Annotated in this window: 102 protein-coding genes, 1 riboswitch and 1 other annotated feature (2 of these 104 running past the window's edge); of the genes, 65 read left to right on the top strand and 37 right to left on the bottom strand. The window is 54.8% G+C overall.

The genetic code is table 11. The features are described 5' to 3' along the window. A protein-coding gene (gene trpR, locus OGV79_RS01020; protein ID WP_024130726.1) for a trp operon repressor crosses the window boundary here: on the top strand, positions 1–6 show its end. It extends 324 nt beyond the left edge of the window; 6 of the gene's 330 nt are visible here — the last part of the coding sequence; the start codon falls outside the window, past its left edge; the stop codon is at positions 4–6. A 92-nt stretch (positions 7–98) separates the two neighbouring features. Here the strand turns inward: trpR and yjjX are convergent, their stop codons facing one another. Then, the gene (gene yjjX / locus OGV79_RS01015; RefSeq protein ID WP_012134176.1) at positions 99–614 is read right to left on the bottom strand and encodes an inosine/xanthosine triphosphatase; all 516 of its coding nucleotides are present in this window, start codon (positions 612–614) and stop codon (positions 99–101) included. 51 nt (positions 615–665) lie between these two features. Between yjjX and gpmB the strand changes: the two genes are divergently transcribed. Then, a complete protein-coding gene (gene gpmB, locus OGV79_RS01010) occupies positions 666–1,313 on the top strand; it encodes a 2,3-diphosphoglycerate-dependent phosphoglycerate mutase GpmB (RefSeq protein WP_012134175.1) in 648 nt (215 codons plus the stop codon). Here the strand turns inward: gpmB and robA are convergent. Beyond that, positions 1,310–2,179 (bottom strand): MDR efflux pump AcrAB transcriptional activator RobA, encoded by an 870-nt coding sequence (gene robA, locus OGV79_RS01005; RefSeq protein WP_012134174.1) that lies wholly within the window; start codon positions 2,177–2,179, stop codon positions 1,310–1,312. The two genes, gpmB and robA, sit on opposite strands and share 4 nt — an antisense overlap. A gap of 211 nt (positions 2,180–2,390) precedes the next feature. Between robA and creA the strand changes: the two genes are divergently transcribed. Continuing rightward, the gene (creA, locus tag OGV79_RS01000; RefSeq protein ID WP_024130725.1) at positions 2,391–2,861 is read left to right on the top strand and encodes a protein CreA; all 471 of its coding nucleotides are present in this window, start codon (positions 2,391–2,393) and stop codon (positions 2,859–2,861) included. 109 nt (positions 2,862–2,970) lie between these two features. Here creA and arcA read toward each other — a convergent pair whose 3' ends face one another. Beyond that, complete coding sequence (arcA, locus tag OGV79_RS00995; RefSeq protein WP_001194359.1) at positions 2,971–3,687, bottom strand: two-component system response regulator ArcA; 717 nt, start codon at positions 3,685–3,687, stop codon at positions 2,971–2,973. A gap of 95 nt (positions 3,688–3,782) precedes the next feature. On the opposite strand from arcA, the gene yjjY reads away from it, so the two are divergent. From yjjY to OGV79_RS00960, 7 genes are all read left to right on the top strand, one after another. Then, positions 3,783–3,923 (top strand): YjjY family protein, encoded by a 141-nt coding sequence (gene yjjY, locus OGV79_RS00990; RefSeq protein WP_001541509.1) that lies wholly within the window; start codon positions 3,783–3,785, stop codon positions 3,921–3,923. 398 nt (positions 3,924–4,321) lie between these two features. Further along, positions 4,322–5,008, top strand: a complete 687-nt coding sequence (locus OGV79_RS00985; protein ID WP_286466670.1) for a tRNA/rRNA methyltransferase — start codon at positions 4,322–4,324, stop codon at positions 5,006–5,008. A gap of 212 nt (positions 5,009–5,220) precedes the next feature. Continuing rightward, positions 5,221–5,286, top strand: coding sequence for a thr operon leader peptide (gene thrL / locus OGV79_RS00980; RefSeq protein ID WP_060815970.1), 66 nt, complete (start codon positions 5,221–5,223; stop codon positions 5,284–5,286). Then, positions 5,222–5,342, top strand: a sequence feature (Thr leader region). It overlaps the preceding gene by 65 nt. Before the next feature lie 25 nt (positions 5,343–5,367). After that, entirely contained in the window at positions 5,368–7,830 is a 2,463-nt protein-coding gene (gene thrA / locus OGV79_RS00975; RefSeq protein ID WP_112001209.1) for a bifunctional aspartate kinase/homoserine dehydrogenase I, read from the top strand. 1 nt (position 7,831) lies between these two features. Continuing rightward, complete coding sequence (thrB, locus tag OGV79_RS00970; RefSeq protein ID WP_275155241.1) at positions 7,832–8,761, top strand: homoserine kinase; 930 nt, start codon at positions 7,832–7,834, stop codon at positions 8,759–8,761. 3 nt (positions 8,762–8,764) lie between these two features. Beyond that, positions 8,765–10,051: a threonine synthase gene (gene thrC, locus OGV79_RS00965; protein ID WP_219936028.1), complete on the top strand. Its 1,287-nt coding sequence runs from the start codon at positions 8,765–8,767 to the stop codon at positions 10,049–10,051. 237 nt (positions 10,052–10,288) lie between these two features. Next, entirely contained in the window at positions 10,289–10,579 is a 291-nt protein-coding gene (locus OGV79_RS00960) for a DUF2502 domain-containing protein (RefSeq protein WP_012134167.1), read from the top strand. A 98-nt stretch (positions 10,580–10,677) separates the two neighbouring features. On the opposite strand, the gene yaaA is transcribed toward OGV79_RS00960, so the two are convergent. Both yaaA and OGV79_RS00950 read right to left on the bottom strand, forming a co-directional pair. Beyond that, positions 10,678–11,454, bottom strand: coding sequence for a peroxide stress protein YaaA (gene yaaA, locus OGV79_RS00955; RefSeq protein ID WP_047459033.1), 777 nt, complete (start codon positions 11,452–11,454; stop codon positions 10,678–10,680). 77 nt (positions 11,455–11,531) lie between these two features. Further along, the gene (locus OGV79_RS00950; RefSeq protein WP_275147751.1) at positions 11,532–12,962 is read right to left on the bottom strand and encodes an alanine/glycine:cation symporter family protein; all 1,431 of its coding nucleotides are present in this window, start codon (positions 12,960–12,962) and stop codon (positions 11,532–11,534) included. A gap of 286 nt (positions 12,963–13,248) precedes the next feature. Between OGV79_RS00950 and tal the strand changes: the two genes are divergently transcribed. The 3 genes from tal to OGV79_RS00935 all read left to right on the top strand — a co-directional run bounded on the left by tal (position 13,249) and on the right by OGV79_RS00935 (position 16,335). Further along, complete coding sequence (gene tal / locus OGV79_RS00945; protein ID WP_012134163.1) at positions 13,249–14,202, top strand: transaldolase; 954 nt, start codon at positions 13,249–13,251, stop codon at positions 14,200–14,202. 113 nt (positions 14,203–14,315) lie between these two features. Further along, positions 14,316–14,903 carry a molybdopterin adenylyltransferase gene (mog, locus tag OGV79_RS00940; RefSeq protein WP_012134162.1) on the top strand — a complete coding sequence of 196 codons (588 nt, stop codon included), beginning with the start codon at positions 14,316–14,318 and terminating at the stop codon, positions 14,901–14,903. A gap of 124 nt (positions 14,904–15,027) precedes the next feature. Continuing rightward, entirely contained in the window at positions 15,028–16,335 is a 1,308-nt protein-coding gene (locus OGV79_RS00935; RefSeq protein ID WP_199976484.1) for an MFS transporter, read from the top strand. Positions 16,336–16,369: 34 nt separating this feature from the next. Here the strand turns inward: OGV79_RS00935 and satP are convergent, their stop codons facing one another. Beyond that, positions 16,370–16,936, bottom strand: coding sequence for an acetate uptake transporter (gene satP, locus OGV79_RS00930; protein WP_012134160.1), 567 nt, complete (start codon positions 16,934–16,936; stop codon positions 16,370–16,372). Between the two features lie 401 nt (positions 16,937–17,337). On the opposite strand from satP, the gene dnaK reads away from it, so the two are divergent. The 4 genes from dnaK (at position 17,338) to nhaR (ending at position 22,792) form a co-directional block, all read left to right on the top strand. Next, complete coding sequence (gene dnaK, locus OGV79_RS00925; RefSeq protein WP_012134158.1) at positions 17,338–19,254, top strand: molecular chaperone DnaK; 1,917 nt, start codon at positions 17,338–17,340, stop codon at positions 19,252–19,254. Between the two features lie 87 nt (positions 19,255–19,341). Next, positions 19,342–20,475, top strand: coding sequence for a molecular chaperone DnaJ (gene dnaJ / locus OGV79_RS00920; RefSeq protein ID WP_047463780.1), 1,134 nt, complete (start codon positions 19,342–19,344; stop codon positions 20,473–20,475). Between the two features lie 184 nt (positions 20,476–20,659). Next, positions 20,660–21,826 (top strand): Na+/H+ antiporter NhaA, encoded by a 1,167-nt coding sequence (gene nhaA, locus OGV79_RS00915; protein ID WP_012134155.1) that lies wholly within the window; start codon positions 20,660–20,662, stop codon positions 21,824–21,826. 69 nt (positions 21,827–21,895) lie between these two features. Continuing rightward, the gene (gene nhaR, locus OGV79_RS00910) at positions 21,896–22,792 is read left to right on the top strand and encodes a transcriptional activator NhaR (protein WP_012134154.1); all 897 of its coding nucleotides are present in this window, start codon (positions 21,896–21,898) and stop codon (positions 22,790–22,792) included. 97 nt (positions 22,793–22,889) lie between these two features. Here the strand turns inward: nhaR and rpsT are convergent, their stop codons facing one another. Then, positions 22,890–23,153: a 30S ribosomal protein S20 gene (gene rpsT / locus OGV79_RS00905; protein WP_001518655.1), complete on the bottom strand. Its 264-nt coding sequence runs from the start codon at positions 23,151–23,153 to the stop codon at positions 22,890–22,892. Positions 23,154–23,255: 102 nt separating this feature from the next. Here rpsT and OGV79_RS00900 point away from each other — a divergent pair, with 102 nt between their 5' ends. From OGV79_RS00900 to ispH, 6 genes are all read left to right on the top strand, one after another. Then, positions 23,256–23,456: a DUF2575 family protein gene (locus OGV79_RS00900; RefSeq protein ID WP_049008862.1), complete on the top strand. Its 201-nt coding sequence runs from the start codon at positions 23,256–23,258 to the stop codon at positions 23,454–23,456. Positions 23,457–23,481: 25 nt separating this feature from the next. Next, entirely contained in the window at positions 23,482–24,420 is a 939-nt protein-coding gene (gene ribF / locus OGV79_RS00895) for a bifunctional riboflavin kinase/FAD synthetase (RefSeq protein WP_012134153.1), read from the top strand. A 37-nt stretch (positions 24,421–24,457) separates the two neighbouring features. After that, positions 24,458–27,274: an isoleucine--tRNA ligase gene (gene ileS, locus OGV79_RS00890; protein WP_114847976.1), complete on the top strand. Its 2,817-nt coding sequence runs from the start codon at positions 24,458–24,460 to the stop codon at positions 27,272–27,274. After that, on the top strand, positions 27,274–27,762 hold the full coding sequence (gene lspA, locus OGV79_RS00885) for a signal peptidase II (RefSeq protein ID WP_047459022.1): 489 nt from the start codon (positions 27,274–27,276) through the stop codon (positions 27,760–27,762). Before ileS ends, lspA begins: the two co-directional genes overlap by 1 nt. A gap of 123 nt (positions 27,763–27,885) precedes the next feature. Beyond that, positions 27,886–28,335 carry an FKBP-type peptidyl-prolyl cis-trans isomerase gene (fkpB, locus tag OGV79_RS00880; RefSeq protein WP_012134150.1) on the top strand — a complete coding sequence of 150 codons (450 nt, stop codon included), beginning with the start codon at positions 27,886–27,888 and terminating at the stop codon, positions 28,333–28,335. 1 nt (position 28,336) lies between these two features. Beyond that, positions 28,337–29,287 carry a 4-hydroxy-3-methylbut-2-enyl diphosphate reductase gene (ispH, locus tag OGV79_RS00875; protein ID WP_012134149.1) on the top strand — a complete coding sequence of 317 codons (951 nt, stop codon included), beginning with the start codon at positions 28,337–28,339 and terminating at the stop codon, positions 29,285–29,287. Positions 29,288–29,334: 47 nt separating this feature from the next. On the opposite strand, the gene OGV79_RS00870 is transcribed toward ispH, so the two are convergent. Both OGV79_RS00870 and OGV79_RS00865 read right to left on the bottom strand, forming a co-directional pair. Then, positions 29,335–30,027 carry a response regulator gene (locus OGV79_RS00870; protein ID WP_012134148.1) on the bottom strand — a complete coding sequence of 231 codons (693 nt, stop codon included), beginning with the start codon at positions 30,025–30,027 and terminating at the stop codon, positions 29,335–29,337. Then, positions 30,017–31,654 (bottom strand): ATP-binding protein, encoded by a 1,638-nt coding sequence (locus tag OGV79_RS00865; protein WP_012134147.1) that lies wholly within the window; start codon positions 31,652–31,654, stop codon positions 30,017–30,019. The genes OGV79_RS00870 and OGV79_RS00865 overlap by 11 nt, the downstream gene beginning before the upstream one ends. A gap of 333 nt (positions 31,655–31,987) precedes the next feature. Here OGV79_RS00865 and OGV79_RS00860 point away from each other — a divergent pair, with 333 nt between their 5' ends. The 3 genes from OGV79_RS00860 to rihC all read left to right on the top strand — a co-directional run bounded on the left by OGV79_RS00860 (position 31,988) and on the right by rihC (position 35,306). Beyond that, entirely contained in the window at positions 31,988–33,355 is a 1,368-nt protein-coding gene (locus OGV79_RS00860; RefSeq protein ID WP_012134145.1) for a 2-hydroxycarboxylate transporter family protein, read from the top strand. A 24-nt stretch (positions 33,356–33,379) separates the two neighbouring features. After that, complete coding sequence (locus OGV79_RS00855; protein ID WP_200076036.1) at positions 33,380–34,243, top strand: fumarylacetoacetate hydrolase family protein; 864 nt, start codon at positions 33,380–33,382, stop codon at positions 34,241–34,243. A gap of 148 nt (positions 34,244–34,391) precedes the next feature. Further along, positions 34,392–35,306 (top strand): ribonucleoside hydrolase RihC, encoded by a 915-nt coding sequence (rihC, locus tag OGV79_RS00850; RefSeq protein ID WP_049010165.1) that lies wholly within the window; start codon positions 34,392–34,394, stop codon positions 35,304–35,306. Between the two features lies 1 nt (position 35,307). On the opposite strand, the gene OGV79_RS00845 is transcribed toward rihC, so the two are convergent. After that, positions 35,308–36,207 (bottom strand): LysR family transcriptional regulator, encoded by a 900-nt coding sequence (locus OGV79_RS00845; protein ID WP_012134142.1) that lies wholly within the window; start codon positions 36,205–36,207, stop codon positions 35,308–35,310. A gap of 90 nt (positions 36,208–36,297) precedes the next feature. Here OGV79_RS00845 and OGV79_RS00840 point away from each other — a divergent pair, with 90 nt between their 5' ends. From OGV79_RS00840 to caiF, 5 genes are all read left to right on the top strand, one after another. Continuing rightward, a complete protein-coding gene (locus OGV79_RS00840) occupies positions 36,298–36,927 on the top strand; it encodes an alanyl-tRNA editing protein (RefSeq protein WP_230012097.1) in 630 nt (209 codons plus the stop codon). A gap of 186 nt (positions 36,928–37,113) precedes the next feature. Next, on the top strand, positions 37,114–37,935 hold the full coding sequence (gene dapB / locus OGV79_RS00835; RefSeq protein WP_049010172.1) for a 4-hydroxy-tetrahydrodipicolinate reductase: 822 nt from the start codon (positions 37,114–37,116) through the stop codon (positions 37,933–37,935). A 456-nt stretch (positions 37,936–38,391) separates the two neighbouring features. Further along, entirely contained in the window at positions 38,392–39,540 is a 1,149-nt protein-coding gene (gene carA, locus OGV79_RS00830) for a glutamine-hydrolyzing carbamoyl-phosphate synthase small subunit (protein WP_286466663.1), read from the top strand. Between the two features lie 18 nt (positions 39,541–39,558). Further along, positions 39,559–42,783 (top strand): carbamoyl-phosphate synthase large subunit, encoded by a 3,225-nt coding sequence (carB, locus tag OGV79_RS00825; protein ID WP_012134136.1) that lies wholly within the window; start codon positions 39,559–39,561, stop codon positions 42,781–42,783. Between the two features lie 258 nt (positions 42,784–43,041). Next, complete coding sequence (gene caiF, locus OGV79_RS00820; RefSeq protein ID WP_012134135.1) at positions 43,042–43,434, top strand: carnitine metabolism transcriptional regulator CaiF; 393 nt, start codon at positions 43,042–43,044, stop codon at positions 43,432–43,434. An 84-nt stretch (positions 43,435–43,518) separates the two neighbouring features. Here caiF and caiE read toward each other — a convergent pair whose 3' ends face one another. From caiE to caiT, 6 genes are all read right to left on the bottom strand, one after another. Then, positions 43,519–44,112, bottom strand: coding sequence for a carnitine operon protein CaiE (gene caiE, locus OGV79_RS00815; protein ID WP_012134134.1), 594 nt, complete (start codon positions 44,110–44,112; stop codon positions 43,519–43,521). 64 nt (positions 44,113–44,176) lie between these two features. Next, positions 44,177–44,962 (bottom strand): crotonobetainyl-CoA hydratase, encoded by a 786-nt coding sequence (gene caiD / locus OGV79_RS00810; protein WP_049010175.1) that lies wholly within the window; start codon positions 44,960–44,962, stop codon positions 44,177–44,179. A 40-nt stretch (positions 44,963–45,002) separates the two neighbouring features. Next, positions 45,003–46,556 carry a crotonobetaine/carnitine-CoA ligase gene (gene caiC / locus OGV79_RS00805; protein ID WP_286466661.1) on the bottom strand — a complete coding sequence of 518 codons (1,554 nt, stop codon included), beginning with the start codon at positions 46,554–46,556 and terminating at the stop codon, positions 45,003–45,005. 65 nt (positions 46,557–46,621) lie between these two features. Next, positions 46,622–47,839, bottom strand: a complete 1,218-nt coding sequence (caiB, locus tag OGV79_RS00800) for an L-carnitine CoA-transferase (protein WP_071257536.1) — start codon at positions 47,837–47,839, stop codon at positions 46,622–46,624. A 56-nt stretch (positions 47,840–47,895) separates the two neighbouring features. Then, positions 47,896–49,038, bottom strand: coding sequence for a crotonobetainyl-CoA dehydrogenase (gene caiA, locus OGV79_RS00795; RefSeq protein ID WP_012134130.1), 1,143 nt, complete (start codon positions 49,036–49,038; stop codon positions 47,896–47,898). A 33-nt stretch (positions 49,039–49,071) separates the two neighbouring features. After that, entirely contained in the window at positions 49,072–50,589 is a 1,518-nt protein-coding gene (gene caiT, locus OGV79_RS00790; RefSeq protein WP_012134129.1) for an L-carnitine/gamma-butyrobetaine antiporter, read from the bottom strand. Between the two features lie 480 nt (positions 50,590–51,069). Between caiT and OGV79_RS00785 the strand changes: the two genes are divergently transcribed. The 9 genes from OGV79_RS00785 to folA all read left to right on the top strand — a co-directional run bounded on the left by OGV79_RS00785 (position 51,070) and on the right by folA (position 59,434). Further along, complete coding sequence (locus tag OGV79_RS00785; protein ID WP_115182002.1) at positions 51,070–51,840, top strand: electron transfer flavoprotein FixA; 771 nt, start codon at positions 51,070–51,072, stop codon at positions 51,838–51,840. Positions 51,841–51,855: 15 nt separating this feature from the next. Further along, positions 51,856–52,797, top strand: coding sequence for an electron transfer flavoprotein subunit alpha/FixB family protein (locus OGV79_RS00780; protein ID WP_110494691.1), 942 nt, complete (start codon positions 51,856–51,858; stop codon positions 52,795–52,797). Positions 52,798–52,858: 61 nt separating this feature from the next. Continuing rightward, positions 52,859–54,145 (top strand): FAD-dependent oxidoreductase, encoded by a 1,287-nt coding sequence (locus OGV79_RS00775; protein ID WP_012134125.1) that lies wholly within the window; start codon positions 52,859–52,861, stop codon positions 54,143–54,145. Next, on the top strand, positions 54,142–54,429 hold the full coding sequence (gene fixX / locus OGV79_RS00770) for a ferredoxin-like protein FixX (RefSeq protein WP_012134124.1): 288 nt from the start codon (positions 54,142–54,144) through the stop codon (positions 54,427–54,429). The genes OGV79_RS00775 and fixX overlap by 4 nt, the downstream gene beginning before the upstream one ends. 117 nt (positions 54,430–54,546) lie before the next feature. After that, positions 54,547–55,878 carry an MFS transporter gene (locus OGV79_RS00765; protein ID WP_024130715.1) on the top strand — a complete coding sequence of 444 codons (1,332 nt, stop codon included), beginning with the start codon at positions 54,547–54,549 and terminating at the stop codon, positions 55,876–55,878. A gap of 102 nt (positions 55,879–55,980) precedes the next feature. Next, positions 55,981–56,214, top strand: coding sequence for a YgdI/YgdR family lipoprotein (locus OGV79_RS00760; protein ID WP_012134122.1), 234 nt, complete (start codon positions 55,981–55,983; stop codon positions 56,212–56,214). Between the two features lie 104 nt (positions 56,215–56,318). Continuing rightward, complete coding sequence (gene kefF / locus OGV79_RS00755) at positions 56,319–56,849, top strand: glutathione-regulated potassium-efflux system oxidoreductase KefF (protein WP_047458991.1); 531 nt, start codon at positions 56,319–56,321, stop codon at positions 56,847–56,849. Beyond that, positions 56,842–58,704 (top strand): glutathione-regulated potassium-efflux system protein KefC, encoded by a 1,863-nt coding sequence (gene kefC, locus OGV79_RS00750; protein WP_058668560.1) that lies wholly within the window; start codon positions 56,842–56,844, stop codon positions 58,702–58,704. Before kefF ends, kefC begins: the two co-directional genes overlap by 8 nt. Positions 58,705–58,954: 250 nt before the next feature. After that, positions 58,955–59,434: a type 3 dihydrofolate reductase gene (gene folA, locus OGV79_RS00745; RefSeq protein ID WP_012134119.1), complete on the top strand. Its 480-nt coding sequence runs from the start codon at positions 58,955–58,957 to the stop codon at positions 59,432–59,434. Positions 59,435–59,550: 116 nt separating this feature from the next. Here folA and apaH read toward each other — a convergent pair whose 3' ends face one another. From apaH to lptD, 6 genes are read right to left on the bottom strand one after another with little or no spacing between them, the layout of a single operon-like run. Beyond that, positions 59,551–60,399: a bis(5'-nucleosyl)-tetraphosphatase (symmetrical) ApaH gene (gene apaH, locus OGV79_RS00740; protein ID WP_012134118.1), complete on the bottom strand. Its 849-nt coding sequence runs from the start codon at positions 60,397–60,399 to the stop codon at positions 59,551–59,553. A 10-nt stretch (positions 60,400–60,409) separates the two neighbouring features. After that, positions 60,410–60,787: a Co2+/Mg2+ efflux facilitator ApaG/CorD gene (apaG, locus tag OGV79_RS00735; RefSeq protein ID WP_012134116.1), complete on the bottom strand. Its 378-nt coding sequence runs from the start codon at positions 60,785–60,787 to the stop codon at positions 60,410–60,412. A 2-nt stretch (positions 60,788–60,789) separates the two neighbouring features. Next, a complete protein-coding gene (rsmA, locus tag OGV79_RS00730; RefSeq protein WP_012134115.1) occupies positions 60,790–61,611 on the bottom strand; it encodes a 16S rRNA (adenine(1518)-N(6)/adenine(1519)-N(6))-dimethyltransferase RsmA in 822 nt (273 codons plus the stop codon). Then, positions 61,608–62,597 (bottom strand): 4-hydroxythreonine-4-phosphate dehydrogenase PdxA, encoded by a 990-nt coding sequence (gene pdxA, locus OGV79_RS00725; protein WP_286466659.1) that lies wholly within the window; start codon positions 62,595–62,597, stop codon positions 61,608–61,610. Before pdxA ends, rsmA begins: the two co-directional genes overlap by 4 nt. Further along, positions 62,597–63,883 carry a peptidylprolyl isomerase SurA gene (gene surA / locus OGV79_RS00720; protein WP_047458976.1) on the bottom strand — a complete coding sequence of 429 codons (1,287 nt, stop codon included), beginning with the start codon at positions 63,881–63,883 and terminating at the stop codon, positions 62,597–62,599. The genes pdxA and surA overlap by 1 nt, the downstream gene beginning before the upstream one ends. Positions 63,884–63,936: 53 nt before the next feature. After that, positions 63,937–66,294: an LPS assembly protein LptD gene (lptD, locus tag OGV79_RS00715; RefSeq protein ID WP_049011438.1), complete on the bottom strand. Its 2,358-nt coding sequence runs from the start codon at positions 66,292–66,294 to the stop codon at positions 63,937–63,939. A 375-nt stretch (positions 66,295–66,669) separates the two neighbouring features. On the opposite strand from lptD, the gene djlA reads away from it, so the two are divergent. Beyond that, positions 66,670–67,482: a co-chaperone DjlA gene (gene djlA / locus OGV79_RS00710; protein WP_200031210.1), complete on the top strand. Its 813-nt coding sequence runs from the start codon at positions 66,670–66,672 to the stop codon at positions 67,480–67,482. A 99-nt stretch (positions 67,483–67,581) separates the two neighbouring features. Here djlA and rluA read toward each other — a convergent pair whose 3' ends face one another. From rluA to araB, 6 genes are all read right to left on the bottom strand, one after another. After that, positions 67,582–68,241: a bifunctional tRNA pseudouridine(32) synthase/23S rRNA pseudouridine(746) synthase RluA gene (rluA, locus tag OGV79_RS00705; RefSeq protein WP_104867779.1), complete on the bottom strand. Its 660-nt coding sequence runs from the start codon at positions 68,239–68,241 to the stop codon at positions 67,582–67,584. 11 nt (positions 68,242–68,252) lie between these two features. Further along, entirely contained in the window at positions 68,253–71,159 is a 2,907-nt protein-coding gene (gene rapA, locus OGV79_RS00700) for an RNA polymerase-associated protein RapA (protein WP_199971791.1), read from the bottom strand. Between the two features lie 131 nt (positions 71,160–71,290). Continuing rightward, positions 71,291–73,642 (bottom strand): DNA polymerase II, encoded by a 2,352-nt coding sequence (gene polB / locus OGV79_RS00695; protein ID WP_012134108.1) that lies wholly within the window; start codon positions 73,640–73,642, stop codon positions 71,291–71,293. A gap of 97 nt (positions 73,643–73,739) precedes the next feature. Then, the gene (gene araD / locus OGV79_RS00690) at positions 73,740–74,435 is read right to left on the bottom strand and encodes an L-ribulose-5-phosphate 4-epimerase (RefSeq protein ID WP_286466655.1); all 696 of its coding nucleotides are present in this window, start codon (positions 74,433–74,435) and stop codon (positions 73,740–73,742) included. 98 nt (positions 74,436–74,533) lie between these two features. Then, on the bottom strand, positions 74,534–76,036 hold the full coding sequence (gene araA / locus OGV79_RS00685; protein ID WP_047458964.1) for an L-arabinose isomerase: 1,503 nt from the start codon (positions 76,034–76,036) through the stop codon (positions 74,534–74,536). 10 nt (positions 76,037–76,046) lie between these two features. Continuing rightward, on the bottom strand, positions 76,047–77,756 hold the full coding sequence (gene araB / locus OGV79_RS00680) for a ribulokinase (RefSeq protein ID WP_286464538.1): 1,710 nt from the start codon (positions 77,754–77,756) through the stop codon (positions 76,047–76,049). Positions 77,757–78,095: 339 nt separating this feature from the next. On the opposite strand from araB, the gene araC reads away from it, so the two are divergent. Next, a complete protein-coding gene (gene araC, locus OGV79_RS00675; protein WP_012134104.1) occupies positions 78,096–78,941 on the top strand; it encodes an arabinose operon transcriptional regulator AraC in 846 nt (281 codons plus the stop codon). A 119-nt stretch (positions 78,942–79,060) separates the two neighbouring features. Next, entirely contained in the window at positions 79,061–79,828 is a 768-nt protein-coding gene (locus OGV79_RS00670) for a DedA family protein (protein WP_012134103.1), read from the top strand. 92 nt (positions 79,829–79,920) lie between these two features. On the opposite strand, the gene thiQ is transcribed toward OGV79_RS00670, so the two are convergent. The 4 genes from thiQ to sgrR all read right to left on the bottom strand — a co-directional run bounded on the left by thiQ (position 79,921) and on the right by sgrR (position 85,014). Further along, a complete protein-coding gene (gene thiQ, locus OGV79_RS00665) occupies positions 79,921–80,619 on the bottom strand; it encodes a thiamine ABC transporter ATP-binding protein ThiQ (RefSeq protein WP_058668564.1) in 699 nt (232 codons plus the stop codon). Then, a complete protein-coding gene (thiP, locus tag OGV79_RS00660; protein ID WP_110494682.1) occupies positions 80,603–82,213 on the bottom strand; it encodes a thiamine/thiamine pyrophosphate ABC transporter permease ThiP in 1,611 nt (536 codons plus the stop codon). The genes thiQ and thiP overlap by 17 nt, the downstream gene beginning before the upstream one ends. Further along, positions 82,189–83,172: a thiamine ABC transporter substrate binding subunit gene (thiB, locus tag OGV79_RS00655; RefSeq protein WP_047458953.1), complete on the bottom strand. Its 984-nt coding sequence runs from the start codon at positions 83,170–83,172 to the stop codon at positions 82,189–82,191. The genes thiP and thiB overlap by 25 nt, the downstream gene beginning before the upstream one ends. A 31-nt stretch (positions 83,173–83,203) precedes the next feature. Continuing rightward, positions 83,204–83,325, bottom strand: a riboswitch (TPP riboswitch). A gap of 33 nt (positions 83,326–83,358) precedes the next feature. Continuing rightward, the gene (gene sgrR / locus OGV79_RS00650) at positions 83,359–85,014 is read right to left on the bottom strand and encodes an HTH-type transcriptional regulator SgrR (RefSeq protein WP_012134099.1); all 1,656 of its coding nucleotides are present in this window, start codon (positions 85,012–85,014) and stop codon (positions 83,359–83,361) included. A 93-nt stretch (positions 85,015–85,107) separates the two neighbouring features. On the opposite strand from sgrR, the gene sgrT reads away from it, so the two are divergent. Both sgrT and OGV79_RS00640 read left to right on the top strand, forming a co-directional pair. Further along, positions 85,108–85,230: a glucose uptake inhibitor SgrT gene (sgrT, locus tag OGV79_RS00645; RefSeq protein WP_024130713.1), complete on the top strand. Its 123-nt coding sequence runs from the start codon at positions 85,108–85,110 to the stop codon at positions 85,228–85,230. Between the two features lie 122 nt (positions 85,231–85,352). Then, positions 85,353–86,531 (top strand): sugar efflux transporter, encoded by a 1,179-nt coding sequence (locus OGV79_RS00640; protein WP_012134096.1) that lies wholly within the window; start codon positions 85,353–85,355, stop codon positions 86,529–86,531. 89 nt (positions 86,532–86,620) lie between these two features. Here the strand turns inward: OGV79_RS00640 and leuD are convergent, their stop codons facing one another. The 5 genes from leuD to leuL all read right to left on the bottom strand — a co-directional run bounded on the left by leuD (position 86,621) and on the right by leuL (position 91,479). Next, positions 86,621–87,226, bottom strand: a complete 606-nt coding sequence (gene leuD, locus OGV79_RS00635; RefSeq protein ID WP_049008518.1) for a 3-isopropylmalate dehydratase small subunit — start codon at positions 87,224–87,226, stop codon at positions 86,621–86,623. 10 nt (positions 87,227–87,236) lie between these two features. Next, positions 87,237–88,637 carry a 3-isopropylmalate dehydratase large subunit gene (gene leuC, locus OGV79_RS00630; RefSeq protein ID WP_012134093.1) on the bottom strand — a complete coding sequence of 467 codons (1,401 nt, stop codon included), beginning with the start codon at positions 88,635–88,637 and terminating at the stop codon, positions 87,237–87,239. A gap of 2 nt (positions 88,638–88,639) precedes the next feature. Further along, positions 88,640–89,731 carry a 3-isopropylmalate dehydrogenase gene (leuB, locus tag OGV79_RS00625; RefSeq protein ID WP_012134092.1) on the bottom strand — a complete coding sequence of 364 codons (1,092 nt, stop codon included), beginning with the start codon at positions 89,729–89,731 and terminating at the stop codon, positions 88,640–88,642. Continuing rightward, positions 89,731–91,302 (bottom strand): 2-isopropylmalate synthase, encoded by a 1,572-nt coding sequence (gene leuA, locus OGV79_RS00620; RefSeq protein WP_012134091.1) that lies wholly within the window; start codon positions 91,300–91,302, stop codon positions 89,731–89,733. The genes leuB and leuA overlap by 1 nt, the downstream gene beginning before the upstream one ends. A gap of 90 nt (positions 91,303–91,392) precedes the next feature. Then, positions 91,393–91,479 (bottom strand): leu operon leader peptide, encoded by an 87-nt coding sequence (gene leuL / locus OGV79_RS00615; RefSeq protein WP_286466683.1) that lies wholly within the window; start codon positions 91,477–91,479, stop codon positions 91,393–91,395. A gap of 659 nt (positions 91,480–92,138) precedes the next feature. Here leuL and leuO point away from each other — a divergent pair. The 20 genes from leuO to lpxC form a co-directional block, all read left to right on the top strand. After that, a complete protein-coding gene (gene leuO, locus OGV79_RS00610) occupies positions 92,139–93,083 on the top strand; it encodes a transcriptional regulator LeuO (RefSeq protein ID WP_012134089.1) in 945 nt (314 codons plus the stop codon). Positions 93,084–93,401: 318 nt separating this feature from the next. Further along, entirely contained in the window at positions 93,402–95,126 is a 1,725-nt protein-coding gene (gene ilvI, locus OGV79_RS00605; protein ID WP_012134088.1) for an acetolactate synthase 3 large subunit, read from the top strand. A gap of 2 nt (positions 95,127–95,128) precedes the next feature. Then, positions 95,129–95,620, top strand: a complete 492-nt coding sequence (gene ilvN / locus OGV79_RS00600; RefSeq protein ID WP_003829566.1) for an acetolactate synthase small subunit — start codon at positions 95,129–95,131, stop codon at positions 95,618–95,620. 272 nt (positions 95,621–95,892) lie between these two features. Beyond that, positions 95,893–96,897 (top strand): catabolite repressor/activator, encoded by a 1,005-nt coding sequence (gene cra, locus OGV79_RS00595; RefSeq protein ID WP_024130712.1) that lies wholly within the window; start codon positions 95,893–95,895, stop codon positions 96,895–96,897. Positions 96,898–97,539: 642 nt separating this feature from the next. After that, the gene (gene mraZ / locus OGV79_RS00590; RefSeq protein ID WP_012134081.1) at positions 97,540–97,998 is read left to right on the top strand and encodes a division/cell wall cluster transcriptional repressor MraZ; all 459 of its coding nucleotides are present in this window, start codon (positions 97,540–97,542) and stop codon (positions 97,996–97,998) included. 2 nt (positions 97,999–98,000) lie between these two features. Then, on the top strand, positions 98,001–98,942 hold the full coding sequence (rsmH, locus tag OGV79_RS00585) for a 16S rRNA (cytosine(1402)-N(4))-methyltransferase RsmH (protein ID WP_024130711.1): 942 nt from the start codon (positions 98,001–98,003) through the stop codon (positions 98,940–98,942). Next, positions 98,939–99,304: a cell division protein FtsL gene (gene ftsL / locus OGV79_RS00580; protein ID WP_012134079.1), complete on the top strand. Its 366-nt coding sequence runs from the start codon at positions 98,939–98,941 to the stop codon at positions 99,302–99,304. Before rsmH ends, ftsL begins: the two co-directional genes overlap by 4 nt. Before the next feature lie 15 nt (positions 99,305–99,319). Beyond that, entirely contained in the window at positions 99,320–101,086 is a 1,767-nt protein-coding gene (ftsI, locus tag OGV79_RS00575) for a peptidoglycan glycosyltransferase FtsI (protein ID WP_012134078.1), read from the top strand. Then, complete coding sequence (gene murE, locus OGV79_RS00570; RefSeq protein ID WP_058668566.1) at positions 101,073–102,560, top strand: UDP-N-acetylmuramoyl-L-alanyl-D-glutamate--2,6-diaminopimelate ligase; 1,488 nt, start codon at positions 101,073–101,075, stop codon at positions 102,558–102,560. The genes ftsI and murE overlap by 14 nt, the downstream gene beginning before the upstream one ends. Next, a complete protein-coding gene (gene murF, locus OGV79_RS00565) occupies positions 102,557–103,915 on the top strand; it encodes a UDP-N-acetylmuramoyl-tripeptide--D-alanyl-D-alanine ligase (protein WP_012134076.1) in 1,359 nt (452 codons plus the stop codon). Before murE ends, murF begins: the two co-directional genes overlap by 4 nt. Next, the gene (mraY, locus tag OGV79_RS00560; RefSeq protein ID WP_012134075.1) at positions 103,909–104,991 is read left to right on the top strand and encodes a phospho-N-acetylmuramoyl-pentapeptide-transferase; all 1,083 of its coding nucleotides are present in this window, start codon (positions 103,909–103,911) and stop codon (positions 104,989–104,991) included. The genes murF and mraY overlap by 7 nt, the downstream gene beginning before the upstream one ends. A gap of 2 nt (positions 104,992–104,993) precedes the next feature. Continuing rightward, a complete protein-coding gene (gene murD / locus OGV79_RS00555) occupies positions 104,994–106,310 on the top strand; it encodes a UDP-N-acetylmuramoyl-L-alanine--D-glutamate ligase (RefSeq protein WP_012134074.1) in 1,317 nt (438 codons plus the stop codon). Then, the gene (gene ftsW / locus OGV79_RS00550) at positions 106,310–107,554 is read left to right on the top strand and encodes a cell division protein FtsW (protein WP_024130710.1); all 1,245 of its coding nucleotides are present in this window, start codon (positions 106,310–106,312) and stop codon (positions 107,552–107,554) included. The genes murD and ftsW overlap by 1 nt, the downstream gene beginning before the upstream one ends. Continuing rightward, positions 107,551–108,618 (top strand): undecaprenyldiphospho-muramoylpentapeptide beta-N-acetylglucosaminyltransferase, encoded by a 1,068-nt coding sequence (gene murG / locus OGV79_RS00545; RefSeq protein ID WP_286466653.1) that lies wholly within the window; start codon positions 107,551–107,553, stop codon positions 108,616–108,618. The genes ftsW and murG overlap by 4 nt, the downstream gene beginning before the upstream one ends. A 52-nt stretch (positions 108,619–108,670) precedes the next feature. Then, on the top strand, positions 108,671–110,146 hold the full coding sequence (murC, locus tag OGV79_RS00540) for a UDP-N-acetylmuramate--L-alanine ligase (protein WP_286450389.1): 1,476 nt from the start codon (positions 108,671–108,673) through the stop codon (positions 110,144–110,146). Beyond that, on the top strand, positions 110,139–111,059 hold the full coding sequence (locus OGV79_RS00535) for a D-alanine--D-alanine ligase (RefSeq protein WP_012134070.1): 921 nt from the start codon (positions 110,139–110,141) through the stop codon (positions 111,057–111,059). Before murC ends, OGV79_RS00535 begins: the two co-directional genes overlap by 8 nt. A gap of 1 nt (position 111,060) precedes the next feature. Beyond that, complete coding sequence (ftsQ, locus tag OGV79_RS00530) at positions 111,061–111,891, top strand: cell division protein FtsQ (RefSeq protein ID WP_012134069.1); 831 nt, start codon at positions 111,061–111,063, stop codon at positions 111,889–111,891. Beyond that, on the top strand, positions 111,888–113,150 hold the full coding sequence (gene ftsA / locus OGV79_RS00525) for a cell division protein FtsA (protein WP_003018755.1): 1,263 nt from the start codon (positions 111,888–111,890) through the stop codon (positions 113,148–113,150). Before ftsQ ends, ftsA begins: the two co-directional genes overlap by 4 nt. Before the next feature lie 61 nt (positions 113,151–113,211). Further along, a complete protein-coding gene (gene ftsZ / locus OGV79_RS00520) occupies positions 113,212–114,363 on the top strand; it encodes a cell division protein FtsZ (RefSeq protein WP_004857884.1) in 1,152 nt (383 codons plus the stop codon). Between the two features lie 100 nt (positions 114,364–114,463). After that, positions 114,464–115,343 carry the 5' portion of a UDP-3-O-acyl-N-acetylglucosamine deacetylase gene (gene lpxC, locus OGV79_RS00515; RefSeq protein ID WP_012134068.1) on the top strand. It continues 38 nt past the right edge of the window, so only the first 880 of its 918 coding nucleotides appear in the window; its start codon is at positions 114,464–114,466; its stop codon lies off the right edge, out of view.

Here is a 115,343-nt window from a genome sequence, read left to right as displayed (position 1 = left end):
AGGTAATTTCGCCTGATGGCGCTACGCTTATCAGGCCTACAGGAATGATGAACGTAGGCCGGATAAGGCGAAGCCGTCATCCGGCGTGGATCGCGGCCCTACCGATACACCGCATTATGAAACGGACTGAGCGCCAGAATCACCGCCTGGTGATAAACGCTGGAGCGGGTCAGTTTTCCGGCGGTAAACACCCCGATAGCCCCCTCTTTACGGCCAATCTCATCAATACCGGTATACTGCGACATCACCGGGCCGAGCGCTTCGCCCTGACGAACTTTTTCAAGGATAACCGCAGGAAGCGGCAGCGTTGCCGATCGCGCCTCGCCTCGCTGGGCGGCATTCTCTATTACCACCCAACTGAACGTACTGTCATCATCAATCCCCGCTTCGATAGCCACCCAAAAATCGGCCTGAGGACGCAGACAGCGCGCATTTTCTACCCGATTCCGTGCGCCAGCGCGCGTTTCCTGACTTCCAAAAGGTTGTTCCGGCACGCCGCTCTCGACGGAGACGGACTCAATATGGCAGGATCCCTCACCGAAAATCTCGTTAAATGCTTGCAGAATTGCCTGAATTTTAGCGGGATTGGTGGTTGCTGAGACAACATGGTGCATAATCAGAATTACTCAGAAATGAATGTCATCGCAGTATAACGGATAAAAAGCATGTTACAGGTATACCTTGTTCGCCACGGTGAAACGCAGTGGAACGCCGAGCGACGTATTCAAGGCCAGTCTGACAGTCCGCTGACCGCTAAAGGTGAGCAACAAGCTATGCAAGTGGGAGAACGCGCCAGAACGCTCGGCATCACCCATATCGTCAGTAGCGATCTCGGTCGCACCCGCCGCACGGCTGAAATCATCGCCCAGGCATGCGGTTGCGATATCACTTTCGACGCCCGTCTGCGTGAGCTGGACATGGGCGTGCTGGAAAAACGGCACATCGACACCCTCACCGAAGAAGAAGAGAACTGGCGTCGCCAGTTAGTGAACGGCACGGTTGACGGGCGCATTCCTGATGGCGAATCCATGCAGGAACTGAGCGATCGCGTCAATGCCGCTCTCGCTTCCTGTCTGGAACTGCCGCAGGGCAGCCGCCCGCTGCTGGTCAGTCACGGTATCGCGCTGGGTTGCCTGGTCAGCACCATTCTGGGATTACCGGCCTGGGCGGAGCGTCGGTTACGTCTGCGTAATTGCTCTATTTCCCGCGTCGATTATCAGGAAAGTTTGTGGCTGGCGCCTGGTTGGGTCGTTGAAACGGCAGGGGACGTCTCGCATCTCGATGCCCCTGCGTTAGATGAGCTACAGCGTTAACGGCGAACGGGGATCAGGAATTCGCAACGCAGGTTAATAGGGCGACCGCCTGTTTTGGCATCTTCTGCCGGGTAGTATCGCTCTATATCCTGCCCTTTACGGCGGGTCAGGTTCAGCATCGGCATACAGGTGCCGTATACCGTCAGGATAAACTCCTGTACCCCGGTTCCTAAACCTTCGTAGGTGAACATCACATATTCGCCGCCCTGTAGGGTAACAGGCTGCGCTGACGGCACATACCCGTTGGCATGTTCTTGCGGTAGCGCGGTGGTGTAGAACACCTCCTGTTCGTCATCTTTCTCCAGGCTGGGGCGCGTTTCGTTAAGGCCGTAGAGCAGCGGAGGAATCGTTGGCGCCTGGCTGAGAAAGTCTTGCCAGAACTGTACGCGCATTTCGTGTCGAAAATCGGAGATTTGCTCCAGCGAACAGGAATAGCTCTGGGTGGTGCCGAGCAGTTGCGTATCTTCCAGGGTGACAAACTGATGCTCAGGCATGGCGAACTCACCCAGACGCATCGGCGGACGAATGCCAAAGGCGCTCCATTCTGGAGAACGGCGATATAACGCCGGCGTCTGAGAGAACTGCTTTTTAAACGCGCGGGTAAAGGTTTGCTGAGAATCGAAGCGGTACTGCAACGCGATATCCAGAATCGGACGTGCCGTCAGGCGCAGGGCCACGGCGGATTTAGATAAGCGGCGAGCGCGGATGTAAGCGCCAATAGCATGGCCCGTCACGTCCTTAAACATTCTTTGCAGGTGCCACTTGGAATAACCTGCTTTTGCCGCCACATTGTCAAGCGACAGAGGCTGATCCAGATGGCCTTCCAGCCAGGTTAAGAGGTCGCGAATAATGCCAGCCTGATCCATAAAATATCCTCATCCTTTCCACAACGAGCACCTGACATCAGGTAAGTGGATAATAGCATTTTTTGCTGTTTTAGCATTCGGTGTTTTTTTTGCTCATCTGTGCTTTTTTGGGGCACACTAAAGCATGATTATTCTAATCCTGTGATCTGTAAACAGTTTATCCAGACGTGTCGAATAATTGCGCAGTGTAACTTTTATGAATGGTAACAATATGAAATACAAGAGCTTAATACTTTCCTCAATTCTGTTGATGCTGGGGCAGTTTGCGCATGCAGAACAGGTAGGTTCCGTCGATACCGTATTTAAAATGTTTGGGCCTGACCATAAAATCGTCGTCGAAGCGTTTGACGATCCCGACGTCAAAAATGTGACGTGCTATGTAAGTCGGGCGAAAACGGGGGGGATTAAAGGCGGCCTGGGACTGGCCGAAGATACCTCCGACGCGGCGATCTCCTGTCAGCAGGTAGGGCCGATTGAGCTGAGCGATAAAATTAAGAACGGGAAAGCGCAAGGGGATGTCGTTTTCCAGAAACGCACGTCGCTGGTGTTTAAAAAATTACAGGTCGTGCGTTTTTATGATGCCAAACGCAATACGCTGGCGTATCTGGCCTATTCTGACAAGGTCGTTGAAGGGTCGCCAAAAAATGCCATAAGCGCGGTGCCCGTTATGCCGTGGCGGTAACGTTCCTGACGCGTCATCTGGAAGTGATTCCCGTTATGGTCGGATAAGTCATTGACAGACAATAAAAAACGGCGCGTTTTGCGCCGTTTTTGCTGCCGGTGGTAACCGATTAGTCCTGTAGATCACCGCAGAAACGGTAACCTTCACCGTGAATGGTCGCGATGATTTCCGGGGTATCCGGCGTGGATTCGAAATGCTTACGAATACGACGGATAGTCACGTCAACAGTACGGTCATGCGGCTTCAGCTCGCGACCGGTCATTTTCTTCAGCAGTTCTGCACGAGACTGGATCTTGCCCGGGTTCTCGCAGAAGTGAAGCATGGCGCGGAATTCGCTGCGTGGCAGTTTGTACTGCTCACCATCTGGGCCGATCAAAGAACGGCTGTTGATGTCGAGTTCCCAACCGTTGAACTTGTAGCTTTCGACGCTACGGCGCTCTTCACTGACCGTACCCAGATTCATAGTACGGGACAGCAGGTTGCGCGCACGGATAGTCAGTTCGCGTGGGTTAAACGGCTTGGTGATGTAATCGTCTGCGCCGATTTCGAGGCCGAGGATTTTATCGACTTCGTTATCGCGGCCAGTCAGGAACATCAACGCAACGTTAGCCTGTTCGCGCAGTTCACGCGCTAACAGAAGACCGTTTTTCCCTGGCAGGTTGATATCCATGATCACCAGGTTGATGTCATATTCAGAGAGGATCTGATGCATTTCCGCGCCATCTGTCGCTTCGAATACATCATAGCCTTCCGCTTCGAAAATACTTTTCAACGTGTTGCGTGTTACCAACTCGTCTTCAACGATAAGAATGTGCGGGGTCTGCATGTTTGCTACCTAAATTGCCAACTAAATCGAAACAGGAAGTACAAAAGTCCCTGACCTGCCTGATGCATGTCGCAAATTAACATGATCGGCGTAACATGACTAAAGTACGTAATTGCGTTCTTGATGCACTTTCCATCAACGTCAACAACATCATTAGCTTGGTCGTGGGTACTTTCCCTTTGGACCCGACAGTGTCAAAAACGGCTGTCATCCTAACCATTTTAACAGCAACATAACAGGCTAAGACGTACCGGACACCCAATAAAACTACGCTTCGTTGACATATATCAAGTTCAATTGTAGCACGTTAACAGTTTGATGAAATCATCGTATCCAAATGCTAGCGTTCATCACAAATTTGCAATAATCCAACTAGTTGCGCATGCCAACTAATAAATGTAATGAATCCAATAGGTGTGATTCATTCTAAATTAAATTATCCTAAATAAACAGAAGGATATGTAGTATTTCTTAACATAAAACGCAATAGTAAAGATAAGAAATAGTTTAGTGCCTTTTACTGAATGTGAAATGGTTTTTCAACGATTTTCGTTAAAAAATTGTAAATTCGTGCTGCGTAATATGTTGACATTGGTCACATTATTGCCAGCGGCTGGTCAAAAAGAGAATCGAAATGCGTGTAACAATTATTCTGGTCGCGCCGGCCAGAGCGGAAAATATTGGCGCGGCGGCACGGGCAATGAAGACGATGGGGTTTGGCGATATGCGTATTGTCGACAGCCAGGCGCACCTGGAGCCAGCGACCCGTTGGGTCGCACATGGTTCCGCTGATGTTATTGATAATATTAGTGTTTATCCAACGCTGGCGGAAGCGCTGCACGATGTTGATTTCACTGTCGCCACCACGGCCCGCAGTCGCGCGAAGTTCCACTACTACGCAACGCCCGTAGAACTGCTGCCGCTGTTGCAGGAAAAATCGCAGTGGATGAACCATGCGGCGCTGGTTTTTGGCCGGGAAGATTCGGGCCTGACGAATGAAGAACTGGCGCTGGCGGATGTTTTAACCGGCGTGCCAATGGTTGCTGATTATCCTTCACTCAATTTAGGGCAGGCAGTAATGGTGTATTGCTATCAATTAGCAGGCTTAATGCAACAACCGGCGAAACAAACAGAGGCGACTGACGCGCCTCAATTGCAGGCGTTACGCACACGCGTTTCACAGTTACTGGCGACGCTGGATGTCGCTGATGACATCAAACTGGCGGACTGGCTGCAACAACGACTGGGGTTGTCAGGGCAGCGCGACACGGCCATGCTGCACCGTTTATTGCATGATATTGAGAAAAATATAACAAAATAAAATCTTGTTGAATTGCTTGATGTGAGATTTTAAATCTGGTTTCAAGAGGTTGCTTCATTCCGTATTGGTTGAAAATAAATGCGCAAGCAGCAGCTCGTGAACATGTTGCGGAATGTGATCAAATTAAAAATTTATTGAATTAGGTCACGAGATACTTTAACCCTTTAAAGATACAAGACAGACAGATAATAATTACAGAGTACACAACATCCATGAATCGCATCAGCACCACCATTACCACAACCATCACCATTACCACAGGTAACGGTGCGGGCTGACGCGTACAGGAAACACAGAAAAAAGCCCGCACCTGAACAGTGCGGGCTTTTTTTTCGACCAAAGGTAACGAGGTAACAACCATGCGAGTGTTGAAGTTCGGCGGTACATCAGTGGCAAATGCAGAGCGCTTTCTGCGTGTTGCCGATATTCTGGAAAGCAATGCCAGGCAGGGGCAGGTAGCGACTGTTCTCTCTGCCCCCGCCAAAATTACTAACCATCTGGTGGCGATGATTGAAAAGACCATCAGCGGTCAGGATGCTTTACCGAATATCAGCGATGCCGAACGTATTTTTTCCGAACTTCTTACGGGTCTTGCAGCCGCTCAGCCGGGGTTCCCGCTGGCGCAGTTGAAAGTTTTCGTTGAGCAAGAATTTGCGCAAATCAAACATATCCTGCACGGAATCAGCCTGCTGGGCCAGTGCCCGGATAGCATCAATGCTGCGCTGATCTGCCGTGGCGAGAAGATGTCGATCGCGATCATGGCTGGCCTGCTGGAAGCGCGCGGTCATGGCGTGACGGTTATCGATCCGGTCGAAAAATTGTTGGCGGTCGGGCATTACCTCGAATCGACCGTTGATATCGCCGAATCTACGCGCCGTATCGCGGCGGGCCGCATTCCGGCTGACCACATGGTGCTGATGGCAGGTTTCACCGCCGGTAACGAAAAAGGCGAGCTGGTCGTGCTGGGCCGCAACGGTTCTGATTATTCCGCTGCGGTGTTGGCTGCCTGCTTACGCGCCGACTGTTGTGAGATCTGGACTGACGTCGACGGCGTGTATACCTGCGATCCGCGCCAGGTGCCGGACGCCAGGTTGCTGAAGTCGATGTCCTATCAGGAGGCGATGGAGCTTTCTTACTTCGGCGCCAAAGTCCTTCATCCTCGTACCATCACCCCCATTGCCCAGTTCCAAATCCCATGCCTGATTAAAAACACCGGAAACCCGCAAGCTCCTGGTACGCTGATCGGCGCCAGCGTGGATGAAGACGAACTGCCGGTGAAAGGGATCTCGAACCTGAACAATATGGCGATGTTCAGCGTTTCCGGCCCTGGAATGAAAGGGATGATCGGGATGGCGGCGCGCGTCTTCGCGGCAATGTCCCGCGCGGGGATCTCCGTGGTGCTGATCACGCAATCCTCTTCTGAATACAGCATCAGTTTTTGCGTACCGCAGGGCGACTGCGCGCGGGCCCAGCGTGCAATGCAGGATGAGTTCTACCTGGAACTGAAAGAAGGGTTGCTGGAGCCGCTGGCGGTGACTGAACGTCTGGCGATCATCTCGGTGGTTGGCGACGGTATGCGCACGCTGCGCGGCATCTCGGCGAAGTTCTTTGCGGCGCTGGCGCGCGCGAATATCAATATTGTCGCGATTGCGCAGGGCTCGTCCGAACGATCGATTTCGGTGGTCGTGAATAACGATGATGTCACAACGGGCGTGCGTGTTACCCACCAGATGCTGTTCAATACCGATCAGGTGATTGAAGTGTTCGTTATCGGCGTTGGCGGCGTTGGCGGCGCGTTACTTGAGCAGCTTAAACGCCAGCAGTCCTGGCTGAAAAACAAGCATATCGACCTGCGCGTCTGCGGCGTGGCGAATTCGAAAGCGCTGTTGACCAATGTGCATGGCCTGAACCTGGATAACTGGCAGGCGGAACTGGCGGAAGCGAAAGAACCGTTTAATTTAGGGCGCTTAATTCGCCTGGTGAAAGAGTATCACCTGCTTAACCCGGTCATTGTTGACTGTACCTCCAGCCAGGCGGTGGCGGATCAATACGCCGACTTCCTGCGTGAAGGCTTCCATGTGGTAACGCCGAACAAAAAAGCCAACACGTCGTCGATGGATTACTACCATCAACTGCGTTTTGCCGCGGCGAAATCCCGACGTAAGTTCCTGTACGACACCAACGTAGGTGCGGGCTTGCCGGTTATCGAGAACCTGCAAAACCTGCTGAACGCAGGTGACGAACTGCAACACTTCTCCGGCATCCTGTCTGGATCGCTCTCTTTTATTTTCGGCAAGCTGGATGAAGGCATGAGCCTTTCGGCCGCGACCACGATGGCGCGCGAGTTGGGCTATACCGAACCCGATCCGCGTGACGATCTTTCCGGGATGGATGTGGCGCGCAAATTGCTGATCCTCGCTCGTGAAACGGGACGTGAGCTGGAACTGTCCGATATCGTGATTGAGCCGGTGCTACCGGAAGGTTTCGACGATTCCGGCGATGTCGCCACGTTTATGACCAATCTGTCGCAGCTTGACGACGCGTTTGCCGCCCGCGTGGCGAAAGCCCGTGATGAAGGCAAAGTATTGCGCTATGTTGGCAACATTGAAGACGACGGCGTGTGTCGCGTGAAGATCGCCGAGGTTGACGGCAACGATCCGCTGTTTAAAGTGAAAAACGGGGAGAACGCGCTGGCGTTTTACAGTCACTATTATCAACCGCTGCCGCTGGTTCTGCGCGGTTACGGTGCGGGGAACGATGTGACGGCGGCGGGGGTTTTTGCCGATCTGCTGCGCACCCTTTCATGGAAGTTAGGAGTCTAAAATGGTGAAAGTCTATGCTCCGGCTTCCAGTGCCAATATGAGCGTCGGATTTGATGTGCTTGGGGCGGCCGTCACGCCGGTTGATGGCTCACTGCTGGGCGATGTGGTCTCGGTGGATGCGGCAGAAAGCTTCACGCTGAATAATTTAGGGCGTTTTGCCGACAAGCTGCCGTCAGCGCCGCGTGAAAATATCGTTTATCAGTGCTGGGAGCGTTTTTGCCAGGAGTTGGGTAAACAGATTCCGGTGGCGATGACGCTGGAAAAGAACATGCCGATTGGTTCCGGGTTAGGGTCCAGCGCCTGTTCCGTGGTCGCCGCGCTGATGGCGATGAATGAGTTCTGTGGCAAACCGCTGAACGACATGCGTCTGCTGGCGATCATGGGGGAACTGGAAGGGCGTATCTCTGGCAGCATTCATTACGATAACGTCGCGCCGTGCTTTCTCGGCGGCATGCAGTTGATGATCGAAGAAAACGGCATTATCAGCCAGCAGGTGCCAGGATTTGATGAGTGGCTGTGGGTACTGGCCTATCCGGGGATTAACGTTTCGACGGCTGAAGCGCGGGCGATTTTACCCGCGCAGTATCGCCGTCAGGACTGTATCGCCCACGGGCGGCATCTGGCCGGGTTTATTCATGCCTGCTATTCCCGTCAGCCGCAGCTTGCTGCAAAGCTGATGAAGGATGTGATTGCCGAACCGTACCGCGCTCGTCTGCTGCCGGGCTTCAGCCAGGCGCGTCAGGCGGTGGCGGAAATTGGCGCGCTGGCCAGCGGTATTTCCGGGTCCGGGCCGACGCTTTTCGCGCTCTGTGATAAGCCGGATACGGCGCAGCGTGTAGCAGACTGGCTGGGTAAAAATTACCTGCAAAATCAGGAAGGCTTTGTTCATATTTGTCAGCTGGATACGGCGGGCGCACGAGTACTGGGATAAACAATGAAACTCTACAATCTGAAAGATCATAATGAGCAGGTCAGCTTTGCGCAGGCCGTTACGCAAGGGCTTGGCAAGAATCAGGGGCTCTTTTTCCCGCACGACCTGCCGGAATTTAGCCTGACTGAAGTTGATGAGATGCTGAATCAGGACTTTGTGAGTCGTAGCGCAAAGATCCTTTCCGCGTTTATCGGGGATGAGATCCCGCAGGAAATCTTAGAAGAGCGCGTTCGCAAGGCATTCGCTTTTCCGGCGCCGGTGCGTCAGGTGGAAGGCGATGTCGGGTGCCTGGAGTTGTTCCACGGCCCGACGCTGGCCTTTAAGGATTTTGGCGGTCGCTTTATGGCGCAAATGCTGACGCACATCAGCGGCGACAAACCGGTGACTATCCTGACGGCGACCTCTGGCGATACCGGCGCGGCAGTTGCTCACGCATTCTATGGCCTGAAAAATGTACGCGTCGTGATCCTCTACCCACGTGGCAAGATCAGCCCGTTGCAGGAAAAACTGTTCTGTACGCTGGGCGGCAACATCGAAACGGTTGCGATTGACGGTGATTTCGATGCCTGCCAGGCGCTGGTAAAACAGGCGTTTGATGATGAAGAACTGAAGGCGGTGCTGGGGCTGAATTCGGCGAACTCCATCAACATCAGCCGTCTGCTGGCGCAGATTTGCTATTACTTTGAAGCGGTCGCTCAACTGCCGCAGGACGCGCGTAATCAGTTAGTGATTTCCGTGCCCAGCGGTAACTTTGGCGACCTGACGGCGGGGCTGCTGGCGAAGTCGCTCGGCCTGCCGGTGAAACGCTTTATCGCCGCCACTAACGTCAACGATACGGTGCCGCGCTTCCTGAAAGAGGGGCAGTGGTCGCCGAAAGCGACGCAGGCTACCTTGTCGAACGCGATGGATGTCAGCCAGCCCAATAACTGGCCGCGCGTGGAAGAGCTGTTCCGCCGTAAAATCTGGCGTCTGACGGAGCTGGGCTACGCTGCGGTTGACGATGAGACGACGCAGGAGACCATGCGCGAACTGAAAGCGGCAGGTTATACCTCTGAACCGCACGCTGCCGTGGCGTACCGCGCGCTGCGTGATCAGCTGCATCCGGGGGAGTATGGCTTGTTCCTCGGGACTGCGCATCCGGCGAAATTCAAAGAGAGTGTGGAGGCGATTCTTGGTGAAACATTGGATCTGCCAAAAGAGCTGGCGGATCGTGCCGATCTGCCGCTGCTCTCGCATAATCTGCCTGCCGATTTTGCCGAATTGCGTAAGCTGATGATGACACGCGGCTAACGGTTGTGCCCGGTGGCGCTTCGGGGCTATTGTAGCTATTGTAGGCCGGATAAGGCGTTAGCCGCCATCCGGCTTTTTTATGGAGAAAATAAGGAGAAATTTAGCAGGTAAAAAGGAGTAATTCTCAATAAATGCGGTAACTTAGAGATTAGGATTGCAGAGAATAACAACCCGCGTTCTCATCAAGTAATCTCCTTTCATCGACCCAAATCGGGCAATGGTAAAAAGGAGTACCTCATGAACAAGTTGAAACCCGTGCTTCTTGCACTTTCCATGATGCTGGTGGCTCCCCTCGCAGCACAGGCTGCCGAAATTACTCTCGTACCGGCAGTTAAACTTCAGATTGGCGATCGCGATAACCACGGTAATTACTGGGATGGCGGTCACTGGCGCGACCACGGCTGGTGGCAGAAGCATTATGAGTGGCGAGAAAACCGCTGGCAGCCGCATGGACCACGTCCGCAACCGCATCATAATAAGCATGACGAGCATCGTCATGATGATCGCCGCGACGACCACCGCCATTAAGTACGCAAGCCTGATAAGCATAGCGCTATCAGGCAATTATGCGGTTTTAGCGCCGGATAGCGACAAAAGGCGTCTTATCCGGCCTGCGCTTCAGGGCATCAGTTTTGCTCGTGGCGTTTAAACACCAGCTCGCCTTTTCCTGACGCTTGCTCATCATAGAAATAGCCTTCGCTGTTAAATGCGGTGAGCTGTTCCGGCTTCGTCAGCCGGTTTTCAATGATGTAACGGCTCATCAGGCCGCGCGCTTTTTTGGCGTAGAAGCTGATAACTTTGAATTTGCCGTTTTTCTCGTCAAGGAACACGGGCTTGATAACCTCCGCATTCAGCTGCTTCGGCTTCACGGATTTATAATATTCATCCGAGGCCAGGTTGATGACGATTTTATCGCCTTGCGCAGCCAGCGCTTCGTTCAGCTTATCGGTAATCACATCGCCCCAGAACTGATAAAGGTCTTTCCCTTTGGCGTTCTCAAGGCGAATGCCCATCTCCAGACGGTAAGGCTGCATCAGATCCAGCGGACGCAGGACGCCGTACAACCCGGAAAGCATACGCAAATGCTGCTGCGCGAAATCAAAATCGGCTTCGCTGAACGTTTCCGCCTGTAGTCCGGTATAGACGTCGCCTTTAAACGCCAGAATCGCCTGGCGGGCGTTTTCAGGGGAGAAGTCAGGCTGCCAGTCATGAAAACGGGTGGCATTCAGATCGGCCAGTTTGTCGCTAATGCCCATTAGCTTGCCAATCTGCGGCGCCGAGAGCTTGCGCGCCTCGCGGATCAACTGCTGGGAGTAATCCAGCAGTTCAGGCCGCGTATAGCGCGTCGTGGCCAGCGGGCTTTGGTAATCGAGCGTTTTTGCAGGTGAAATCAGAATCAGCATATCCAGTCCTTGCAGGAAATTTACTGCGACTTTAGCAAAAAAACCGACCGATTTGATCGATGGTTGTGATTGCCGCGCTAGTGACGCGGCAACTCATCCCATGTATCCGGCGCCAGTTGCTGCTCAATTTCAGGGTAGCGGAACGGGTCGAACACGGGTTGTACGCCGAGCTTACGCTGTCGCAGATAGTCGCTGGCGATCGTATGTACCACCGGCGAGAGCAGCAGAATCGCCGTCAGGTTGGTGATGGCCATACAGGCCATAATAATGTCGGCCAACTGCCAGACGAGCGGAAAGCTGAGTAACGTGCCCGCCACGACCATCCCGACGGTGATAATACGCAGCGCCCAGCGCATTCGCAGACTGTCCAGACGCAGAAAAATCAGGTTATTTTCGGCGTAAACGTAGTTGGCGACAATCGAGCTGAAGGCGAACAACACCACAATAAACGCGACAAGGCTTGCGCCCCATTCGCCGGTTAGTGAAATCATTGCCTGTTGCACCAGCTGGATGCCTTCCGTTGGCATATGCGAGGCGCCATTGCCTGCCAGCAGAATAATCATTGCGCTGGCGGTGCAGATAATAATGGTATCGGTAAAGACGCCGATCATCTGCACAATTCCCTGCGCGGCAGGGTGCGGCGGCCAGGATGAGGCGGCGGCCGCAATGTTAGGCGCAGAACCCATTCCCGCTTCGTTGGAGAACATGCCGCGCTGGAAACCGCTGGTAATCGCCTGGCTGAGCGTATATCCGGCCGCCCCGGCAGTGGCTTCCTGCCAGCCGAATGCGCTTTTCACAATCGATGCGATAATGTCGGGCAACTGTTCAATGTGCCAGAGGCAAATCACTAAACCGGTGAGCGTCCACAGAAGGGCCATTGCAGGGACGAACCATTGCATGAGTTTTGCGACATCTTTAATGCCGCGAACGATGACAAAAAAGGCCGCCAGCGCCAGCACGATACCGGAGATAATAGGCGGTATGTCAAAGGCAAAAGCGAGCGCCCGCGAGACGGAGTTCGCCTGTACGCTATTAAAAATCAGACCATACGCAATGAGTAAGAAAATCGCGAAGAGAACGCCCATCCAGCGCATACCCAGACCACGCGCCATATACCATGCCGGGCCGCCGCGATACTGTCCTGTGCTGTCGCGCTCTTTGTAGAGCTGGGCCAGAGAACATTCGGCAAACGAGGTCGCCATGCCGATAAGCGCAGATACCCACATCCAGAATACGGCGCCGGGCCCGCCAGCGGCGATAGCCAACGCAACGCCTGCCAGGTTGCCGCTGCCAATACGCGCGGCAAGGCTGGTACACAGCGCCTGAAATGATGTAAGCCCGCCCGGCTGGGGATGTATGCTGTTTTTAAGACTTTTGCCAAACTGGCGGATATAGCGAAACTGAACGAATCCGGTACGGTAAGTAAACCAAAAACCTGCGCCAAGCAGGAGGTAGATCATTACCGATCCCCAGAGTATTTCATTAATAAAGGCGAAGAAATCAGGCATTAACATCCCTCTTGTTGATGCCGGTACGCTTTTGGGTTCCAGTGTAAGCGTTACCAATTCACGAACAGTATAGACCCTGTCAGGCTATTGAATGGGGGGAGTCTACCATACTATATGGCAATATCCTTTAATTGCGCGCAGCCCTGGCGAGGGGCTGAAAAGGGGGCAAACAAAGAGGGGTATGGGATAACCGCATTGTCTGCGGTTGCGCTGTGAGTGCGTCGTGTTATCATCAAGGCAGACCGGTTACATCCCCCTAACAAGCTGTTTAAAGAGAAACACTATCATGACGGACAAATTGACCTCCCTTCGTCAGTTCACCACCGTGGTGGCCGACACCGGAGACATCGCGGCAATGAAGCTGTACCAGCCGCAGGATGCCACAACCAACCCTTCTCTCATTCTTAACGCAGCACAGATCCCGGAATACCGTAAGCTGATTGACGATGCCGTTGCCTGGGCGAAACAGCAGAGCAGCGATCGCGCGCAGCAGATTGTTGACGCGGCCGACAAGCTGGCGGTGAACATTGGTCTGGAGATCCTGAAACTGGTTCCGGGCCGTATTTCCACCGAAGTTGACGCTCGTCTGTCTTACGACACCGACGCGTCTATCGCTAAAGCAAAACGCATCATCAAGCTCTACAACGACGCGGGCATCAGCAACGATCGCATCCTGATCAAACTGGCGTCTACCTGGCAGGGGATTCGTGCTGCTGAACAACTGGAAAAGGAAGGTATCAACTGTAACCTGACTCTGCTGTTCTCCTTCGCGCAGGCGCGTGCTTGTGCGGAAGCGGGCGTATACCTGATCTCTCCGTTCGTGGGCCGTATTCTTGACTGGTACAAAGCCAATACCGACAAGAAAGAGTACGCTCCGGCAGAAGATCCGGGCGTGGTTTCCGTTACGGAAATCTACGAATACTACAAACAGCACGGTTATGAGACAGTGGTGATGGGCGCGAGCTTCCGCAACGTCGGCGAAATTCTGGAGCTGGCGGGTTGCGATCGTCTGACCATCGCTCCGGCGCTGCTGAAAGAGCTGGCAGAAAGCGAAGGCGCTATCGAACGTAAACTGTCCTTCTCTGGCGAAGTGAAAGCGCGTCCAGAACGCATCACCGAGTCTGAGTTCCTGTGGCAGCACAACCAGGACCCGATGGCGGTAGACAAACTGGCGGACGGTATCCGTAAGTTTGCTATTGACCAGGAAAAACTGGAAAAAATGATCGGCGATCTGCTGTAATCATTCGGCGTGACCAGACAGGTTTCTGGTCACGCTACCTCTTCTGAAACCTGTCTGTCCTTCCCTTTGCAGTGTATCATTCTGTTTAACGAGACTGTTTAGACGGAATAATCATGAACACCTTACGTATTGGTTTAGTTTCCATTTCTGACCGCGCGTCCAGCGGCGTATACCAGGATAAAGGCATTCCTGCTCTTGAAGAGTGGCTGGCCTCCGCGCTGACCACCCCTTTTGACGTGCAAACCCGACTGATCCCGGATGAGCAGGCGATCATTGAGCAAACGCTGTGTGAGCTGGTGGATGAAATGAGCTGTCACCTGGTACTGACGACGGGAGGTACGGGGCCAGCGCGTCGTGATGTCACGCCTGACGCGACTCTGGCCGTCGCCGACAGAGAAATGCCCGGCTTTGGCGAGCAGATGCGCCAGATCAGCCTGCACTTTGTTCCTACGGCGATCCTTTCCCGCCAGGTTGGCGTGATCCGTAAGCAGGCGCTGATCCTGAACTTACCGGGGCAGCCAAAATCCATCAAAGAGACCCTGGAAGGGGTGAAAGATGCCGAGGGTAAGGTTGTCGTGCCGGGAATTTTCGCAAGCGTACCGTATTGTGTACAGTTGCTTGAAGGGCCTTATGTGGAAACCGCAGCGGAAGTGGTAGCATCTTTCCGCCCGAAAAATGCCAGACGCGACATAAACGCCTGAAGTTGGCCTTTCTGTGACATAAATTACGCAGGTGGTGGAGTATTGAATTGTTTACGATATAGTAATTTTTGATTTACACATATCGATAAGCGCCCTCAATAACTCCACTGACTCATGGTTTGCTATGTCACGACACACACGACCTCTGAATCGCCAGGATTATAAGACTCTTTCACTTGCCGCTCTCGGCGGCGCGCTCGAGTTTTACGACTTCATCATCTTTGTTTTCTTCGCAGCGGTTGTGGGCGAACTATTTTTCCCCGCCGATATTCCTGAATGGCTTCGTCAGGTTCAGACGTTTGGGATCTTCGCCGCCGGTTATCTGGCGCGCCCGCTGGGCGGCATTATCATGGCGCACTTTGGCGATCTGGTAGGGCGCAAGAAGATGTTCACCTTGAGTATTCTATTGATGGCTGTTCCAACGCTGGCGATTGGCCTGCTGCCGACTTACGCCTCAATGGGCATCCTTGCGCCGTTGTTATTGCTGCTGATGCGTATTTTGCAAGGCGCAGCGATTGGCGGCGAAGTGCCGGGAGCGTGGGTGTTTGTGGCTGAACATGTGCCGGAGCGCCGTATCGGCATCGCCTGCGGCACGCTGACTGCGGGACTGACGGTCGGTATCCTGCTTGGCTCTGTCGTGGCGACGCTGGTGAATACCAGTATGACCCAGCAGGCGGTGCATGATTATGGCTGGCGTATTCCCTTCCTGCTCGGCGGCGTATTTGGTCTGATTGCGATGTATTTACGTCGTTGGTTGCAGGAAACGCCCATCTTCCTTGAAATGCAGCAGCGCAAAACGCTCGCGCAGGAATTGCCCGTCAAAGCGGTAGTGGTGAAACATAAAAAAGCGGTGGCGATTTCGATGCTGCTGACCTGGTTGTTATCGGCCGGCATTGTCGTCGTGATTTTGATGTCGCCGGTCTGGTTGCAAAAGCAGTACGGGTTTGCGCCCGCGTTAACTTTACAGGCAAATAGCGTGGCGACCATTATGCTGTGCGTGGGATGCCTGCTGGCAGGGTTCATTGTCGATCGGGTTGGCGCCAGCAAAACCTTTATTGTAGGCAGTTTTCTGCTGGCCTGCTCAAGCTGGATCTTCTATCACCTGTCTGGCGCGCATCCCGAGCAGTTGTTTTTATTATACGGGCTGGTGGGGCTGTGTGTTGGTGTTGTTGGCGCGGTGCCGTACGTAATGGTGCGAGCCTTCCCGGCGGAAGTGCGTTTCACCGGCATCTCTTTTTCTTACAACGTCTCGTATGCCATTTTTGGCGGCCTGACGCCAATTGCGGTCACCATGTTGATGGGCGTGTCGCCAATGGCGCCGGCCTGGTATGTGCTGGCGTTGTCACTGGTGGGGCTGGGGTTGGGCATCTGGTTGCGACAGGATATTTATTATCGCGATGCGGATGTGCAGGCAGAATTACAACAGCTGTAAAAATTATCCCCCCGGTCGGGGGGATAACGGAAGATTAGTGCGCTTCACCGATTGGCAGGATGGTGCGGCCAAACTGTTCGTTCAGCACTTCGCCCATCGCCAGGTAAATGGCGCTGGCGCCACACACTAAGCCAATCCAACCCGCAACGTGGATTACCGCTTCGTTACCCGCGATGTTGCCGAAGGCCAGCAGGGCGAACAGTACGGTCAGGCTCAGGAAGACAAACTGTAGCGCGCGAGCGGCTTTCAGCGTGCCAAAGAACATGAACAGTGTGAACACGCCCCACAGCCCCAGGTAGGCGCCCAGGAACTGCGCGTTCGGCGCTTCTGTCAGACCCATTTTCGGCATTAACAGGATCGCGACCAGCGTCAGCCAGAAAGAACCGTAAGAGGTAAATGCGGTTAAGCCGAAGGTGTTGCCTTTTTTATATTCCAGCAGGCCAGCAAAAATTTGCGCGATACCGCCGTAGAAAATGCCCATCGCCAGAATAATGCCGTCTAAAGCGAAGAAACCCGCGTTGTGCAGGTTAAGCAGAATGGTGGTCATGCCGAAGCCCATCAGGCCCAGCGGAGCCGGGTTAGCCAACTTAGTGTTGCCCATAATTCCTCAAAATCATCATTAATCGAATGGTGAAATAGTTTCCCCGAACAACCGATACCGTATTCGGGGCGCAGCATGATAATCAGGGGAATAGAGGCTGTCTATGATCTAATAGGGGGAAAATGAAATATTTCCCCTTGTGATGACGATCACGGAAGAAAAAGGCTTAACCGTCGCGCTGGCAGAGGTGTTTTCCATATGCCCGGTGAAGAAAATTATCGTTTTTCGCAAAAAAAATTTTTCATGCCCCCCTTGATGACGTGGGTTACGACCCCATCTTGTAGTCAACCGCAGTGAGTGAGTCTGAAAAAAAACGATTCAGGGTAGTTGAAACCGCACGTTTCGCCCTTATTACAGATTCACAACCACATGATGACCGAATTTTTAGTGGAGACGTTTAGATGGGTAAAATTATTGGTATCGACCTGGGTACTACCAACTCTTGTGTAGCGATTATGGATGGCACAACTGCACGTGTGCTGGAGAACGCCGAGGGCGATCGCACCACGCCTTCTATCATTGCTTATACCCAGGATGGTGAAACTCTGGTTGGTCAGCCGGCTAAACGTCAGGCAGTGACAAACCCGCAAAACACCCTGTTTGCGATTAAACGCCTGATTGGCCGCCGCTTCCAGGACGAAGAAGTTCAGCGTGACGTTTCCATCATGCCGTACAAAATCATCGGCGCCGATAACGGCGACGCATGGCTTGATGTGAAAGGTCAGAAAATGGCACCGCCGCAGATCTCTGCTGAAGTGCTGAAAAAAATGAAGAAAACCGCAGAAGATTACCTGGGCGAACCGGTAACTGAAGCTGTTATCACCGTACCTGCTTACTTCAACGATGCTCAGCGTCAGGCAACGAAAGATGCCGGTCGTATCGCAGGTCTGGAAGTAAAACGTATCATCAACGAACCGACCGCCGCCGCGCTGGCTTATGGTCTGGATAAAGAAGTCGGCAACCGTACTATCGCGGTTTACGACCTCGGTGGTGGTACTTTCGATATCTCTATTATCGAAATCGATGAAGTTGACGGCGAAAAAACCTTCGAAGTTCTGGCAACCAACGGTGATACTCACCTGGGTGGTGAAGACTTCGACAGCCGTATGATCAACTACCTGGTTGAAGAATTTAAGAAAGATCAGGGCATTGACCTGCGTAACGACCCGCTGGCGATGCAGCGTCTGAAAGAAGCGGCAGAAAAAGCGAAAATCGAGCTTTCTTCCGCACAGCAGACCGACGTGAACCTGCCGTACATCACCGCAGATGCTACCGGTCCGAAACACATGAACATCAAAGTGACTCGCGCGAAACTGGAAAGCCTGGTCGAAGACCTTGTGAACCGTTCCATCGAGCCGCTGAAAGTCGCGTTGCAGGATGCTGGCCTGTCCGTATCTGATATCAACGACGTTATCCTCGTTGGTGGTCAGACGCGTATGCCGATGGTGCAGAAAAAAGTGGCGGAGTTCTTTGGTAAAGAACCGCGTAAAGACGTTAACCCGGACGAAGCTGTTGCTATCGGCGCAGCGGTGCAGGGCGGCGTACTGACCGGTGATGTGAAAGACGTTCTGCTGCTGGACGTTACCCCGCTGTCTCTGGGTATCGAAACCATGGGCGGCGTAATGACGGCGCTGATCAGCAAAAACACCACTATCCCGACCAAGCACAGCCAGGTGTTCTCTACCGCTGAAGACAACCAGTCTGCGGTAACCATCCATGTGTTGCAGGGTGAGCGTAAACGCGCGTCTGATAACAAATCTCTGGGTCAGTTCAACCTGGATGGCATCAACCCGGCGCCGCGCGGTATGCCGCAGATCGAAGTCACCTTTGATATCGATGCTGACGGTATCCTGCACGTTTCCGCGAAAGACAAAAACAGCGGTAAAGAGCAGAAGATCACCATCAAGGCTTCTTCTGGTCTGAACGAGGACGAAATTCAGAAAATGGTTCGCGATGCTGAAGCGAACGCAGAATCTGACCGTAAGTTCGAAGAGCTGGTTCAGACGCGCAACCAGGGCGACCATCTGCTGCACAGCACGCGTAAGCAGGTTGAAGAAGCGGGCGATCAGCTGCCAGCAGACGACAAAACGGCTATCGAGTCTGCACTGAGCGCGCTGGAAACGGCGCTGAAAGGCGAAGACAAAGCGGCTATCGAAGCGAAAATGCAGGAACTGGCGCAGGCTTCCCAGAAACTGATGGAAATCGCTCAGCAGCAGCATGCACAGCAGCAGGCTGGCGGCGCTGACGCTTCTGCAAACAACGCGAAAGATGACGATGTTGTCGACGCTGAGTTTGAAGAAGTGAAAGACAAAAAATAATCGCCCTTTGAACGGGTAAAATACTGGCACGGGCGAAGAGGGTTCCTCTCCGCCCGTGCACGCATGTTAGGGGCAGATAAAAACAAGATGGCTAAGCAAGACTATTACGAGATTTTAGGCGTTTCCAAAACAGCGGAAGAGCGTGAAATCAAAAAGGCGTACAAGCGCCTGGCCATGAAATATCACCCGGACCGTAACCAGGGTGATAAAGAGGCCGAGGCCAAGTTCAAAGAGATCAAGGAAGCCTACGAAGTTCTGACCGATGCGCAAAAACGTGCGGCATACGATCAGTACGGGCACGCCGCGTTTGAACAGGGCGGTGGTGGATTTGGCGGCGGCTTCGGCGGCGGCGCTGACTTCAGCGATATCTTTGGTGACGTTTTCGGCGATATCTTTGGCGGCGGACGTGGTCGTCAGCGCGCAGCGCGTGGTGCTGATTTACGTTACAACATGGATCTCACCCTGGAAGAAGCCGTACGTGGCGTGACCAAAGAGATCCGTATTCCGACTCTGGAAGAGTGCGACGTTTGCCACGGCAGCGGTGCGAAAGCAGGCACTCAGCCGCAGACCTGTCCAACCTGTCATGGTTCCGGCCAGGTGCAGATGCGTCAGGGCTTCTTCGCCGTGCAGCAAACCTGCCCGCACTGTCAGGGGCGCGGTACGCTGATTAAAGATCCGTGCAACAAATGCCACGGTCATGGCCGCGTAGAGAAAACCAAAACCCTGTCGGTTAAAATCCCGGCGGGTGTGGACACAGGCGATCGTATTCGTCTCTCCGGCGAAGGTGAAGCGGGCGAGCATGGCGCGCCAGCGGGCGATCTGTACGTTCAGGTGCAGGTGAAGCAGCACCCGATCTTCGAGCGTGAAGGCAACAACCTGTATTGCGAAGTGCCGATTAACTTTGCAATGGCAGCGCTGGGTGGTGAGATTGAAGTCCCGACGCTGGATGGCCGTGTGAAGTTGAAAGTGCCGCACGAAACGCAAACCGGCAAGCTGTTCCGTATGCGCGGAAGAGGCGTGAAATCCGTACGCGGCGGCGCGCAGGGCGATCTGCTGTGCCGTGTTGTGGTCGAAACGCCGGTAGGTCTGAACGAGAAGCAGAAGCAGTTGCTGAAAGATCTGCAAGAAAGCTTCGGCGGCCCGACAGGCGAGAAAAACAGCCCGCGTTCGAAGAGTTTCTTCGATGGCGTGAAGAAGTTCTTTGACGATTTGACGCGTTAATCACTGTTGTCACATTGCATAAAAAGCCCGGGATTGCACAATCCCGGGCTTTTTTTGTTTGTCGGCGGCGATTATTTTATTTCGTAAAAACCGAATGTTTCACCATAAATAATCTAATTTTAACGATAGATCATGCGAGGTAAGATAGACGCCACGAGGTTTGATTATATTGAGAGAATAAAAAGTGAAACACCTGCATCGTTTTTTTAGCAGTGATGCCTCCGGGGGCATCATTCTCATTATCGCTGCCGTGCTGGCTATGCTGATGGCGAACAGCGGATTCACCAGCGGGTGGTATCACGCCTTTCTGGAGACGCCCGTTCAGCTGCGGGTTGGGGCGCTTGAGATCAACAAAAATATGCTGCTGTGGATCAACGACGCGCTAATGGCGGTATTTTTCCTGCTGATTGGTCTGGAGGTCAAGCGCGAGCTTATGCAGGGCTCGCTTGCCAGTTTACGTCAGGCGGCGTTTCCGGTGATTGCCGCCATTGGCGGCATGATTGTTCCGGCGCTGCTCTATCTGGCTTTTAACTATTCCGACCCGATTACGCGCGAAGGCTGGGCGATCCCGGCGGCAACGGATATTGCTTTTGCGCTGGGCGTATTGGCCTTGCTGGGCAGCAGGGTGCCACTGGCGTTGAAGATATTCCTGATGGCGCTGGCTATTATTGACGACCTGGGCGCGATTGTGATCATTGCGCTGTTCTATACCAGCGATCTTTCGATGGTCTCGCTGGGGGTGGCGGCATTTGCGATTGTGCTTCTGGCCGTGCTGAACCTGTGTGATGTCAGACGAACAGGGGTTTATATCCTGGTCGGCGTGGTGCTGTGGACTGCCGTATTGAAATCTGGCGTCCATGCCACTCTTGCCGGGGTGATCGTCGGTTTCTTTATCCCATTGAAGGAGAAGCATGGTCGTTCTCCGGCGAAGCGTCTGGAACATGTGCTGCACCCGTGGGTGGCGTATCTGATTCTGCCGCTGTTCGCCTTCGCCAATGCGGGTGTCTCGCTACAGGGGGTAACGCTTGACGGGCTGACCTCAATACTCCCGCTGGGAATCATTGCCGGGTTGCTGATCGGTAAACCGCTGGGGATTAGCCTGTTTTGCTGGCTGGCGCTGCGTCTCAAACTGGCGAAGCTGCCGGAAGGAACACGTTTTCAGCAAATAATGGCGGTCGGTATTCTGTGCGGGATCGGTTTTACAATGTCGATTTTTATCGCCAGTCTGGCGTTCGGTAGTGTAGATCCGGCACTGATTAACTGGGCGAAGCTGGGGATTTTGATTGGTTCTCTGCTTTCGGCAGTGATCGGCTATAGCTGGTTACGTACACGTTTAAGCCCGGTGGTCTGAGTGGGGACAGAGGGTTGGGGGGGCTGATGTGGCCCCCCCTTGCGACACAGATCAGGGAGAGGAGTGAGCATGTCTCATATTAACTACAACCATCTTTATTATTTTTGGCATGTGTATAAAGAAGGTTCCGTTGTCGGGGCGGCAGAAGCGCTTTACCTGACGCCGCAAACCATCACCGGTCAGATCAAAGCCCTTGAGGAGCGCTTGCAGGGAAAATTATTCAAGCGTAAAGGGCGTGGGCTGGAGCCCAGTGAATTAGGGGAACTGGTGTTTCGCTATGCGGACAAAATGTTTACCTTAAGCCAGGAAATGCTGGATATCGTTAACTACCGCAAAGAGTCTAACCTGCTGTTTGATGTCGGCGTGGCGGATGCGTTGTCAAAACGTCTGGTCAGCAATGTGCTGGACGCGGCCGTGGTTGACGACGAACAAATTCATTTGCGCTGTTTTGAATCCACCCATGAGATGCTGCTTGAGCAGCTTAGCCAGCATAAGCTGGATATGATTATCTCGGATTGCCCAATCGACTCTACCCAGCAGGAAGGGCTGTTTTCGGTGAAGATAGGTGAATGCAGCGTGAGCTTCTGGTGTACGAAACCGCTGCCTGCAAAACCCTTCCCGGCGTGTCTGGAAGAGCGTCGGCTGCTGATCCCTGGCCGTCGCTCTATGCTCGGTCGCAAATTATTAAACTGGTTTAATTCGCAGGGCTTAAACGTCGAAATCCTCGGCGAGTTTGATGATGCGGCGCTGATGAAAGCGTTTGGCGCTACCCACAATGCGATTTTCGTCGCGCCGACGCTCTATGCGCATGACTTTTACGCCGATGAGTCGATCGTTGAGATTGGCCGTGTGGAAAACGTCATGGAAGAGTACCACGCCATTTTTGCCGAGAGGATGATTCAGCACCCGGCCGTACAGCGTATTTGTCACGCGGATTACTCGGCGCTATTTAGCCACAAAGGGTAAGTGCTACAGGCCGGATAAGGCGTTTGCCCGCCATCCGGCAGACATAAAAAAACCCGCTTGCGCGGGCTTTTTTACAAAGCTGATAACAAGCGGACGATTAAGCCAGTTTGTTGATCTGTGCAGTCAGGTTTGCTTTATGACGTGCAGCTTTGTTTTTGTGGATCAGACCTTTAGCAGCCTGACGGTCCACGATCGGTTGCATTTCGTTAAATGCTTTCAGTGCAGCAGCTTTGTCGCCAGCTTCGATAGCTGCGTATACTTTCTTGATGAAAGTACGCATCATAGAGCGACGGCTTGCGTTGTGCTTACGAGCCTTTTCAGACTGAACGGCGCGCTTCTTAGCTGATTTGATATTAGCCAAGGTCCAACTCCCAAATGTGTTCTATATGGACAATTCAAAGGCCGAGGAATATGCCCTTTTAGCCTTCTTTTGTCAATGGATTTGTGCAAATAAGCGCCGTTAATATGGCGGCACTCGTTACGTAGTGATGGCGCAGGATTCTACCAGCTTGCGGGTCGTGAATACAGCTTTTCCACGATAAAAATTACATTGAATGGGCAGTTTCTTGTTCTGATTTGCCCCATAACAATGAAAACAATCTTCTTTATGTTTCACAGGGGCAATCGTCGGTTAACCTTGACCGCTGTACAAGGTATACTCTGACGATTTTCACTGTTTTGAGCCAGACATGAAGCTGATACGCGGCATACATAATCTCAGTCAGGCCCCGCATGGGTGTGTGCTGACTATTGGTAATTTCGACGGTGTGCATCGTGGCCATCGTGCATTGCTGCAGGGCTTGCGGGAAGAAGGGCGCAAGCGGGGTTTACCGGTGATGGTAATGATTTTCGAACCGCAGCCGCTGGAACTCTTCGCTACGGAAAAGGCCCCTGCGCGCCTGACCCGCCTGCGGGAAAAACTGCGTTACCTGGCGGAATGCGGCGTGGACTACGTGCTGTGCGTACGCTTCGATCGCCGCTTTGCCGCCCTGACCGCACAAAACTTTATCAGCGATCTGCTGGTGAAGCGTCTCGGCGTGCGGTTCCTCGCTGTCGGTGATGATTTCCGTTTTGGCGCTGGTCGCGAAGGCGATTTCTTGTTATTACAGAAAGCCGGAGCGGAGTACGGTTTTGACATCACCAACACGCAGACCTTTTGCGAAGGTGGCGTACGCATCAGCAGTACGGCCGTGCGTCAGGCGCTGGCGGAGGACAACCTGCCGCTGGCTGAAAGTTTGCTGGGGCATCCGTTTACCATCTCCGGGCGTGTCGTCCACGGCGATGAGTTAGGGCGCACCATTGGTTTCCCGACGGCGAATTTACCGCTGCGTCGTCAGGTCTCCCCGGTAAAAGGGGTTTATGCGGTGGAAGTGATGGGGCTGGGTGATAAACCCATGCCTGGCGTTGCCAATATCGGCACGCGTCCGACAGTGGCAGGCGTACGCCAACAGTTAGAAGTGCATCTGCTGGACGTTGTAATGGACCTCTATGGTCGCCATATAGATGTAATACTGCGTAAAAAAATACGCAACGAACAGCGATTCGCATCGCTGGATGAACTAAAAGCGCAGATTGCGCGTGATGAGTTAACTGCCCGCGATTTTTTTGGGCTATCAAAACCGGCTTAATGCCTATACGAGTTTTAAATACGGAACCGAGAATCTGATGAGTGACTATAAATCAACCCTGAATTTGCCGGAAACAGGGTTCCCGATGCGCGGCGATCTCGCCAAGCGTGAACCGGGAATGCTGGCGCGTTGGACCGATGATGACCTGTACGGCATCATTCGTGCGGCCAAAAAAGGCAAAAAAACCTTCATTCTGCATGATGGCCCTCCTTATGCGAATGGCAGCATTCATATTGGTCACTCGGTTAACAAGATTCTGAAAGACATTATCGTGAAGTCCAAAGGACTCGCGGGATTTGACTCGCCTTACGTTCCGGGCTGGGACTGCCACGGCCTGCCGATCGAGCTGAAAGTCGAGCAGGAATACGGTAAGCCGGGCGAAAAATTCACGGCTGCGGAATTCCGTGCGAAGTGTCGCGAATACGCCGCCACCCAGGTTGACGGCCAGCGTAAAGACTTCATCCGTCTGGGCGTGCTGGGCGACTGGTCGCATCCGTATTTGACGATGGACTTCAAAACTGAAGCCAACATCATTCGCGCGCTGGGTAAAATCATCGGCAACGGCCATCTGCATAAAGGCGCGAAGCCGGTGCACTGGTGCGTGGACTGCCGTTCCGCGCTGGCGGAAGCGGAAGTTGAATATTATGACAAAACATCTCCGTCTATCGACGTGGCGTTCCACGCCGCTGACCAGGATGCGGTGAAAGCGACGTTTGGCGTTTCCAGCGTCAATGGCCCGATCTCGCTGGTTATCTGGACCACCACCCCGTGGACGTTACCTGCGAACCGCGCGATCTCTCTGGCGCCGGATTTTGATTATGCGCTGGTACAAATTGATGGCCAGGCGCTGATTCTGGCGAAAGACCTGGTGGAAAGCGTGATGCAGCGCCTTGGCGCGGCTGACTATACCATCCTCGGCACCGTAAAAGGCGCGGAGCTGGAGCTGTTGCGCTTTACCCATCCGTTTATGGACTTCGACGTTCCGGCTATCCTCGGCGATCACGTCACGCTGGATGCCGGTACGGGGGCGGTGCATACCGCGCCTGGTCATGGCCCGGACGACTATGTCATCGGTCAAAAATACGGTCTGGAAACCGCTAACCCGGTCGGACCGGACGGCGCTTACCTGCCAGGCACGTATCCGACGCTCGATGGCGTGAACGTTTTCAAAGCGAACGACATCGTCGTTGCGCTGCTGCGTGAAAAAGGCGCGCTGCTGCACGTTGAGAAGCTGCAACACAGCTATCCGTGCTGCTGGCGTCACAAAACGCCGATCATCTTCCGTGCGACGCCGCAGTGGTTCGTCAGCATGGATCAGAAAGGCCTGCGCGAGCAGTCGCTGAAAGAGATCAAAGGCGTACAGTGGATCCCGGACTGGGGTCAGGCACGTATTGAATCAATGGTTGCGAACCGTCCTGACTGGTGTATTTCTCGTCAGCGTACCTGGGGCGTGCCGATGTCTCTGTTCGTACATAAAGACACCGAAGAGCTGCACCCGCGCGCCATCGAACTGATGGAAGAAGTGGCGAAGCGCGTTGAAGTGGACGGCATTCAGGCATGGTGGGATCTCGATCCGAAAGAGATCCTCGGCGACGACGCTGACCAGTACGTAAAAGTGCCGGATACGCTGGACGTCTGGTTTGACTCCGGTTCGACACACGCTTCTGTGGTCGATGTGCGTCCTGAGTTTGCCGGTCATGCGGCGGATATGTATCTGGAAGGTTCCGACCAGCATCGCGGCTGGTTCATGTCCTCCCTGATGATCTCCACTGCGATGAAGGGCAAAGCGCCGTACCGTCAGGTACTGACCCACGGCTTCACCGTGGATGGTCAGGGCCGCAAAATGTCCAAATCCATCGGTAACACCGTTTCTCCGCAGGATGTGATGAACAAACTGGGCGCGGATATTCTGCGTCTGTGGGTGGCGTCTACCGACTACACCGGCGAAATGGCCGTTTCCGACGAGATCCTGAAACGCGCTGCCGACAGCTATCGTCGTATCCGTAACACCGCGCGCTTCCTGCTGGCGAACCTGAACGGGTTTGATCCGGTAAAAGATATGGTGAAACCGGAAGAGATGGTGGTGCTGGATCGCTGGGCGGTGGGCTGCGCGAAAGCGGCGCAGGACGATATCCTGAAAGCCTACGAAGCCTATGATTTCCACGAAGTGGTACAGCGTCTGATGCGCTTCTGCTCCGTTGAGATGGGCTCGTTCTATCTCGACATCATCAAAGACCGCCAGTACACCGCGAAAGCCGACAGCGTGGCGCGTCGTAGTTGCCAGAGCGCGCTGTACCATATCGCAGAAGCGCTGGTGCGCTGGATGGCGCCGATCATGTCCTTCACCGCAGATGAAATCTGGGGTTATCTGCCCGGCGATCGTGAGAAGTACGTCTTTACCGGTGAGTGGTATGAAGGTCTGTTTGGCTTAGGCGAAACCGAAGCGATGAATGACGCTTACTGGGACGAGCTGCTGAAAGTGCGTGGCGAAGTGAACAAGGTTATCGAGCAGGCGCGTGCGGATAAGAAAGTCGGTGGTTCTCTCGAAGCGGCTGTCACCCTGTACGCTGAACCGGAACTGGCGGCGAAGCTGACTGCACTGGGCGATGAATTACGATTTGTCCTGTTGACCTCTGGCGCGAAAGTCGCTGACTATGCGGAGGCTTCTGCTGATGCGCAGCAGAGCGAACTGCTCAAAGGGCTGAAAGTCGCGTTGAGTAAAGCCGAAGGTGAGAAGTGCCCACGCTGCTGGCACTACACCACGGATGTCGGCAAGGTAGCGGAACACGCAGAGATCTGCGGCCGCTGTGTCAGCAACATCGCCGGTGATGGCGAAAAACGTAAGTTTGCCTGATGAGTAAGCCTCTTTGTTCAACAGGACTGCGCTGGCTGTGGCTGGTGGTAGTCGTGCTGATTATCGATTTAGGCAGCAAGTACCTGATCCTCCAGAACTTTGCTCTGGGGGATACGGTGTCGCTGTTCCCGTCGCTTAATCTGCATTATGCGCGTAACTATGGCGCGGCGTTTAGCTTCTTAGCCGACAGCGGCGGCTGGCAGCGCTGGTTCTTTGCCGGTATCGCCATCGGTATTTGCGTTATCCTGATGGTGATGATGTATCGCTCGAAGGCGACGCAAAAGCTGAACAACATCGCTTATGCGTTAATCATTGGCGGTGCGCTGGGCAACCTGTTCGACCGTCTGTGGCATGGCTTTGTTGTCGATATGATCGACTTCTATGTCGGCGACTGGCATTTCGCCACCTTTAACCTGGCCGATAGCGCGATTTGTATCGGTGCGGCGTTGATTGTGCTGGAGGGTTTCCTGCCGAAAAAGCAGGCGTAATAAAATGCCGGATGGCGGCGTAAGCGCCTTATCCGGCCTACAAAATAGCGCGATTCTTGTAGGCCCGGTAAGCGTAAGCGCCACCGGGCAAACAGGTGACCCAAAACAAGTGAGCAAACCTGCATGTCTAAATCAGTACAGAGTAACAGTGCGGTGCTGGTGCACTTCACCTTAAAGCTTGACGATGGCTCTACCGCTGAGTCAACGCGTAACAATGGTAAGCCAGCGCTATTCCGCCTGGGTGACGGCTCCCTGTCTGAAGGGCTGGAGCAGCATCTTCTGGGACTGAAAGACGGCGACAAAACCACGTTTTCTCTGGAGCCGGATGCCGCGTTTGGCGTACCGAGCCCGGACCTGGTTCAATACTTCTCTCGCCGCGAGTTTATGGACGCGGGCGAGCCTGAAGTGGGGGCAATTATGCTCTTTACCGCAATGGACGGCAGTGAGATGCCTGGCGTGATCCGCGAAATTAACGGTGACTCGATTACCGTCGATTTCAACCATCCGCTGGCCGGGCATACCGTTCATTTTGATATTGAAGTGCTGGAAATCGATCCGGCACTGGAGGCGTAAAATGCAGATCCTGTTGGCCAACCCGCGCGGCTTTTGCGCAGGTGTAGACCGCGCTATCAGCATTGTAGAAAACGCGCTGGCTATTTACGGCGCGCCAATTTATGTCCGTCACGAAGTGGTGCACAACCGCTACGTGGTGGATAGCCTGCGTGAGCGCGGGGCGATTTTCATCGAGCAGATCAGTGAAGTGCCGGACGGCGCGATCCTGATTTTCTCCGCACACGGGGTTTCCCAGGCGGTACGTAACGAGGCGAAAAGCCGCGATCTCACCGTTTTTGACGCCACCTGTCCGCTGGTAACAAAAGTGCATATGGAAGTGGCGCGCGCCAGTCGTCGCGGCGAAGAGTCAATCCTGATCGGTCATGCCGGGCACCCGGAAGTGGAAGGGACGATGGGGCAGTACAGCAACCCGGAAGGGGGTATGTATCTGGTTGAGTCGCCGGACGACGTTCTGTCGCTTGATGTCAAAAACGAAGGCAAACTCTCCTTTATGACCCAGACGACGCTCTCCGTCGACGACACGTCTGATGTGATTGACGCGCTGCGTCAACGCTTCCCGAAAATTGTCGGGCCGCGTAAAGATGACATTTGCTACGCTACGACGAACCGCCAGGAAGCGGTGCGTGCGCTGGCGGAACAGGCCGATGTTGTGCTGGTGGTCGGTTCGAAAAACTCCTCCAACTCCAACCGTCTGGCTGAACTGGCGCAGCGTATGGGGAAAGCGGCGTTTCTGATCGACGATGCCACCGACATCCAGGAAGCCTGGGTGAAAGAGGCGAAGTGCGTTGGTGTGACCGCTGGCGCTTCCGCACCGGATATTCTGGTGCAGAACGTGATCGCTCGCCTGCAAGAGCTTGGCGGCGGCGAAGCCATTCCGCTGGAAGGCCGCGAAGAGAACATCGTTTTCGAAGTGCCGAAAGAACTGCGTGTGGATGTTCGTGAAGTAGAGTAATTACGCTTTGACGCCGGTCCGCTATCCGACCGGCATCTTTTATGCCATTACGTTTCGCTCAGGCGATACATCCTGCGCGGATGCCCTGGCTTGCCATACAGCATTTCGACGCGAAGAAAACCCGTCTCGACACCGTGTTCAACATAGCGGCGTGCCGTGGTTTTACTTAACCCCGTTCCGGCAACCACATCGTCAACGGAGAAGCTGCGCGTGCTGTTTTCTGTAAAAAGCTTCTGCACCAGCGCCAGCGTGATTTCTTCAATCCCCTTACTGCTATTCTCCTGACGGTAATTCTTCGCCTGTAACAGGTAGAGTGAATCGACGTTTTGCTGATCGACAATTTTCCATACCCGCTGCTGTTCGGCAAACTGGACAAAACGTTCCAGCGACTGGCTGAGCCGTTTCCACGAGATTGGCTTCAGAATATAGTCAAACGCGCCGTTGCGAATCGCCAGGCTACAGGTATCCATATCACTGGCGGCAGTAATAAAGATCACTGAGCAATTCGTGTTCATGACTAACGGATCGCTGATGAGCGTAATACCCTTACCATCCGGTAGATAGTTGTCCAGCAGCAGTAGCTGAGGCCGCAGCTGGTTGAGTTTTTGCCGGGCATCGGCAAGCGTGGAGGCAATGCCTGCCAGTCGGAGTCTCGGATGTTTGTCGATCAGTTCAGCGTGCAGCTGCGCCAGTTCGTTCTCGTCCTCAACGATCAGGACATCGATAAGTTCAGGTTGCATAATCGGTACCTTCCAGTTCCTGTACGGGACTGCGGGAAATTCCCGTAGCGGGAATAAACAACGTAAATATGGCGCCGCGCGGCGAATTATCAGCGACTTCTATCACCCCTCCCGCCTGAGTGACATAACTTTCAATCAGATACAATCCAATGCCATGATCGCCCCGGGTTTTCGTGGTGACGCCACGTTCGAAAATATGCTCGCGAATCTCCGGTTTAATACCGACTCCCTGATCGGCCACTTCGATAATCAACTCATGCTCGTTGAGTCTGATCAGCACGTCCACTGGCGCATGCGGTAATGGCGATCGCTGCGTTGCTTCGATCGCGTTATCGAGTAAATTGCCCAGGATCGAAATCAGTTCTGATTCCGCAAGTGGCGGAAAAGGCCTATCCATCCGGCAACTGGGATCGAAATTCAGTTCCACCCCTTTTTCACCCGCTCTTGCCGCTTTACCTAACAGCAGGCCGCACAACGTCGGTGAACTGAAGCGCGATGAGATAAAGTCCAGCAGCTCCTGGGCATGTTCCGACTGGGCCTGGATATAATCAATGGCTTCATTGTAACGACCCATATGCAGTAAACCAGAAAGGGTCGTCATGCAATTGAGCTGCTCGTGGCGCATGATGCGCAGATTATCTACGTAACGTTTTACCTGGCTTAGCTGAGCGCTCAAACTGTCTATTTCATTGCGATCGCGGAAGGTTATCACCCATCCCTGAAGCGAGTTCTCCAGCATGATGCGCACCCGGCTGGCGATAACCGTCAATTCATTGAAACGGCAGATTTCATCATGAGTGTCATTCTTCAGCATCACCTCTTTAAGGAAGAAGGGGGATGGCGTAATCACTTCGGTAATGTGTTGGCCGCGTATCGCCTGCGCAGGCTGGCCTAAACCCAGCAGCTCGCGGGCAGCCTGATTGATCACCTCAATGTGCAAATTATTATCAATGGCGATTACCCCTTCATAAATCGATTCCATCATTGCTTTTTGCTGACGAACCAGCAGGCCTATCTCTCGCGGCTCCAGTGAAAAAATCTGTTTTTTAATACTGCGGGTGAAGAACCAGGAAAAGACAAAAAGGGATATCAGCAGCAGGATGGCGGCAACCAGGATACTGACGGCTTTATTCACCGTAATGGTGTTGAGGTAACTGGTGAGGTATCCAACGGAGACGATACCAATAACCTCGCCCTGATCGTCAACAATGGGCGCTTTACTGCGCAGGGAGATGCCCAGGCCGCCACGGCGAATTGTCGTGGTGCTCTTTCCGTGAAGCACTTCAGTGTTATCGTCGCCAACCAGCTTTTTTCCTACTCTGTCGGCATAAACCGAATGAAACAGATGGATGCCTTCTTTATCTCCGATAACAATAAAACTGGCGTCGCTATGCGCGGCTATTTTTTGCATAAATTGATGAATCGCCGTGGTATCTCTTTCCACGACTTCTTTTCGCAAATTCGGAATAAGCGCAATTTCTTCCGCCTGTATTTTCGCCCTGGCTCCCATCTCTTGATAAAGCTGCTTTTCTACGTGCATATAATAGTATCCACCCAGTAAGGCAAATAATATGGAGAAAAAAGCAATCAGCGATATAAACAGTTTGATCTGAAATGAAACTTTCATAATGTTCAGGCATCGTCATCAGAGATACGTCACTGTATCATCTTTTGGCCTGAATGAAGCGATTTTGCCAGAAACCTGTGATCTTTTGCACAGCAGAATATATTGCGGTAGGCAGCGCGCAGGTGCAACGGTGTTACCAAACGTTGCTTTAAATACGCGCTGAAAAGAAACCATAAAAACCACGGCGTTAAATAAGAGATAAATCACATAAAATAATAGAAACCATTAAAACTATAGAGACCATTAAAACTTCTTTTTGAATTCGTCAGTACTCACACAAAGTAAATATTGAAGCCCATAAACTAACCCTGAAAAATAACCGAGGGCTTAATAATGAGCACGACTGATGATTCTTTCTCTGTTACTCATGAACCGTTAAACATTCAGCGTTTGTCACTTAAAGAACGCTGGTGGCACATTATGGATACATGGAAAATCGGTATTATTCCATTACCGATGTTTTTGTTGGCCGGCGCATTAATCGCGATTGATTGCCTGGGCGGGAAGCTGCCGAGCGATATTGTCGTGATGGTCGCCACGCTGGCTTTTTTTGGCTTTGCCTGCGGAGAGTTTGGAAAGCGTTTGCCCATCGTCGGCAAACTGGGGGCCGCCGCAATTTGCGCGACCTTTATTCCTTCCGCGTTAGTTTACTATGGTCTGCTGCCGGATGTGGTGGTGGAGTCGACGACCAAGTTCTATAAATCTACCAACATCCTGTATCTCTATATCTGCTGCATTATCGTCGGCAGTATTATGAGTATGAACCGCACCGTGCTGATTCAGGGGTTCCTGCGTATTTTCTTCCCAATGTTATGCGGTGAAATCGTCGGCATGGTTGTTGGTATGGGCGTCGGCCTGGCGCTTGGCCTCGAACCCTTTCAGATTTTCTTCTTTATTATTTTGCCCATCATGGCCGGCGGTGTTGGCGAAGGCGCCATTCCGCTTTCAATCGGCTATGCGACCCTGTTACACATGGATCAAGGGGTGGCGCTCGGTCGTATCTTACCGATGGTGATGCTGGGCAGTCTGACCGCCATTATCATCTCCGGCTGCCTGAACCAACTGGGCAAGCGCTTCCCGCATCTGACCGGCGAAGGTCAATTGATGCCAAACCGTGCGAATGCCGATGAACAATCGCCGTCACTGGCGGAAGGCGTCTCTGGCAAAACGGATGTGACCACGATTGCCGCAGGCGCGCTGTTGGCGATACTGCTCTATATGCTGGGGATGTTAGGGCACAAGCTGATTGGCTTGCCCGCACCGGTTGGCATGTTGTTTGTGGCAGTGCTGGTCAAGTTAGTTAACGGCGTATCGCCCCGCGTTCTTGAAGGCTCGCAGGTGGTGTACAAATTCTTCCAGACTTCAGTGACTTATCCCATTCTGTTCGCGGTTGGCGTCGCCATTACGCCGTGGGAGGAGCTGGTGAACGCCTTCACCCTGACCAATCTTCTGGTCATTATCAGTACCGTTGCTGCGCTGGTCGCGACAGGATTCTTTGTCGGTAAAAAAATCGGTATGCATCCTATTGATGTCGCCATTGTCTCCTGCTGTCAGAGTGGGCAAGGCGGTACTGGCGACGTAGCGATTTTAACCGCAGGCAACCGCATGAGCCTGATGCCGTTCGCACAAATTGCGACGCGTATCGGCGGGGCGATAAATGTTTCCATTTCGCTGCTGGTGCTGGGTAACTTTCTTATTTAATTGAAGTATGCAGGATTGATAATTATGAAACTCGCAAGCTTTCTTTATCAGGGCACTCGCAGCTATGGCATCGTTACTGCCGGAGGCGTTGTTGATTTGGGGAACCGTATCGGCGACCAGTATCGGGACCTGAAGGCGCTATTGCAGGGGGATGGCCTGGAGCAGGCGCGGCGCTTCGCGCAGGCGCCGGTCGATCTAAAAATGGATGCAATCACCTTTTTACCGGTAATAGAGCGACCGGAAAAAATACTCTGTGTCGGCATGAACTACGCCGAAAAGCGCCAGGAGTTCGATCAGCATGACCCCGCGCCGACGCTGTTTGTTCGTTTTGCGGATTCGCAAACCGGGCACAACATGCCGGTACTCAAGCCACGCCATTCGCATGAGTTTGATTACGAGGGGGAGCTGGCGGTGATCATCGGTAACGGTGGCGAGAATATCTCCCGTGACCATGCGCTTGACCATGTCGCCGGATACAGCTGCTATATGGATGGCTCCGCACGCGACTGGCAGCACAGCTGGTTTACTGCGGGGAAAAACTGGCGGCAGACCGGCGCTTTTGGCCCGTGGATGGTCACTGCCGATGAAATTCCCGACCCGCATCAGCTGGCGATCCGCACCTGGCTCAACGGCCGCATGGTACAGGAAGATAACACCAGCAGTATGATCCATAAAGTTGCTGAATTAATTGAGTATATAAGCACTTTCACCCGTCTTAATTCCGGTGACGTCATCATTACGGGCTCGCCGGGCGGCGTAGGGAAAAAGAGGAATCCGCCGTTATTCATGCAGGAAGGCGATCGTATTGAGGTGGAGATTGAGCACATTGGCCATCTGAGTAATGTCATCATGGAAGCCCCGCTACAGGCCTTTGCGGCGGCGCATTAATACGATGAGCCAACACGTTTTGGCGTATGGGATTAATGACAAATTTTGTTTCGTCTCCTTTTGTCGGTCGGTCGCTTGCCAACCGGCAAAAGGTTTGCCAATAATCGGATGCCAACCCTGGAGCTTGTCATCTTTTTATGGAGGAAACATGCGCCTGCCCATTATTCTGGATACCGATCCGGGTATCGACGATGCCGCCGCCATCGCCGCCGCCCTGTTTGCCCCGCAGCTTGACCTGCAACTGATGACCACCGTCGCGGGGAATGTCTCCGTAGAGAAAACCACCCGCAACGCGCTGCAACTGCTGCATTTCTGGAATGTGGATATCCCGCTGGCGCAGGGGGCCGCCACGCCGCTGCTGCGCCCGTTGCGCGATGCTGCTTACGTCCACGGCGAGTCGGGCATGGAAGGCTATGACTTTGTCGCCCATGATTGCCAGCCATTGGCAAAACCGGCCTTTATCGCCATTCGGGATGCCCTGATGAGTGCCCCGGAACCCGTCACGCTGGTCGCGATCGGCCCGTTGACCAATATTGCGCTGCTGCTGACTCACTACCCGGAATGCGCTTTTAACATTCGTCGTCTGGTGATCATGGGCGGCTCTGCGGGGCGGGGGAACTTTACGCCGAACGCCGAATTCAATATTGCCGTCGACCCGGAAGCCGCTTCCCGCGTTTTCCAGAGTGGGGTAGAGATTGTGATGTGCGGGCTGGATGTGACCAACCAGGCCCTGCTGGCGCCGGATTATCTGGCAAAACTGCCCGAACTTAACCGGACGGGAAAAATGCTGCATGCGTTGTTTAGCCACTACCGCAGCGGCAGCATGAACACCGGGCTGCGCATGCACGATCTCTGCGCCATCGCCTGGCTGGTTCGCCCGGATCTGTTCACCGTTAAACCCTGTTTTGTCGCGGTAGAGACGCAGGGGGAATACACCGCAGGCACAACGGTTGTTGATATTGAAGGCCGGCTGGGTAAAAGCCCTAACGTGCAGGTGGCGCTGGAGATTGATGTGGCTGGCTTCCAGCAGTGGGTCGCCGACGTGCTGGCGCTGGCGCCCTAGGCTAGGATTTTAGTTGTTGGCTAAGGTAATCAATCATGGCCCGTATTTTGAGAGGCATATGCTTGTTTCCAGCCCACAAAAGCCATAGCTCGCCGGAGTAGTTGCTGATAAACGTCCACTCCGGCAACACCTGCATGATTTCGCCGTCTTGTAACGCTTCTCTGGCCGTGAATGCAGGGAGACTGCCAATTCCCAGATGGCGCTTTACTGCGTCCAGTCTTACACCCGTATGATTAGCCGCATAGCGCCCCGTTGTTTGAACGACTTCTGTCTTGCCTTGTTTACGAAATTTCCAGCGTGAGTCCGTTGGCGTCTCTCCGAGGCTAATGCAACTGTGCTGACGTAAATCTTCCGGGTGCGTCGGTGTCCCCTGCTTTTGCAGATACTCTGGCGTGGCGCAGAGGATGTGGGTGATTGGCATTAACGGCTTGCCATGCAACCCGGGCGAGGGGGTATTGGTGATTTGCAGCGCCAGATCGACGCCATCATCAATGAGATCCATATAGCGGTCTTCGAGTCTCAGGCAAACATCAACCAGGGGAAAACGTTCAAGAAATTGCGGGATCAGTGGATGAATAACGAAGCGTCCGACGGCTTTGGGTACGCTGAGCGTAATCTTTCCCTGAGGAACGTGTTGTACGCTTCCCCCGGAATCAATGGCCTGTCGCGCCGCTTCCAGCATCATTTTTGCATGTTCATACACCATCTTTCCTGTTTCACTTAATGCCAGCTTACGTGTTGAACGATGCAACAACTGGCTGCCCGTTTCGCGTTCAAGGCGTGAAACGCTGCGGCTCATGGCTGATGGGGTCACACCTGCTGCGCGCGCTGCGGCAGAAAAGCTACCGTGATCAACAATCAACACAAAAGTGGCCAGATCGGGAAGGAGTGTCAAATTCATTTGTGTTTCTCAGGCAAAGATTCATTGCCGGGCAGGCGGATTATCTGCTCCGGGATAAATAATATACTGCCCTTCACGACAGGAGGACATATGACAGAACGTCTTTATTACAGCACCGATGATACAGAAGGCATGGCATGTGTGACGGGGTGCTCTCCACAAATGGATGGCCTGTATGCCGTTACGCTCGATAAAACATTATTCCACCCTCAGGGAGGTGGACAACCCGCAGACAAAGGCTGGATTGCGGATATTCCAGTTTGCGGAATCATGTTACGTGATAATCAAATTATACATATTCTGCCGCAACCCGTTGCAGCGGGAGTGGTGCAGCTAAAAGTCGATGTACAGACGCGTTTGCTCAACTCTCGTCTGCATTCAGCAGGCCATCTTATCGGGTGTGCGGGAGAAACATGGGGTTGGTCGCCAGTGAAAGCGCACCACTGGCCGGGTGAGGGGCGCATTACCTTTTCAGCAGGTGAACATGCTCGTCTTCCTGATGCTGAAAATCTGCTGGCGTGTATTGAGCAGTGGCAGGCGAAGGATTATGCCCGCCGAATTGAGTTTGACGGTGAGCGACGTAAAGTGGGGTTTGGCGAACTTCCGATGTACTTCTGTGGAGGAACACATGTCACTTCGCTCGGCCAACTTGGTCGTATAACGATCGGTGGGATCAAAATGAAGAAAGGGCAGCTCATCATTAACTATTCCATTGAATAGCGTCCATTTGCTCTTGATCGCAGGCAGAGTTGCCTGCGATGTCCCGCTTTTCCCGCATATAGCTTTTACTGATATCTCTCCCTGTTTATCATTAAATTCTAATTATCGACGTTTTTGGCTAGCGGCGCGGCGTGGCGCTGGTTAATCTGAAAACGATTTACGCAAAATTAACAAAAGAGAATAGCTATGCATGATGCACAAATCCGCGTTGCCATCGCGGGAGCCGGGGGACGCATGGGACGTCAGCTGATTCAGGCCGCCCTGGGGATGGACGGCGTTCAACTCGGCGCGGCGCTGGAGCGGGAAGGTTCTTCATTACTGGGCAGCGATGCCGGTGAATTAGCAGGCGCAGGGAAAACGGGCGTCACCGTGCAAAGTAGCCTCGAAGCGGTAAAAGATGATTTTGACATCTTTATCGATTTCACTCGCCCGGAAGGGACGCTGGCGCACCTGGCGTTTTGCCGTCAGCACGGTAAAGGCATCGTCATTGGCACGACGGGATTTGATGACGCAGGCAAGCAGGCCATTCGCGATGCCGCGCAGGATATCGGCATTGTGTTCGCCGCTAACTTTAGCGTCGGTGTTAACGTCATGCTGAAGCTACTTGAGAAAGCGGCGAAAGTGATGGGCGACTATACCGATATTGAAATTATCGAAGCGCACCATCGCCATAAAGTGGATGCGCCGTCAGGCACCGCGCTGGCGATGGGGGAAGCGATCGCCCACGCGCTGGACAAAGATCTGAAAGCGTGCGCGGTATACAGTCGTGAAGGTTATACCGGCGAACGCGTGCCGGGCACCATCGGTTTTGCGACGGTTCGTGCCGGCGACATTGTGGGTGAACATACCGCGATGTTTGCTGATATTGGTGAACGTATTGAAATCACGCATAAGGCCTCCAGCCGTATGACGTTTGCGAATGGCGCGGTCAGATCGGCTATCTGGCTAAAATCAAAGCCAAATGGTCTTTTTGATATGCGAGATGTGCTGGATTTAAACAATTTATAGCTTGTTTTTACCCTTCGTGATGTGGTTATGGTAATCATAATTTGTTGATTACATAGGGCAATAATTTATTGCCCTATTATTTTTAGCATTATCTTTTTGTTTTTTATTTAAACTCGTGAATTTATCTGTTTTCTTCTGTTTATTTGTTGCTTTTATGTAAATTTTGACCAAATGGTCCACTTTTTTCTTCTCACTGGTTTCATAATGCATTCTTTCAGCCACGCAAGCGTTTTCCAGGACAAGTTAGCTGATCTTTTTGCCTGTTAAATCAGAACATCCTTTCCTGAGTCGTAAAACAATACAAAAAATACCGCCTTTAAGTTGACTTTTACCCGCCTTATCTTCAGAATGCCGCCGTTTGCCAGAAATCCACGGGTAAGCAGATTTGCATTGATTCAGGTTATACAAATGAATTAATATGCAAATAAAGTGAGTGAATATTCTCTGGAGGGTGTTTTGATTAAGTCAGCGCTATTGGTTCTGGAAGACGGAACCCAGTTTCACGGTCGGGCCATAGGGGCAACAGGTTCGGCGGTTGGGGAAGTCGTTTTCAATACTTCAATGACCGGTTATCAAGAAATCCTCACTGATCCTTCCTATTCCCGCCAAATTGTCACTCTTACTTATCCTCATATCGGTAATGTCGGCACCAATGAAGCCGATGAAGAATCCTCTCAGGTTCATGCGCAAGGCCTGGTCATTCGCGATCTGCCGCTGATTGCCAGCAACTTCCGCAATACTGAAGACCTCTCTTCTTACCTGAAACGCCATAACATCGTGGCGATTGCCGATATTGATACCCGTAAGCTGACGCGCCTGCTGCGTGAGAAGGGCGCACAGAACGGCTGCATTATCGCGGGTGATAACCCGGATGCGGCACTGGCGCTGGAGAAAGCGAAAGCCTTCCCGGGCCTCAACGGAATGGATCTGGCGAAAGAAGTGACCACCGCTGAATCCTATAGCTGGACGCAGGGAAGCTGGACGCTTGCAGACGACCTGCCGGAAGCCAAATCAGAAACTGACCTGCCGTTCCACGTTGTGGCTTACGACTACGGCGCGAAACGCAACATCCTGCGTATGCTGGTGGACAGAGGCTGCCGCCTGACGGTGGTTCCGGCGAAGACCTCCGCCGAAGAGGTGCTGAAGATGAGCCCGGACGGTATCTTCCTCTCTAACGGCCCTGGCGATCCGGCGCCGTGCGATTACGCTATCGAGGCGATTCAGGCATTCCTCGAAACCGATATTCCGGTTTTCGGCATCTGCCTCGGCCATCAGCTGCTGGCGCTGGCGAGCGGCGCGAAAACCATCAAGATGAAGTTCGGCCACCACGGCGGTAACCATCCGGTAAAAGATATCGATAACAATACCGTGATGATTACGGCGCAGAACCACGGTTTTGCGGTGGATGAGGCTTCTATGCCTGCAAATCTGCGAGTGACGCACAAATCGCTGTTCGACGGCACTCTGCAAGGGATTCATCGTACCGATAAACCGGCGTTCAGCTTCCAGGGGCACCCTGAGGCGAGCCCTGGCCCGCATGATGCCGCGCCATTGTTCGACCACTTTATCGAGTTAATTGAGCAGTACCGTCAGTCCGCGAAATAATCAGGAGTAAACAGAGCCATGCCAAAACGTACAGACATAAAAAGTATCCTGATTCTGGGTGCGGGCCCGATTGTTATCGGCCAGGCGTGTGAGTTTGACTACTCTGGCGCCCAGGCGTGTAAAGCGCTGCGTGAAGAAGGTTATCGCGTCATCCTGGTGAACTCTAACCCCGCGACCATCATGACCGACCCGGAAATGGCCGATGCGACCTACATCGAGCCGATTCACTGGGAAGTGGTGCGTAAAATTATTGAGAAAGAGCGCCCGGATGCGGTGCTGCCGACGATGGGCGGCCAGACGGCGCTGAACTGCGCGCTGGAGCTGGAGCGTCAGGGCGTGCTGGCTGAGTTCGGCGTGACCATGATTGGCGCCACTGCCGATGCGATTGATAAAGCCGAAGACCGCCGCCGTTTCGACGTGGCGATGAAGAAAATCGGCCTCGACACTGCCCGCTCCGGTATTGCGCATACGATGGAAGAGGCGCTGGCGGTTGCCGCTGACGTCGGTTATCCGTGCATTATCCGTCCATCCTTTACGATGGGCGGCACCGGCGGCGGTATTGCCTACAACCGCGAAGAGTTCGAAGAAATTTGCGCGCGCGGTCTGGATCTCTCCCCAACCAACGAACTGCTGATTGATGAGTCGCTGATTGGCTGGAAAGAGTACGAAATGGAAGTGGTGCGTGATAAGAACGACAACTGCATTATCGTCTGCTCCATTGAGAACTTTGACGCGATGGGCATTCACACCGGTGACTCCATCACGGTGGCTCCGGCGCAAACGCTAACGGACAAAGAGTACCAAATCATGCGTAACGCCTCGATGGCGGTACTGCGTGAAATCGGCGTGGAAACCGGCGGTTCCAACGTTCAGTTTGCGGTGAACCCGAAAAACGGTCGTCTGATTGTTATCGAAATGAACCCGCGCGTCTCCCGCTCCTCGGCGCTGGCGTCAAAAGCCACCGGCTTCCCGATTGCCAAAGTGGCGGCGAAACTGGCGGTGGGTTACACCCTCGACGAACTGATGAACGACATCACCGGCGGCCGTACTCCGGCATCGTTCGAACCGTCCATCGACTACGTTGTCACCAAAATTCCTCGCTTCAACTTTGAAAAATTCGCGGGCAGCAACGACCGTCTCACCACCCAGATGAAATCCGTCGGCGAAGTGATGGCGATTGGCCGCACTCAGCAGGAATCCTTACAGAAAGCGCTGCGCGGCCTGGAAGTGGGCGCCGCCGGTTTTGACCCGAAAGTGAGCCTGGATGACCCGGAAGCGCTGACCAAAATTCGTCGCGAGCTGAAAGATGCGGGCGCCGAGCGTATCTGGTACATCGCTGATGCGTTCCGCGCGGGGCTGTCTGTCGATGGCGTCTTTAACCTGACCAACATCGACCGCTGGTTCCTGGTGCAGATTGAGGAACTGGTTCGTCTGGAAGAGAAAGTGGCAGAGCTTGGCATCACCGGTCTCGACGCTGACTTCCTGCGGATGCTGAAGCGCAAAGGCTTCGCCGATGCGCGTCTGGCTAAACTGGCGGGCGTGCGCGAAGCGGAAGTGCGCAAATTGCGCGACCAGTTCAACCTGCACCCGGTTTACAAGCGCGTGGACACCTGTGCGGCGGAATTTGCTACCGACACCGCCTACATGTACTCCACTTATGAAGATGAGTGCGAAGCGAATCCGAACCAGGACCGCGACAAAATCATGGTGCTCGGCGGCGGCCCGAACCGTATCGGCCAGGGGATTGAATTTGACTACTGCTGCGTACACGCCTCGCTGGCGCTGCGCGAAGACGGTTACGAGACCATTATGGTCAACTGTAACCCGGAAACAGTCTCCACCGACTACGACACCTCCGACCGCCTGTACTTCGAGCCGGTCACGCTGGAAGATGTGCTGGAAATCGTGCGCGTCGAGAAACCGAAAGGCGTCATCGTACAGTACGGCGGCCAGACTCCGCTGAAACTGGCGCGCGCGCTGGAAGCGGCAGGCGTGCCGGTTATCGGCACCAGCCCGGATGCGATTGACCGCGCGGAAGACCGTGAGCGCTTCCAGCAGGCAGTTGACCGTCTGAAACTGAAACAGCCTGCTAACGCCACCGTGACGGCGATTGAACAGGCCGTTGAGAAGGCAAAAGAGATTGGCTATCCGCTGGTGGTTCGCCCATCCTACGTACTGGGCGGCCGCGCGATGGAAATCGTTTACGACGAAGCTGACCTGCGTCGTTACTTCCAGACCGCAGTCAGCGTCTCTAACGATGCGCCGGTACTGCTGGACCGCTTCCTTGATGACGCGGTGGAAGTGGATGTGGATGCTATCTGCGACGGTGAAATGGTGCTGATTGGCGGCATCATGGAACACATCGAACAGGCGGGCGTGCACTCCGGTGACTCCGCATGTTCTCTGCCGGCCTACACGTTAAGCAAAGAGATTCAGGACGTGATGCGCCAGCAGGTGCAGAAGCTGGCCTTTGAGTTGCAGGTGCGTGGTCTGATGAACGTGCAGTTCGCGGTGAAAGACAACGAAGTCTACCTGATTGAAGTGAACCCGCGTGCGGCGCGTACCGTACCGTTCGTCTCCAAAGCGACCGGCTTACCGCTGGCGAAAGTGGCGGCGCGCGTGATGGCGGGCAAATCGCTGACCGAGCAGGGCGTGACGAAAGAAATCATCCCGCCGTACTACTCGGTGAAAGAAGTGGTGCTGCCGTTCAACAAATTCCCGGGCGTTGACCCGCTGTTAGGGCCAGAAATGCGCTCTACCGGGGAAGTGATGGGCGTCGGCCGCACCTTCGCTGAAGCGTTCGCCAAAGCGCAGCTTGGCAGCAGCTCGACGATGAAGAAATCGGGCCGTGCGCTGCTCTCCGTTCGTGAAGGCGACAAAGAACGCGTGGTGGACCTGGCGGCGAAGCTGCTGAAACAGGGCTTCGAACTGGATGCGACTCACGGTACGGCGATTGTGCTGGGTGAGGCGGGTATCAACCCGCGTCTGGTCAACAAGGTGCATGAAGGTCGTCCGCACATTCAGGACCGTATCAAGAATGGCGAATACACCTACATCATCAACACCACCGCAGGTCGTCAGGCGATTGAGGACTCTAAACTGATTCGCCGCAGCGCGTTGCAGTATAAAGTGCATTACGACACGACCCTGAACGGCGGCTTCGCCACGACGATGGCGCTGAACGCCGATGCGACTGAAAAGGTGATCTCCGTACAGGAAATGCACGCGCAAATTACGAAGTAAGCGGCAGACGCATTTATCTGGTGATATAAAAAGGTTCCTGCAAAGGAACCTTTTTTTACGCCATAAGGTCATTCCTGGTCACATACGCTTCCTGGATGTGGTTTTCAATGTAACAAGCACGATTTCGCTCACACTAATCAACAATTAAGTCGCATACTATCCCCTTATATCCACAATTTATTTATGGTTAATGGCGTTATTTATATTCAGGCCATAACGAACCGTAGCAAGATTTTTAATTTGTAAAATGGTGTGCTTATGAGTGAAAAATATGTTGAGAAACCACTTTATTTGTTAATTGCTGATTGGGTAATGGCAGAAAACCGGTGGGTGAGCGCCAAAGAGATCGCGAAGCAATTTAATATGGATTATTGCAAAGCGATTAATACGGTTTCGTATATTCTTTCTGAAGTGGGGGAAATAGAGTGCGAGACCAGGACGATCCCTAATCAGCTGGAAGGGCGAGGATGCCAGTGCCAGCGTCTGGTGCGTATTAAGCGTATTGACGCGCAGCTCTATGCGCGTTTGGGTCATAGCGCGCAGGAGAAGATGGTAAAAGCGGAGAGAACCCCGCGAATGCCGGTTCCGCCCGCAGAGCTAAACCGCGAGCAGAAATGGCAGATGATGCTATCAAAAAGTATGCGTCGGTAATGTCGGCGTAAATGCCTTATCCGGCCTGCAACGGTGTGTTGACTCGTAGGCCGGATAAGCGCCAGCGCCATCCGGCACAAAGCGCTACGCCGATTTTGGCTTCACCTCCGTCGTGCCTTTCAGGCGCGGCCGGTTCTTTTCGACCTGGGTTAAGGGTTGCGTTTCACATAGCGATGCCCGACAGCGTACCGCGAGATCCTGATATTCCTGCGTGTTGAGCCGTTTCCAGTGCAGCTCTTCATCCGTGACATCACGTTTGACGCGCGCAGGCGCGCCAACCAGCAGCTGCCTGGGCGCGCCGACAAAACCCGCTTTTACAAAACTCATGGCGGCGACGATACTTTCTTCGCCGATGATTGCGCCATCCATGATTACGCTGTTCATGCCCACCAACGCATCACGACCAATCACGCAGCCGTGAAGGATTGCGCCGTGCCCGATATGCCCGTTTTCATGCACGATGGTGTCGGTATCGCAATAACCGTGCATGATGCAGCCATCCTGAAGGTTAGCGCCCGCCTCAAGAATCAGACGCCCATAGTCGCCGCGCAGCGATGCAAGCGGGCCGATGTAGACGCCGGCGCCGACGATGACATCGCCAATCAACACGGCGCTGGGATGCACGTACGCCTCTGGATGTACTACCGGAATCAGGCCTTCAAAGGCGTAATAGCTCATGGTTATTCCTCCGTGATTGTTGTCGGATGGCGGATAAGCGTTAGCGCCATCCGGCAGCGCGGCGCTAGCGGCCTTTCCAGACCGGATCGCGTTTTTCGGCAAACGCCTGCGGGCCTTCGATCGCATCTTCAGAGTGCAGTACCGACGGGTAGTGCTTCAATGCGCCGCTGCGAATGTAGCGATAACCTTCTTCCACCGGCATTTCACTGGTTGCGCGGTAGATCTCTTTGAGGGCGGCGATCGCCAACGGCGCGCTGTTCACCAACTGTTGCGCCAGTTCACGGGCGCTGTCCATTAACGCTTGCTGGCTGACAACCCGGTTCACAATTCCCCAGCGCAAGGCTTCTTCTGCGTCCATTCGTCTGCCGGTCATCAGCATTTCGTTGACGACAGCAGGCGGCAACAGCTTAGGCAGGCGCAGCACGCCGCCGCTGTCAGGCACAATGCCGAGCTTTGCTTCAGGCAGCGCGAAACTGGCGTTATCGGCGCAGACGATAAAATCCGCCGCCAGCGCCAGTTCGAACCCGCCGCCGAAGGCATAGCCGTTAACGGCGGCAATCACTGGTTTATCCAGGTCAAAGATCTCGGTTAAACCGGCAAACCCGCCGGGGCCAAAATCGGCGTCCGGGGCTTCGCCTTCGGCTGCCGCTTTTAAATCCCAGCCTGCGGAGAAGAATTTTTCGCCGCCACCGGTGATGATCGCCACACGCAATTCGGGATCGTCACGGAAATTGAGAAAAACTTCGCCCATCTCAAAACTGGTTTTTGCGTCTATTGCATTCGCTTTCGGGCGATCCAGCGTAATTTCCAGAATTGGGCCGTGACGGGTCAAATGTAATGATTCACTCATATCTTCACTCCATTATTTAAAATCGGACGGGTAAGAATGCTTATTTCAGGTTCTTTTTAATTATTTTTCCTGAACAGTTTCGGGGCAGATCATTTCTTATCTCAAGAAAAGAGGGGACTTTGAATTTCGCCATATTCTGTTCACAGAAAGCGAAAAACTCCTCTTCCGTTAATGTTTCACCTTCATTAAGCACCACAAAGGCTTTAATGGCTTCATCGCGGATCGAATCGTGAATACCAATAACGACGATGTCCTGAATTTTGGGATGAGCCGAAATAATGTTTTCCAGTTCGATGCAGGAGACATTTTCGCCGCCGCGTTTAATCATGTTGCAACGCCTGTCAACGAAATAGAAAAATCCCTCCTCATCCCGATAGCCGGAATCACCGGTATGCAGCCAGCCGTTGGCTTCCAGCGCTTTGGCGGTGGCTTCCGGCCTGGCGTAATACTCTTTAAAGATGGTTTTTCCCGGCACGCCTTTAATACAGATTTCACCGATTTCTCCGGCGGGTAGTGAGCGGTTCTGCTCATCGCGGATGTCCGCCTCATAGCAAAATCCAGGGCGACCAATAGATGGCCAGCGCCGTTTATCGCCGGGACGATCGCCAATAATGCCGACAATGGTTTCCGTCATCCCGTAAGAGGTCAGCAGCCGGACGCCGAAACGTGCAATAAAAGCGTCTTTTTCCTGCACGGAAAGGTTGAGATAGAACATCACTTCGCGCAGACAATGCTGCCTCTCTTCCGGGGAGGCGGGCTGCACCATCAGCGTTCTGATCATCATCGGAATACATTCCGTGACGGTGGCGCGATACTTTCGTACCTGTCCCCAGAACGCGCGGGCGCTGTATTTTTCGATCAGCACAAAGGTGCTGCCTGCGGAGAATGCCGCCATTGCCGCAGTACACTGACAGTCAATATGAAAGGCGGGCATCACCGTCAGATAGACGTCATCTTCACGCAGCGCACACTGCCAGGAGGAGTAGTAACCCGCAAAACGCAGGTTGTAATGGGTAATGACCACGCCTTTTGGCCGCGAGGTGGTGCCAGAAGTAAACAGAATCTCCGCCGTGTCGTCAGTGGATAACGGCGGCGCATAGCACAATGTGGCAGGCTGCTGGTCTTTCAGTTGAGAAAAATGGCTAACGTTATCTTCAACGGGCGCATTTTCGCCAATCAGACAGATATGATTGAGCAGGGTATCGTCCTCAAGCAGTATCTGGCGATACATCGGATAAAATTCAGCGCTGGTGACGATGAGCTGCGAGCGGCTGTTTTGTAAAATCCAGGCGCTCTCTTCGCGCAGGAGCCTGGCATTGATCGGCACCATGATGGCGCCAATTTTGGCCAGACCAAACCAGCAGAAAAAGAACTCCGGGCAGTTATCCAGATGCAGCGCGACGTTATCGCCTTTCTGAATGCCTGAGGCGAGGAAAAGGTTCGCCGTGCGGTTGATCTCTTCATTCAGCGACGCGTAGCTGAATTGCCGGACAACGCCTTCGCTGGATTCAAAAATAAGCGCCGTTTTATTTCCGTATACCTCGGCCAGGTCGTCCCACATCTGACGTAAGTTTTGTCCGCCAACGATATCCATTGCACTGTTATCCGTTCGAAAATAGGCATGCGCGCTAACCGGATAAACCGGTTAGCGCTTTGCGTTTAATCCTCAACTTTGGCCAGACCCTTGCTGACCAGTTCCTGTATATCTGCTTCGTTGTAACCGATGTTTTTTAGAATGGCGGCGGTGTCCATGCCATGCGACGGCATGCCACGCCAGATTTTCCCTGGGTTGTTTTTGAATTTCGGCATGATGTTTGGCCCTTTACAGGTGCGGCCATCCATCGTGTGCCACTCGGTAATGGATTCGCGGGCGACGTACTGCGGGTTGTTTTCCAGTTCTGGAATGGTCAGCACTTTCGCGCAGGCGATATTCAGCTCGGCGAAACGCGCCTGCACATCGGCGATGGAACGGGTCGCCAGCCACGCATCCAGTTTTTCCTCGACTAACGGCCCGTAAGGGCACTCAACGCGATGGATAAGCTGGGTGCCTTCCGGCACCTCTGGCGTACCCAGAATGTGCGCCAGGCCGATATCCTTAAAGCACTCGTTGATCTGCGTAATGCCGACCAGCTCCATCACGATGTAACCGTCTGCGCATTTATACAGCCCGCATCCGGCGTAGTAGGGGTCTTTGCCTTTGGTCATGCGCGGGCAAATTTCGCCGCCGTTGAAGTAATCCATCATGAAGTACTGACCCATGCGCAGCATCACTTCATACATCGCCACATCAATGCTTTCGCCTTTGCCGGTTTCACGCACTCTGTGCAAAGCCGCCAGCGCGGCGGTGGTGGCGGTCATCCCGGAAAAATAGTCCGCCGTATACGGGAATGCGGGCATGGGTTGATCGACATCGCCGTTCTGAATCAGGTAGCCGCTAAAGGCCTGGGCGATGGTGTTGTAAGCCGGGAGGTTGGTGTACTCCTCCGTGCCGTACTGGCCGAAACCGGAAAGGTGGGCGATCACCAGTTTGGGGTTGTGTTCCCACAGCACGTCATCGGTAATTCCGCGACGGGCAAACGCCGGGCCTTTGCTGGCTTCGATGAAGATGTCAGTGGTTTCCATGAGTTTCAGAAACGCTTCCCGACCTTCATCTTTGAAGATGTTTAGGGAGAGGGCATGCAAGTTTCGGCGTGAAAGCTGCGGATAGTTCGGCTGGACGCGAATGGTATCGGCCCAGGCGACGTTTTCAATCCAGATCACTTCCGCGCCCCACTCTGCGAACATTTGTCCGGCGAACGGCCCGGCGATTTCAATCCCGGAGAACACAACCCGCAATCCGGCGAGCGGCCCGAAAGTGGGCATCGGTAAACGGTTCATAAATAAATTCCTGCATTTTTTGTAGGCCCGGTAAGCGCAGCGCCACCGGGCAATGTTTAACGGTATTGCTTCAGCACGGCGCGGCCGAGCGTCAGGATCTGCATTTCGTCAGAGCCGCCGGAGACGCGGTCAACGCGCAGGTCACGCCAGAAACGCGTAATGCGGTGGTTGCCCGCAATCCCGACGCCGCCCAATACCTGCATGGCGCTGTCTACCACGTCAAACGCGGCGTTGGCGCAGAAGTATTTACACATCGCGGCATCGCCCGAGGTGATGGTGCCGTTATCCGCTTTCCACGCGGCTTCCAGCAGCATGTTTTTCATGGAGTTTAATTTGATCGCCATATGCGCGAACTTCTCCTGAATCAGCTGGAAGCGACCGATCGTCTCGCCAAACTGCACACGCTGATTGGCGTAACGCGCGGCGTCTTCGAACGCGCACATCGCCGTACCGTAGTTGGTTAAAGCCACCAGGAAACGTTCGTGGTCGAACTCTTCTTTTACGCGGTTAAAGCCATTACCTTCCCGGCCGAACATGTCTTTTTCGTCCAGCTCAACATCGTCAAAATTGATTTCACAGCAGCTGTCCATGCGCAGGCCGAGCTTCTCAAGTTTGTTAACCTTGATGCCGGGTTTGCTCATATCGACAAACCATTCGGTATAAATCGGTTTGTCCGGGGAGGCGCCGTCCCGTGCCATCACCACGATGTAGGGGGTGTAGGCGCTACTGGTGATGAAACACTTGCTGCCGTTAAGATAAACCTTACCATTTTTACGGGTATAGGTAGTTTTTAAACTGCCAACATCCGATCCCGCTCCCGGTTCGGTGATCGCCGAGTTCCACATCTGCTTGCCGGTTCCCTGGAACGCCATGATTTTATCAATTTGCTCCTGGGTCCCTTCACGCAGGAAAGTGTTAAAACCTCCCGGCAATTGGTACAACACGTAAGTTGGCGCGCCCAGACGCCCCAGTTCCATCCATACGGCGGCAACGGTGACGAAACCGGCTTCCAGCCCGCCGTGTTCTTCCGGGATCAACAGGCTGTCGATGCCCATATCCGCCAGCGCTTTCACAAAACGTTCCGGGTAGACGCTGTCGCGATCGCACTCGGCAAAGTAGGCTTCCCAGTTCTCACTGGCCATCAGTTCACGAATACCGGCGACAAACAGTTCCTGCTCGTCATTCAAATTAAAATCCATCTTCCAGCCTCATTTGTAAGGAGTTTATTGAGTTTATTTATCTTTCCAGTGCACTTTGGCGTCTTTGATAAAGGAGAGCGTTACCATGATGTTGACGAAGAACAGCGGGCATCCTCCGGCGATAATCGCGGTTTGAATGGGTTTTAACCCGCCGAGCGCTAACAGGACGATGCCGATAACGCCAACCAGCACCGACCAGCCGATACGTACCAGCAGCGGCGGCTCTTCACCGTCGCGCACTTCGCGGCAGGTGGACATGGCCAGCGTGTAGGAGCAGGCGTTAATCAGCGTGACGGTAGCGATAAAGCAGAGGATGAAGAATCCCCACATCGTAGCCGTGCTGAATGGCAGTGCGGCCCAGGTTTCGATGATGGCGCGCGCCACGCCGTGCTGTTCGATCAGTTGTGGAATATTGAGAATATTTTTATCCATCAGCAGCAGGGTGTTGCTGCCAAGAACGGTCCACAGAATCCAGGTGGAGGCGGTCAGGCCGAGCACCATCCCAAAGCACAGTTCGCGCACGGTACGGCCGCGGGAAATACGCGCGAGGAATATACTCATCTGGATGGCGTAAATGACCCACCATGCCCAGTAGAAAACGGTCCAGCCCTGCGGGAAGCCGCCTTTGCCGATCGCATCGGTGTAGAACAACATGCGTGGCAGATACATCAACAGCATACCGACGGAATCGGTGAAGTAGTTCATGATGAAACTGGCGCCGCTGACGATAAACACCCAGCCGAGCATCAGGAAGCTGAGATAGCTACGCACGTCACTGGCGATTTTCACCCCTTTTTGCAGGCCGCAGGCCACGCAAATGGCGTTCAGAACGATCCAGCAGGTAATGATGATGGCGTCCAGTTCCAGCGTATGAGGGATGCCGAACAGATACTGCATACACTCTGTCACCAGCGGCGTCGCCAGACCGAGGCTGGTGCCCATCGCGAAGATCAGCGCCACCAGATAGAAGTTATCGACAATAGTACCGAATAACCCTTTCGCGTGTTTCTCGCCCACTAAAGGCACCAGCGTGGAGCTGGGACGAATCACGTCCATTTTGCGAACAAAAAAGAAGTAGGCGAACGCGACGGAGAGGAAGCTGTAAGTCGCCCACGGTAACGGCCCCCAGTGAAACAGGCTGTAGGCGAGGCCGATCTCTTTGGCGCCGTTGGAGCCAGGTGCCAGAGCAAAGGGCGGCGTCGAGATGTAATAATAAATTTCGATTGAGCCCCAGAACAGCACGGCGGCGGAAGTGCAGGAGGCGAACATCATGAAAATCCAGCTGGCAGTGCTGAATTCCGGCGGTTCATCACCTAATCTTTTTTTAGCGTAAGGGCCGAAGACCAGCCAGAACCAGCCAAAAAGCATCACCACCATGTACCATTCAAATGCCCAACCCCAGATATTTGTGACATAACTGAAGACGGCATTAATAACAATATTCGCAGCGTCGAGATCTCTGACGGTTAGCCAACAAAGTATCCCTACAATTATTAACGGCGGGAAAAAAACCTTAGGTTCAATCCCGGACTTTCTCTTTTCATTTTTCATGAGTCAATTCCAGTGTCAAAACGAAATTTATGTTACGTTCCCGTTTGTTATATTTTGTTTATTTTTCTTAGTAATAATCTGATGACAGTTAGACCTCAGAGTCGCTTTGGCGAGTAACTCATAATGGGTATTCATTTTGCGGTAATCTGTTATGTTGATCACACTTTTTTGTCTGGTGTTTTTGACCCTGATTTTCAAATAAAATAAATATAAAACAATTGGATGCTTTGCATTTTGGTCGAATTTCGCGCATCTCTCATTCAATATTGGTGATCCATCAAACAATATTGAAAATTTTTATGTTCTACGGGTGCTTTTCAATATTAGTGAGGTGCTTAACAATATTGAAAGTTGTAAATATCAGCGTGTGACATTTTCAATATTGGTGATTAAAGTTTTATTTCCGAATTAAAGAGCGTGATATCTGTATTTAACACCGCCGATATGGATGACGTTTCCTTCATGATTTCTGGAGATGCAATGAAGATAATTACTTGTTACAAGTGCGTGCCTGATGAGCAGGATATTGCGATCAATAATGCCGATGGTTCATTAGATATCAGCAAAGCGGATGCCAAAATCAGTCAGTACGATCTGAATGCGATTGAAGCTGCCTGCCAGTTAAAGCAGCAGACAAGCGATGCCCAGGTGATTGCCATGAGCGTAGGCGGCAAGGCGCTGACCAACGCCAAAGGGCGTAAAGATGTGCTTTCCCGTGGGCCAGATGAACTGGTCGTGGTGATAGACGACCAGTTTGAACAGGCTTTGCCGCAACGCACCGCCGCAGCGCTTGCCGCCGCCGCGCAAAAATCGGGCTTTGATCTGATCGTCTGCGGCGACGGTTCCTCCGACCTTTATGCCCAGCAGGTCAGCCTGCTGGTGGGTGAAACGCTGAACATTCCGGCCATCAACGGCGTGAGCAAAATCCTCTCCCTGACGGAAAGTGCGCTTACCGTTGAGCGTGAACTGGAAGATGAAATTGAAACCCTGAGTATTCCCCTGCCTGCGGTGGTGGCGGTCTCCACAGACATTAACGCTCCGCAGATCCCGTCGATGAAAGCGATTCTGGGCGCGGCAAAAAAACCGGTGCAGGTCTGGTCTGCGGCGGATATTGGTTTCAGTGCGCCAGACGCGTACTCCGTCCAGAAGGTCGCCGCACCGAAACAACGCGAGCGTCAGCGCATCGTTATTGAAGGCGATGGTGAAGAGCAGATCGCCGCGTTCGCCGAACATCTGCGCAAAATCATTTAATTACCGGGGGATATTATGAACACGTTTTCTCATGTCTGGGTATTCAGCGATACCCCTTCTCGTCTGCCGGAACTGATGAGCGGCGCACTGGCTTCAGGCGAGCAGATTCATGCGTTTGTGCAGCACGACGCCGAGGGCGAGACGGCACGCCAGCTGGGGGCGAATCACATCTGGCATTTACGCGGTAAACCGGACGACCGCATGGTGGAAGATTACGCCGGGGTGATGGCGCAGACGATTCGCCAGCAGGGGGATTCGGGTCTGGTGCTGCTGCCTAATACCCGCCGTGGCAAACTGCTGGCGGCAAAGCTGGGATTTCGTCTCGCGGCGGCCGTCTCTAACGACGCCAGTGCGGTAACGCAGCAGGAGGGCCATGCGACCGTCCGGCATATGGTCTACGGCGGGCTGGCGATTGGCGAAGAGACCATTACATCACCGTATGCGGTGATCACCGTCGGCAGCGGCACGTTCGAGGCGCAACAGGCGGATGCGTCCCGCCACGGCGAGTCGCATGACGTGCAGTGGCAGTCGCCAGATGTCGTCGTAACGCGCACCGCAACGCAGGCGCGCCAGAGCAACACGGTCGATCTTGATAAAGCGCGACTGGTGGTTAGCGTCGGGCGCGGCATCGGCAGCAAAGAGAATATCTCGCTGGCCCAGGCGCTGTGTCAGGCCATTGGCGCGGAACTGGCGTGTTCTCGTCCGGTGGCGGAAAACGAAAAATGGATGGAGCACGAGCGTTATGTCGGCATCTCCAACCTGATGCTTAAACCAGAGCTTTACCTCGCGGTGGGCATTTCCGGGCAGATCCAGCACATGGTGGGCGCGAACGGTTCACAAACCATCTGCGCCATCAACAAAGATAAAAATGCGCCGATATTTCAATACGCTGATTACGGCATTGTCGGCGATGTGATGAAGATTCTGCCTGCGCTTACGAGCGCTTTAGCACGCTGATCCACTCGGGCAGGGCTTGTGGGTATCGGCCCTGCCGCTGACAGGTAAATCTGGAGTTCTTATGTCCGAAGATATCTTTGATGCCATCATCGTGGGGGCCGGACTGGCGGGTTCCGTCGCGGCGCTGGTGCTCGCCCGCGAAGGGGCGCAGGTGCTGGTTATTGAGCGCGGCAATTCCGCTGGCGCGAAGAATGTCACCGGCGGGCGCATCTACGCGCACAGTCTGGAGCGCATTATCCCCGGTTTTGCTGAACATGCCCCGGTTGAACGCGTGATCACCCATGAAAAACTCGCTTTTATGACCGAAAAAGGGGCGATGGCGGTGGATTACGTCAATGGCGAGGATGCCGCGCCTTCGCAGGTCTCTTATTCTGTCTTACGCAGCAAATTTGACGCTTGGCTGATGGAACAGGCTGAAGAGGCGGGCGCGCAGCTGATAACCGGCATCCGCGTGGATAATCTTGTTCAGCGCGACGGCAAAGTGGTGGGCGTTGAGGCGGATGGCGACGTTATTGAAGCGAAAACGGTCATTCTTGCTGATGGCGTGAACTCGCTGTTGGCGGAAAAGCTGGGAATGGCGAAACGTGTAGATGCCGCCCATGTCGCGGTAGGCGTAAAAGAGTTAATTGAGTTGCCTGAATCGGTCATTGTGGATCGCTTCGGATTACAGGGAAATGAAGGTGCAGCCTGTCTGTTTGCCGGTTCTCCGACCGACGGTCTGATGGGCGGCGGCTTCCTCTATACCAATAAAACGACCCTCTCTTTGGGGCTGGTTTGCGGTCTGCATCATCTGAAAGAGGCGAAAAAGTCGGTTCCACAAATGCTGGAAGATTTTAAACAGCATCCGGCGGTGGCGCCGCTGATTGCGGGTGGAAAACTGCTGGAGTACGCCGCGCACGTCGTCCCGGAAGCGGGAATGAATATGCAGCCGGAGCTGGTGGGCGACGGCGTGCTGATTGCCGGTGACGCCGCCGGTATGTGTATGAATCTCGGTTTTACGATTCGCGGTATGGATCTGGCCGTCGCGGCAGGGGAAGCGGCGGCGAAGACCGTACTTTCGGCCATGCAGAGCAACGATTTCAGCCGACAGGGGCTGGCGGAATATCGACAGCATCTCGACAACGGGCCGATGCGGGATATGCGTATGTACCAGCGCTTACCGGCGTTTCTGGACAACCCGCGTATGTTCACGCGCTACCCTGAAATGGCGGTGGGCATTGCCCGCGATCTGTTTACCGTCGATGGCAGCGCTCCCGTCCCTGTGCGTAAAAAAATCCTGCGCCACGCGAAGAAAGTGGGCTTCATCAACCTGATGAAGGATGGCATCAAAGGAGTGACCGTATTATGACTTCTCCCGTCAATGTGGACGTCAAACTGGGCGTCAATAAATTCAATGTGGATGAAGACAATCCGCACATCATCCTGAAAACCGAACCGGATAAGCAGGCGCTGGAGGTGCTGATCAAGGCGTGTCCGGCCGGGTTGTATAAAAAGCAGGACGACGGCAGCGTGCGCTTTGATTACGCCGGGTGCCTGGAGTGCGGCACCTGTCGAATTCTCGGGTTGGGGACGGCGCTGGAAAAATGGGAATACCCGCGCGGCACCTTTGGCGTGGAATTTCGCTACGGCTGAGGTTGATGCCGGATGGCGTCGCTGACGCGTCTTATCCGGCCTACAAAATACGTGATTCGTAGGCCTGATAAGCGTAGCGCCATCAGGCATCAAGTGAAAACAAAACAGGACGCGGCTATGCAGCAGCCCAGGAACTTTGACGACATTAAATTCTCCTCTATTCACCGCAGAATTATGCTGTGGGGAAGCGGCGGGCCGTTCCTGGACGGTTACGTACTGGTCATGATTGGCGTGGCGCTGGAGCAGCTCACGCCTGCGCTGAAGCTGGATGCGCAGTGGCTGGGATTGCTGGGGGCAGGCACGCTGGCCGGGCTGTTTGTCGGTACGTCGCTGTTCGGCTATATCTCAGACAAAGTGGGGCGACGTAAAATGTTCCTCATCGATATCATCGCCATTGGGGTGATATCGGTAGCGACAATGTTTGTCTCATCGCCGATGGAGTTGCTCGTCATGCGCGTGCTGATTGGGGTGGTGATTGGCGCGGATTATCCTATCGCCACCTCGATGATTACCGAGTTTTCCAACACCCGCCAGCGCGCCTTCTCGATCAGTTTTATTGCCGCGATGTGGTATGTCGGCGCCACCTGCGCCGATCTGGTCGGCTACTGGTTGTACGATGTGGCGGGCGGATGGCGCTGGATGCTGGGAAGCGCGGCAATTCCCTGCATTATGATCCTGATCGGGCGCTTCGATCTTCCCGAATCACCGCGCTGGCTGTTGCGTAAGGGGCGGGTGAAAGAGTGCGAGGAGATGATGATTAAACTGTTTGGCGAGCCGGTGGCGTTCGATGAAGAACCGCCCCAGGAGACGCGCTTCTTACAGCTGTTTAATCGCCGTCACTTCCCGTTTGTTTTGTTTGTCGCCGCCATCTGGACCTGCCAGGTCATCCCGATGTTCGCCATCTATACCTTTGGCCCGCAGATTGTCGGCCTGCTGGGGCTGGGCGTCGGGAAAAGCGCGGCGCTGGGCAATGTGGTGATCAGTTTGTTCTTTATGCTGGGCTGTATTCCGCCGATGTACTGGCTGAACAGCATAGGGCGACGGCCATTGCTGATCGGCAGCTTTGTTATGATGACGCTGGCGCTGGCTGTGCTGGGGTTGATCCCAGAAATGGGGATCTGGCTGGTGGTTGCGGCCTTTGCGGTGTACGCCTTTTTCTCCGGCGGCCCGGGGAACCTTCAGTGGCTCTACCCGAATGAGCTGTTCCCGACGGATATTCGCGCGTCTGCCGTGGGCGTCATTATGTCCCTGAGTCGAATTGGCACCATCCTTTCAACGTGGGCGCTGCCGATCTTCATCACCAGATATGGGATCAGCTACGTCATGCTGATGGGGGCGGGAATTTCACTTATCGGTCTGCTTATTTCCATCGCCTTTGCGCCGGAGACGCGTGGACTGACGCTTGCCCAGACGAGCAGTATGACGATTCGCAACAAGCCCCTGTGCTAGGGGATATCTTCAGAGTGTTCTGTATTTTCTTTTAAGGTCAGTCAGTTAGTCTATAGTTAATGGGTATGCCACTGAAAATGACTGAAAAGCAGGGAGAACACCATGCAAAAACAACTTCTTATTGCGTCTCTTTTTGCCGCTGCGACGGTATTTACCGTAGCGGGCTGTTCATCAAACCAGGCCATAAAAACCACCGACGGCAAGACGATCGTCACTGATGGTAAACCACAGGTCGATGATGATACCGGACTGGTGTCCTACAAAAACGCAGAAACCGGTAAAACGGAACAGATCAACCGCGATCAGGTGAAGAACATGAGCGAACTGGATAATTAATTCAGTTTTATCCATTTAGCTGCTCAATAATATTCACTATTAGCCTGTTAAATTACTGACTACACTCTGTGGTAAAACAGAGATGTAAAATAACAGGCTACTTCATGATCCTCATTATTTATGCCCATCCGTATCCGCAGCACTCGCATGCGAATAAACGGATGCTGGAACAGGCAAGGACGCTGGATGGCGTCGAAATTCGTTCGCTCTATCAACTTTACCCTGACTTCAATATTGATGTTGCCGCCGAGCAGCAGGCGCTGGCGCGCGCGCGTCTTATCATCTGGCAGCATCCAATGCAGTGGTACAGCGTTCCCCCTTTACTCAAACTCTGGATGGACAAAGTCCTCGCGCATGGCTGGGCCTACGGGCATGGCGGCACGGCGCTCCGGGGCAAAGATCTGATGTGGGCCGTGACGACTGGCGGAGGCGAAAGCCACTTCGCTATTGGCGCCTATCCGGGCTTTGACGTGCTCTCGCAGCCGTTACAGGCTACCGCGCTCTATTGTGGGCTCAACTGGCTGCCGCCTTTTGCGATGCACTGTACGTTTGTCTGTGATGACGAAACGCTCCAGGCGCAGGCGCGCCACTACAAGCAACGTTTGCTGGCGTGGCAGGAGGCAAATCATGGATAGCCATACGCTGATACAGGCGCTGATTTACCTGGGGTCGGCCGCGCTGATTGTGCCGATTGCCGTCCGGCTGGGCTTAGGGTCGGTGCTGGGCTACCTCATTGCCGGGTGTATTATCGGCCCGTGGGGGCTGCGTCTGGTGACGGACGCTGAAGCTATTCTCCATTTCGCCGAAATTGGCGTGGTGCTGATGCTGTTTGTGATTGGGCTGGAGCTGGACCCGCAGCGTTTGTGGAAACTGCGTGCGTCGGTTTTTGGCGGCGGCGCGTTGCAGATGGTGGTATGCGGTGGGTTGATTGGCCTGTTCTGTATGTTCCTCGGTCTGCGCTGGCAGGTGGCGGAGCTGATCGGCATGACGCTGGCGCTCTCTTCCACGGCGATTGCGATGCAGGCGATGGATGAGCGTAACCTGACCGTCTCGCAAATGGGCCGTAGCACATTCGCCGTGCTGCTGTTTCAGGATATTGCCGCTATTCCGCTGGTGGCGATGATCCCCTTGCTGGCCGCCAGCAGCGCCTCAACGACGCTGGGCGTCTTTGCACTGTCTGCGTTAAAAGTGGCAGGGGCGCTGGTGCTGGTGGTGCTGTTAGGGCGCTATGTCACGCGCCCGGCGTTGCGTTTTGTCGCGCGTTCCGGTTTGCGTGAAGTGTTCAGCGCCGTGGCTCTGTTTCTGGTCTTTGGCTTCGGCTTGCTGCTGGAAGAAGTGGGACTGTCGATGGCGATGGGGGCGTTTCTGGCGGGCGTGTTGCTGGCAAGCTCGGAATACCGGCATGCGCTGGAAAGCGACATAGAGCCATTTAAAGGGCTGCTGCTGGGGCTGTTCTTTATCGGCGTCGGCATGTCTATCGACTTTGGCACGCTGATTGATAATCCGTTACGCATTCTTATCCTGCTGGTCGGTTTCCTGGTAATTAAAACGGTAATGCTGTGGCTTGTCGCCAGGCCGCTACGGGTGCCGAATAAGCAACGTCTCTGGTTTGCCGTATTATTAGGACAGGGGAGTGAGTTTGCCTTTGTGGTATTCGGCGCGGCGCAAATGGCCAGTGTACTCGACCCGGAATGGGCTAAGGCGTTGACGCTCACCGTTGCGCTCTCAATGGCGGCGACGCCCATTTTTCTGGTGCTCCTGAGCCGTCTGGAAAAATCCGCAATCGGCGAAGCGCGTGAAGCGGATGAGATCGATGCGGAACAACCGCGCGTGATCATCGCCGGATTTGGCCGTTTTGGGCAGATTACGGGGCGTTTGCTGCTGTCGAGCGGGGTAAAAATGGTGGTTCTCGACCATGACCCGGATCATATTGAAACGCTGCGCAAATTTGGCATGAAGGTCTTTTACGGGGACGCGACGCGCATGGATCTGCTGGAGTCCGCCGGTGCGGCGAAAGCGGAAGTGCTGATCAACGCGATTGACGATCCGCAAACCAGTTTACAACTGACAGAAATGGTAAAAGCCCATTTTCCCGACCTGCAAATTATTGCCCGCGCTCGCGATGTCGATCACTACATTCGTTTGCGACAGGCCGGTGTTGAGATGCCGGAGCGTGAAACGTTTGAAGGCGCGTTAAAAACAGGGCGTCAGGCGCTGGAAAAATTAGGGCTGGGACGCTACGAGGCGCGCGAGCGTGCCGATCTGTTCCGTCGTTTTAATACGCAGATGGTGGAAGAGATGGCGAAAGGGGAAAACGATCCAACGTCCCGCGCGGCTGTCTATAAACGCACCAGCGCTATGTTGAGCGAGATTATTACTGAAGACCGTGAACATTTATCGTTAATTCAACGCCACGGCTGGCAAGGCACGGATGAAGGTAAACATACGGGTGATGCAGATGATGAGCCGGAAGTGAAACCGTCAACGTAGGCAGGATAAGGCATTTACGCCGCCATCCGGCAATTTGCCCGGTGGCGCTGCGCTTACCGGGCCTACAAACCATCGTAGGCCGGATGGCGCGTCTGATTGCCTGATGGCAGCCTGCGAGCTGACACCGCTTTAAATAAGTCGGGTTGCCAGCAGAACGGAAAATTTTCGTGCTATTCCTCTTTTCGTTAGTCGACGAAAGATTGCTCTTTCCGTATAGTGGCGACAATTTTTTGTATCCAGGAAATATTCAATGATCAGTCTGATTGCGGCGTTAGCGGTAGATCGCGTTATCGGCATGGAAAACGCCATGCCGTGGAACCTGCCTGCCGATCTCGCCTGGTTTAAACGTAACACCTTAAACAAGCCTGTGGTTATGGGGCGCCATACCTGGGAATCCATCGGGCGACCGCTGCCGGGGCGTAAAAACATCGTCATCAGCAGCCAGCCTGGCACTGACGATCGCGTGCAGTGGGTGAAATCGGTCGATGAAGCGATTGCCGCCTGCGGCGATGCGCCAGAGATTATGGTGATTGGCGGCGGACGCGTGTACGAACAGTTCTTGCCGAAAGCGCAGAAACTGTATCTGACGCATATTGATGCCGAAGTGGAAGGGGACACCCATTTCCCGGACTACGAACCGGATGACTGGGAATCGGTCTTCAGCGAGTTCCACGACGCCGATGAGCAGAATTCTCACAGCTACTGCTTCGAGATTCTGGAGCGTCGTTAATCCGGCATGTTGTAACGCGGATTTGTAGGCCTGATAAGCGAAGCGCCATCAGGCAATAATGTGGCGTGAATGCCGGATAGCGGCGTAAACGCCTTATCCGGCCTACAAAATAACGCTCAGGCGTTTACCGCCTCGCCTTTGCCTGAATCAAGATGACGATTCGACGGCTGCACGAAGTAGCGCTTATCTTCCCAACGCAGGCAGGTTAAATCCCCGCCCCAGCAGCAGCCGGTATCCAGACCATAAATGCCTTCCGGCGTCCCTTTACCTTCCAGCGACGCCCAGTGACCAAAGACAATGCTGTATGCTTCGCTAACCGGTCCCGGAATGGCGAACCAGGGTTTCAGCGGCGCAGGGGCGTTTTCCGGCGACTCTTTGCTGTACATATCCAGTTGGCCGTTCGGGAAACAGTAACGCATACGGGTGAAGGCATTCGTGATAAAACGCAGCCGCGCCAGACCCGTTAGCTCCGGCGTCCAGTTGTTCGGCATATCGCCGTACATCGCGTCGAGGAAGAAGGGATAGGAGTCGCTCGATAGCACGGCTTCAACATCGCGCGCGCAGTCTTTCGCTGTCTGTAAATCCCACTGCGGCGTAATGCCCGCATGCGCCATCACCAGCTTCTTCTCTTCGTCGACCTGCAACAGCGGCTGACGGCGCAGCCAGTTGAGCAGTTCGTCGGCGTCTGGCGCCTCCAGCAGCGGAGTCAGCCTGTCTTTCGGCTTATTGCGGCTAATGCCCGCAAAGACGGCCAACAGATGTAAATCGTGATTGCCAAGCACCAGACGCACGCAGTCGCCCAGTGATTTCACGTAGCGGAGCACTTCCAGAGAACCAGGGCCGCGAGCGACCAGATCGCCGGTAAGCCACAGGGTGTCTGAACCGGGGGTAAATTCCACCTGGTGTAACAATGCGATCAGTTCGTCGTAGCAACCGTGAACGTCGCCAATGAGGTATGTTGCCATTGCTTTAGTTTTAATGAATAAGTGTTGGAACGGCGAGTCGGAACACGGGAATATCGATAGTAAAGGCGACGCCTTTTTCATCGATCATTTCGTAGTGACCCTGCATGGTGCCCAGCGGCGTTTCAATAACGGCGCCGCTGGTGTACTGGTACTCTTCTCCGGGCGCGATGTGCGGCTGCACGCCAACCACACCTTCGCCCTGTACTTCGGTTTCGCGGCCATGACCATTGGTTATCAGCCAATAACGCCCCAACAACTGCACTGGCGCTCGCCCCAAATTGCGGATGGTTACCGTGTATGCGAATACGTAACGTTCATCATCAGGTGAAGATTGCGCTTCAATGTAGACGCTCTGAACCTGAATACACACTCGGGGCGAATTGATCATGCTTAACTCTCCTTCGAAGGCGCGTTTTCTGACAGATAGTTCGCCATCTGGCAATATTGCGCGACAGAGATATTTTCCGCTCGCAATGCCGGGTCAATGCCCAGTTCCGTCAGCACCTCGACGCTGAACAGATTGCCGAGGCTGTTGCGAATCGTTTTACGACGCTGGTTAAACGCCTCGGTGGTGATGCGGCTCAACACGCGTATGTCTTTCACCGGATACGGCATCGTCGTGTGAGGCACCAGACGCACAACGGCGGAATCGACTTTAGGCGGCGGCGTGAAGGCGGATGGTGGCACTTCCAGCACCGGGATCACCTGGCAATAATATTGCGCCATGACGCTTAATCGACCATACGCCTTACTGTTCGGCCCTGCAACCAGACGATTGACCACTTCTTTTTGCAACATAAAGTGCATGTCGGCAATGGCATCAGTATAGCTAAAGAGGTGGAACATCAACGGGGTGGAGATGTTGTAGGGCAAATTGCCGAATACGCGCAGCGGCTGACCTATCTTCTCAGACAGCTCACCGAAGTTCATGGTCATGGCATCTTGCTGATAAATCGTCAGTTTCGGCCCCAAAAACGGGTGCGTTTGCAGACGCGCGGCCAGATCGCGGTCAAGTTCGATCACCGTGAGCTGGTCCAGACGTTCGCCGACAGGCTCCGTCAGCGCCGCCAGACCGGGGCCGATTTCGACCATTGCCTGACCCTTTTGCGGGTTAATGGCGGAGACAATACTGTCGATCACAAACTGATCGTTGAGAAAGTTTTGCCCGAAACGTTTACGGGCTAAGTGGCCCTGATGGACTCGATTATTCATTGGGTATTAACAATCATTTTGATGGCGAGATTAAGCGCCGTAATAAAACTGCCGACATCCGCTTGCCCCCGACCCGCCAGTTCAAGCGCGGTGCCGTGGTCTACGGATGTTCGAATAAAAGGCAGGCCCAGCGTGATATTCACGCCGCGACCAAATCCCTGGTATTTTAGCACGGGGAGACCCTGATCGTGGTACATCGCTAGCACGGCATCGGCATGATCGAGATATTTAGGCTGGAAAAGCGTGTCGGCGGGCAAAGGGCCGCTTAAGCGCATCCCCTGAGCGCGCAGATCATCCAGTACCGGAACGATCGTGTCGATCTCTTCGGTTCCCATATGGCCGCCTTCACCCGCATGCGGATTTAGCCCGCACACCAGAATATGCGGATCGGCAAGGCCGAATTTCGTGCGTAAATCATGATGCAGAATGCCGATCACCTCATGCAGCAAAGTGGGGGTAATGGCGTCGGCAACCGCTCTTAACGGCAGGTGCGTTGTCGCCAGCGCGACCCGCAGCTCCTCGGTGGCCAGCATCATCACCACTTTCTTCGCCTGCGAACGCGCTTCAAAAAACTCCGTGTGTCCGGTAAACGGTACGCCAGCGTCATTGATGACGCCTTTGTGAACCGGCCCGGTGATCAGCGCCGCAAATTCCCCTTGCAGACAACCGTCGCAGGCGCGCGCCAGCGTATCCACCACATACTGCCCATTCTCAACGCTGAGTTGACCTGGGGTGACAGGAGCGCGAAGCGCTGTCGGCAACAGGGTCAGCGTGCCGGCGGATTGCGGTTTTGCAGGGTGATTTGGCGAGTAGGGAAGAAGCGAGAGGGGCAAACCGAGCAACGCGGCCCGGTCGGTTAACAGACGGGCATCTGCACAGACGACGAGTTCGACTGGCCACTCACGCTGTGCGAGCTGAACGACTAAGTCAGGACCAATCCCGGCGGGTTCGCCGGGAGTGATAACAACGCGTTGAACCGTAACCATTAATTGCTCAGGATTTTAACGTAAGCGCTGGCGCGTTGTTCCTGCATCCAGGTTGCCGCTTCTTCCGAGAACTTACGGTTCATCAGCATACGGTAAGCTCTGTCTTTCTGCGCCGCGTCGGTTTTATCAACGTTACGCGTATCCAGCAGTTCGATCAGGTGCCAGCCAAAGGAGGAGTGCACCGGGGCGCTCATCTGGCCTTTGTTGAGGCGGGTCAGCGCGTCGCGGAAGGCAGGATCGAAAATATCCGCTGCCGCCCAGCCCAGATCGCCGCCCTGGTTGGCAGAACCCGGGTCCTGTGAAAACTCTTTCGCTGCGGCAGCAAAGGTCGTTTTGCCGCTCTTAATGTCTGCTGCGATCTCTTCCAGTTTCAGGCGCGCCTGTTGATCGGTCATGATCGGCGAGGGTTTCAGCAGAATATGGCGGGCATGAACTTCAGTGACGGAGATGCTCTGGCTCTGGCCGCGCAGATCGTTCACTTTCAGAATGTGGAAGCCAACGCCGGAACGAATCGGGCCAACGATGTCGCCTTTTTTCGCCGTGCTCAGCGCCTGCGCGAAAATGCCCGGCAGCTCCTGAATACGTCCCCAGCCCATCTGGCCGCCTTTCAGCGCCTGCTGGTCGGCTGAGTAGGTGATCGCCAGTTTGCCGAAATCACTGCCGTTACGCGCTTCATCAACAATCGAACGCGCCTGGGCTTCCGCTTCGCTTACCTGATCCGACGTCGGGTTTTCCGGCAGCGGGATCAGAATGTGGCTCAGGTTCAGCTCTGTGCTGGCATCGTTCTGGTTACCGACCTGTTGGGCCAGCGCATCCACTTCCTGCGGCAGGATGGTGACGCGACGACGCACTTCGTTGTTACGCACTTCGGAGATGATCATCTCTTTGCGGATCTGGCTACGGTAGGTTGAGTAGCTCAGACCATCGTAAGCCAGACGGCTGCGCATCTGGTCCAGCGTCATGTTGTTCTGTTTAGCGATATTGGCGATAGCCTGATCCAGCTGTTCATCAGAGATTTTCACTCCCATCTTCTGACCCATCTGGAGAACGATTTGATCCATGATCAAACGTTCCAGGATCTGATGACGTAGCGTGGCATCATCAGGAAGCTGCTGACCAGCCTGACCCGCATTAAGTTTTACTGATTGCATTAAGCCATCAACGTCGCTTTCCAGCACGACGCCGTTATTGACGACGGCTGCGACTTTATCGACCACCTGCGGGGCAGCGAAACTGGTATTCGCGATCATGGCGATACCGAGAAGCAGCGTTTTCCAGTTCTTCATACTTTTTCCATTTCAATTAACCGCAATGCGGATTACGTGGTAAATCAATCAAATCACAGAGAGCTTTGATACGGCAAAATGTTCGAACGCAACATCTCTTTGGTGCCGAGACCGTAGTTGGAGCTCAGACCACGCAATTCAATGTTAAAGCCGATCACGTTGTCATAAACAGCGTGTTCTTTATCGTTATCCCAACCGTTCAGCTTACGCTCATAACCGAAGCGAATCGCATAGCAGCAGGAGTTGTACTGCACGCCGAGCATCTGGTCGGCAGGCTTATTCACATTGGTATCAAAGTAGTAAGCGCCTACGATAGACCAACGATCGGCAATCGGCCAACTGGCAACGCCCCCGACCTGGGAAATCCCGTTTTTATACTGCTCCGCAGTGGAATAAGACGGCAGCGTAGCCTGAATATATTCCGCGCTGGCATAACGGTAGTTCAACTGCAAGAGACGATTTTCATCGCGACGGTATTCGATCGTACTGCTGCTGGTCGCGACGCTGTCCAGACGCGTGTCGTACTGAATGCCGCTACGCAGTCCCCAGCGGTCGGAGATACGCCAGTAGGTGTCGCCCGCCCAAACCAGTGAGCCCGTTTTGTCGTCATTCTCCCAGGTTATGTTGTCATCGCCGGTGCGAGACTCCGTGAAATAGTAGATTTGACCCACGGAAACATTAAAACGTTCAATTGCGGCATCATCATAAATACGCGATGTGACGCCGGTCGTGACCTGGTTTGCGGAGGCGATACGGTCCAGACCGCCATATGTGCGGTCGCGGAACAGGCCGCTGTAGTCGGACTGCAATAATGAGGAGTCGTAGTTATTGATGCTGCTCTGGTTACGATAGGGAACGTACAGATACTGCGCGCGCGGCTCCAGCGTCTGGGTGTAACCCGGCGCCAACGTCGTCATATCGCGTTCAAACACCATCCTGCCGTCGACTTTGAACTGCGGCATTACGCGGTTAACCGACTCATCGAGTTTATTGACGTTTCGCGAATTGTTGTTGTACGAGTCCAGATTGGTTTGCTGGTAGTGCGTCGCCAGCAGCTTCGCTTCAGTATTGATGCTGCCCCACTGATTCGATAACGGCAGATTGATGGTTGGCTCTAGGTGAACGCGAGTCGCTTCCGGCATGTTGTCTCGGGTGTTTACAAACTTCACGGCCTGGCCGTAAATACGCGTATCGAATGGACCAACGTCATTCTGGTAGAAGTTAACGTCTAACTGCGGCTCAGCGGAGTAACTGCTGGTATTCTGATCGCTGAATACCTGGAACTGTTTGGTTGACACCGTGGCATCAAAGTTCTGCACGGCATAGCCGACGCTGAATTTCTGCGTGGCGTAACCGTCGGTACTGGAACCGTACTTATTGTCAAAGTCATTGAAGTAGCTGGAGTCGCTGACCTTGGTATAGTCGACATTAAAGCGCCATACCTGATCCATCACGCCGCCATGACGCCAGTAGAACAACCAGCGACGGGAGTTGCTGTCGTTCGGATGCTCATCGTCGTAAACGCGATCGGAATTCAGATAGTCGAACTCCATTAAACCCGCGCCCGCCTGGCTGAGGTAGCGGAACTCATTCTCCCACATGACACCGCCACGACGGTGCATATAATGCGGCGTAATGGTGGCGTCCATATTGGGCGCGATGTTCCAGTAATACGGCAGGTAGAACTCAAAATAGTTCTTGGTGGTGTACTTCGCGTTCGGGATCAGGAAACCGGAGCGGCGTTTGTCACCGACCGGCAGCTGTAAATAAGGGCTGTAAAAGACGGGAACCGGACCCAGTTTAAAACGGGCGTTCCAGATTTCCGCTACCTGCTCTTCACGATCGTGAATCACTTCGCTGCCCACAACGCTCCAGGTATCGGAGCCTGGCAGACAGGAGGTAAAGCTGCCATTTTCCAGAATGGTATAGCGGTTTTCGCCACGCTGCTTCATCAGGTCCGCTTTCCCGCGTCCCTGACGGCCGACCATCTGGTAGTCGCCTTCCCACACGTTTGTGTCTTTGGTGTTCAGGTTCGCCCAGCCTTTCGGCCCCTTCAGAATAACCTGATTGTCGTCATAATGGACGTTGCCGAGCGCATCGACGGTACGCACCGGTTCCGGCTGGCCTGGCGCCTCTTTTTGATGGAGTTGCACCTCGTCAGCTTGCAGGCGACTGTTACCCTGGTTGATATCGACATTACCGGTGAATACCGCGTCGTCCGGGTAGTTCCCTTTCGCGTGATCGGCGTTGATCGTCACGGGTAATTCGTTCGTCTCGCCTTTCACCAGAGGACGGTCGTAGCTTGGCACACCCAACATGCACTGCGAGGCAAGGTCGGCGGCCAGTCCCTGCTGACTATAAAGGGCGCTGGCGATCATGGTGGCCAGGAAAGTGGGAATACGTTTTTTCATACGTTGTATTTATTGTTCCATCATCAGTAGCGTTGCGCGTGACAAACGGTCAGAGACTAACGTACTCATCTTCACTACGCTAGTGTTAATCCTGTCCCTTTTCTACCCGTCGTCTTTCAGGTTGCGCTTTCGTGGACGTTATTCGCATGCCCCGGCGACTTGCCTGGATAAGCGTCTGGCGGCTGTGCGTCGGTCTTGCTGCAACGTGAAATCCAATGGGTATGTGTCTGTGGTGTTAGGCACGGCATTGAATGACAGGTATGATAATGCAAATTATAGGCGATGTCCCACAATTGACCGCAGCCTTCATTCCAGGAAAAGCACTCTATATTGTGGGACATAGCCTCACTGTCAGCGTAAAGATTTGGGGAGTCTATGCAGTACTGGGGAAAGATTGTAGGTGTCGCAGTGGCGCTGATGATGGGAGGCGGCTTCTGGGGCGTGGTATTAGGTCTGCTGATAGGCCACATGTTCGACAAAGCCCGCAGCCGCAAAATGGCATGGTTCGCCAATCAGCGTGAACGGCAGGCACTGTTTTTCGCCACCACTTTTGAGGTCATGGGGCATTTAACCAAATCGAAAGGGCGAGTGACGGAAGCGGATATCCATATTGCCAGCCAGTTGATGGACCGGATGAACTTACACGGCGAATCACGTACCGCCGCCCAACACGCGTTTCGCGTGGGAAAATCGGATAATTACCCGTTACGTGAAAAAATGCGCCAGTTTCGCAGCGTCTGCTTTGGGCGGTTTGATCTGATACGGATGTTTCTGGAAATTCAGATTCAGGCGGCGTTTGCGGATGGAACGCTCCACCCGAACGAGCGGGAAGTGCTGTACGTTATCGCCGAGGAGCTGGGGATTTCCCGCGCTCAGTTCGATCAGTTCTTACGCATGATGCAGGGCGGGGCGCAGTTTGGCGGCGGTTATCAGCAACAGCAGTCCGGCGGCTGGCAGCAGGCGCAGCGTGGCCCTACGCTGGAAGATGCCTGCAACGTGCTGGGGGTTAAGCCGACAGATGATTCGACAACCATTAAACGCGCGTACCGCAGACTGATGAGCGAGCACCACCCGGACAAACTGGTCGCAAAAGGGTTGCCGCCGGAGATGATGGAGATGGCGAAGCAAAAAGCGCAGGAAATTCAGAAAGCGTATGAAATGATTAAAGAGCAGAAAGGTTTTAAATAATGGTTTTGCCGGATGGCGACGTAAAGCGTCTTATCCGGCCTACGTTGAGAACGGTAGGCCGGGCAAGCGAAGCGCCCCCGGCACAAATGGGCACAGAATTTAAAAATCTACCGGGGCTTTAAAGGTCATACTGTTGCCATACGCGGGATGGGTGATGGTCAGCGTTTCGGCATGCAGCAACAGACGCGACGCCATCGCCAGCGCTTCTGGCGACGCGTAGAAGCGATCGCCGAGAATAGGGTGCCCCAACGCCAGCATATGCACACGCAGCTGATGAGAACGCCCGGTAATCGGTTTAAGCACCACCCGTGCGGTGTTATCCGCAGCGAAGTCCACCACCTCATACCCGGTTTGCGCAGGCTTACCCGTCTCATAACACACTTTCTGTTTCGGCCTGTTCGGCCAGTCGCAGATCAGCGGTAAATCAACCAGCCCTTCGGCAGGGGCTGGATGCCCCCACACGCGCGCAACGTACTGTTTTTTCGGTTCACGCTCGCGGAACTGGCGTTTCAGCTCCCGTTCCGCCGCTTTGGTCAGCGCCACTACAATCACGCCGCTGGTCGCCATATCCAGACGATGCACCGACTCCGCCTGCGGATAATCGCGTTGAATACGCGTCATCACGCTATCTTTGTGCTCCTCAAGGCGGCCCGGCACGGACAACAAGCCGCTGGGCTTGTTGACCACCATAATGTGCTCATCCTGATACAGGATAATCAGCCAGGGCTCCTGCGGCGGATTGTAGTTTTCCATCCCCATTTTTTGCTCCGTTACTGATGCGTGACGACGATAAGACGCAAGGCATCCAGACGCCAGTTGGCCTGATCAAGGCTTTCCATTACCTGCTGACGGTTGCTGTCGATCGCCGCAAGTTCATCATCACGGATGTTCGGGTTAACGGCGCGCAGCGCTTCCAGACGCGACAGTTCGGCAGACAGTTTTTCATCCGCTTCGCTACGCGCGGCGTCGATCAGCGCCCGGGCCGATTTCTCCGCCTGCGCTTCGCCCAGTTGCAGAATCGCGTGTACGTCCTGTTGCACCGCGTTGACCAGCTTGCTGCCGGTATGACGGTTAACGGCGCTCAGCTGGCGGTTGAAGGTTTCAAACTCCACCTGCGCGGCCAGGTTATTGCCGTTTTTATCCAGCAGCATACGCACTGGCGTCGGCGGCAGGAAACGGTTAAGCTGTAAATGTTTCGGCGCCTGCGCTTCAACGACATACACCAGTTCCACCAGCAGCGTTCCCACCGGCAACGCTTTGTTTTTCAACAGTGAAATCGTGCTGCTGCCGGTATCGCCAGACAGAATCAGATCCAGGCCGTTGCGAATCAGCGGATGTTCCCAGGTAACGAACTGCGCATCTTCACGCGACAGCGCCACATCACGCTCGAACGTAATGGTGCAGCCATCTTCCGGCAGGCCAGGGAAGTCCGGCACCAGCATATGATCGGAAGGCGTCAGCACAATCAGGTTCTCACCACGGTCATCCTGATTAATCCCGACGATATCAAACAGGTTCATGGCGAAGGCGATCAGGCTGGTGTCGTCATCCTGTTCTTCAATGCTCTCTGCCAGCGCCTGCGCTTTCTCGCCGCCGTTAGAGTTGATCTCCAGCAGACGGTCGCGCCCTTGCTCCAGCTGCGCCTTCAGCGCTTCGTGCTGCTCGCGGCAGGTTTTGATCAGCGCGTCAAAACCGTCGGTGTTTTCAGGCGTCGCCAGGTAAGCGATCAGATCGTGATACACCGTATCGTAGATGGCGCGACCGGTCGGGCAGGTGTGCTCAAAGGCATCCAGCCCTTCGTGATACCAGCGAACCAGCACGGACTGCGCGGTTTTTTCCAGATACGGAACGTGGATCTGAATATCGTGCGCCTGGCCGATACGGTCCAGACGGCCAATACGCTGCTCCAGCAAATCCGGGTTAAACGGCAGGTCAAACATCACCAGGTTGCTGGCGAACTGGAAGTTACGGCCTTCAGAACCAATTTCCGAGCACAGCAGAACCTGCGCGCCGCTGTCTTCTTCGCTAAACCACGCGGCGGCGCGGTCGCGTTCAATAATGGACATGCCTTCATGGAATACGGCGGCGCGAATGCCTTCGCGCTCGCGCAGCACCTGCTCCAGTTGCAGCGCGGTGGCGGCTTTCGCGCAGATCACCAGCACTTTCTGCGAGCGGTGGCTGGTCAGATGCCCCATCAGCCACTCCACGCGCGGGTCGAAGTTCCACCAGGTGCCGCTATCCCCTTCGAATTCCTGATAAATCTGCTCCGGGTAGAGCATATCGCGCGCTCTGTCCTCCGCGCTTTTACGCGCGCCCATAATGCCGGAGACTTTAATCGCCGTCTGATATTGCGTTGGCAGCGGCAGCTTGATGGTGTGCAGCTCGCGTTTCGGGAAGCCTTTGACGCCGTTACGGGTGTTGCGGAACAGTACGCGGCTGGTGCCGTGTCTGTCCATCAGCATGGAGACCAGTTCCTGGCGGGCATTCTGCGCGCCATCGCGGTCGCTGTTCGCCGTTTGCAGCAGCGGTTCGATGTCCTGCTCGCCAATCAGGTCGCCGAGCATGTTCAGCTCTTCGTTGCTCAGCTTGTTGCCTGCCAGCAGCATGGCGACGGCGTCGGCGACCGGGCGATAATTTTTTTGCTCTTCGACAAATTGTTCGAAGTCGTGGAAACGGCTCGGGTCGAGCAGACGCAGGCGGGCGAAGTGGCTTTCCATGCCCAGCTGTTCCGGCGTTGCGGTCAGCAGCAGGACGCCAGGCACGCGTTCCGCCAGTTGTTCAATCGCCATATATTCGCGGCTTGGCGCGTCTTCGCTCCACACCAGGTGGTGAGCTTCATCGACGACCAGCAGGTCCCATTGTGCGTCGCACAGATGTTCCAGACGCTGTTTGTTGCGACGCGCGAAGTCCAGCGAGCAGATAACCAGTTGCTCGGTTTCAAACGGGTTGTAGGCATCGTGCTGGGCTTCGGTGTAACGCTCGTCGTCGAACAGCGCGAAGCGCAGGTTGAAGCGGCGCAGCATTTCAACCAGCCACTGATGCTGCAAAGTTTCCGGGACGATGATCAGCACGCGTTCCGCCGCGCCAGACAGCAGCTGTTGGTGCAGGATCATCCCGGCTTCGATGGTTTTTCCTAAGCCCACTTCATCCGCCAGCAGGACGCGCGGCGCGTGGCGGCGACCGACATCATGGGCAATGTTGAGCTGGTGGGGAATCAGGCTGGTGCGCTGACCGCGCAGGCCGCTCCACGGCATGCGGTACTGCTCGCTCTGAAATTTACGTGCGCGGTAGCGCAGAGCGAATCGGTCCATCCGGTCGATTTGCCCGGCGAACAGGCGATCCTGCGGTTTACTGAAAACCAGCTTGCTGTCGAGCAGGACTTCACGCAGCGTGACGGCGGTTTCTTCGGTATCAAGGCGGGTGCCAGTATAGGCAAGCAGGCCGTTTTCTTCTTTTACTTCATCGATTTGTAGCTGCCAGCCTTCATGGCTTGTAATCGTATCACCAGGGTTAAACATCACGCGGGTCACGGGGGAGTCACTGCGCGCATACAGACGGTTTTCACCTGTCGCCGGGAAAAGTAAGGTGACAGTTCGCGCATCCATCGCGACGACGGTTCCAAGTCCCAATTCGCTTTCTGTATCGCTGATCCAGCGTTGACCAAGTGTAAAAGGCATATATGTTCGGCTCTATATCTTTAATTGCAGGCAATAATCACCCGCTACCAAAATAGAATGGCAGCAGTGTTAATTGGGTCCAGGAATGGAAAGGGCGCTATGGTAATGGATGGCGGCGCATTCGTCACGCGTCAAAATAACCCCAGTTGTCCTGTGAGTAGTGTAGCAAAATTATCATCGATGAAGGGAAGTATTCCCTCTGCGACCGGCTGTAGCTGGCGGGTTAAATAGTGCTCGTAATCCAGCGGTGAATGCCGGTAATCCAGCGGCTCAGGGCCGTTAGTCGTCCACACGTATTTGATCGTGCCGCGGTTCTGATACTGCGCCGGGCGCCCCAGCTTGATGTTTTGTTCATCGGCGAGCCGGGCGGCGCGAACGTGCGGCGGAACGTTACGCTGATATTCGCTCAACGGGCGGCGCAGTCGCTTGCGGTAAACCAGCTGTTCATCCAGCTTGCCCGTCATCAGGTTATCGATGGTTTCCCGGACATACTCCTGATAGGGTTCCTGGCGGAAGATACGCAGGTAAAGCTCCTGCTGGAATCGCTGCGCCAGCGGCGTCCAGTCGGTGCGCACGGTCTCCAGCCCTTTAAATACCATTCGCTGCTTCTCGCCTTCCTGAATCAGCCCGGCATAGCGCTTTTTGCTGCCGGTGTCCGCCCCGCGAATGGTCGGCATCAGAAAACGGCGGAAGTGGGTTTCAAACTCTAATTCCAGCGCGCTGGTCAGCTTTTGCTGTTGCAGGGATTGCGTCCACCAGTCATTCACATGACGCACCAGCTCGCGGCCAATCCTTGCCGCCTCGTCTTCAGAATGCGCGCCTTTCAGCCAGACGAAAGTGGAATCCGTATCGCCGTAGATCACGTCATAGCCCTGCGCCTCGATCAGCGCTTTGGTCTGACGCATGATCGCGTGGCCGCGCATGGTGATCGACGAGGCCAGTCGGGGATCGAAAAAGCGGCAGGCCGTCGTCCCGAGCACGCCGTAAAACGCATTCATGATGATCTTCAGCGCCTGGGACAGCGGTTTATTGCCGTGGCGTTTGGCCTCATCGCGCCCATGCCAGATCTGCGTGACGATCTCCGGGAGACAGTGCGTTTCTCGCGAGAACCAGGCGTCAAGAAAGCCTTCGGTGCTGTGTGTCGGGTCCGGTTGTGCCATCCCTTCCACCAGCCCAACCGGGTCGATCAGGAACGTGCGAATGATCGACGGGTACAGGCTCTTATAATCCAGCACCAGTACGGAGTCATACAGGCCAGGGCGCGAGTCCATCACGTAACCGCCAGGACTGGCATGCGGCGGGACTTCACCGAGATTCGGCGCAACGTAACCGGCGCGATGCATACGGGGAAAATAGAGATGACCGAAGGCGGCGACAGAACCGCCGTGGCGGTCAGCGGGCAGACCGTTAACGGTGGCGCGCTCCAGTAAAAACGGCATGATCTCCGTCTTATGAAAAATCTGCGTCACCAGCTCGCAGTCCTTGAGGTTATATGTGGCGAGCGCGGGCTTATCTTCGGCGAAACGGCGGTCAATTTCGTCCATTCTGTCCCAGGGATTATCGATCGATTTCCCTTCGCCAAGCAGCTCCTGGGCCACGGTTTCCAGTGAAAATGATGAGAAATTCCAGAACGCGGATTTGAGCGCTTCAATGCCGTCAATAATCAACCGCCCTTTGGCCTGGGCGAAAAACACGCCGTTCTTGAAACCGTGCTCGCGCCATTCCAGCTCGGTGTTGTCGCGCCCCAGACGTAAAGGGATACGATAGCGCTCGGCATGTTTTTGCAGGACGCGTAAATCAAACTGCACCACGTTCCAGCCGATGATCACATCGGGATCGTGCCGGGCAAACCAGTCGTTGAGTTTTTCCAGCAGCAGCGGGCGACTCGCCGCATACTCAAGCTGGAAATCCAGCGCCGAGGCATCGCCATTCGCCGGGCCGAGCATAAAAACGACGCGTTGCCCGCAGCCTTGCAGGCCAATGCAGTACAGCTCGCCGTGTCGGGTGGTTTCAATATCCAGCGATACCCATTTCAGCGGGGGACGGTAGTCTGGGTGCGGTTTCAGGCGGGCATTGACGATCGCGCCGTCTTTTGTGTCGCCCTCCAGCCAAACGGGAGCGGTGATAAACCGCTCCATCAGGTAACGTTCCGGCGGGCGCACATCGGCTTCATAGACCGTTACGCCCTGTTCTTTCAGCTGTTTTTCCAGACGCATCAGCTGTCGGTGCGAGCGGCAGTACAACCCCGAGACGGGCTGGCGATGAAAATCCTGCAAATTGAGCGGCGTCAGGCGATAGCCATTTTCTGTGCGCAGCAGCGAGGTGACGCGGGCGGCCTGATGCGTAGGGATAAACGCGACCGACTCCTGCGGCGCGAGCGTGACCTGCAAAGGACCGGTGTCCGTTGCCAGCCAGAATGAGACCTCTGTTCCTTGCGGGGTATCCCGCCAGTGCCGGGTTAAAATAAAACCTGCCTGCGCCACGCTGCGTACTCATTAAAAAACCAGGCATGATTATAGCCTGGTTCGGAACGTTTTGCTGTGGTTTTATACAGGTATGGTTGCGCCGTCGGGCTATCCATTACTGCCCGTAATAAGCCTTCGCCCCGTGTTTGCGCAGGTAGTGCTTATCCAGCAACGTTTGCTGCATATCCGGCAACTGTGGCGCAAGCTGGCGGCAGAAGATGCCCATACAGGCGACCTCCTCCAGCACAATGGCGTTATGCACCGCGTCTTCGGCGTTTTTGCCCCAGGTGAATGGACCGTGTGAATGCACCAGCACGCCCGGCATCTGCGCGGCATCGATACCCTGTTTTTCAAAGGTTTCGACGATGACGTTGCCCGTTTCCCATTCATATTCGCCGTTGATCTCCGCATCGGTCATTTTGCGCGTGCAGGGGATCGTGCCGTAAAAATAGTCCGCATGGGTCGTCCCCGTCGCCGGAATGGATTGCCCGGCCTGCGCCCAGATGGTCGCGTGGCGCGAATGGGTGTGGACGATGCCGCCAATCGACGGGAAAGACTGATACAACAGACGGTGGGTCGGCGTATCGGAGGAGGGCTTTTTCGTTCCTTCCACCACTTCACCCGTGGCAATGCTGACTACCACCATATCCTCTGCGCTCATCACGCTGTAGTCGACGCCGGAAGGTTTAATGATGAAGACGCCGCGATCGCGATCGACGGCGCTGACGTTCCCCCAGGTGAGAGTCACCAGATTGTGTTTTGGTAGCGCCAGATTGGCTTCCAGCACCTGACGTTTGAGATCTTCTAACATAGCTGTCTCCACGCCGGATGGCGCTGCGCTTATCCGGCCTACAAGGTTGGTGCGACCTGTAGGCCGGATAAGGCATTTACGCCGCTATCCGGCAACTGTTAACGTTTGAAACCGTAATAAACTTCGTTCCAGCGCAGCGCGTCTTTAAAGGCGGGCAGACGGGTATCGTTATCGATGACGGTGATTTCGATATCGTGCATCTCTGCGAACTGGCGCATATCGTTCAGATCCAGCGCATGGCTGAAGACGGTGTGGTGCGCGCCACCGGCGAGAATCCACGCTTCGGATGCGGTGGTCAGATCCGGCTGGGCTTTCCACAGCGCGTTGGCGACCGGCAGTTTCGGCAGGTCATGCGGCGTTTTTACGGTGTCGATGCAGTTGACCAGCAGACGATAGCGATCGCCGAGGTCGATCAGGCTGGCGACGATCGCCGGGCCGGTTTGGGTGTTGAAGATCAGACGTGCGGGCGCGTCTTTACCTCCGATGCCGAGGTGCTGCACGTCGAGGATCGGTTTTTCTTCCACCGCGATAGACGGGCATACTTCCAGCATGTGCGAGCCGAGCACCAGATCGTTGCCCTTCTCAAAGTGGTAGGTGTAATCCTCCATAAATGAGGTGCCGCCCGGCAAACCGCCAGACATCACTTTCATGATGCGAAGCAGCGCGGCGGTTTTCCAGTCGCCTTCGCCAGCGAAACCGTAGCCCTGTTGCATCAGACGCTGTACGGCCAGTCCTGGGAGCTGCTTCAGGCCATGCAAATCTTCAAACGTCGTGGTGAACGCGTGGAAGCCGCCCTGTTCCAGAAAGCGCTTCATGCCCAGTTCAATACGCGCGGCTTCCAGCACGTTCTGCCGCTTGTCGCCGTGAATTTGCGTCGCGGGCGTCAGGGTATAGCGGCTTTCGTATTCATCCACCAGCGCGTTAATGTCGCCGTCGCTAACCGCATTCACGACCTGCACCAGGTCGCCCACCGCCCAGGTATTCACCGAGAAGCCGAACTTGATCTGCGCCGCCACTTTATCGCCGTCGGTCACGGCCACTTCACGCATGTTGTCGCCAAAGCGGCACACTTTCAGGTGGCGGGTATCCTGTCTGGAGACCGCCTGGCGCATCCATGAGCCGATACGCGCGTGCGCGTGTTTATCCTGCCAGTGACCGGTCACTACCGCGTGCTGCTGGCGCATACGCGCGCCGATAAAACCAAACTCGCGTCCGCCATGTGCGGTCTGATTCAGGTTCATAAAGTCCATGTCGATGCTGTCCCACGGCAGGGCGGCATTGAACTGGGTGTGGAACTGCAACAGCGGCTTGTTGAGAATACTCAGCCCGTTAATCCACATTTTCGCGGGCGAGAAGGTGTGCAGCCAGACCACCAGGCCCGCACAGCGATCGTCATAACTGGCGTCACGACAAATCGCGGTGATCTCGTCAGGCGACGTCCCCAGCGGCTTCAGCACCAGTTTGCAGGGCAGTTTTGCTTCGGTATTCAGCGCCTTTACCACATGTTCGGCATGCTGAGTAACCTGGCGCAGCGTTTCAGAGCCATACAAATGCTGGCTGCCAATCACAAACCACACTTCATAGTTGTCAAAAATCGTCATTGTCGTGTCCTTAATGGGTCAGGGTTGCCTGGCTGACCGGGGTTTTTGGCGCCGGGGCGGCAGTCGGAAGATAGTGTTGTTCAGCGCTGACCGCCCACTGCCGGTAGCGCTGATAAAGCTGTTCGAAGCGTTGAGCCTGTTCCGGGCGCGGTTGCAGGGTGTTCTCTACGGCGCTGGCCATTTTTTGTTGTGCGGCAGGGATATCGACATGCGTTTTTGCGGCGACGGCGGCAAAAATGGCGGCGCCTAACGCGCAGCACTGGTCTGAGGCGACAATCTGTAGCGGGCGGTTGAGCACGTCGCAGCAGGCCTGCATGATCACCTGATTCTTACGGGCGATGCCGCCCAGCGCCATCACGTTGTTGACGGCAATGCCCTGTTCGGTAAAGCATTCCTGAATGGCGCGTGCGCCGAAGGCAGTGGCGGCGATCAGGCCGCCAAACAGCGCTGGCGCATCGGTGGCGAGATTCAGATCGCTAATCACCCCTTTCAGACGCTGATTAGCGTTCGGCGTGCGGCGACCGTTAAACCAGTCGAGCACCACGGGCAGATGATCCAGCGATGGATTCTTCGCCCACGCCTCGGTCAGCGTCGGGAGTAGCTGCTTTTGGCTGATGGCGATTTGGTCTTTCAGTTCAGGATGCTGCGCCGCAAGCTGCTCCAGCGGCCAGCCGAGAATGCGGCCAAACCAGGCATAGATATCGCCGAATGCCGACTGTCCCGCTTCCAGACCAATAAAATCAGGCACGACGCTGCCGTCTACCTGGCCGCAAATGCCTTTCACCGCGCGGTCGCCGACGCTCTGCTTGTCGGCAATCAGAATGTCGCAGGTCGATGTGCCGATCACTTTCACCAGCGCATTCGGCTGCGCGCCCGCGCCAACCGCGCCCATATGGCAGTCAAACGCGCCGCCAGAGATGACCACGCTTTCCGGCAGGCCGAGGCGTTGCGCCCACTCCGCGCACAGCGTGCCAACCGGCAGATCGGCAGTGAAGGTATCGGTAAACAGCGGCCAGGCGAGGTGGCGGTTGATGATGGGATCGAGGTCATCGAAGAAACTGGCGGGCGGCAAACCGCCCCAGCTCTCATGCCACAGCGATTTATGTCCGGCGCTACAGCGACCACGGCGAATATCCTGCGGGCGCGTGGTGCCGGAGAGCAGGGCTGGCACCCAGTCGCACAGCTCAATCCAGGAGGCGGCGGCCTGCGCGACGGCGCTGTCCTGACGCGTAACGTGCAGAATTTTCGCCCAAAACCATTCGCTGGAGTAAATACCGCCGATGTAGCGGGAATAATCGGTTTTGCCCGGCGTATGGCACAGGCGGGTGATGGCTTCCGCTTCTTCGACCGAGGTGTGATCTTTCCACAGGACGAACATCGCATTCGGGTTTTCGGCGAACTCAGGACGCAGCGCCAGTACGTGGCCGTCGGCATCAATGGGGGCGGGGGTGGAGCCGGTGCTGTCGACGCCGATGCCGACCACCTCGCCACGCTGTGACGCGCTCAGGGTCGCGAGAACGTTTTTCAACGCAGCTTCCATTGACTCTATGTAGTCGCGTGGATGATGGCGGAACTGGTTGTTCGGGGCGTCGCAATAGCGCCCTTCCTGCCAGCGGGGATACCACTCTACGCAGGTGGCGATCTCTTCCCCGGTGGCGCAATCCACCGCCAGAGCACGAACTGAATCACTGCCAAAATCGAGGCCAATTGCAATCGCCATCGTCTTACTCCATCGAAAAAAACAGGTATGGAGAAACAGTAGATAGCGGGGATAAAAACCGTCAGGCAGGATCCGCTAATCTTATGGATTAAAATGCTATGGCATTGCAAAGTGTGACGCCGTGCAAATATTCAATGTGGACATTTCTGTCGTAGTTATAGACACTTTTGTTACCCGTTTTTATCGCCTTCGCAATCGGCCTTTGTTACAAATCTCTTTTCGCAAGCGGGGTTGATGGTCCGTAACCGCAATGACGGCGGGGCGCAGAGGGGAAGGTGAAGATGTCTCACTCAATATGGACAATTGGTTTCTTCTCAGAACGCCGGGAGTATTGAATTTATGGCTGAAACGCAAAATGATCCCCTGCTGCCGGGTTATTCGTTTAATGCGCATCTGGTTGCCGGGCTGACGCCCATTGAGGCGAACGGCTATCTGGATTTTTTTATCGACCGCCCGCTGGGGATGAAGGGGTATATCCTTAATCTTACGATTCGCGGGGAAGGGGTGATCAATAACCACGGCAAACAGTTTGTCTGCCGTCCGGGGGATATTTTGCTGTTTCCGCCTGGCGAAGTACACCACTACGGTCGCCATCCCAACGCGAGCGAATGGTATCACCAGTGGGTGTACTTCCGACCGCGCGCCTACTGGCAGGAGTGGCTCACCTGGCCGACGATTTTTGCGCAGACCGGTTTTTTCCGCCCTGACGAAGCGCACCAGCCGCGCTTTAATGAGCTTTTTGGTCAAATCATCAATGCCGGGCAGGGGGAAGGGCGCTACTCTGAACTGCTGGCGATTAACCTGCTGGAGCAGCTTCTGCTGCGACGTATGGAGGCGATCAATGAATCGTTGCATCCGCCGATGGACAGCCGGGTGCGCGACGCCTGTCAGTACATCAGCGATCATCTGGCGGACAGCCAGTTTGATATTGCCAGCGTGGCGCAGCACGTCTGTCTGTCGCCGTCCCGCCTGTCGCACCTGTTCCGCCAACAGTTAGGCATTAGCGTACTGAGCTGGCGCGAGGATCAGCGCATCAGCCAGGCGAAGCTGCTGCTCAGCACGACGCGGATGCCGATAGCCACCGTCGGGCGCAATGTCGGGTTTGACGATCAGCTTTATTTCTCTCGCGTCTTTAAAAAATGTACCGGGGCCAGCCCGAGCGAGTTCCGCGCTGGTTGTGAATAAAAAGTGAATGATGTGTCTGCAAAGATGTCATAACGCGTAATCTATTCAGACAATTGGCGACTTGACGAAGCGGGTGAGGGTTAGCAGAATCGCTGCTTCGTAAATCTGACGGACACATTATGCAAGCATTGCTGGAACACTTTATTCTCCAATCCGCTCTGTACTCGCTAATTGCGGTGGCGCTGGTGGCCTTTCTGGAGTCGCTGGCGTTGGTCGGTCTGATTCTGCCCGGTACGGTGATGATGGCGGGGCTGGGGGCGCTTATCGGCAGCGGTGAGCTGAATTTCTGGCATGCGTGGCTGGCGGGCATTATCGGTTGCCTGCTGGGGGACTGGATCTCCTTCTGGTTGGGCTGGCGCTTCAAAAAGCCGCTGCACCGCTGGTCTTTTATGAAAAAGAACAAAGCGCTGCTGGATAAAACCGAACACGCGCTGCATCAACACAGCATGTTCACCATTCTGGTCGGGCGTTTTGTCGGCCCGACGCGGCCGCTGGTGCCGATGGTGGCGGGGATGCTGGATCTGCCCGTCGCGAAATTTATCGTGCCGAATATTATTGGCTGCGTGCTGTGGCCGCCGTTCTATTTCTTGCCGGGGATTCTGGCGGGCGCTGCGATCGACATTCCGGCCGATATGCAGAGCGGCTATTTCAAATGGCTGTTGTTGGCAACGGCGCTGCTGCTGTGGCTGGCGGCCTGGCTGTGCTGGCGGTTATGGCGTAGCGGTAAGGCCGCCGCCGATCGCTTAACGCCGTTTTTACCGCGAGGCCGCCTGTTATGGCTGGCGCCGGTGATGCTCGGCGCGGGCATTGTCGCGCTGGTGATGCTGCTTCGTCATCCGCTGATGCCGGTGTATATCGATATTCTGCGTAAAGTCGTGGGTTACTGAGGAATCTTTTGCCGGATGGCGCTGACGCTTATCCGGCCTACAACGGATGCCTGTCCGTAGGCCCGGTAAGCGCAGCGCCACCGGGCACCCCATTACGCTTTAATGCCCAGCAATGCTGAGGCGCTGGCCTGACCGCTTAATAACTCATCCGTTTTGCCCTGCCATGCGATACGCCCGTCGGCCACGACAATCGAGCGTGACGCAATGCGCGCGGCATCCTCCACGCTATGCGACACCATCAGCAGGGTTAATTGCTGGTCGCGGCAGACGTCGCTGACCAGCGTCAGCATCTCCTGACGCAGGGCGGGATCGAGAGCGGAAAACGGCTCGTCGAGCAGCAATACCGGCTGCTCGCGCACCAGGCAGCGCGCAAGCGCCACGCGTTGACGTTGCCCGCCGGAAAGCTCGCCCGGCAGGCGCTCCAGCAGATTTTCGATCCCCATCTGGCGTGCAATATGATGCAGCTTCTCCCGCTGAGCCGCGTTCAGCTTTAGCCCAGGGTTTAACCCCAGCCCGATGTTCTGCTGCACGTTCAGGTGGCTGAACAGATTATTTTCCTGAAACAGCATGGAAACGGGACGGCGGGAGGGCGGTGTCGTGGTGTGATCCTGACCTTCAATCATTATTGTGCCGCTGGCCGGTGTCAGAAACCCGGCGATTAAATTCAGCAACGTACTTTTCCCGGCGCCGCTTGGCCCGAGAACCGCCACCTGTTCACCGCGCGCCACCGACAGTGTGAAGCGCATGGGCAAATGGTGATAAAGCCAGGTGATATCAGTCAGTTTTAACATTTCGCCCCGGTAATTTTTCGATAACGGTAAACAGCATAAAGCAGAGCATCAGCAGTAATAATGCGGTAACCGCGCCGTCCTGGCTGCGATAGGAGCCAATTTGCTGATACAGATAAAACGGCAGCGTGCGGAAATCGTCGTTGCCAAACAGCGCCACCACGCCAAAATCACCGATGGAGAGCACGCAGGCAAAGGCCAGCGCCTGCGCCAGAGGGCGTTTCAGGGCGCGCAGTTCCACCACCTTCAGTCGCGACCATCCCTCAATGCCCAATGACTGACACAGCATACTGTAGCGTGCGGTCACGTCGCGCATGGGGTTTTCCAGCACTTTTAGCGCATAGGGAATCGCCATTAGCGCGTTGGTGAAAATCACAATACCGTCAGCCGACTCCGGTAGCCCAACGCTGTTGTTGAGCAGTAAGAAGAAGCCGGTCGCCAGCACGATGCCGGGCATGGCAAGGATCAACATTCCGCTCAGCTCCAGCGCCTGACCTGCCAGTACCTGCTGGCGGGCGCGCAGTTCGCGGCTGCTCCATAAAAGCATCATCGTCAGGATGACGCACAGCACTCCCGCCGCCAGCGCAATGCGCAGAGAGGTCCAGAGCGCCTGCCACAAAATGGGTTGCGCCAGCACGTCCAGCAGGCTGCGATTGACGCCATCAATAATAACCGCCAGCAGCGGCGGGAGAAGCAACAGCAGCGCCAGGGCGATCAGCAGGCTGTCCGTCAGGCGGCTGTGGAGCCGATCGTCAGGGTCGCGCCAGCCTTGTACCAGCGTGACGCCGGGGGCAATGGCTTTACTCAGCCGCTGGCTCAGCAGCACCAGCGCCAGACAACATATCATCTGGATCAGCGCCAGCATGGCCGCACGGGCAGGATCGTAGTCGTAGCTCAGCGCCTGATAGATGGCCAGCTCGATAGTGGTAGCCTGCGGGCCGCCGCCAAGTGACAACACGGTGGCGAAACTGGCGAAACAGAGCATAAAAATCAGCGCCGCCACCGGCGGGATTTGACGACGCAGCCACGGCCATTCAACAAAGCGGAAGAAGTGCCAGCCGCGCATACCTAGCTGCGCGGCGAGCTGTCGCTGTTCGCCGGGAATGTTTTCCAGCGCCTGAAGCAGCAGGCGGCTTGCCATCGGCAGGTTAAAAAAGACGTGCGCCAGTAAAATCCCCTGCAAGCCGTAGGGCGAGAAATGCCACTCCAGCCCCAGCGTATGCCACAGCGAGGCCAGCCAGCCCTGACGACCGTAGACGCTGAGGATACCGAAAACGGCGACCAGCACCGGTAAAATCAGCGTCATGGCGCACAGGCGCAATAACGCCAGACGTCCGGGAAAACGGCGACGATAGAGCGCTCTGGCGAGGAAAATCGCCGGGATGACGGAGAGCAGCGCCGACAGGAACGCCTGCCAGAACGAGAAACGCACGACGTGCCACAGGTAGCTGTCCTGCCACAGCGACGACCATTCACCCTGCGGCGCGTTAAGCCATAGCGCCAGAAATGCCGCCAGAGCCACTGCCACCATCAGCGCGGCGGCAGAAAGCCCGGGTATCAGCCAGCCGGGAATTAGCGGCTGACGGCGCGTTGCCATTCGCTAATCCATGCCTGACGCTGGGATGCCACTTCCGCAGGCGTAAATTCCAGCGTGGTGGATGGCTTCGTCAGTTGTTCAAATCCTGCGGGCAGGGCGACGTCAGCGACCGGATACATCCAGTTGCCGGTAGGAATGGCGTTCTGGAATGCCGGTGAAACCATAAATTTGAGGAATTTTTCTGCCAGTTCCGGCTGTTTGCTGGCGGCAGTGCGCGCAGCTACTTCCACCTGTAGGTAATGACCTTCGCTGAAGCTGGCGGCGGCGTAGTTATCTTTTTTCTCTTCGATGATGTGATACGCCGGAGAGGTGGTGTAGCTCAGCACCAGATCGCTTTCGCCTTTCAGGAACAGGCCGTAGGATTCGCTCCAGCCTTTGGTGACGGTGACCGTTTTGGCCGCCAGTTTTTGCCAGGCTTCCGGCGCGTTATCGCCGTAGACTTTCTGCATCCACAGCAACAGACCCAGCCCCGGTGTACTGGTGCGCGGGTCCTGATAAATCACGCGCCATTTCCGATCGCTCTCTACCAGTTCTTTCAGGCTTTTCGGCGGATTTTTCAGTTTGTTTTTGTCATAGATGAAGGCGAAGTAGCCATAATCAAACGGCACGAATGTGTCGTTATGCCAGCCGCCTGGCACGTTAACCGCATCAGGCGCAATGCCGCTTTTCGCGAACAGGCGGGTTTGCGTGGCGGCTTCCAGCAGGTTGTTGTCCAGGCCAAGCACCACGTCGGCTTTGCTGTTTTTCCCTTCCATTCGCAGGCGGTTAAGCAGCGAAACGCCATCTTCCAGCGCCACCAGCTTCAGTTCGCAATCACAGTCAGCTTCAAAGGCTTTTTTGATTGTCGGGCCAGGCCCCCAGTCGGCAGCGAAGGAGTCATAGGTATAGACGGTCAGAACAGGTTTGGCGAAGGCAGGCGCTGCGCACAGGAGTAGCAAGGGAAGACATTTTTTTAACACTTTGCACCTCATAAAGTGGGTGGCAAAGGACTTGAGAAGCAGTCTCAAATCCCTTCGCCGGCGTTATCCGGATCAGGTTCGACGGGTATTTTCTCAGCCCATACACTTCACGAATGGTTTTGCGTATGTTTATCAGCACCCCGTTGAGGACGGCGTTAGTGTAGTGATTTTGTTGCTAAGCGGCAATCATGGGTCGGGTGGCGCAAACCATGCCGATTTAAAGTCAAACCAGCCGAGGGTGTTCATACGTAGCCCGCGCATACTGCGCTGCCCCTGGATAATCAGCCAGTGGTGGATCAGCGGGACGATCGCTTTACTGGCGAGCAATTGCTGGCACCACACTGCCAGGTTCATCTCGCCGTTTCGCCACTGCGCGGCGTCGCCCTCCCAGTCCAGCGGGATGCAATGCTGCAACAGCGGGACTTCGCACAGGTGCGCAAACAGGGAAAAATCGAGCGGTAGCGTAAAGTTGGCGCTGTTGAGCCAGATGTCGCTTGTGACCTCCCCCGCATGCCATTGATCGTAGTCGATCTCATGGATATCCAGATGGACCTGATGTTCAGCCAGCAGCTGGCTCATGATCTGCGCGATCACCCGATGTTCGATGTGGTCGTGGTAGTAGGTCAGCGTGATCGTCTCCAGCCCGGCGGGTTTTTCGCCGTGTCCCGGGCGGGCATGGTGCCAGCGGGGCAGTAATCCGTAAGCCGGGAACCAGTGGCGCTGGTATTGCTCGTCGGCATAGAAGAGCAAATTGCTGGGGGAGAGCACGCGGCTTATCCACTCTCTGACTTCCTGATTCGCGCCGCGATTCGTCCGGGCGTCGAACAGCATATAGTAGCAGCCCTCTTCCAGTCGGCTTTCGATGGCTTTTTCATCTTCGGTCGGCCCTTTTAACGTCAGACCGCCGTTCGGTTCGTCGCCAATGTCCGGCAATACCCAGACGTTCACTTCATCAATCAGCGCCCGATAGCCGAAGAAATCATCAAAGGCGTGGATTTTTAACTGGTTGCGCGTATTACGCATCACCGCGTAAGGGCCGGTGCCGATCGGATGGCTGGAGAAGTTATTCAGCGTTTCCCACTCCCGCGGCAGGATCATCGCCGGAACCTGACCCAGCAGCCACGGCAGCCAGCGATCCGGCTGCGACAGGTGAATATCCAGCGTCCAGGCGGTGGGGGAGACTATCTCGGTAATGTGCGAGTAGAGCGGCAGGGCGTTGATGCGCGTCAGTGAGGCAATGACGTCCTCCATCTCCAGCTCGCGTCCGTGATGGAAGTGAATCCCCGGACGAAGAAAAAAACGCCACTGCAAAGGGGAAATCTGTTGCCAGTGGTGGGCAATATCGGCTTCCAGTTCCCCATTTTCCTCATTTACGCGCGTCAGTGCGCTGAAAATTTGCCGGGCGATATGGGTTTCTGAACGACGCAATGCGGTGCCAGGCAGCAGGTTGTGCATTGGACGATAGTAGAGCACGCGCAGAATATGCCGCCCCTGGCGAAAGCTGCGCCCCAGGTGGGACACCAGCATTTGCCGCACGGCGGTTTTGTCGCCCACCAGCTGTACCAGCTGGTCGATGCGATCTTGCTCCAGCAGGTCTTCCGCCCGCTGCTGCTGTAGCGCCAGCCCGGTATAGAGGAAGGTCAGACGGGAGCGTTTCCCGCGTCCGACCTCCGCCTCCCACGTCAACCAGCCACGTTCCTGCATGGTATTCAGCAGCGTACGCATATGGCGGCGGGAGCAGCTCAGCAGGTCCGCCAGCTCGTTGAGCGTAGTGTCTTGCGTTTTGCCGTCGCAGCATTGCCACAGACGGATGAACTGTTGTTGCAGACGACCTGAAGACATAAAAGGGGAACTCCTGCGCAAAACTCAGCAATTTTACTATCCCCATATTAGGTCAATAATGGATTCCGATGAAGCAATATGGAGAGGTCTTCGATGCGTCAGTTTTATTTGAAGTACTTTACCGCGACAGAAGGGTTGTCTTGGTTGGCTTGTCCGAGCGCGCCGCAGCGCTTAAAGATGCTTGAAGAACTGATGCAGTGGGAGGTGACTGCCTGACCTCGGATTTCCGAATTGCAGACATCATGTGTGACTGAGTATTGGTGTTTATCGCCGCGCCAGCAGATAATTCCTGCTGGCTTTTTTCGTTTCGGCTGCGTTTAGCCATAAAAAGGGAAAGTATGCTCTGGTTAATGACGATGGGACGGCGTCTCAACGGTGTTTATGCCGCTTTTATGCTGGTTGCCTTTATGATGGGCGTGGCGGGAGCGTTGCAGGCACCGACGCTGAGCCTGTTTTTGAGTCGTGAAGTCGGTGCGCAGCCGTTCTGGGTCGGCCTTTTTTACACGGTCAACGCGATTGCCGGGATTCTGGTCAGCCTTGCATTAGCAAAACGCTCGGACAGTAAAGGCGATCGCCGTAAGCTGATTATGTTCTGCTGCCTGATGGCGATTGGCAACGCGCTACTGTTCGCCTTCAATCGCCATTATCTCACCCTGATCACCTGCGGCGTGTTATTCGCGTCGCTGGCCAATACCGCCATGCCGCAGCTATTTGCGTTGGCGCGGGAATATGCCGATAACTCCGCGCGTGAAGTGGTGATGTTCAGCTCGGTAATGCGTGCGCAGCTTTCACTGGCATGGGTGATTGGCCCGCCGCTGGCTTTTATGCTGGCGCTGAACTATGGCTTCACGGCGATGTTTTCCATTGCCGCCGGCATATTCGCCATCAGCCTGGCGTTGATCGCTTTTATTCTGCCTTCGGTGGCGCGCGTTGAGCAGCCTGCCGATGTTCCGGTCACGGAAGCGGGCGGCTGGCAGGATAAAAACGTCCGTATGCTGTTTATCGCCTCCACGCTGATGTGGACCTGCAACACCATGTACATCATTGATATGCCGCTATGGATAAGCCTTGAGCTGGGTTTACCGGATAAACTGGCCGGAATATTGATGGGAACCGCAGCAGGTCTGGAGATCCCGGCGATGATTCTGGCTGGCTACTCGGTGAAGCGCTTCGGTAAGCGGCGGATGATGGTTATCGCCGTGGCTGCGGGGGTACTGTTTTATCTCGGCCTGATTTTCTTTCACAGCCAGACGGCGTTGCTTATCCTGCAACTGTTTAACGCGGTGTTTATCGGCATTGTGGCGGGGATTGGTATGCTGTGGTTTCAGGATTTAATGCCTGGCCGCGCCGGTTCAGCTACCACGCTGTTTACCAACAGTATCTCCACGGGAGTGATTCTGGCCGGGGTGATTCAGGGCGCGGTCGCGCAAAGCTACGGGCATTTCGCTGTTTACTGGGTGATAGCGGCGATTTCGCTGGTGGCGCTGGTGATGACCGGGCGGGTGAAGGATGTGTAAAAAATGCCGGATGACGGCTTCGCCTTATCCGGCCTACACAGAGTGGCAGGCCGGATAAACGAAGTGCCATCCAGCAGGTATGCTGAGAATCAGCGCATAAACGACGGTTGTTTCTCTTCGTATGCCGCAATTGCGCTTTCGTGTTGCAACGTCAGGCCGATGCTGTCCAGACCGTTCAGCATGCAGTGGCGGCGGAAGTCGTCGATTTTAAAGCTGTAGGACTTATCGCCCGCTTTTACTACCTGCGCTTCCAGATCCACTTCAAATTTAATCCCCGGATTGGCTTTCACCAGGGCGAATAGTTCATCGACCTCTTCATCGCTCAGTTTTACCGGCAGCAGCTGGTTGTTAAAGCTGTTGCCATAGAAGATATCCGCGAAGCTCGGCGCGATGACCACTTTAAAGCCGTAATCGGTCAGCGCCCACGGCGCGTGCTCGCGCGATGAACCGCAGCCGAAGTTTTCCCGCGCCAGCAGAATCGATGCGCCTTTATATTCCGGGAAGTTCAGCACGAACTCCGGGTTCGGCTGCTGACCTTTTTCATCCAGAAAACGCCAGTCATTGAACAGATGCGCGCCAAAACCGGTGCGGGTGACTTTCTGTAAAAACTGTTTCGGTATAATCGCGTCGGTATCGACGTTAGCAGCATCCAGCGGGACGACCAGGCCGGTGTGTTGGGTAAATTTCTCTGCCATGGTGTGCTCCTTATTTGATGCTGCGAATATCGGCGAAATGACCGGTGACGGCGGCAGCGGCAGCCATCGCCGGGCTAACCAGATGCGTGCGTCCGCCGCGCCCCTGACGACCTTCAAAGTTACGGTTGCTGGTGGAGGCGCAGCGCTCGCCCGGATTCAGACGGTCGTTGTTCATCGCTAGGCACATGGAACAGCCTGGTAAACGCCATTCAAAACCGGCTTCGATAAAGATCTTATCCAGACCTTCCGCCTCTGCCTGCGCTTTTACCGGGCCGGAGCCGGGAACCACCAGAGCCTGAACGCCCGGTGCAACTTTACGCCCTTTGGCGATTTCCGCCGCCGCGCGTAAATCTTCAATACGCGAGTTGGTGCAGGAACCGATAAACACTTTGTCGATCGCCACGTCGGTTAACGGAATGCCCGGTTTCAGCCCCATATAGGCCAGCGCTTTTTCGGCGCTTGCGCGCTCGACAGGATCGGCAAACGAGGCTGGATCGGGGATGTTGTCGTTGACGGAGATAACCTGACCCGGGTTGGTTCCCCAGGTAACCTGCGGCGCAATGTCTTCCGCTTGCAGGGTCACGACGGTATCGAACGTTGCGCCGTCGTCGGTTTTCAGGGTTTTCCAGTATGCGACGGCATCGTCAAAATCGCTGCCTTTCGGGGCGTGCAGACGCCCTTTTACGTAGTTGAAGGTGGTGTCATCCGGCGCGACCAGACCGGCTTTGGCGCCCATCTCGATCGCCATGTTGCACAGGGTCATACGACCTTCCATGCTCAGATTGCGAATGGCTTCGCCGCAGAACTCGACCACATGGCCCGTACCGCCCGCGCTGCCGGTTTTACCGATAATCGCCAGCACGATATCTTTCGCCGTAATGCCCGGCGCAGCCGTGCCTTTCACCTCAATCTTCATGGTTTTTGCGCGGCCCTGTTTCAGGGTCTGCGTCGCCAGAACGTGTTCAACTTCGGAGGTGCCGATGCCAAACGCCAGCGCGCCGAATGCGCCGTGCGTGGCGGTATGGGAATCGCCGCAAACAATGGTCATCCCCGGTAAGGTCACGCCCTGTTCCGGCCCCATTACGTGGACGATCCCCTGATACGGGTGGTTCAGGTCATACAGCTCCACGCCGAACGCTTTGCAGTTTTTGATCAACTCCTGCATCTGAATCCGCGCCATCTCGCCAGAGGCGTTGATGTCTTTGGTTTGCGTAGAGACGTTATGATCCATCGTCGCGAAAGTTTTACCGGGCTGGCGAACCGGGCGGCCGTGGGCGCGCAGGCCGTCAAACGCCTGCGGAGAGGTCACTTCATGCACCAGATGCCTGTCGATGTACAGCAGCGGGGTTTCGTTCTGCGCCTCATAAACCACATGCGCATCGAACAATTTTTCATACAACGTTTTAGCCATGATTACACCCCTTCGGCGACATAACGGGCAATGATGTCGCCCATCTCATCAGTACTGACAGCGGCAGCGCCACGGGCTAAATCACCGGTGCGAATACCTTCTTCTAATGCGCGGTTAATGGCGCTTTCAATGGCGGTTGCCGCATCGTCAGCATCCAGGCTGTAACGCAGCAGCAACGCCAGCGACAGGATCTGCGCGATCGGGTTGGCGATGTTTTTCCCGGCGATATCCGGCGCAGAACCGCCCGCCGGTTCATACAGGCCGAAACCCTGTTCGTTCAGGCTGGCGGAAGGCAACATCCCCATTGAGCCGGTGATCATCGCGCATTCGTCAGACAGAATGTCGCCAAACAGGTTGGAGCACAGCAGCACGTCAAACTGAGAGGGATCTTTAATCAACTGCATCGTGGCATTGTCGATGTACATGTGCGCCAGTTCGACATCCGGGTACGCTTTGGCGACCTCATTGACGATCTCGCGCCACAGAATAGACGTTTGCAGGACGTTGGCTTTGTCAATCGACGTAACTTTACGGCGACGTTTACGCGCCGATTCGAAGGCGATGCGCGCAATACGTTCGATTTCAAAACGGTGATACACCTCGGTATCGAAGGCTTTTTCATGTTGCCCGCTGCCTTCGCGGCCTTTCGGCTGACCAAAATAGATCCCGCCGGTTAATTCACGCACGCACAGGATGTCGAAACCGTTGGCCGCGATGTCGGCGCGCAGCGGGCAGAAGGCTTCCAGCCCCTGGTACAGCTTTGCCGGACGCAGGTTGCTGAACAATTTGAAGTGTTTACGCAGCGGCAGCAATGCGCCGCGTTCCGGTTGGCTGTCCGGTGGCAGATTTTCCCATTTCGGGCCGCCGACGGAGCCAAACAGAATGGCATCCGCTTGTTCACAGCCTTCAACGGTCGCCTTCGGCAGCGGTTGACCGTGGTTGTCGATAGCGGCGCCGCCGACATCGTAATGGCTGGTGGTAATGCGCATAGCAAAACGACTGCGAACGGCTTCCAGGACTTTCAGGGCTTGCGCCATCACTTCCGGGCCAATACCGTCACCCGGCAAAACAGCAATATGGTAATTCTTCGACATCACACGGTTTCCTTATTGTTCTCTTTATTCTGAGCTTTGCGTTGCAATTCTTTTTCGACTTCGGCGGCGCGCCAGATGTTGTTCAGGACATGCACCATCGCTTTCGCGGAGGATTCGACGATATCGGTCGCCAGCCCGACCCCGTGGAAGCGACGGCCGTTATAGTTGGCGACGATATCCACCTGGCCCAGCGCATCTTTGCCGTGGCCTTTCGCCGACAGGCTGTATTTCACCAGTTCAATGTTGTAATCGGTGATGCGGTTGATGGCCTGGTAAATGGCATCGACCGGGCCGTTGCCGTTCGCGGCTTCCGCTTTGATGTCGTCGCCGCAGGCCAGTTTGACGGAGGCCGTGGCGATATCGTTAGAGCCGGATTGCACGCTGAAATAGTCCAGACGGAAATGCTCTGGTTCTTCCTGTTGTTTATTGATGAAGGCCAGCGCCTCCAGGTCGTAATCGAATACCTGACCTTTTTTATCCGCCAGCTTCAGGAAAGCGTCGTACAGGTTATCCAGATTGTATTCACTCTCTTTATAGCCCATCTCGTCCATACGGTGTTTTACGGCCGCACGCCCGGAGCGAGAGGTCAGGTTCAACTGGATCTGGTTCAGGCCGATAGACTCTGGCGTCATGATTTCGTAGTTTTCACGGTTTTTCAGCACGCCGTCCTGGTGAATGCCGGAGGAGTGGGCGAACGCGCCGCTGCCGACAATCGCTTTGTTCGCCGGGATCGGCATGTTGCAGATCTGACTGACCAACTGGCTGGTGCGCCAGATCTCCTGGTGATTGATGCGGGTATGCACATTCAGAATGTCCTGGCGTACCTTGATCGCCATGATGACTTCTTCCAGCGAGCAGTTACCGGCACGTTCGCCGATACCGTTCATGGCGCCTTCAACCTGACGCGCGCCCGCGTGGACGGCCGCCAGCGCGTTGCCGACGCCCAGACCTAAATCATCATGGGTATGTACGGAGATGATGGCCTTGTCGATATTCGGTACGCGCTCATACAGCCCGGAAATAATACCGCCGAACTCGAAGGGCATGGTGTAGCCCACGGTATCGGGAATGTTGATTGTTTTCGCGCCCGCATTGATCGCCGCTTCCACGACGCGAGCGAGATCGTCAATCGGGGTACGGCCTGCGTCTTCGCATGAGAACTCCACGTCATCAGTGTAATTACGCGCACGCTTAACCATATAGATAGCACGCTCAATCACTTCATCCAGCGTGCTGCGCAGCTTGGTGGCGATATGCATCGGCGAGGTGGCGATAAAGGTATGGATGCGGAAAGCGTCCGCGACCTTCAGTGATTCTGCCGCGACGTCGATGTCTTTTTCCACGCAGCGGGCTAACGCGCAAACGCGGCTGTTTTTGACCTGGCGGGCGATAGTCTGTACTGACTCAAAATCGCCAGGTGAAGAGACGGGAAAACCCACTTCCATCACATCGACGCCCATACGTTCAAGGGCCAGGGCAATTTGCAGCTTTTCTTTCACACTCAGGCTAGCCTGTAACGCCTGTTCACCGTCGCGTAAAGTGGTATCGAAAATAATGACTTGCTGGCTCATGGTTTAGGTCCTTGTCTCTTTAGGGCGCCTTGCTTCGAGCATAAAAAAACCCGCGCAACGGCGCGGGTTTTTAATCTTACTGATGCTGACTTAATGCTGAATGTCGCTCACCAGTCTACCGCGCAACGAAGGTGCGTTTAGTAGTAGTAGACCGTTAAAGCGAGCGATACGAATCATTAAATCAACTCCAGATGAATGCGATATGCTTTTAGTGGTACTGGATACGCTGCGCGATGTCAACCCTGTTGCAGATAAACCCTCCCATGCAGAGGGGATCTTGCGTTCTGTACTTTAGCTAATTGTGCTGAACTTTCAGGCGAATGCAAAATAAATCGACAGGAGGTGCGTACATACTTTTCACTGTTTGACATATTTGAGCATGTTTATTTGCAACTACAGCAAGCTGAAAGTGGGGTAAAGGTATTGCAAAGGTCGTACTTATCTTTTTGATTTTATTTATTTTTATATCTTTCGTGAATAAATTAATGAATCCGTTGCACACGTTATTGATAAATTATTGTTAAGAGTAAAAGCACAACTAATATAAACAATTAATTAAAACTTAATTTATTATTCACCAAAAGCATGATTGTGTATTCGCCACGCTTATGTTTATATTGCTTTTGTAATTTAAACATTATGAATCATCGTGCTGTGGCCTCTGCCGTATTGTACTGGCATGGGCTTTCGCCTTTTCCTGAACGATGCCTTTATGTTTTCCTAATTTTTATGTTTTCTCTTTTTCTTATTTTATATGCATGATAAATCATATTTCCTGAGATTATTTCTGCATTTCGTCAAGAAAAAGGGAGTTTAGTGTGACAGTGGAGTTAACTATGCCAGAGATAGAAATAGATAAACCGCATCCGATAGAAATGGTTAAGCCTCAGCTTCGTATGGTTGATCTGAATTTACTGACCGTCTTTGATGCCGTGATGCAAGAGCAGAATATCACGCGGGCGGCCCACTCCCTGGGGATGTCGCAGCCTGCCGTCAGTAATGCGGTGGCGCGTCTGAAAGTCATGTTTAATGACGAGCTGTTTGTCCGGTACGGACGCGGTATCCAGCCAACGGCGCGCGCTTATCAGCTATTTGGTTCTGTTCGCCAGGCGTTACAGTTGGTGCAAAATGAGTTGCCCGGTTCAGGTTTTGAACCCGCCAGTAGCGAGCGTGTATTCCATCTTTGCGTGTGCAGCCCGCTGGATAATATTCTGACGTCGCTTATTTATAATCGCGTTGAAAAGATTGCGCCGAATATTCATGTCGTTTTTAAATCATCGTTAAATCAAAATACGGAACATCAGCTGCGTTATCAGGAAACGGAATTTGTTATTGGGTATGAAGAGTTTCGCCGTCCTGAGTTTACCAGCGTATCGTTATTTAAAGATGAAATGGTGCTGGTCGCCAGCAGAAAACATCCGCGTATCAGCGGTCCGTTGCTGGAGAGCGATGTTTATAATGAACAACATGCGGTCGTTTCACTCGATCGTTATGCCTCATTTAGCCAGCCGTGGTATGACACGCCAGACAGACAAAGCTGCATTGCTTATCAGGGAATGGCGTTGATCAGCGTGCTTAATGTTGTCTCTCAAACGCAACTGGTGGCAGTTGCGCCGCGTTGGTTAGCCGATGAATTTGCCGAGTCATTAGCGTTACAGATATTACCGTTGCCTTTAAAACTGAATAGCCGGACCTGTTATCTTTCCTGGCATGATGCCGCGGGTCGGGATAAGGGTCATCAATGGATGGAAGAGTTATTGGTTTCTGTCTGTCAAAAGTGAATACGGGCGGAATAAATCAGAGTGAAATATCTGGTTTATTCTGCTTTTTCGTCTGTGTGTGAAATTTTATACTGAATTGTGCATCCAGGCGCTTTACGCATATCGCAAAAAATGGCGATATTGCTGTAAGTCCCCATTTTTAAGCGATTATTTATCATCACATCTGCTTATCCTGGTGTAATTCGCCGTTTCTTCTGCGCTTTCATCTCATTTATTCTTATTTATCTTCGAACGACGACATCAGCCTGAATTGCCTGCGTCATGGCGAGCAGTTAATGTGTTAGCAAAAGGTAAATCATCATAATAGTGGAGCAAGCCATGGAGATGTTGTCTGGAGCCGAGATGGTCGTCCGATCGCTCATCGATCAGGGCGTGAAGCAGGTATTCGGTTATCCCGGGGGCGCGGTCCTCGATATTTATGATGCGCTGCACACGGTCGGTGGTATCGATCATGTGCTTGTCCGTCATGAACAAGCGGCTGTGCATATGGCGGATGGTCTGGCGCGGGCAACAGGTGAAGTCGGGGTCGTTCTGGTCACTTCCGGGCCAGGTGCCACGAATGCGATCACCGGTATTGCCACGGCCTATATGGACTCCATTCCTCTGGTCATCCTTTCCGGGCAGGTGGCGACGTCGTTGATTGGCTATGACGCCTTTCAGGAATGCGACATGGTGGGGATATCACGTCCGGTGGTGAAACACAGCTTCCTCGTTAAACAGACGGAAGACATCCCGCAGGTGCTGAAAAAAGCGTTCTGGCTGGCGGCAAGCGGGCGTCCTGGACCCGTGGTCGTGGACCTCCCGAAAGATATTCTGAATCCGGCGAAAAAGTTGCCTTACGTCTGGCCGGAGTCGGTCAGTATGCGCTCTTATAACCCGACCACGACAGGGCATAAAGGGCAGATTAAGCGCGCGCTGCAAACGCTGGCGGCGGCAAAGAAACCGGTGGTCTACGTCGGCGGCGGTGCAGTGAATGCGGGTTGTCATGAACAACTGCGGCAAACCATTGAAGCGCTCAACCTGCCGGTCGTCTCGTCGCTGATGGGGCTGGGCGCATTCCCGGCCACGCATCGTCAGTCGTTAGGGATGCTGGGGATGCACGGCACCTATGAAGCCAACATGACCATGCATCATTCCGATGTGATTTTTGCCGTCGGGGTGCGTTTTGACGATCGCACGACCAATAATCTGGCGAAATACTGCCCGAATGCGACCGTGCTGCATATCGATATCGATCCGACGTCTATCTCTAAAACCGTGACGGCGGATATTCCCATTGTGGGCGATGCGCGCCTGGTTCTGGAGCAAATGCTGGAATTACTGCCGCAGGAAGTCGCGCAGCAGCCGCTGGATGATATTCGCGACTGGTGGCAACACATTGAACGCTGGCGCGCCCGTCAGTGCCTGAAATATGACACCCAAAGCGAGAGCATTAAACCGCAGGCGGTGATCGAGGCTATCTGGCGTCTGACGAAAGGCGATGCGTATGTCACTTCTGATGTCGGCCAGCACCAGATGTTCGCCGCGCTCTACTACCCCTTTGATAAGCCGCGTCGCTGGATTAACTCCGGCGGTCTCGGCACGATGGGCTTTGGCCTGCCAGCGGCTCTGGGCGTGAAGATGGCGCTGCCGGATGAAACGGTGGTGTGCGTCACGGGAGATGGCAGCATTCAGATGAACATTCAGGAGCTGTCGACGGCGCTACAGTATGAACTGCCGGTACTGGTGCTCAACCTTAACAACCGCTATCTGGGGATGGTGAAACAGTGGCAGGACATGATCTACTCCGGGCGCCACTCCCAGTCTTACATGCAGTCGCTGCCCGATTTTGTACGCCTTGCCGAGGCTTATGGGCATATCGGTATCCAGATTAATCATCCAGATGAACTGGAGAGCAAGCTGGGCGAAGCGCTGGAACATGTGCGTAACCATCGTCTGGTGTTTGTCGATGTCACCGTCGATGGCAGTGAGCATGTCTACCCGATGCAGATTCGTGGGGGCGGGATGGATGAAATGTGGTTAAGCAAAACGGAGAGGACCTGATTATGCGCCGGATATTATCAGTATTGCTGGAAAACGAGTCGGGTGCATTGTCGCGTGTGATTGGCCTCTTCGCCCAGCGTGGATACAACATTGAAAGCCTTACCGTCGCGCCGACCGACGATCCGACGTTATCGCGTATGACCATCCAGACGGTTGGCGATGAGAAAGTTCTGGAGCAAATTGAAAAGCAACTGCACAAGCTGGTGGATGTTCTGCGCGTAAGCGAACTTGGGCAGGGTGCGCACGTTGAGCGAGAAATCATGCTGGTGAAGATTCAGGCCAGCGGATACGGAAGGGAAGAGGTGAAGCGCAACACGGAGATTTTCCGTGGGCAGATTATTGATGTCACGCCTTCTATTTATACCGTTCAGCTGGCAGGCACCAGCGATAAGCTGGACGCGTTTCTGGCGACGCTGCGTGAAGTGGCGAAAATTGTTGAAGTTGCCCGTTCCGGCGTCGTCGGGCTTTCGCGCGGCGACAAGATCATGCGTTAATCATTGTGTTGTCTTTCAATTGTAGGCCTGATAAGACGCGGTAGCGTCGCCATCAGGCCATTATACCCTGCCGGATGGCGCTAATGCTTATCCGGCCTACAGGTGACGTCTCAACCTCCGCCGACGCTACCCGTTGGCTTTTTTTTGCGAAATCAGTGGTAACCCGGAATAAAAGCGGTTGCCGCAGTCACTATTCTGCGCTTAGATGTTAAGAAATTTAACCCATGCCGTCACAATGGTTATGGTTTGTACATTTTACGCAAGGGGCAATTGTGAAACTGGATGAAATCGCTCGGCTGGCCGGTGTATCGCGAACGACTGCAAGCTACGTTATTAACGGAAAAGCAAAGCAATACCGCGTGAGCGACAAGACCGTCGAGAAAGTCATGGCGGTGGTGCGTGAGCATAATTACCACCCGAATGCTGTGGCCGCCGGGCTGCGTGCTGGACGCACACGTTCTATCGGACTGGTCATTCCCGATCTGGAGAACACGAGTTATACCCGTATCGCCAACTACCTGGAGCGCCAGGCGCGCCAGCGCGGTTATCAACTGCTGATTGCCTGCTCAGAAGATCAGCCGGATAACGAAATGCGGTGCATCGAGCATCTTCTACAACGCCAGGTGGATGCGATCATTGTATCAACCTCGTTACCGCCGGAGCATCCGTTCTACCAGCGCTGGGCCAATGGTTCATTCCCCATCGTGGCGCTGGATCGCGCGCTGGATCGCGAGCATTTCACCAGCGTTGTCGGGGCGGATCAGGATGATGCGGAAATGCTGGCGGCAGAGTTACGTAAATTCCCGGCGGAAACGGTGCTTTACCTGGGCGCGTTGCCGGAGCTGTCCGTCAGTTTCCTGCGCGAGCAGGGGTTCCGTACCGCATGGAAAGACGATCCGCGCGAAGTACACTATCTGTACGCCAACAGCTACGAGCGGGAAGCGGCGGCGCAGCTATTCGAAAAATGGCTCGAAACTCACCCGATGCCACAGGCGCTGTTTACCACGTCGTTTGCGCTCTTGCAGGGCGTGATGGATGTGACGTTACGTCGTGACGGGAAGCTGCCTTCCAACCTGGCGATCGCCACCTTTGGCGATAATGAGCTGCTCGACTTCTTGCAGTGTCCGGTTCTGGCGGTCGCACAGCGTCATCGTGATGTTGCTGAACGCGTCCTGGAGATCGTCCTGGCCAGCCTGGATGAGCCGCGTAAACCGAAGCCAGGTTTAACGCGAATCAAACGTAATTTGTACCGCCGCGGTATTCTTAGCCGCAGTTAGTCCATTTCTGTATGCCGGATAAGGCGGTTATGCCGCCATCCGGCAAATCGCCCGGCGCGTTGTCGCTGACCGGGCAAATATTCACCTGCCAACAATACTCACACCATAATTAAGATTATTCCTTAGAATTATCCGACTTATCTTTCAAATATGCTGATTTTAAACCTGTCGATACCGACTTCAGGTTTATTGAGACGTCGTATTGAACCCGTTTTGTATTATTTTGTTACATGCGGGCGACGAATTGCCGAATTAACAAACACTTTTTTTCGATGTGGCCTCTACGTCGCGGCTGGCTTGTCGGTGCGGGGCGTAGAGAGCGATAAACAGGTACTGTTATCTCGCTGCATATTGTCCTAAAATGCCGCTCGCGTCGCAAACTGACACTTTATATTTTTATCAGATGATATTGAGTCGTTTTAAACGGTGATGAGTTTTTGGATCTTTTTTCTTACAAATATTCATGACGTTAATTTGCTTCGCTCGTTGGACGGAATTTAATCAACGCTGATATTAGCCGTATACATTGGGTTTTTTACTCCGGTAAGCGTCCTGACTTGCTTGACAAGCTTTTCCTCCGCTCCGTAAACTCCTTTAAGTGGGAATTTGTGGGGCAAAGTGGTAATAAGGGGTGAGGCTGGCATGTTCCGGGGAGCAACGTTAGTCAATCTCGACAGTAAGGGGCGCTTATCTGTGCCCACCCGTTACCGGGATCAACTGATCGAGAACGCTACCGGTCAAATGGTTTGTACCATTGACATCCATCACCCGTGCCTGCTGCTTTACCCCCTGCCTGAATGGGAAATTATCGAGCAAAAATTATCGCGTCTGTCGAGCATGAACCCGGTTGAGCGCCGCGTGCAGCGTTTACTGTTGGGGCATGCCAGCGAATGTCAGATGGATAGCGCGGGTCGCTTATTGATCGCGCCGATTCTGCGGCAACATGCCGGGCTGACGAAAGAAGTGATGCTGGTTGGACAGTTCAATAAGTTTGAACTGTGGGATGAAACGACCTGGTATCAACAGGTCAAGGAAGATATCGACGCTGAGCAGTCAGTAACCGAAACCTTGTCGGAACGACTGCAGGACTTGTCTCTATAATGATGATGGAAAATTTTAAACACACTACGGTGCTGCTGGACGAGGCCGTAAACGGTCTGAACATTCGCCCTGACGGCATCTACATTGATGGGACATTTGGTCGCGGCGGCCACTCACGTCTGATCCTCTCCCGGCTTGGCGAAGAGGGACGTTTGCTGGCGATCGATCGCGATCCGCAGGCTATTGCCGAAGCCCAGGCCATCAATGATCCTCGCTTCTCCATCATTCATGGACCTTTCTCTGCGCTTGCTGATTATGTAAGTGAGCGCGAACTTATCGGCAAGATCGACGGGATTCTCCTTGATCTTGGCGTATCTTCACCGCAGCTCGATGATGCCGAACGTGGTTTTTCTTTTATGCGCGATGGCCCGCTGGATATGCGTATGGACCCAACGCGCGGTCAGTCTGCCGCAGAATGGCTGCAAACCGCGGAAGAAGCCGATATTGCCTGGGTGCTGAAAACCTTTGGCGAAGAGCGTTTTGCGAAACGTATTGCCCGCGCCATTGTGGAGCGCAACCGCGAACAGCCCATGACCCGCACCAAAGAACTGGCGGAAGTGGTCGCAGCGGCGACGCCGGTGAAGGACAAATTCAAACATCCCGCGACCCGTACCTTCCAGGCGGTGCGCATTTGGGTGAACAGTGAACTGGAGGAGATAGAGCAGGCGCTAAAAAGCTCGCTCAGCGTGCTGGCCCCGGGTGGGCGGCTTTCCATTATCAGTTTCCACTCGCTGGAAGACCGTATTGTGAAGCGCTTTATGCGTGAGCAAAGCCGCGGTCCACAGGTTCCAGCAGGGTTGCCGATGACGGAAGAGCAGCTCAAAAAACTGGGCGGTCGTGAGCTAAGAGCATTAGGCAAGTTGATGCCGGGCGAAGAAGAAGTGGCGGAAAATCCACGCGCCCGTAGTTCAGTTCTGCGTATTGCAGAGAGGACGAACGCATGATCAGCAGAGTGACAGAAGCCCTGAGCAAAGTGAAGGGATCGACGGGAATCACCAATCGCCATGCTTTGCCTGGCGTGATCGGTGACGATCTTTTGCGATTTGGGAAGCTGCCACTCTGCCTGTTCATTTGCATCATTTTAACGGCGGTCACCGTCGTGACAACGGCGCACCATACGCGCCTGTTAACCGCACAGCGCGAGCAACTGGTGCTGGAGCGTGATGCGCTGGATATCGAATGGCGCAACCTGATTCTTGAAGAAAACGCGCTCGGCGATCATAGCCGGGTAGAACGGATCGCAACGGAAAAGTTGCAGATGCAGCATGTCGATCCCTCACAAGAAAATATCGTAGTGCAAAAATAAGGATAAACGCGACGCATGAAAGCAGCGGCAAAGACGCTCAAACCAAAACGCCAGGAAGAACAAGCCAACTTTGTCAGTTGGCGTTTTGCGTTGCTGTGCGGCTGCATTCTGCTGGCGCTGGGGTTCCTGCTGGGGCGCGTGGCCTGGCTGCAAATTATTGCGCCTGACATGTTAGTGCGTCAGGGCGACATGCGCTCTCTGCGTGTACAGGAAGTCTCCACCTCTCGCGGCATGATCACCGACCGCTCTGGTCGCCCACTGGCGGTGAGCGTGCCGGTAAAAGCCATCTGGGCGGACCCGAAAGAGCTGCATGATGCAGGCGGGATCACGCTGGACAACCGCTGGAAGGCGCTGGCGGACGCGCTGAAAATGCCGCTCGACCAACTGGCGGCTCGCGTTAATGCGAACCCGAAAGGCCGCTTTATCTATCTGGCGCGTCAGGTTAACCCGGATCTCGGCGACTACATCAAAAAACTGAAGCTGCCAGGCATTCATCTGCGCGAAGAGTCCCGCCGTTACTATCCTTCCGGGGAAGTGACCGCTCACCTCATTGGCTTCACTAACGTCGATAGCCAGGGGATCGAAGGGGTTGAGAAGAGCTTCGATAAGTGGCTGACCGGCCAGCCAGGCGAACGTATTGTACGTAAAGACCGTTATGGCCGGGTTATTGAAGATATCTCTTCTACCGACAGCCAGGCCGCGCACAATCTGGCGCTGAGCATTGATGAGCGCCTGCAAGCGTTGGTCTATCGCGAACTGAACAACGCCGTGGCCTTCAACAAAGCGGAGTCAGGCAGCGCCGTGCTGGTGGATGTCAATACTGGCGAAGTGCTGGCAATGGCGAACAGCCCGTCCTACAACCCGAATAACCTGACCGGTACGCCGAAAGACGCTATGCGTAACCGCACCATCACGGACGTGTTTGAACCCGGTTCAACCGTCAAACCGATGGTGGTGATGACCGCGTTACAGCGCGGGGTCGTGCGTGAAAACACCGTGCTGAACACGGTGCCATATCGAATTAATGGTCACGAAATTAAAGACGTGGCGCGTTACAGCGAATTGACCCTGACCGGGGTTTTACAGAAGTCGAGTAACGTCGGCGTTTCTAAGCTGGCGTTAGCGATGCCGTCCTCAGCGTTAGTAGATACTTACTCACGTTTTGGGCTAGGAAAGGCGACCAATTTGGGGTTGGTCGGAGAACGCAGTGGCTTATATCCTCAAAAACAACGGTGGTCTGACATAGAGAGGGCCACCTTCTCTTTCGGCTATGGGCTAATGGTAACCCCGTTACAGTTAGCGCGAGTCTACGCAACGATTGGCAGCTACGGCGTTTATCGTCCGCTGTCGATTACCAAAGTTGATCCTCCTGTACCGGGCGAGCGCGTCTTCCCGGAAGCGACCGTTCGTACCGTCGTCCACATGATGGAAAGCGTGGCGCTGCCGGGCGGCGGCGGCGTGAAGGCGGCGATCAAAGGTTATCGCATCGCCATTAAAACCGGTACGGCGAAAAAAGTGGGGCCGGATGGCCGCTACATCAACAAATACATTGCTTATACCGCAGGCGTTGCGCCTGCGAGTCAGCCGCGCTTCGCGCTGGTGGTTGTTATCAACGATCCGCAGGCGGGTAAATACTACGGCGGCGCCGTTTCCGCGCCGGTATTCGGTGCCATTATGGGCGGCGTACTACGCACCATGAACATCGAACCGGATGCGCTGGCAACGGGCGAAAAAAGTGAATTTGTAATTAACCAAGGCGAGGGAACAGGTGGCAGATCGTAATTTGCGCGACCTTCTCGCTCCGTGGGTGCCTGGCGCACCGGAGCGAGCACTGCGGGAGATGACACTCGACAGCCGTGTGGCTGCATCGGGCGATCTCTTTGTGGCAGTGGTGGGTCATCAGGCGGACGGGCGTCGATATATCCCGCAGGCGATAGCGCAAGGTGTGGCTGCCATTATTGCAGAGGCCAAAGATGAGGCGACCGACGGGGAAATCCGTGAAATGCACGGTGTGCCGGTTATCTATCTGAGCCAGCTCAACGAGCGTTTATCTGCACTGGCGGGCCGCTTCTACCACGAGCCATCTGAACATATGCGTCTGGTCGGCGTGACCGGAACGAACGGAAAAACCACCACCACGCAACTGCTGGCGCAGTGGAGCCAACTGCTTGGCGAAACCAGCGCGGTAATGGGAACGGTGGGTAATGGTCTGTTGGGCAAAGTGATCCCGACGGAGAACACAACCGGTTCCGCCGTTGACGTACAGCATGTGCTGGCCGGTCTGGTTGAGCAGGGCGCAACATTCGGTGCAATGGAAGTCTCTTCCCACGGTCTGGTGCAGCACCGGGTCGCCGCGCTGAAATTTGCCGCCTCTGTTTTCACGAATTTAAGCCGCGATCACCTTGATTATCACGGTGACATGGAACATTACGAAGCGGCGAAATGGATGCTCTATTCAACGCACCATTACGGCGAGGCTATCGTCAATGCCGATGATGAAGTCGGACGCCGATGGCTGGTGAGGTTGCCGGATGCCGTTGCGGTCTCGATGGAGGATCATATCAACCCGAACTGCCACGGACGTTGGCTGAAAGCGGTTGAGGTGAAGTACCACGATAGCGGCGCGACGATCCGTTTCGACTCCAGTTGGGGCGAAGGCGAGATTGAAAGCCGTCTGATGGGCGCGTTTAACGTCAGCAACCTGCTGCTGGCGCTGGCAACGTTGCTGGCGCTTGGCTACCCCCTGGCGGATCTGCTGAAAACCGCCCCTCGACTGCAACCGGTTTGCGGGCGGATGGAGGTGTTCAGCGCGCCGGGCAAAACCACGGTGGTGGTCGATTACGCCCACACGCCGGATGCGCTGGAAAAAGCGTTGCAGGCTGCGCGGTTGCACTGTACTGGTCAACTGTGGTGCGTCTTTGGCTGCGGCGGCGATCGCGATAAAGGTAAACGTCCGCTGATGGGGGCGATTGCCGAAGAGTTCGCGGACGTGGTGGTCGTGACGGACGATAACCCACGTACCGAAGAGCCGCGCGCGATCATCAACGACATTCTGGCGGGTATGCTGGATGCCGGGCACGCGAAAGTGATGGAAGGCCGCGCAGAGGCGGTGACCTGCGCCATTATGCAGGCGAAAGAAAACGACGTGGTTCTGGTCGCGGGTAAAGGGCATGAGGATTACCAGATTGTCGGTACTCAGCGCCTTGATTACTCCGACCGCGTAACGGCTGCACGTCTGCTGGGGGTGATCGCATGATTAGCGTAACGCTCAGCCAACTGGCCGGTATTCTGCACGGCGAATTACAGGGCGCCGACCTGACGATTGACGCGGTCACGACTGATACGCGTAAGGTGACGCCGGGCTGCCTGTTTGTGGCGCTGAAAGGCGAGCGTTTCGACGCCCACGATTTTGCGGATAACGCGAAAGAGGGCGGCGCCGGTGCGCTGCTGGTGAGTCGCCCGCTGGATTGCGATCTGCCGCAGCTGATCGTCAAAGATACGCGGCTGGCCTTCGGCGAACTGGCCGCATGGGTTCGGGCGCAGGTTCCCGCTCGCGTCGTGGCGTTAACCGGCTCCTCCGGCAAAACATCCGTTAAAGAGATGACCGCCGCCATTCTGAGTCAGTGTGGCAACACCTTATACACCGCGGGCAACCTGAATAACGATATCGGCGTACCGATGACGTTGCTGCGGTTAAACAACGATTATGACTATGCCGTCATTGAGTTAGGCGCCAATCACCAGGGCGAAATTGCCTGGACCGTCGGCCTGACGCGTCCTGAAGCGGCACTGGTTAATAATCTGGCGGCAGCGCACCTGGAAGGATTCGGTTCGCTGGCGGGCGTGGCGAAAGCGAAAGGCGAAATCTATACCGGCTTGCCGGTGAATGGGATCGCCATTATGAACGCCGATAACAACGACTGGCTGAACTGGCAGGGCATTATTGGCGATCGCAAAGTGTGGCGTTTTTCACCGAATGCCGCTAACAGCGATTTTACCGCGACCAATATCCATGTGACCTCGCACGGTACGGAATTCACGCTGCAAACGCCGACGGGCGACATTGATGTCCTGCTGCCGCTGCCTGGTCGCCACAATATTGCAAACGCGCTGGCGGCGGCTGCGCTGTCGATGGCGGTAGGGGCGACCCTTGACGCCATTAAAACCGGTCTGGCGAACCTGAAAGCCGTGCCGGGGCGCCTGTTCCCCATCCAGTTGAATGACAACCAGCTGTTACTTGATGACTCCTATAACGCCAACGTCGGTTCGATGACCGCCGCTGTGCAGGTGCTGTCTGAAATGCCGGGCTACCGGGTGCTGGTGGTTGGCGATATGGCGGAGCTGGGCGCGGAAAGCGAAGCATGCCATGTTCAGGTCGGTGAAGCGGCAAAAGCGGCGGGTATCGACAGCGTGCTGAGTACAGGAAAACTGAGTCAGGCGATCGGCAATGCCAGCGGCGTTGGCGAACATTTTGCGGATAAATCGGCTCTGGTCGCGCGTCTTAATACGCTGATTGCGGAGCATCAGATTATTACCATTTTAGTGAAGGGTTCACGTAGTGCCGCCATGGAAGAGGTAGTACGCGCATTACAGGAGAATGGAACATGTTAGTTTGGCTGGCCGAACATTTGGTCAAATATTATTCCGGCTTTAACGTCTTTTCCTATCTGACGTTTCGCGCCATCGTCAGCCTGCTGACCGCGCTGTTCATCTCCTTGTGGATGGGCCCGCGTATGATTGCCCGCTTACAAAAATTGTCTTTTGGCCAGGTCGTGCGTAATGACGGCCCGGAATCGCATTTTAGCAAGCGCGGTACGCCAACAATGGGCGGGATTATGATTCTGACGGCGATTGTGGTCTCCGTCCTGCTGTGGGCTTACCCGTCTAACCCGTACGTCTGGTGCGTGCTGGTGGTGCTGGTGGGCTACGGCATTATTGGTTTTGTCGATGATTACCGCAAAGTGGTGCGTAAAGACACCAAAGGGCTGATCGCTCGCTGGAAATATTTCTGGATGTCGGTGATTGCGCTGGGCGTGGCGTTCGCGCTGTATCTGGCGGGGAAAGACACGCCGGCCACCGAACTGGTGGTGCCGTTCTTTAAAGACGTGATGCCGCAACTGGGTCTGTTCTACGTGCTGCTGGCGTACTTCGTGATCGTCGGAACGGGCAACGCGGTTAACCTGACCGATGGCCTGGACGGCCTGGCGATTATGCCGACCGTATTCGTCGCCGCCGGTTTTGCGCTGGTGGCGTGGGCAACCGGCAACATGAACTTCGCCAACTACCTGCATATTCCGTACTTACGTCATGCCGGTGAACTGGTGATTGTCTGTACGGCGATTGTCGGCGCGGGCTTAGGTTTCCTGTGGTTTAACACCTATCCGGCTCAGGTCTTTATGGGAGACGTCGGGTCGCTGGCGCTGGGCGGCGCGCTGGGCATCATCGCGGTGCTGCTGCGTCAGGAGTTTTTGCTGGTGATTATGGGCGGCGTGTTTGTGGTGGAAACCCTGTCAGTCATTTTGCAGGTCGGTTCCTTTAAATTGCGCGGGCAGCGCATCTTCCGCATGGCGCCGATTCATCATCACTATGAACTGAAAGGCTGGCCGGAACCGCGCGTTATCGTGCGCTTCTGGATTATTTCGCTGATGCTGGTCCTGATTGGCCTGGCAACGCTGAAGGTACGTTAATCATGGCTGATTACCAGGGTAAAAAAGTCGTCATTATTGGTCTGGGATTGACCGGACTTTCCTGCGTGGACTTTTTCCTGGCGCGCGGCGTAACGCCGCGCGTAATGGATACCCGTGCGACGCCGCCGGGTCTGGACAAATTACCGGAAGCGGTAGAGCGTCACGTCGGCAGCCTGAATGATGACTGGCTACTGGCGGCGGATCTGATCGTCGCCAGCCCTGGTATTGCTCTGGCGCACCCTTCACTGAGCGCTGCCGCCGATGCGGGTATTGAGATTGTCGGTGATATCGAACTGTTCTGTCGCGAAGCGCAGGCGCCGATCGTGGCGATCACCGGATCGAACGGTAAAAGCACCGTGACCACGCTGGTAGGCGAGATGGCGAAAGCGGCGGGCGTGAACGTGGGCGTTGGCGGTAACATCGGTCTGCCTGCGTTGATGCTGCTGGACGCCGCTCGCGAGCTGTACGTACTGGAGCTTTCCAGCTTCCAGCTGGAAACGACATCCAGCCTACAGGCCGTTGCCGCAACCATCCTGAACGTTACCGAAGACCATATGGACCGATATCCGTTTGGTCTGCAACAGTATCGCGCGGCAAAACTGCGCGTGTATGAGAATGCGAAAGTTTGCGTGGTGAATGCCGATGACGCGCTGACCATGCCGGTACGCGGCGCGGATGCGCGTTGCGTCAGTTTTGGCGTCAACATGGGGGATTATCACCTCAATCGCCAGCAGGGCGAGACCTGGCTGCGGGTGAAGGGGGAAAAAGTGTTGAACGTGAAAGAGATGAAGCTTTCCGGCCAGCACAACTACACCAATGCGCTGGCGGCGCTGGCGCTGGCCGATGCGGCGGGTTTACCGCGCGCCAGCAGCCTGAAAGCGTTGACGACCTTTACCGGCCTGGCGCATCGCTTCCAGCTGGCGCTGGAGCATAACGGCGTGCGCTGGATTAACGACTCCAAAGCCACCAACGTAGGCAGCACGGAAGCAGCGCTGAATGGCCTGCACGTAGACGGTACGCTGCACCTGCTGCTCGGCGGCGATGGTAAATCGGCGGATTTCTCTTCGCTCACCCGTTATTTGGGCGGCGATCGCGTTCGCCTGTACTGCTTTGGTCGTGATGGCGCGCAGCTGGCGGCGCTGCGCCCGGAAATCGCAGAACAAACTGAGACGATGGAAGAGGCGATGCGTCTGCTGGCGCCGCGTTTGCAACCGGGCGATATGGTCCTGCTGTCTCCGGCCTGCGCCAGCCTCGATCAGTTTAAGAATTTTGAGCAACGGGGCGATGTCTTTACCCGTCTGGCGAAGGAGTTAGGTTGATGCGTTTATCTCTCCCTCGCCTGAGAATGCCGCGCCTGCCGGGATTTGGAATCCTGGTATGGGTCTTTACGGCGCTTAAAGGCTGGGTGATGGCGTCGCGCGATAAAGACGACGATAGCCTGATCATGTACGACCGCACGTTGCTCTGGCTGACATTTGGCCTGGCGGCGATCGGTTTCATCATGGTGACGTCGGCGTCAATGCCTGTCGGACAACGTCTGGCGAACGATCCTTTCCTGTTTGCCAAGCGTGACGCGCTGTACATACTCCTGGCGTTTTGCCTGGCGATGATCACGCTGCGTTTACCGATGGAGTTCTGGCAAAAGTACAGCACCACGATGCTGATCGCGTCGATCATCATGTTGTTGATCGTGCTGGTGGTGGGTAGCTCAGTTAACGGGGCATCGCGTTGGATTGCGCTGGGGCCGCTGCGTATTCAGCCTGCGGAATTTACCAAACTGTCGCTGTTCTGCTACCTCGCCAACTATCTGGTGCGCAAAGTTGATGAAGTGCGTAATAACCTGCGCGGCTTCTTAAAACCGATGGGCGTGATTCTGGTGCTGGCGATTTTGCTGCTGGCGCAGCCCGATCTCGGGACGGTGGTGGTGCTGTTCGTTACCACGCTGGCGATGCTGTTTCTCGCCGGGGCGAAGTTATGGCAGTTCATTGCCATCATCGGCATGGGGATATCGGCGGTGATCCTGCTGATCCTCGCCGAACCGTATCGTATTCGCCGTGTGACCTCTTTCTGGAACCCCTGGGAAGATCCGTTTGGCAGCGGCTACCAGCTGACGCAATCCCTGATGGCATTTGGTCGTGGTGAGATGTGGGGGCAGGGGCTGGGGAACTCGGTACAAAAACTGGAGTATCTGCCGGAAGCGCATACTGACTTCATCTTCGCCATTATTGGGGAAGAACTGGGTTATATCGGTGTGGTACTGGCGCTTTTAATGGTATTCTTCGTCGCTTTTCGCGCGATGTCGATTGGCCGTAAGGCGCTGGAGATTGATCACCGTTTTTCAGGATTCCTGGCCTGCTCGATTGGAATCTGGTTCAGCTTCCAGGCGCTGGTCAACGTCGGCGCGGCGGCAGGCATGCTGCCAACGAAGGGTCTGACGCTGCCGCTGATCAGTTATGGTGGTTCCAGTTTGCTGATCATGTCGACGGCCATCATGTTTTTGTTACGTATTGATTATGAAACGCGTCTGGAAAAAGCGCAGGCGTTTACACGAGGTTCACGATGAGTGGTCAACCGAAGCGGTTAATGGTGATGGCGGGCGGTACTGGCGGACATGTGTTCCCAGGACTGGCCGTCGCGCACCATTTAATGGACCAGGGCTGGCAAGTACGCTGGCTCGGAACCGCCGATCGTATGGAAGCGGATTTAGTGCCGAAGCATGGCATTGAGATTGATTTCATTCGCATTTCCGGTTTGCGCGGAAAAGGCGTGAAAGCGCTGCTGGCGGCACCGCTGCGTATTTTTAACGCCTGGCGCCAGGCGCGGGCGATCATGAAGCAGTTTAAGCCTGATGTGGTGCTCGGCATGGGCGGCTATGTCTCTGGCCCCGGCGGTCTGGCGGCGTGGTCGCTGGGTATTCCGGTTGTGCTGCATGAGCAAAACGGCATTGCAGGGTTGACCAATAAGTGGCTGGCGAAAATCGCCACGACGGTGATGCAGGCTTTTCCCGGCGCGTTTCCGAAAGCGGACGTGGTCGGAAACCCGGTACGTACTGACGTACTGGCGCTCCCCTTGCCGCAAGAACGCCTGGCCGGACGTGAAGGGCCGATTCGCGTGCTGGTGGTGGGCGGCTCTCAGGGGGCGCGGGTATTGAACCAGACGCTGCCGCAAGTTGCGGCAAAACTGGGCGATACGGTCACTATCTGGCATCAAAGCGGTAAAGGCGCGCAGCAGACCGTAGAGCAGGCTTATGCCGGGGTGGGGCAACCGCAGCATAAGGTGACGGAATTTATTGATGACATGGCCGCAGCCTATGCGTGGGCGGATGTTGTCGTTTGCCGCTCTGGCGCGTTAACGGTGAGTGAAATCGCCGCCGCTGGTTTGCCCGCGCTGTTTGTGCCGTTTCAGCATAAAGACCGGCAGCAGTACTGGAATGCCCTGCCGCTGGAGAAAGCGGGGGCCGCCAAAATTTTTGAGCAGCCGCAGTTTACTGTGGATGCTGTCGCCAGCACCCTGGCCGGGTGGTCGCGAGAAACGTTATTAACCATGGCAGAACGTGCCCGCGCTGCATCCATTCCAGATGCCACCGAGCGTGTTGCAAATGAAGTGAGCCGGGCTGCCCGGGCGTAATTGTGGCGGTGCCTTTTGCACCGCATGAATTGAGAAGTGAATGGCGTAAAGAATGAATACACAACAACTGGCAAAACTGCGTTCTATCGTGCCCGAAATGCGTCGCGTTCGGCACATCCACTTTGTCGGCATCGGTGGTGCCGGTATGGGCGGTATTGCCGAAGTTCTGGCCAATGAAGGGTATCAGATCAGTGGTTCTGATTTAGCGCCGAATCCGGTTACGCAGCAACTGGCGAACCTCGGCGCCACCATTTTCTTCAATCATCGCCCGGAAAACGTGCGCGATGCGAGCGTGGTGGTGGTTTCCAGCGCGATCTCTGCGGATAACCCGGAGATTGTTGCGGCGCATGAAGCGCGTATTCCGGTGATCCGCCGCGCGGAGATGCTGGCGGAGTTAATGCGTTTTCGTCACGGCATCGCCATTGCCGGGACGCACGGTAAAACAACGACCACCGCGATGGTCTCCAGCATTTACGCGGAAGCGGGGCTGGACCCGACCTTCGTCAACGGTGGACTGGTGAAAGCGGCTGGCGTGCATGCGCGTTTAGGCCACAGCCGTTATCTGATTGCGGAAGCGGATGAGAGCGATGCGTCGTTCCTGCATCTGCAACCGATGGTGGCGATTGTCACCAATATTGAAGCCGACCATATGGATACTTACCAGGGCGACTTCGAAAATTTGAAGCAGACCTTTATTAATTTCCTGCACAATTTGCCGTTTTATGGTCGTGCAGTGATGTGTGTTGACGATCCGGTGATCCGCGAGCTGCTGCCGCGCGTGGGCCGTCAGACCACAACGTATGGTTTTAGCGACGACGCTGACGTGCGTGTGGAAGAGTACCGGCAGGTTGGTCCGCAGGGGCATTTTACGCTGCTGCGTCAGGATAAACCTGCAATGCAGGTGACGCTGAATGCGCCGGGCCGCCACAATGCGCTGAACGCGGCGGCTGCCGTGGCGGTGGCGACCGAAGAAGGGATTGACGACGAGGCGATTCTGCGCGCGCTGGAAAGCTTCCAGGGTACCGGGCGTCGCTTCGATTTCCTCGGCGAATTCCCGCTTGAACCGGTAAACGGTAAAGCAGGGACGGCGATGCTGGTCGATGATTACGGCCATCATCCAACGGAAGTTGACGCCACCATTAAGGCCGCGCGTGCAGGCTGGCCGGATAAAAATCTGGTGATGGTTTTCCAGCCGCACCGCTTCACGCGTACGCGCGATCTGTATGACGATTTCGCCAATGTGCTGACGCAGGTTGACGCGCTGTTAATGCTGGATGTTTACGCCGCAGGCGAAGCGCCAATTCCGGGAGCGGACAGCCGTTCGCTGTGCCGTACGATTCGCGGTCGCGGTAAAATTGACCCGATTCTGGTCTCCGATCCGGCGCAGGTTGCGCAAATGCTGGCGCCGGTATTAACCGGTAATGATTTGATTTTGGTGCAAGGCGCGGGAAATATCGGCAAAATTGCGCGCACCTTAGCTGAAATTAAACTGAAGCCGCAAACCCAGGAGGAGGAGCAACATGGCTGATAAAATCGCGGTCCTGTTGGGTGGAACCTCCGCCGAACGTGATGTTTCGCTGAATTCCGGCGCGGCGGTGCTGGCCGGGTTACGCGAAGGCGGCGTGGATGCGCATCCGATCGACCCGAAAGAGGTTGATGTCACCCTGCTGAAATCAATGGGTTTTCAGAAGGTGTTTATTGCGTTGCATGGTCGCGGCGGCGAAGATGGCACGCTGCAAGGGATGCTGGATCTGATTGGCCTGCCCTATACCGGCAGCGGGGTGATGGCTTCAGCAATCTCAATGGATAAACTGCGCAGCAAATTGCTGTGGCAGGGCGCCGGATTACCGGTTGCGCCGTGGGTGGCATTGACGCGCGCTGAGTTTGAAAAAGGGCTTAGCGACGACGCGCTAACGCGAATTTCTGCGCTGGGTTTGCCGCTGATTGTGAAGCCGAGCCGTGAAGGTTCCAGCGTCGGCATGTCGAAAGTGGTAGAAGAAAATGCTTTGCAGGCAGCATTAGCATTGGCTTTTCAGCATGATGAAGAAGTACTGATTGAGAAATGGCTCAGTGGCCCGGAATTTACGGTTGCGATACTCGGTGAAGAAATTTTACCGTCAATTCGTATCCAACCCGCCGGAACCTTCTATGATTATGAGGCGAAGTATCTCTCTGATGAGACACAATATTTCTGCCCGGCAGGTCTGGAAGAGGAACAAGAGGCTATTTTGCAGACATTGGTCCTGAAAGCGTGGACCGCGTTGGGTTGCAAAGGATGGGGCCGCATCGACGTCATGCTGGACAGCGATGGCCAGTTTTATCTGCTGGAAGCGAATACCTCGCCGGGTATGACCAGCCACAGTCTGGTGCCGATGGCGGCGCGTCAGGCGGGCATGAGCTTCTCGCAGTTGGTGGTACGAATCCTGGAGTTGGCGGACTGATATGTCGCAGGCTGCGCTGAACACGCGAAACAGTGATGAAGAGGTGTCTTCTTCACGCCGCAATAATGGAACGCGTCTTGCAGGAATACTGTTCCTGCTGACGGTGCTCTGCACCGTGTTTGTCAGCGGCTGGGTTGTGTTGGGCTGGATGGAAGACGCGCAGCGTTTGCCGTTGTCGAAACTGGTGTTGACCGGCGAGCGGCATTACACGCGCAATGATGACATCCGCCAGTCGATTCTGGCGTTGGGCGCGCCGGGTACGTTTATGACTCAGGATGTGAACATTATCCAGAGCCAGATAGAGCGTTTGCCGTGGATTAAACAGGCCAGCGTCAGAAAGCAATGGCCTGATGAATTGAAGATTCATCTGGTTGAATATGTGCCGATTGCGCGTTGGAATGATCAGCATATGGTTGATGCCGAAGGCAATACCTTCAGCGTACCGGCAGAGCGAACCAGTAAACAGGTATTACCCATGTTGTATGGCCCGGAAGGCAGCGCGAGTGAAGTGTTGCAGGGGTATCGCGATATGGGGCAGGTGCTGGCTAAGGACAGATTCACCCTGAAGGAAGCGGCAATGACCGCGCGTCGTTCCTGGCAGTTGACGCTGAATAACGATATTAAGCTCAACCTCGGCAGGGGCGATACGATGAAACGTTTGGCTCGCTTTGTAGAACTTTATCCGGTTTTACAGCAGCAGGCGCAAACCGATGGCAAACGGATAAGCTACGTTGATTTGCGTTATGACTCGGGGGCGGCAGTAGGGTGGGCACCCTTACCTCCAGAGGAATCTAATCAGCAACAGAATCAGGCACAGGCAGAACAACAATGATCAAGGCGACGGACAGAAAACTGGTAGTAGGACTGGAGATTGGCACCGCGAAGGTTGCCGCTTTAGTAGGGGAAGTTCTGCCCGACGGTATGGTCAATATCATTGGCGTGGGCAGTTGCCCGTCGCGAGGTATGGATAAAGGCGGGGTGAACGACCTCGAGTCAGTGGTGAAGTGCGTACAGCGCGCCATTGACCAGGCGGAGCTGATGGCGGATTGCCAGATCTCCTCGGTGTATCTGGCGCTTTCTGGCAAGCACATTAGCTGTCAGAATGAAATTGGTATGGTGCCGATCTCCGAAGAAGAAGTGACGCAGGAAGATGTGGAAAACGTCGTGCATACCGCGAAGTCGGTGCGCGTGCGTGATGAGCATCGTGTACTGCATGTCATTCCGCAGGAATATGCGATCGATTACCAGGAAGGCATTAAGAATCCGGTTGGTCTTTCCGGCGTGCGTATGCAGGCAAAAGTGCACTTGATCACATGCCACAACGACATGGCGAAAAACATCGTTAAAGCGGTGGAACGTTGTGGCCTGAAAGTTGACCAACTCATATTTGCCGGGTTAGCGGCCAGTTACTCCGTTTTAACGGAAGATGAACGTGAACTGGGCGTCTGCGTGGTTGATATCGGTGGTGGTACAATGGATATCGCCGTTTATACTGGCGGAGCGTTGCGCCATACCAAGGTAATCCCTTACGCAGGGAATGTCGTGACCAGCGATATCGCGTATGCCTTCGGTACGCCGCCGAGCGATGCTGAAGCCATCAAAGTGCGTCACGGCTGCGCGCTGGGCTCTATCGTCGGCAAAGACGAAAGCGTTGAGGTGCCGAGCGTGGGCGGTCGTCCGCCGCGTAGTCTGCAACGTCAGACGCTTGCGGAGGTGATTGAGCCGCGTTACACCGAGCTGCTCAACCTGGTCAACGAAGAGATTTTGCAATTACAGGAACAGCTTCGCCAGCAGGGTGTGAAACATCATCTGGCGGCGGGGATTGTATTAACCGGCGGCGCGGCGCAAATTGAAGGTCTTGCTGCCTGTGCTCAGCGCGTGTTCCATACGCAAGTGCGTATTGGCGCGCCGCTGAATATTACCGGACTGACGGATTATGCCCAGGAGCCGTACTACTCAACGGCGGTGGGGCTGCTTCACTACGGGAAAGAGTCCCACTTAAGTGGCGAAGCGGAAGTGGAAAAACGTGTTACGGCATCAGTTGGCTCGTGGATCAAGCGACTTAATAGCTGGCTGCGAAAAGAGTTTTAATTTTTATGAGACCGGCGACTATTAACGGTCTCAGGCGACAGGCACAAAACGGAGAGAAACTATGTTTGAACCTATGGAACTGACCAACGACGCGGTGATTAAAGTCATCGGCGTCGGTGGCGGCGGCGGTAATGCCGTTGAACACATGGTGCGCGAGCGCATCGAAGGTGTTGAATTCTTCGCGGTGAATACCGACGCTCAGGCGTTGCGTAAGACTGCGGTTGGGCAGACCATTCAGATTGGTAGCGGCATCACCAAAGGTCTGGGCGCGGGTGCAAACCCGGAAGTCGGCCGCAATGCGGCGGACGAAGATCGTGAAGCACTGCGTGCAGCGCTTGACGGCGCAGACATGGTGTTTATCGCAGCAGGCATGGGCGGCGGTACCGGTACCGGTGCAGCGCCAGTGGTTGCGGAAGTGGCAAAAGATTTAGGTATCCTGACCGTTGCCGTGGTGACGAAGCCTTTCAACTTCGAAGGCAAGAAGCGCATGGCATTCGCGGAGCAGGGTATTACTGAGCTGTCCAAACATGTGGACTCGCTGATCACCATCCCGAACGACAAGCTGCTGAAAGTGCTGGGACGCGGTATCTCCCTGCTGGATGCGTTTGGCGCGGCGAACGACGTGCTGAAAGGCGCGGTGCAGGGTATCGCTGAGCTGATTACCCGCCCGGGTCTGATGAACGTCGACTTTGCAGACGTGCGCACCGTGATGTCCGAAATGGGCTACGCGATGATGGGCTCCGGCGTGGCAAGCGGTGAAGACCGTGCGGAAGAAGCGGCAGAAATGGCGATCTCTTCTCCGCTGCTGGAAGATATCGATCTGTCTGGCGCGCGCGGCGTGCTGGTTAACATCACTGCGGGCTTCGACCTGCGTCTGGATGAGTTCGAAACCGTTGGTAACACCATCCGTGCTTTTGCGTCGGATAACGCGACCGTGGTTATCGGTACTTCTCTGGACCCGGATATGAACGACGAACTGCGCGTCACCGTTGTGGCAACCGGTATTGGTATGGACAAGCGTCCTGAAATCACCCTGGTGACCAACAAACAGGTACAGCAGCCGGTGATGGATCGTTACCAGCAGCACGGCATGGCGCCGCTGACGCAAGAGCAGAAGCCGGTCGCAAAAGTGGTGAACGACAATACGCCGCAAACGGCAAAAGAACCGGATTATCTGGATATCCCTGCGTTCCTGCGTAAGCAAGCCGATTAAGAATTGGCTGGAATTTGGGATTCACGGCTCTTTGTGCTAAACTGGCCCACCGAATGTATAGTACACTTCGGTTGGATAGGTAATTTGGCGAGATTATACGATGATCAAACAAAGGACACTTAAACGTATCGTTCAGGCGACAGGTGTCGGTTTACATACCGGCAAGAAAGTCACCCTGACCTTACGCCCTGCGCCGGCCAACACCGGGGTCATCTATCGTCGCACCGACTTGAATCCACCGGTAGATTTCCCGGCCGATGCCAAATCTGTGCGTGATACCATGCTCTGTACGTGTCTGGTCAACGAGCATGATGTACGGATTTCAACCGTAGAGCACCTTAACGCTGCTCTGGCGGGTCTGGGTATCGATAATATCGTTATCGAAGTCGATGCGCCGGAAATCCCGATCATGGATGGCAGTGCTGCTCCGTTCGTCTACCTGCTGCTTGATGCGGGTATTGATGAGCTGAACTGCGCCAAAAAATTTGTACGCATCAAAGAGACGGTTCGCGTCGAAGATGGCGATAAGTGGGCTGAATTTAAGCCGTACAATGGTTTTACGTTGGATTTCACCATCGACTTTAACCATCCGGCGATTGATTCCAGCAGCCAGCGCTATGCGATGAACTTCTCTGCGGACGCGTTCATGCGCCAGATCAGCCGTGCGCGTACCTTCGGTTTCATGCGTGATATCGAATATTTGCAGTCCCGTGGCCTGTGCCTGGGCGGCAGCTTCGATTGTGCCATCGTTGTTGACGATTATCGCGTACTGAACGAAGACGGCCTGCGTTTTGAAGACGAATTTGTTCGTCACAAAATGCTCGACGCGATCGGTGACTTGTTCATGTGCGGTCACAACATTATTGGTGCGTTTACCGCGTATAAGTCCGGTCACGCATTGAATAACAAACTGTTGCAGGCTGTCCTGGCGAAACAGGAAGCCTGGGAATATGTGACCTTCCAGGACGACGCAGAACTGC

This window comes from Citrobacter sp. CK185, from assembly GCF_030333565.1.
In the GTDB taxonomy this organism is placed as follows: Bacteria; Pseudomonadota; Gammaproteobacteria; order Enterobacterales; family Enterobacteriaceae; genus Citrobacter_B; species Citrobacter_B koseri.
The sequence above is the reverse complement of the archived record's forward strand: the minus strand, read 5'-3'. Positions and strand labels throughout refer to the sequence as shown.

Excerpts from the sequence above, each read along its gene's own strand:
- dnaJ (WP_047463780.1), top strand. The coding sequence starts at position 19,342 with ATGGCTAAGCAAGACTATTACGAGATTTTAGGCGTTTCCAAAACAGCG.
- rluA (WP_104867779.1), bottom strand. The coding sequence starts at position 68,241 with ATGGGGATGGAAAACTACAATCCGCCGCAGGAGCCCTGGCTGATTATC.
- murC (WP_286450389.1), top strand. The coding sequence starts at position 108,671 with ATGAATACACAACAACTGGCAAAACTGCGTTCTATCGTGCCCGAAATG.
- murG (WP_286466653.1), top strand. The coding sequence starts at position 107,551 with ATGAGTGGTCAACCGAAGCGGTTAATGGTGATGGCGGGCGGTACTGGC.
- caiE (WP_012134134.1), bottom strand. The coding sequence starts at position 44,112 with ATGAGCTATTACGCCTTTGAAGGCCTGATTCCGGTAGTACATCCAGAG.
- OGV79_RS00765 (WP_024130715.1), top strand. The coding sequence starts at position 54,547 with ATGCAGCAGCCCAGGAACTTTGACGACATTAAATTCTCCTCTATTCAC.
- OGV79_RS00780 (WP_110494691.1), top strand. The coding sequence starts at position 51,856 with ATGAACACGTTTTCTCATGTCTGGGTATTCAGCGATACCCCTTCTCGT.
- OGV79_RS00640 (WP_012134096.1), top strand. The coding sequence starts at position 85,353 with ATGCTCTGGTTAATGACGATGGGACGGCGTCTCAACGGTGTTTATGCC.
- apaH (WP_012134118.1), bottom strand. The coding sequence starts at position 60,399 with ATGGCAACATACCTCATTGGCGACGTTCACGGTTGCTACGACGAACTG.
- leuO (WP_012134089.1), top strand. The coding sequence starts at position 92,139 with ATGCCAGAGATAGAAATAGATAAACCGCATCCGATAGAAATGGTTAAG.
- caiD (WP_049010175.1), bottom strand. The coding sequence starts at position 44,962 with ATGAGTGAATCATTACATTTGACCCGTCACGGCCCAATTCTGGAAATT.
- arcA (WP_001194359.1), bottom strand. The coding sequence starts at position 3,687 with ATGCAGACCCCGCACATTCTTATCGTTGAAGACGAGTTGGTAACACGC.
- OGV79_RS00860 (WP_012134145.1), top strand. The coding sequence starts at position 31,988 with ATGAGCACGACTGATGATTCTTTCTCTGTTACTCATGAACCGTTAAAC.
- dnaK (WP_012134158.1), top strand. The coding sequence starts at position 17,338 with ATGGGTAAAATTATTGGTATCGACCTGGGTACTACCAACTCTTGTGTA.
- kefC (WP_058668560.1), top strand. The coding sequence starts at position 56,842 with ATGGATAGCCATACGCTGATACAGGCGCTGATTTACCTGGGGTCGGCC.
- OGV79_RS00840 (WP_230012097.1), top strand. The coding sequence starts at position 36,298 with ATGACAGAACGTCTTTATTACAGCACCGATGATACAGAAGGCATGGCA.
- thiQ (WP_058668564.1), bottom strand. The coding sequence starts at position 80,619 with ATGTTAAAACTGACTGATATCACCTGGCTTTATCACCATTTGCCCATG.
- robA (WP_012134174.1), bottom strand. The coding sequence starts at position 2,179 with ATGGATCAGGCTGGCATTATTCGCGACCTCTTAACCTGGCTGGAAGGC.
- OGV79_RS00865 (WP_012134147.1), bottom strand. The coding sequence starts at position 31,654 with ATGAAAGTTTCATTTCAGATCAAACTGTTTATATCGCTGATTGCTTTT.
- surA (WP_047458976.1), bottom strand. The coding sequence starts at position 63,883 with ATGAAGAACTGGAAAACGCTGCTTCTCGGTATCGCCATGATCGCGAAT.
- OGV79_RS00950 (WP_275147751.1), bottom strand. The coding sequence starts at position 12,962 with ATGCCTGATTTCTTCGCCTTTATTAATGAAATACTCTGGGGATCGGTA.
- pdxA (WP_286466659.1), bottom strand. The coding sequence starts at position 62,597 with ATGGTTACGGTTCAACGCGTTGTTATCACTCCCGGCGAACCCGCCGGG.
- caiA (WP_012134130.1), bottom strand. The coding sequence starts at position 49,038 with ATGGATTTTAATTTGAATGACGAGCAGGAACTGTTTGTCGCCGGTATT.
- yjjY (WP_001541509.1), top strand. The coding sequence starts at position 3,783 with ATGACTAAAGTACGTAATTGCGTTCTTGATGCACTTTCCATCAACGTC.
- ilvI (WP_012134088.1), top strand. The coding sequence starts at position 93,402 with ATGGAGATGTTGTCTGGAGCCGAGATGGTCGTCCGATCGCTCATCGAT.
- tal (WP_012134163.1), top strand. The coding sequence starts at position 13,249 with ATGACGGACAAATTGACCTCCCTTCGTCAGTTCACCACCGTGGTGGCC.
- leuD (WP_049008518.1), bottom strand. The coding sequence starts at position 87,226 with ATGGCAGAGAAATTTACCCAACACACCGGCCTGGTCGTCCCGCTGGAT.
- rsmH (WP_024130711.1), top strand. The coding sequence starts at position 98,001 with ATGATGGAAAATTTTAAACACACTACGGTGCTGCTGGACGAGGCCGTA.
- folA (WP_012134119.1), top strand. The coding sequence starts at position 58,955 with ATGATCAGTCTGATTGCGGCGTTAGCGGTAGATCGCGTTATCGGCATG.
- leuA (WP_012134091.1), bottom strand. The coding sequence starts at position 91,302 with ATGAGCCAGCAAGTCATTATTTTCGATACCACTTTACGCGACGGTGAA.
- ispH (WP_012134149.1), top strand. The coding sequence starts at position 28,337 with ATGCAGATCCTGTTGGCCAACCCGCGCGGCTTTTGCGCAGGTGTAGAC.
- rapA (WP_199971791.1), bottom strand. The coding sequence starts at position 71,159 with ATGCCTTTTACACTTGGTCAACGCTGGATCAGCGATACAGAAAGCGAA.
- OGV79_RS00785 (WP_115182002.1), top strand. The coding sequence starts at position 51,070 with ATGAAGATAATTACTTGTTACAAGTGCGTGCCTGATGAGCAGGATATT.
- fixX (WP_012134124.1), top strand. The coding sequence starts at position 54,142 with ATGACTTCTCCCGTCAATGTGGACGTCAAACTGGGCGTCAATAAATTC.
- mraY (WP_012134075.1), top strand. The coding sequence starts at position 103,909 with ATGTTAGTTTGGCTGGCCGAACATTTGGTCAAATATTATTCCGGCTTT.
- ribF (WP_012134153.1), top strand. The coding sequence starts at position 23,482 with ATGAAGCTGATACGCGGCATACATAATCTCAGTCAGGCCCCGCATGGG.
- ileS (WP_114847976.1), top strand. The coding sequence starts at position 24,458 with ATGAGTGACTATAAATCAACCCTGAATTTGCCGGAAACAGGGTTCCCG.
- nhaR (WP_012134154.1), top strand. The coding sequence starts at position 21,896 with ATGTCTCATATTAACTACAACCATCTTTATTATTTTTGGCATGTGTAT.
- mraZ (WP_012134081.1), top strand. The coding sequence starts at position 97,540 with ATGTTCCGGGGAGCAACGTTAGTCAATCTCGACAGTAAGGGGCGCTTA.
- murD (WP_012134074.1), top strand. The coding sequence starts at position 104,994 with ATGGCTGATTACCAGGGTAAAAAAGTCGTCATTATTGGTCTGGGATTG.
- OGV79_RS00670 (WP_012134103.1), top strand. The coding sequence starts at position 79,061 with ATGCAAGCATTGCTGGAACACTTTATTCTCCAATCCGCTCTGTACTCG.
- dapB (WP_049010172.1), top strand. The coding sequence starts at position 37,114 with ATGCATGATGCACAAATCCGCGTTGCCATCGCGGGAGCCGGGGGACGC.
- araA (WP_047458964.1), bottom strand. The coding sequence starts at position 76,036 with ATGACGATTTTTGACAACTATGAAGTGTGGTTTGTGATTGGCAGCCAG.
- thiP (WP_110494682.1), bottom strand. The coding sequence starts at position 82,213 with ATGGCAACGCGCCGTCAGCCGCTAATTCCCGGCTGGCTGATACCCGGG.
- caiF (WP_012134135.1), top strand. The coding sequence starts at position 43,042 with ATGAGTGAAAAATATGTTGAGAAACCACTTTATTTGTTAATTGCTGAT.
- sgrR (WP_012134099.1), bottom strand. The coding sequence starts at position 85,014 with ATGTCTTCAGGTCGTCTGCAACAACAGTTCATCCGTCTGTGGCAATGC.
- thrB (WP_275155241.1), top strand. The coding sequence starts at position 7,832 with ATGGTGAAAGTCTATGCTCCGGCTTCCAGTGCCAATATGAGCGTCGGA.
- lspA (WP_047459022.1), top strand. The coding sequence starts at position 27,274 with ATGAGTAAGCCTCTTTGTTCAACAGGACTGCGCTGGCTGTGGCTGGTG.
- caiB (WP_071257536.1), bottom strand. The coding sequence starts at position 47,839 with ATGAACCGTTTACCGATGCCCACTTTCGGGCCGCTCGCCGGATTGCGG.
- ftsI (WP_012134078.1), top strand. The coding sequence starts at position 99,320 with ATGAAAGCAGCGGCAAAGACGCTCAAACCAAAACGCCAGGAAGAACAA.
- murF (WP_012134076.1), top strand. The coding sequence starts at position 102,557 with ATGATTAGCGTAACGCTCAGCCAACTGGCCGGTATTCTGCACGGCGAA.
- djlA (WP_200031210.1), top strand. The coding sequence starts at position 66,670 with ATGCAGTACTGGGGAAAGATTGTAGGTGTCGCAGTGGCGCTGATGATG.
- ilvN (WP_003829566.1), top strand. The coding sequence starts at position 95,129 with ATGCGCCGGATATTATCAGTATTGCTGGAAAACGAGTCGGGTGCATTG.
- leuL (WP_286466683.1), bottom strand. The coding sequence starts at position 91,479 with ATGATTCGTATCGCTCGCTTTAACGGTCTACTACTACTAAACGCACCT.
- ftsL (WP_012134079.1), top strand. The coding sequence starts at position 98,939 with ATGATCAGCAGAGTGACAGAAGCCCTGAGCAAAGTGAAGGGATCGACG.
- araD (WP_286466655.1), bottom strand. The coding sequence starts at position 74,435 with ATGTTAGAAGATCTCAAACGTCAGGTGCTGGAAGCCAATCTGGCGCTA.
- caiC (WP_286466661.1), bottom strand. The coding sequence starts at position 46,556 with ATGGATATCGTTGGCGGACAAAACTTACGTCAGATGTGGGACGACCTG.
- creA (WP_024130725.1), top strand. The coding sequence starts at position 2,391 with ATGAAATACAAGAGCTTAATACTTTCCTCAATTCTGTTGATGCTGGGG.
- ftsQ (WP_012134069.1), top strand. The coding sequence starts at position 111,061 with ATGTCGCAGGCTGCGCTGAACACGCGAAACAGTGATGAAGAGGTGTCT.
- OGV79_RS00775 (WP_012134125.1), top strand. The coding sequence starts at position 52,859 with ATGTCCGAAGATATCTTTGATGCCATCATCGTGGGGGCCGGACTGGCG.
- ftsW (WP_024130710.1), top strand. The coding sequence starts at position 106,310 with ATGCGTTTATCTCTCCCTCGCCTGAGAATGCCGCGCCTGCCGGGATTT.
- araC (WP_012134104.1), top strand. The coding sequence starts at position 78,096 with ATGGCTGAAACGCAAAATGATCCCCTGCTGCCGGGTTATTCGTTTAAT.
- OGV79_RS00845 (WP_012134142.1), bottom strand. The coding sequence starts at position 36,207 with ATGAATTTGACACTCCTTCCCGATCTGGCCACTTTTGTGTTGATTGTT.
- fkpB (WP_012134150.1), top strand. The coding sequence starts at position 27,886 with ATGTCTAAATCAGTACAGAGTAACAGTGCGGTGCTGGTGCACTTCACC.
- yjjX (WP_012134176.1), bottom strand. The coding sequence starts at position 614 with ATGCACCATGTTGTCTCAGCAACCACCAATCCCGCTAAAATTCAGGCA.
- carB (WP_012134136.1), top strand. The coding sequence starts at position 39,559 with ATGCCAAAACGTACAGACATAAAAAGTATCCTGATTCTGGGTGCGGGC.
- rsmA (WP_012134115.1), bottom strand. The coding sequence starts at position 61,611 with ATGAATAATCGAGTCCATCAGGGCCACTTAGCCCGTAAACGTTTCGGG.
- ftsA (WP_003018755.1), top strand. The coding sequence starts at position 111,888 with ATGATCAAGGCGACGGACAGAAAACTGGTAGTAGGACTGGAGATTGGC.
- thrA (WP_112001209.1), top strand. The coding sequence starts at position 5,368 with ATGCGAGTGTTGAAGTTCGGCGGTACATCAGTGGCAAATGCAGAGCGC.
- sgrT (WP_024130713.1), top strand. The coding sequence starts at position 85,108 with ATGCGTCAGTTTTATTTGAAGTACTTTACCGCGACAGAAGGGTTGTCT.
- rihC (WP_049010165.1), top strand. The coding sequence starts at position 34,392 with ATGCGCCTGCCCATTATTCTGGATACCGATCCGGGTATCGACGATGCC.
- yaaA (WP_047459033.1), bottom strand. The coding sequence starts at position 11,454 with ATGCTGATTCTGATTTCACCTGCAAAAACGCTCGATTACCAAAGCCCG.
- OGV79_RS00760 (WP_012134122.1), top strand. The coding sequence starts at position 55,981 with ATGCAAAAACAACTTCTTATTGCGTCTCTTTTTGCCGCTGCGACGGTA.
- leuC (WP_012134093.1), bottom strand. The coding sequence starts at position 88,637 with ATGGCTAAAACGTTGTATGAAAAATTGTTCGATGCGCATGTGGTTTAT.
- OGV79_RS00535 (WP_012134070.1), top strand. The coding sequence starts at position 110,139 with ATGGCTGATAAAATCGCGGTCCTGTTGGGTGGAACCTCCGCCGAACGT.
- thrC (WP_219936028.1), top strand. The coding sequence starts at position 8,765 with ATGAAACTCTACAATCTGAAAGATCATAATGAGCAGGTCAGCTTTGCG.
- araB (WP_286464538.1), bottom strand. The coding sequence starts at position 77,756 with ATGGCGATTGCAATTGGCCTCGATTTTGGCAGTGATTCAGTTCGTGCT.
- kefF (WP_047458991.1), top strand. The coding sequence starts at position 56,319 with ATGATCCTCATTATTTATGCCCATCCGTATCCGCAGCACTCGCATGCG.
- OGV79_RS00935 (WP_199976484.1), top strand. The coding sequence starts at position 15,028 with ATGTCACGACACACACGACCTCTGAATCGCCAGGATTATAAGACTCTT.
- OGV79_RS00985 (WP_286466670.1), top strand. The coding sequence starts at position 4,322 with ATGCGTGTAACAATTATTCTGGTCGCGCCGGCCAGAGCGGAAAATATT.
- lptD (WP_049011438.1), bottom strand. The coding sequence starts at position 66,294 with ATGAAAAAACGTATTCCCACTTTCCTGGCCACCATGATCGCCAGCGCC.
- satP (WP_012134160.1), bottom strand. The coding sequence starts at position 16,936 with ATGGGCAACACTAAGTTGGCTAACCCGGCTCCGCTGGGCCTGATGGGC.
- mog (WP_012134162.1), top strand. The coding sequence starts at position 14,316 with ATGAACACCTTACGTATTGGTTTAGTTTCCATTTCTGACCGCGCGTCC.
- caiT (WP_012134129.1), bottom strand. The coding sequence starts at position 50,589 with ATGAAAAATGAAAAGAGAAAGTCCGGGATTGAACCTAAGGTTTTTTTC.
- leuB (WP_012134092.1), bottom strand. The coding sequence starts at position 89,731 with ATGTCGAAGAATTACCATATTGCTGTTTTGCCGGGTGACGGTATTGGC.
- ftsZ (WP_004857884.1), top strand. The coding sequence starts at position 113,212 with ATGTTTGAACCTATGGAACTGACCAACGACGCGGTGATTAAAGTCATC.
- OGV79_RS00855 (WP_200076036.1), top strand. The coding sequence starts at position 33,380 with ATGAAACTCGCAAGCTTTCTTTATCAGGGCACTCGCAGCTATGGCATC.
- apaG (WP_012134116.1), bottom strand. The coding sequence starts at position 60,787 with ATGATCAATTCGCCCCGAGTGTGTATTCAGGTTCAGAGCGTCTACATT.
- OGV79_RS00870 (WP_012134148.1), bottom strand. The coding sequence starts at position 30,027 with ATGCAACCTGAACTTATCGATGTCCTGATCGTTGAGGACGAGAACGAA.
- gpmB (WP_012134175.1), top strand. The coding sequence starts at position 666 with ATGTTACAGGTATACCTTGTTCGCCACGGTGAAACGCAGTGGAACGCC.
- OGV79_RS00960 (WP_012134167.1), top strand. The coding sequence starts at position 10,289 with ATGAACAAGTTGAAACCCGTGCTTCTTGCACTTTCCATGATGCTGGTG.